This is a genomic window from Stenotrophomonas sp. Y6, from assembly GCF_022436665.1.
Classification (GTDB): domain Bacteria; phylum Pseudomonadota; class Gammaproteobacteria; order Xanthomonadales; family Xanthomonadaceae; genus Stenotrophomonas; species Stenotrophomonas acidaminiphila_A.
In genome coordinates, this window is the sequence record NZ_JAKUKB010000001.1 from 454,893 (window position 1) to 569,022 (window position 114,130).

94 protein-coding genes, 1 tRNA gene and 1 pseudogene (2 of these 96 only partly in view) are annotated in these 114,130 nt (G+C 71.1%); 42 read left to right on the top strand and 54 right to left on the bottom strand.

From position 1 onward, the window contains the following. Together MKP15_RS02110 and MKP15_RS02115 are read left to right on the top strand one after the other, a co-directional pair. A protein-coding gene (locus tag MKP15_RS02110; RefSeq protein WP_240211630.1) for a glycoside hydrolase family 97 protein crosses the window boundary here: on the top strand, nt 1-1,169 show its 3' portion. Its footprint begins 898 nt before the window's first position; only the last 1,169 of its 2,067 coding nucleotides appear in the window; its start codon lies off the left edge, out of view; the stop codon is at nt 1,167-1,169. 317 nt (nt 1,170-1,486) lie between these two features. Continuing rightward, entirely contained in the window at nt 1,487-4,258 is a 2,772-nt protein-coding gene (locus MKP15_RS02115; protein WP_240211631.1) for a TonB-dependent receptor, read from the top strand. 505 nt (nt 4,259-4,763) lie between these two features. Here MKP15_RS02115 and MKP15_RS02120 read toward each other — a convergent pair. Continuing rightward, the gene (locus tag MKP15_RS02120; protein ID WP_240211632.1) at nt 4,764-6,377 is read right to left on the bottom strand and encodes an alpha-glucosidase; all 1,614 of its coding nucleotides are present in this window, start codon (nt 6,375-6,377) and stop codon (nt 4,764-4,766) included. 177 nt (nt 6,378-6,554) lie between these two features. On the opposite strand from MKP15_RS02120, the gene MKP15_RS02125 reads away from it, so the two are divergent. Beyond that, nucleotides 6,555-7,553, top strand: a complete 999-nt coding sequence (locus MKP15_RS02125; protein ID WP_104938314.1) for a polyprenyl synthetase family protein — start codon at nt 6,555-6,557, stop codon at nt 7,551-7,553. Nucleotides 7,554-7,557: 4 nt separating this feature from the next. After that, nucleotides 7,558-7,815 carry a helix-hairpin-helix domain-containing protein gene (locus MKP15_RS02130; RefSeq protein ID WP_240211633.1) on the top strand — a complete coding sequence of 86 codons (258 nt, stop codon included), beginning with the start codon at nt 7,558-7,560 and terminating at the stop codon, nt 7,813-7,815. Between the two features lie 117 nt (nt 7,816-7,932). Here MKP15_RS02130 and MKP15_RS02135 read toward each other — a convergent pair whose 3' ends face one another. The 4 genes from MKP15_RS02135 to MKP15_RS02150 all read right to left on the bottom strand — a co-directional run bounded on the left by MKP15_RS02135 (nt 7,933) and on the right by MKP15_RS02150 (nt 14,364). Then, nucleotides 7,933-8,730 (bottom strand): dienelactone hydrolase family protein, encoded by a 798-nt coding sequence (locus tag MKP15_RS02135; protein WP_240211634.1) that lies wholly within the window; start codon nt 8,728-8,730, stop codon nt 7,933-7,935. A 200-nt stretch (nt 8,731-8,930) separates the two neighbouring features. Next, nucleotides 8,931-10,337: a UDP-N-acetylmuramoyl-L-alanine--D-glutamate ligase gene (gene murD, locus MKP15_RS02140; protein WP_161615048.1), complete on the bottom strand. Its 1,407-nt coding sequence runs from the start codon at nt 10,335-10,337 to the stop codon at nt 8,931-8,933. Next, entirely contained in the window at nt 10,318-11,673 is a 1,356-nt protein-coding gene (gene murL / locus MKP15_RS02145) for a UDP-N-acetyl-alpha-D-muramoyl-L-alanyl-L-glutamate epimerase (RefSeq protein ID WP_240211635.1), read from the bottom strand. Before murL ends, murD begins: the two co-directional genes overlap by 20 nt. An 81-nt stretch (nt 11,674-11,754) precedes the next feature. Beyond that, entirely contained in the window at nt 11,755-14,364 is a 2,610-nt protein-coding gene (locus tag MKP15_RS02150; protein WP_240211636.1) for a bifunctional aspartate kinase/diaminopimelate decarboxylase, read from the bottom strand. A 201-nt stretch (nt 14,365-14,565) separates the two neighbouring features. Here MKP15_RS02150 and MKP15_RS02155 point away from each other — a divergent pair, with 201 nt between their 5' ends. The 3 genes from MKP15_RS02155 to MKP15_RS02165 all read left to right on the top strand — a co-directional run bounded on the left by MKP15_RS02155 (nt 14,566) and on the right by MKP15_RS02165 (nt 17,249). After that, a complete protein-coding gene (locus MKP15_RS02155; RefSeq protein ID WP_240211637.1) occupies nt 14,566-15,426 on the top strand; it encodes a PhzF family phenazine biosynthesis protein in 861 nt (286 codons plus the stop codon). A 103-nt stretch (nt 15,427-15,529) separates the two neighbouring features. Beyond that, on the top strand, nt 15,530-16,405 hold the full coding sequence (locus MKP15_RS02160; protein WP_240211638.1) for a PhzF family phenazine biosynthesis protein: 876 nt from the start codon (nt 15,530-15,532) through the stop codon (nt 16,403-16,405). Between the two features lie 37 nt (nt 16,406-16,442). Continuing rightward, a complete protein-coding gene (locus MKP15_RS02165) occupies nt 16,443-17,249 on the top strand; it encodes a hypothetical protein (protein ID WP_240211639.1) in 807 nt (268 codons plus the stop codon). A gap of 52 nt (nt 17,250-17,301) precedes the next feature. On the opposite strand, the gene tsaB is transcribed toward MKP15_RS02165, so the two are convergent. The 4 genes from tsaB to mrcB form a co-directional block, all read right to left on the bottom strand. Then, on the bottom strand, nt 17,302-18,006 hold the full coding sequence (gene tsaB, locus MKP15_RS02170) for a tRNA (adenosine(37)-N6)-threonylcarbamoyltransferase complex dimerization subunit type 1 TsaB (RefSeq protein WP_240211640.1): 705 nt from the start codon (nt 18,004-18,006) through the stop codon (nt 17,302-17,304). Next, a complete protein-coding gene (locus MKP15_RS02175; RefSeq protein ID WP_240211641.1) occupies nt 18,003-20,033 on the bottom strand; it encodes an ATP-dependent DNA helicase in 2,031 nt (676 codons plus the stop codon). The genes tsaB and MKP15_RS02175 overlap by 4 nt, the downstream gene beginning before the upstream one ends. A gap of 77 nt (nt 20,034-20,110) precedes the next feature. Next, the gene (locus MKP15_RS02180) at nt 20,111-20,641 is read right to left on the bottom strand and encodes a hypothetical protein (RefSeq protein ID WP_240211642.1); all 531 of its coding nucleotides are present in this window, start codon (nt 20,639-20,641) and stop codon (nt 20,111-20,113) included. A gap of 7 nt (nt 20,642-20,648) precedes the next feature. Further along, nucleotides 20,649-23,054 (bottom strand): penicillin-binding protein 1B, encoded by a 2,406-nt coding sequence (gene mrcB, locus MKP15_RS02185; RefSeq protein ID WP_161615057.1) that lies wholly within the window; start codon nt 23,052-23,054, stop codon nt 20,649-20,651. Between the two features lie 96 nt (nt 23,055-23,150). On the opposite strand from mrcB, the gene MKP15_RS02190 reads away from it, so the two are divergent. Then, nucleotides 23,151-25,250 (top strand): glycosyltransferase, encoded by a 2,100-nt coding sequence (locus MKP15_RS02190; protein ID WP_240211643.1) that lies wholly within the window; start codon nt 23,151-23,153, stop codon nt 25,248-25,250. Here MKP15_RS02190 and MKP15_RS02195 read toward each other — a convergent pair. Next, a complete protein-coding gene (locus tag MKP15_RS02195; RefSeq protein ID WP_240211644.1) occupies nt 25,247-26,794 on the bottom strand; it encodes a hypothetical protein in 1,548 nt (515 codons plus the stop codon). The two genes, MKP15_RS02190 and MKP15_RS02195, sit on opposite strands and share 4 nt — an antisense overlap. A gap of 46 nt (nt 26,795-26,840) precedes the next feature. Further along, a complete protein-coding gene (locus tag MKP15_RS02200; protein WP_161615268.1) occupies nt 26,841-29,003 on the bottom strand; it encodes a bifunctional (p)ppGpp synthetase/guanosine-3',5'-bis(diphosphate) 3'-pyrophosphohydrolase in 2,163 nt (720 codons plus the stop codon). Nucleotides 29,004-29,066: 63 nt separating this feature from the next. Here MKP15_RS02200 and MKP15_RS02205 point away from each other — a divergent pair, with 63 nt between their 5' ends. Both MKP15_RS02205 and MKP15_RS02210 read left to right on the top strand, forming a co-directional pair. Further along, nucleotides 29,067-29,579 carry a hypothetical protein gene (locus tag MKP15_RS02205; protein ID WP_240211645.1) on the top strand — a complete coding sequence of 171 codons (513 nt, stop codon included), beginning with the start codon at nt 29,067-29,069 and terminating at the stop codon, nt 29,577-29,579. Between the two features lie 55 nt (nt 29,580-29,634). Beyond that, nucleotides 29,635-30,168, top strand: a complete 534-nt coding sequence (locus MKP15_RS02210) for a DUF4124 domain-containing protein (protein ID WP_104938298.1) — start codon at nt 29,635-29,637, stop codon at nt 30,166-30,168. A 69-nt stretch (nt 30,169-30,237) separates the two neighbouring features. Here the strand turns inward: MKP15_RS02210 and hrpA are convergent, their stop codons facing one another. Further along, on the bottom strand, nt 30,238-34,500 hold the full coding sequence (gene hrpA / locus MKP15_RS02215) for an ATP-dependent RNA helicase HrpA (RefSeq protein WP_240211646.1): 4,263 nt from the start codon (nt 34,498-34,500) through the stop codon (nt 30,238-30,240). An 88-nt stretch (nt 34,501-34,588) separates the two neighbouring features. Here hrpA and MKP15_RS02220 point away from each other — a divergent pair, with 88 nt between their 5' ends. After that, entirely contained in the window at nt 34,589-35,137 is a 549-nt protein-coding gene (locus tag MKP15_RS02220; RefSeq protein ID WP_104938296.1) for a Dps family protein, read from the top strand. Nucleotides 35,138-35,559: 422 nt separating this feature from the next. Further along, complete coding sequence (gene recQ / locus MKP15_RS02225) at nt 35,560-37,395, top strand: DNA helicase RecQ (protein ID WP_240211647.1); 1,836 nt, start codon at nt 35,560-35,562, stop codon at nt 37,393-37,395. On the opposite strand, the gene MKP15_RS02230 is transcribed toward recQ, so the two are convergent. From MKP15_RS02230 to MKP15_RS02320, 19 genes are all read right to left on the bottom strand, one after another. After that, nucleotides 37,392-40,160 (bottom strand): serine/threonine-protein kinase, encoded by a 2,769-nt coding sequence (locus tag MKP15_RS02230; protein ID WP_240211648.1) that lies wholly within the window; start codon nt 40,158-40,160, stop codon nt 37,392-37,394. The genes recQ and MKP15_RS02230 overlap by 4 nt on opposite strands. Next, nucleotides 40,160-40,711, bottom strand: a complete 552-nt coding sequence (locus MKP15_RS02235; RefSeq protein ID WP_161615273.1) for an ECF-type sigma factor — start codon at nt 40,709-40,711, stop codon at nt 40,160-40,162. The genes MKP15_RS02230 and MKP15_RS02235 overlap by 1 nt, the downstream gene beginning before the upstream one ends. 141 nt (nt 40,712-40,852) lie before the next feature. Beyond that, nucleotides 40,853-40,928, bottom strand: a tRNA-Lys gene (locus tag MKP15_RS02240). Nucleotides 40,929-41,056: 128 nt separating this feature from the next. Continuing rightward, entirely contained in the window at nt 41,057-41,722 is a 666-nt protein-coding gene (gene queC / locus MKP15_RS02245) for a 7-cyano-7-deazaguanine synthase QueC (protein WP_104938292.1), read from the bottom strand. A 78-nt stretch (nt 41,723-41,800) separates the two neighbouring features. Then, nucleotides 41,801-42,502 (bottom strand): 7-carboxy-7-deazaguanine synthase QueE, encoded by a 702-nt coding sequence (queE, locus tag MKP15_RS02250; protein ID WP_104938291.1) that lies wholly within the window; start codon nt 42,500-42,502, stop codon nt 41,801-41,803. Between the two features lie 95 nt (nt 42,503-42,597). After that, entirely contained in the window at nt 42,598-43,392 is a 795-nt protein-coding gene (gene ybgF, locus MKP15_RS02255; protein WP_161615274.1) for a tol-pal system protein YbgF, read from the bottom strand. A gap of 3 nt (nt 43,393-43,395) precedes the next feature. Next, the gene (pal, locus tag MKP15_RS02260; RefSeq protein ID WP_054663937.1) at nt 43,396-43,914 is read right to left on the bottom strand and encodes a peptidoglycan-associated lipoprotein Pal; all 519 of its coding nucleotides are present in this window, start codon (nt 43,912-43,914) and stop codon (nt 43,396-43,398) included. 64 nt (nt 43,915-43,978) lie between these two features. Continuing rightward, nucleotides 43,979-45,298, bottom strand: a complete 1,320-nt coding sequence (gene tolB, locus MKP15_RS02265; protein ID WP_104938289.1) for a Tol-Pal system beta propeller repeat protein TolB — start codon at nt 45,296-45,298, stop codon at nt 43,979-43,981. Nucleotides 45,299-45,451: 153 nt separating this feature from the next. Further along, the gene (tolA, locus tag MKP15_RS02270; protein WP_240211649.1) at nt 45,452-46,528 is read right to left on the bottom strand and encodes a cell envelope integrity protein TolA; all 1,077 of its coding nucleotides are present in this window, start codon (nt 46,526-46,528) and stop codon (nt 45,452-45,454) included. After that, nucleotides 46,518-46,946: a protein TolR gene (tolR, locus tag MKP15_RS02275; RefSeq protein ID WP_240211650.1), complete on the bottom strand. Its 429-nt coding sequence runs from the start codon at nt 46,944-46,946 to the stop codon at nt 46,518-46,520. Before tolR ends, tolA begins: the two co-directional genes overlap by 11 nt. Nucleotides 46,947-46,983: 37 nt before the next feature. Further along, complete coding sequence (tolQ, locus tag MKP15_RS02280; RefSeq protein ID WP_104938286.1) at nt 46,984-47,760, bottom strand: protein TolQ; 777 nt, start codon at nt 47,758-47,760, stop codon at nt 46,984-46,986. Between the two features lie 10 nt (nt 47,761-47,770). Next, entirely contained in the window at nt 47,771-48,199 is a 429-nt protein-coding gene (gene ybgC, locus MKP15_RS02285; protein WP_104938285.1) for a tol-pal system-associated acyl-CoA thioesterase, read from the bottom strand. Next, nucleotides 48,192-49,232 carry a Holliday junction branch migration DNA helicase RuvB gene (gene ruvB / locus MKP15_RS02290; protein WP_240211651.1) on the bottom strand — a complete coding sequence of 347 codons (1,041 nt, stop codon included), beginning with the start codon at nt 49,230-49,232 and terminating at the stop codon, nt 48,192-48,194. Before ruvB ends, ybgC begins: the two co-directional genes overlap by 8 nt. A 135-nt stretch (nt 49,233-49,367) precedes the next feature. After that, complete coding sequence (locus MKP15_RS02295) at nt 49,368-51,218, bottom strand: potassium transporter Kup (RefSeq protein WP_240211716.1); 1,851 nt, start codon at nt 51,216-51,218, stop codon at nt 49,368-49,370. 103 nt (nt 51,219-51,321) lie between these two features. Then, nucleotides 51,322-51,909 carry a Holliday junction branch migration protein RuvA gene (ruvA, locus tag MKP15_RS02300; RefSeq protein WP_104938283.1) on the bottom strand — a complete coding sequence of 196 codons (588 nt, stop codon included), beginning with the start codon at nt 51,907-51,909 and terminating at the stop codon, nt 51,322-51,324. A 73-nt stretch (nt 51,910-51,982) separates the two neighbouring features. Then, nucleotides 51,983-52,504 carry a crossover junction endodeoxyribonuclease RuvC gene (gene ruvC, locus MKP15_RS02305; protein WP_104938282.1) on the bottom strand — a complete coding sequence of 174 codons (522 nt, stop codon included), beginning with the start codon at nt 52,502-52,504 and terminating at the stop codon, nt 51,983-51,985. 78 nt (nt 52,505-52,582) lie between these two features. Then, a complete protein-coding gene (locus MKP15_RS02310) occupies nt 52,583-53,329 on the bottom strand; it encodes a YebC/PmpR family DNA-binding transcriptional regulator (protein ID WP_240211652.1) in 747 nt (248 codons plus the stop codon). A 66-nt stretch (nt 53,330-53,395) separates the two neighbouring features. Beyond that, nucleotides 53,396-54,046, bottom strand: coding sequence for a cobalamin adenosyltransferase (locus tag MKP15_RS02315; protein ID WP_104938280.1), 651 nt, complete (start codon nt 54,044-54,046; stop codon nt 53,396-53,398). 101 nt (nt 54,047-54,147) lie between these two features. After that, complete coding sequence (locus MKP15_RS02320; RefSeq protein WP_240211653.1) at nt 54,148-57,228, bottom strand: TonB-dependent receptor; 3,081 nt, start codon at nt 57,226-57,228, stop codon at nt 54,148-54,150. A gap of 160 nt (nt 57,229-57,388) precedes the next feature. On the opposite strand from MKP15_RS02320, the gene MKP15_RS02325 reads away from it, so the two are divergent. Together MKP15_RS02325 and MKP15_RS02330 are read left to right on the top strand one after the other, a co-directional pair. Next, nucleotides 57,389-57,916, top strand: a complete 528-nt coding sequence (locus MKP15_RS02325; RefSeq protein ID WP_158681819.1) for a sigma-70 family RNA polymerase sigma factor — start codon at nt 57,389-57,391, stop codon at nt 57,914-57,916. Continuing rightward, entirely contained in the window at nt 57,913-58,920 is a 1,008-nt protein-coding gene (locus tag MKP15_RS02330; RefSeq protein ID WP_240211654.1) for a FecR family protein, read from the top strand. The genes MKP15_RS02325 and MKP15_RS02330 overlap by 4 nt, the downstream gene beginning before the upstream one ends. A 20-nt stretch (nt 58,921-58,940) precedes the next feature. Here the strand turns inward: MKP15_RS02330 and MKP15_RS02335 are convergent, their stop codons facing one another. Continuing rightward, nucleotides 58,941-59,465: a GNAT family N-acetyltransferase gene (locus MKP15_RS02335; RefSeq protein ID WP_240211655.1), complete on the bottom strand. Its 525-nt coding sequence runs from the start codon at nt 59,463-59,465 to the stop codon at nt 58,941-58,943. Between the two features lie 7 nt (nt 59,466-59,472). Beyond that, entirely contained in the window at nt 59,473-61,230 is a 1,758-nt protein-coding gene (aspS, locus tag MKP15_RS02340) for an aspartate--tRNA ligase (RefSeq protein ID WP_240211656.1), read from the bottom strand. Between the two features lie 158 nt (nt 61,231-61,388). On the opposite strand from aspS, the gene MKP15_RS02350 reads away from it, so the two are divergent. Further along, nucleotides 61,389-62,594 (top strand): DUF3011 domain-containing protein, encoded by a 1,206-nt coding sequence (locus tag MKP15_RS02350; protein WP_345778717.1) that lies wholly within the window; start codon nt 61,389-61,391, stop codon nt 62,592-62,594. A 33-nt stretch (nt 62,595-62,627) separates the two neighbouring features. Here MKP15_RS02350 and MKP15_RS02355 read toward each other — a convergent pair whose 3' ends face one another. The 3 genes from MKP15_RS02355 to bla form a co-directional block, all read right to left on the bottom strand. Beyond that, complete coding sequence (locus MKP15_RS02355; RefSeq protein WP_240211718.1) at nt 62,628-63,212, bottom strand: hypothetical protein; 585 nt, start codon at nt 63,210-63,212, stop codon at nt 62,628-62,630. A 372-nt stretch (nt 63,213-63,584) separates the two neighbouring features. Then, nucleotides 63,585-64,832, bottom strand: a complete 1,248-nt coding sequence (locus tag MKP15_RS02360; protein WP_104938273.1) for a cation:proton antiporter — start codon at nt 64,830-64,832, stop codon at nt 63,585-63,587. 70 nt (nt 64,833-64,902) lie between these two features. Then, complete coding sequence (bla, locus tag MKP15_RS02365; protein ID WP_240211657.1) at nt 64,903-65,793, bottom strand: class A beta-lactamase; 891 nt, start codon at nt 65,791-65,793, stop codon at nt 64,903-64,905. Nucleotides 65,794-65,961: 168 nt separating this feature from the next. Between bla and MKP15_RS02370 the strand changes: the two genes are divergently transcribed. Then, a complete protein-coding gene (locus tag MKP15_RS02370; RefSeq protein ID WP_240211658.1) occupies nt 65,962-66,831 on the top strand; it encodes a LysR substrate-binding domain-containing protein in 870 nt (289 codons plus the stop codon). A 28-nt stretch (nt 66,832-66,859) separates the two neighbouring features. Here MKP15_RS02370 and MKP15_RS02375 read toward each other — a convergent pair whose 3' ends face one another. After that, nucleotides 66,860-68,737: an ABC-F family ATP-binding cassette domain-containing protein gene (locus MKP15_RS02375; protein ID WP_240211659.1), complete on the bottom strand. Its 1,878-nt coding sequence runs from the start codon at nt 68,735-68,737 to the stop codon at nt 66,860-66,862. Between the two features lie 309 nt (nt 68,738-69,046). Between MKP15_RS02375 and MKP15_RS02380 the strand changes: the two genes are divergently transcribed. Together MKP15_RS02380 and ybaL are read left to right on the top strand one after the other, a co-directional pair. After that, a complete protein-coding gene (locus tag MKP15_RS02380; RefSeq protein ID WP_240211660.1) occupies nt 69,047-71,443 on the top strand; it encodes a TonB-dependent receptor in 2,397 nt (798 codons plus the stop codon). Between the two features lie 149 nt (nt 71,444-71,592). Then, on the top strand, nt 71,593-73,290 hold the full coding sequence (ybaL, locus tag MKP15_RS02385) for a YbaL family putative K(+) efflux transporter (RefSeq protein ID WP_240211661.1): 1,698 nt from the start codon (nt 71,593-71,595) through the stop codon (nt 73,288-73,290). A 23-nt stretch (nt 73,291-73,313) separates the two neighbouring features. Here ybaL and MKP15_RS02390 read toward each other — a convergent pair whose 3' ends face one another. Then, the gene (locus MKP15_RS02390; protein ID WP_240211662.1) at nt 73,314-74,219 is read right to left on the bottom strand and encodes a LysR family transcriptional regulator; all 906 of its coding nucleotides are present in this window, start codon (nt 74,217-74,219) and stop codon (nt 73,314-73,316) included. A gap of 123 nt (nt 74,220-74,342) precedes the next feature. Here MKP15_RS02390 and MKP15_RS02395 point away from each other — a divergent pair, with 123 nt between their 5' ends. Continuing rightward, a complete protein-coding gene (locus MKP15_RS02395; RefSeq protein WP_240211663.1) occupies nt 74,343-74,993 on the top strand; it encodes an NAD(P)-dependent oxidoreductase in 651 nt (216 codons plus the stop codon). 90 nt (nt 74,994-75,083) lie between these two features. Here MKP15_RS02395 and MKP15_RS02400 read toward each other — a convergent pair whose 3' ends face one another. Continuing rightward, a complete protein-coding gene (locus MKP15_RS02400) occupies nt 75,084-76,370 on the bottom strand; it encodes an aminotransferase class I/II-fold pyridoxal phosphate-dependent enzyme (protein ID WP_240211664.1) in 1,287 nt (428 codons plus the stop codon). A 226-nt stretch (nt 76,371-76,596) separates the two neighbouring features. On the opposite strand from MKP15_RS02400, the gene MKP15_RS02405 reads away from it, so the two are divergent. Continuing rightward, nucleotides 76,597-78,237, top strand: coding sequence for an alpha/beta hydrolase-fold protein (locus tag MKP15_RS02405; RefSeq protein WP_240211665.1), 1,641 nt, complete (start codon nt 76,597-76,599; stop codon nt 78,235-78,237). 91 nt (nt 78,238-78,328) lie between these two features. Here MKP15_RS02405 and clpB read toward each other — a convergent pair whose 3' ends face one another. From clpB to MKP15_RS02425, 4 genes are all read right to left on the bottom strand, one after another. Next, nucleotides 78,329-80,911 (bottom strand): ATP-dependent chaperone ClpB, encoded by a 2,583-nt coding sequence (gene clpB / locus MKP15_RS02410; RefSeq protein WP_240211719.1) that lies wholly within the window; start codon nt 80,909-80,911, stop codon nt 78,329-78,331. Between the two features lie 161 nt (nt 80,912-81,072). Beyond that, on the bottom strand, nt 81,073-81,921 hold the full coding sequence (locus MKP15_RS02415) for a DUF3014 domain-containing protein (protein ID WP_240211666.1): 849 nt from the start codon (nt 81,919-81,921) through the stop codon (nt 81,073-81,075). Nucleotides 81,922-81,991: 70 nt separating this feature from the next. Next, the gene (locus MKP15_RS02420) at nt 81,992-83,581 is read right to left on the bottom strand and encodes a hypothetical protein (protein ID WP_240211667.1); all 1,590 of its coding nucleotides are present in this window, start codon (nt 83,579-83,581) and stop codon (nt 81,992-81,994) included. Nucleotides 83,582-83,655: 74 nt separating this feature from the next. Then, nucleotides 83,656-84,129: a DUF3574 domain-containing protein gene (locus tag MKP15_RS02425; protein ID WP_240211668.1), complete on the bottom strand. Its 474-nt coding sequence runs from the start codon at nt 84,127-84,129 to the stop codon at nt 83,656-83,658. A gap of 196 nt (nt 84,130-84,325) precedes the next feature. Between MKP15_RS02425 and MKP15_RS02430 the strand changes: the two genes are divergently transcribed. The 4 genes from MKP15_RS02430 to otsA all read left to right on the top strand — a co-directional run bounded on the left by MKP15_RS02430 (nt 84,326) and on the right by otsA (nt 90,843). Then, a complete protein-coding gene (locus tag MKP15_RS02430) occupies nt 84,326-86,761 on the top strand; it encodes a TonB-dependent receptor (protein ID WP_240211669.1) in 2,436 nt (811 codons plus the stop codon). A gap of 107 nt (nt 86,762-86,868) precedes the next feature. Next, the gene (gene otsB / locus MKP15_RS02435) at nt 86,869-87,612 is read left to right on the top strand and encodes a trehalose-phosphatase (protein ID WP_240211670.1); all 744 of its coding nucleotides are present in this window, start codon (nt 86,869-86,871) and stop codon (nt 87,610-87,612) included. 85 nt (nt 87,613-87,697) lie between these two features. Further along, nucleotides 87,698-89,479: a glycoside hydrolase family 15 protein gene (locus MKP15_RS02440; protein ID WP_240211671.1), complete on the top strand. Its 1,782-nt coding sequence runs from the start codon at nt 87,698-87,700 to the stop codon at nt 89,477-89,479. Then, on the top strand, nt 89,476-90,843 hold the full coding sequence (gene otsA / locus MKP15_RS02445; protein ID WP_240211672.1) for an alpha,alpha-trehalose-phosphate synthase (UDP-forming): 1,368 nt from the start codon (nt 89,476-89,478) through the stop codon (nt 90,841-90,843). Before MKP15_RS02440 ends, otsA begins: the two co-directional genes overlap by 4 nt. A 661-nt stretch (nt 90,844-91,504) precedes the next feature. On the opposite strand, the gene MKP15_RS02450 is transcribed toward otsA, so the two are convergent. The 4 genes and pseudogenes from MKP15_RS02450 to rluD all read right to left on the bottom strand — a co-directional run bounded on the left by MKP15_RS02450 (nt 91,505) and on the right by rluD (nt 94,288). Next, nucleotides 91,505-91,933 (bottom strand): thiol-disulfide oxidoreductase DCC family protein, encoded by a 429-nt coding sequence (locus tag MKP15_RS02450; RefSeq protein WP_240211673.1) that lies wholly within the window; start codon nt 91,931-91,933, stop codon nt 91,505-91,507. Nucleotides 91,934-91,997: 64 nt separating this feature from the next. Continuing rightward, nucleotides 91,998-92,525, bottom strand: a pseudogene (locus MKP15_RS02455) (DUF4166 domain-containing protein); the annotation flags it as partial. After that, on the bottom strand, nt 92,522-93,301 hold the full coding sequence (pgeF, locus tag MKP15_RS02460) for a peptidoglycan editing factor PgeF (protein ID WP_240211675.1): 780 nt from the start codon (nt 93,299-93,301) through the stop codon (nt 92,522-92,524). The pseudogene MKP15_RS02455 and the gene pgeF, both read right to left, overlap by 4 nt. A gap of 3 nt (nt 93,302-93,304) precedes the next feature. Beyond that, nucleotides 93,305-94,288, bottom strand: a complete 984-nt coding sequence (rluD, locus tag MKP15_RS02465) for a 23S rRNA pseudouridine(1911/1915/1917) synthase RluD (RefSeq protein ID WP_240211676.1) — start codon at nt 94,286-94,288, stop codon at nt 93,305-93,307. 111 nt (nt 94,289-94,399) lie between these two features. Between rluD and MKP15_RS02470 the strand changes: the two genes are divergently transcribed. Continuing rightward, complete coding sequence (locus tag MKP15_RS02470; protein ID WP_104938251.1) at nt 94,400-95,284, top strand: outer membrane protein assembly factor BamD; 885 nt, start codon at nt 94,400-94,402, stop codon at nt 95,282-95,284. A gap of 313 nt (nt 95,285-95,597) precedes the next feature. On the opposite strand, the gene MKP15_RS02475 is transcribed toward MKP15_RS02470, so the two are convergent. Genes MKP15_RS02475 through MKP15_RS02485 form a run of 3 tightly spaced genes read right to left on the bottom strand, consistent with a single transcriptional unit; the run spans nt 95,598 to nt 97,450 of the window. After that, a complete protein-coding gene (locus MKP15_RS02475) occupies nt 95,598-95,918 on the bottom strand; it encodes an EF-hand domain-containing protein (RefSeq protein ID WP_240211677.1) in 321 nt (106 codons plus the stop codon). Then, complete coding sequence (gene murA / locus MKP15_RS02480) at nt 95,915-97,186, bottom strand: UDP-N-acetylglucosamine 1-carboxyvinyltransferase (RefSeq protein ID WP_104938249.1); 1,272 nt, start codon at nt 97,184-97,186, stop codon at nt 95,915-95,917. Before murA ends, MKP15_RS02475 begins: the two co-directional genes overlap by 4 nt. Before the next feature lie 33 nt (nt 97,187-97,219). Continuing rightward, entirely contained in the window at nt 97,220-97,450 is a 231-nt protein-coding gene (locus tag MKP15_RS02485) for a BolA/IbaG family iron-sulfur metabolism protein (RefSeq protein ID WP_104938248.1), read from the bottom strand. Between the two features lie 52 nt (nt 97,451-97,502). On the opposite strand from MKP15_RS02485, the gene MKP15_RS02490 reads away from it, so the two are divergent. The 16 genes from MKP15_RS02490 to MKP15_RS02565 all read left to right on the top strand — a co-directional run bounded on the left by MKP15_RS02490 (nt 97,503) and on the right by MKP15_RS02565 (nt 110,244). Next, a complete protein-coding gene (locus tag MKP15_RS02490; protein WP_161614732.1) occupies nt 97,503-98,504 on the top strand; it encodes a KpsF/GutQ family sugar-phosphate isomerase in 1,002 nt (333 codons plus the stop codon). A 64-nt stretch (nt 98,505-98,568) separates the two neighbouring features. Continuing rightward, entirely contained in the window at nt 98,569-99,117 is a 549-nt protein-coding gene (locus MKP15_RS02495; RefSeq protein WP_240211678.1) for an HAD hydrolase family protein, read from the top strand. Then, on the top strand, nt 99,114-99,689 hold the full coding sequence (lptC, locus tag MKP15_RS02500) for an LPS export ABC transporter periplasmic protein LptC (RefSeq protein WP_240211679.1): 576 nt from the start codon (nt 99,114-99,116) through the stop codon (nt 99,687-99,689). Before MKP15_RS02495 ends, lptC begins: the two co-directional genes overlap by 4 nt. Next, nucleotides 99,658-100,197 carry a lipopolysaccharide transport periplasmic protein LptA gene (gene lptA / locus MKP15_RS02505; RefSeq protein ID WP_202626436.1) on the top strand — a complete coding sequence of 180 codons (540 nt, stop codon included), beginning with the start codon at nt 99,658-99,660 and terminating at the stop codon, nt 100,195-100,197. The genes lptC and lptA overlap by 32 nt, the downstream gene beginning before the upstream one ends. Next, a complete protein-coding gene (gene lptB / locus MKP15_RS02510; RefSeq protein WP_104938243.1) occupies nt 100,197-100,916 on the top strand; it encodes an LPS export ABC transporter ATP-binding protein in 720 nt (239 codons plus the stop codon). Before lptA ends, lptB begins: the two co-directional genes overlap by 1 nt. A 42-nt stretch (nt 100,917-100,958) precedes the next feature. Beyond that, nucleotides 100,959-102,401, top strand: a complete 1,443-nt coding sequence (locus MKP15_RS02515) for an RNA polymerase factor sigma-54 (protein WP_240211680.1) — start codon at nt 100,959-100,961, stop codon at nt 102,399-102,401. Between the two features lie 58 nt (nt 102,402-102,459). Next, complete coding sequence (gene raiA / locus MKP15_RS02520; RefSeq protein ID WP_054663771.1) at nt 102,460-102,774, top strand: ribosome-associated translation inhibitor RaiA; 315 nt, start codon at nt 102,460-102,462, stop codon at nt 102,772-102,774. A gap of 24 nt (nt 102,775-102,798) precedes the next feature. Beyond that, nucleotides 102,799-103,251 carry a PTS sugar transporter subunit IIA gene (locus MKP15_RS02525; protein WP_104938241.1) on the top strand — a complete coding sequence of 151 codons (453 nt, stop codon included), beginning with the start codon at nt 102,799-102,801 and terminating at the stop codon, nt 103,249-103,251. Beyond that, nucleotides 103,248-104,198 carry an HPr(Ser) kinase/phosphatase gene (hprK, locus tag MKP15_RS02530; protein WP_161614735.1) on the top strand — a complete coding sequence of 317 codons (951 nt, stop codon included), beginning with the start codon at nt 103,248-103,250 and terminating at the stop codon, nt 104,196-104,198. The genes MKP15_RS02525 and hprK overlap by 4 nt, the downstream gene beginning before the upstream one ends. Then, nucleotides 104,195-105,073, top strand: a complete 879-nt coding sequence (rapZ, locus tag MKP15_RS02535) for an RNase adapter RapZ (RefSeq protein WP_161614736.1) — start codon at nt 104,195-104,197, stop codon at nt 105,071-105,073. The genes hprK and rapZ overlap by 4 nt, the downstream gene beginning before the upstream one ends. Nucleotides 105,074-105,138: 65 nt before the next feature. Beyond that, on the top strand, nt 105,139-105,531 hold the full coding sequence (locus MKP15_RS02540) for a PTS fructose IIA subunit family protein (RefSeq protein ID WP_104938239.1): 393 nt from the start codon (nt 105,139-105,141) through the stop codon (nt 105,529-105,531). After that, nucleotides 105,524-105,793 carry an HPr family phosphocarrier protein gene (locus tag MKP15_RS02545; protein ID WP_054663755.1) on the top strand — a complete coding sequence of 90 codons (270 nt, stop codon included), beginning with the start codon at nt 105,524-105,526 and terminating at the stop codon, nt 105,791-105,793. The genes MKP15_RS02540 and MKP15_RS02545 overlap by 8 nt, the downstream gene beginning before the upstream one ends. Before the next feature lie 58 nt (nt 105,794-105,851). Next, nucleotides 105,852-107,576 (top strand): phosphoenolpyruvate--protein phosphotransferase, encoded by a 1,725-nt coding sequence (gene ptsP / locus MKP15_RS02550; RefSeq protein ID WP_240211681.1) that lies wholly within the window; start codon nt 105,852-105,854, stop codon nt 107,574-107,576. A 128-nt stretch (nt 107,577-107,704) separates the two neighbouring features. Further along, nucleotides 107,705-109,066 (top strand): magnesium transporter, encoded by a 1,362-nt coding sequence (gene mgtE, locus MKP15_RS02555; RefSeq protein ID WP_054663749.1) that lies wholly within the window; start codon nt 107,705-107,707, stop codon nt 109,064-109,066. 43 nt (nt 109,067-109,109) lie between these two features. Beyond that, complete coding sequence (locus MKP15_RS02560) at nt 109,110-109,376, top strand: hypothetical protein (protein ID WP_240211682.1); 267 nt, start codon at nt 109,110-109,112, stop codon at nt 109,374-109,376. 67 nt (nt 109,377-109,443) lie between these two features. Beyond that, nucleotides 109,444-110,244, top strand: coding sequence for an alpha/beta hydrolase-fold protein (locus tag MKP15_RS02565; RefSeq protein WP_240211683.1), 801 nt, complete (start codon nt 109,444-109,446; stop codon nt 110,242-110,244). 42 nt (nt 110,245-110,286) lie between these two features. Here MKP15_RS02565 and MKP15_RS02570 read toward each other — a convergent pair whose 3' ends face one another. Genes MKP15_RS02570 through MKP15_RS02580 form a run of 3 tightly spaced genes read right to left on the bottom strand, consistent with a single transcriptional unit; the run spans nt 110,287 to nt 112,279 of the window. Continuing rightward, on the bottom strand, nt 110,287-111,237 hold the full coding sequence (locus tag MKP15_RS02570) for an aspartate carbamoyltransferase catalytic subunit (RefSeq protein WP_104938233.1): 951 nt from the start codon (nt 111,235-111,237) through the stop codon (nt 110,287-110,289). A gap of 15 nt (nt 111,238-111,252) precedes the next feature. Then, entirely contained in the window at nt 111,253-111,720 is a 468-nt protein-coding gene (ruvX, locus tag MKP15_RS02575; RefSeq protein ID WP_161614741.1) for a Holliday junction resolvase RuvX, read from the bottom strand. Then, entirely contained in the window at nt 111,713-112,279 is a 567-nt protein-coding gene (locus tag MKP15_RS02580) for a YqgE/AlgH family protein (RefSeq protein WP_104938231.1), read from the bottom strand. Before MKP15_RS02580 ends, ruvX begins: the two co-directional genes overlap by 8 nt. A 168-nt stretch (nt 112,280-112,447) precedes the next feature. Between MKP15_RS02580 and MKP15_RS02585 the strand changes: the two genes are divergently transcribed. Continuing rightward, nucleotides 112,448-112,993: a DNA-3-methyladenine glycosylase I gene (locus MKP15_RS02585; protein ID WP_240211684.1), complete on the top strand. Its 546-nt coding sequence runs from the start codon at nt 112,448-112,450 to the stop codon at nt 112,991-112,993. Nucleotides 112,994-113,087: 94 nt separating this feature from the next. Here the strand turns inward: MKP15_RS02585 and MKP15_RS02590 are convergent, their stop codons facing one another. Further along, nucleotides 113,088-114,130, bottom strand: partial view of a hypothetical protein gene (locus MKP15_RS02590; protein WP_240211685.1) — the 3' portion only. It continues 2,683 nt past the right edge of the window; only the last 1,043 of its 3,726 coding nucleotides appear in the window; the start codon falls outside the window, past its right edge; the stop codon is at nt 113,088-113,090.

Sequence of the window (114,130 nt, forward strand, 5' to 3'; positions counted from 1 at the left end):
ACGTCGGCGTGTGGTGGTCGCTGCACCTGGAGACCGAGACCTGGGCCACCGGCCCCCGGCACGGCGCCACCACCGCCAACACCCGGCGCTACATCGACTTCGCCGCCGCCAACGGCTTCCGCGGGGTGCTGGTAGAAGGCTGGAACCCCGGCTGGGACGGCAACTGGTTCGCCAACGGCTGGGGCTTCGACTTCACCCGTGCCACCGCCGATTTCGACCTGCCGGGGCTGGCCAGCTACGCCGCCGGCAAGGGCGTGCACCTGGTCGGCCACCACGAGACCGCCTGCGCGGTCAGCCATTACGAGCGGCAGTTGCCGGCCGCGCTCGAGATGTACGCGCGCAACGGCGTGGACGTGGTCAAGACCGGTTACGTCTGCGACGCCGGCGACATCCAGCGCCAGGACCACGCCGGTGGCCCGGTGGTGCGCGAGTGGCACGAGGGCCAGTGGATGAGCAACCACCACCTGCGCGTGGTCCAGCAGGCGGCGCGGCGGCACATCGCGGTCAACGCGCACGAACCGATCAAGGACACCGGCCTGCGCCGCACCTGGCCCAACTGGGTCTCGCGCGAAGGCGCGCGCGGCATGGAGTACAACGCCTGGGGCGCGCCGCCGAACCCGCCGGAACACGAAGCCACGCTGGTGTTCACGCGCATGCTGGCCGGGCCGATGGACTTCACCCCGGGCATCGTCAGCCTGAAGGGCCGCAACGGCCTGCCGCTGCGCAGCACCCTGGCCAAGCAGCTGGCGCTGTACGTGGTGCTGTACAGCCCGATCCAGATGGTGGCCGACCTGCCCGAACACTACGCGCAGCATCCCGATGCCTTCCAGTTCATCCGCGACGTGGCGGTGGACTGGGAGCAAAGCCATGTGCTCGACGGCGAAGTCGGGCAGTTCGCGACCATCGCGCGCAGGGCGCGCGGCAGCGGCGAATGGTTCCTGGGCAGCGTCGGCGACGACCAGCCGCGCGAACTGGATACACCGTTGTCGTTCCTGGAGCCGGGCCGCCGCTACCGCGCCGAGATCTACCGCGACGGCGACGGCGCCAACTGGCGCGACCAGCCCTTCGCCTTCGCCCGCGAGACCCGGGAGGTCGGCAGCGGCGACCGCATCGTGCTGAAGCTCGCACCCGGCGGCGGCACCGCGATCCGCTTCGTGCCGCTGGATTGATTGCGCCGTGGGTGCGGGGCCTGCGCGGCATGGCTGTTCGGCCGCCTCATGCCGGGCACGCCCGGCATCTCCTACCGCGACTGCGCATGGCCGACGGCGCCTCGTGGCGCCGTTGCCATCGTTGTCATGCGCAATCCCGGCGGACGCGCCGCTTGTCGGCGCATTGAATACGTATGCAGGCCGATTCCACGACGTTGCCCGCTGATTACCATGCATGGCAGTCGCAACCCGAGCGCATCGCAACGGCGACGAACGCCCGCAAACCGCTCCGGTGCAGGCACCGAACAACCAAACGACATCACCTGGGAGAGGGGAGAATGTTGAACACCAAGCGCAACCTGTTGAGCGTGGCGCTCGCGTCCGCGCTGGCGCTGCAGGCCAGTGGCGCCTACGCGCAGAGCACCGCCGACGACGGCCAGAAGAAAGCCGACGCCGTGGACCTGGACACGGTCACCGTCACCGGCATCCGCCGCGGCATCGAGAGCGCGATCTCGGTCAAGCGCGATGCCACCTCGATCGTCGAAGCGGTCTCGGCCGAGGACATCGGCAAGCTGCCGGACGTGAGCATCGCCGAATCGATCGCCCGCCTGCCCGGCCTGGCCGCGCAGCGCGTGGCCGGCCGCGCCCAGGTGATCAGCGTGCGCGGATTGTCGCCCGACTTCGCCACCACCCTGCTCAACGGCCGCGAGATGGTCAGCACCGGTGATAACCGCAGCGTGGAATTCGACCAGTATCCGTCCGAGCTGATCAGCGGCGTGACCGTGTACAAGACCCCCGACGCCGGCCTGGTCGGCCAGGGCCTGTCCGGCACCCTGGACATGCAGACCGTGCGCCCGCTCAGCTATGGCGACCGGGTGATCGCCGTCAGCGGCCGCTACCAGAAGAACTCGCTGGGCGAAGCCGCCGGCGTCGACCCCTACGGCAACCGCTTCAACGTCAGCTTCGTGGACAAGTTCGCCGACGACACCATCGGCCTGGCCATCGGCTACTCGCACTCGGACATGCCCAAACAGGAGAACCAGGTCGGCCTGTACGAACCGTGGAAGGACCGCAACGACGACGGAACGCCGTTGAACCGCCCCGGCGTCCCCGCCTACACGTTCTACTCCGACGGCATCAAGGCGCTGCGCCGCACCGGCAACGCCAAGCGCGACGGCGTGATGGCCACCGTGCAGTTCCGCCCCAACAATGCCTGGACCAGCACGCTCGATGCGTTCTACACCAAGGCCAAGGAATACGACACCGCCAACCAGCTGGAAATCCACCTGGGTGGCTACAACGGTGGCTACGACCCGCTGTACCTGACCGACGCGGTGACCCGCGACGGCAGCTTCGTCAGCGGCGTGGCGCACAACGTCTACCCGCTGGTGCGCGGCATGTACAACTACCGCGAGGACAGCATCAAGGCTTTCGGCTGGAACAACGAATTCACCTTCGGCGAGGTGCGCCTGGTCGCGGACGTCAGCTGGTCCAAGGCGGTGCGCGACGAGACCAACCTGGAGAACAACCTGCAGCTGCTGCCGGCCCCACGGCTGGATTCGGTGCGCCTGGATTTCGCCGGCGGCAACTTCCCGCGGTTCACCCCGGGGCGGGATTATTCCGATGCCGGCAAGCTGTTCCTGACCAACACCATCTACGGCTCGGGCTACGGCAAGACCCCGCATGTGGACGACGAGCTGAAGGGCTTCAAGCTGGCGCTCAACTTCCCGGCGCCGGACGCCCTGGGCTGGTTCAGCGATATCGACGTGGGTGCCAACTACGCCGACCGCAGCAAGGACAAGACCCAGGCCGAAGGCAACATCAACCTGGGCGCGCAGGGCATCACCAGCATCGCCGCCGACCTGCAGTACGCGCCGGTCGACCTGGGCTTCGCCGGCGCCGGCCGCATCCCGGCCTGGAACGTCCCGGCCGCGGTCGCCAGGTACATGGTGTTCAAGCCCACCACCACCGAGAGCTACCTGATTCCCAAGCAGTGGACGGTGGACGAGGAGATCGCCACGCTGTTCCTGCGCGCCAACATCAGCACCCAGATCGGCTCGATCCCGGTGCGCGGCAACATCGGCCTGCAGGGCCAGCACGTGGACCAATCCTCGCACTCCAACTACTGGGACGGTTCGCAGCCGGTCGGCAACCAGGTGATCCCGATCCACGAGGGCAGCAAGTACTCCAAGCTCCTGCCGAGCATGAACCTGGCGTTCGAACTGCCGGCCGAGAACACCGTGCGCTTCGCCCTGGCCCGCCAGGTGGCGCGCCCGCGGGTGGACGAGATGCGCGCGTCGATGGAATTCGGCATGGACACCGGCCAGGGCAAACCCGGCGCCAGTGGCGGCAACCCGCAGCTGAAGCCGTGGCTGGCCAACGCGGTGGACCTGTCCTGGGAAAAGTACTTCGGCAACAAGGCCTATGTGGCCGCCGCGGTGTTCTACAAGGACCTGAAAACCTACATCTATACCGAAAAGCGCGATGGCTACGACTTCACCAGCCAGGTCGCCGAGTGGCTGAAGATCCCGGCCAACGAAGCCCAGCTCCAGGCACCGGCGCAGACGACCGGCACCTACACCGCGCCGTTCAACGGCAGCGGTGGCAGCCTGCGCGGCATGGAACTGACCGCCTCGCTGCCGCTGGACCTGTTCGCCGACGCGCTGCGCGGCTTCGGCGTGGTCGCCAGCGCCAGCTTCAACGACAGCAGCATCACCATCCCGCCGGATCCGGGCGCCGTCTCCAGCGTCGGCAGCGCCCCGATCATGCTGCCGGGCCTGTCCAAGCGCGTGTACAACTTCACCGCCTACTACGAGAACGACGGTTTCGAAGTACGCCTGAACCAGCGCAAGCGCTCGGACTTCATCGGCGAGATCGGCAACTTCAACGGCAACCGCACCCTGCGCTACGTCAAGGGCGAGAACGTGCTGGACGCGCAGCTCGGCTACAGCTTCGGCAGTGACACGATGCTCAGCGGGTTGAGCCTGTACCTGCAGGCCAGCAACCTGACCAACTCCAGGTACGAAACCTATGCCGGCAGCAAGGATCGTCCACTGGAGACCGTGGAATGGGGCCGCAGCTACCAGATCGGGGTGAACTACAAGTTCTGAGCCGTCGGCTTCAGCCGCACACCGGACCCGCTGCCCCGGCAGCGGGTTTTTTCATGCGCGCGGCCGGTGCCGCGGCCACCATCCCGGCGCTTGAGGCCGCCCCGCGGCCGCCCGCGGCTGCACCCGCGACGCCCCGCCCTGGCAACGGCCGGATGTGTCACGCCGCGCCCCTGTCCGGCGGCGCTGGCAACCGGTCGTCGCATCGCGATGTGGCCGACACCGTACTGTTTCCCACGGGCCGATGACGCCCGCGGCCGGGGACGTGCCGGCACGCCGCCCATGCGCGAGGGCATCGCGGTCCATCGGCACCGGGGCGCGCGTTGCGCGCCGCGCCGGGCCAGCGCCCCACCATGGTTCCTCGCCGCTCCGCGGCGCCGGAGCGCATGCGGCGCACGATGGCCGGTGCCGGGCGGCACGCACTGCGTTGCGCGCGCAGGCGAAGCACAACGCAGCAGGGGCGGAGATCGCTCTCCGCCCCTGCAGGCCGCGTCGCGGGTTGCAACGCTCAGCCGCGCCGTGCGCAGTACACCGCGTGCGCGGGCAACAGCAGTTCGCCGGCCTCGGCACGTCCTGCATCCGGGCCGGGCATGGCCAGCGCCTGCCACGAGCCAGCGGGCAGCGGATGCCGCACCGGTGCCGCCGACAGGTTGAAGGCCAGCAGCAGCGTCTGCCCATCCCGCGTGCGCTCGAACATCAGCACCGGCTCGGCGCTGTCGAGGAAGCGGATCGCACCGCCGGTCAGCGCCGGCTGGGCATGACGCCAGGCCAGGAACGCGCGGAACGCATTGAGCACCGAATCGGGCGCGGCCTCCTGCGCCTGCACCGACAACGCGCGGTGCTCGGCCGGGATCGGCAGCCATGGCCTGGCCGTGCTGAAGCCGGCCAGCTCGCCGCCGGTCCATGGCATCGGCGTACGGCAGCCGTCGCGGCCCTTGAAGTTCGGCCAGAAGGTGATGCCGTAGGGGTCGCGCAATGCCTCGAACGGCACGTCGGCTTCGCCCAGGCCCAGTTCCTCGCCCTGGTAGATGCACACCGAGCCGCGCAGCGAGCACACCAGCGCGACCAGCATCCTGGCCATCGCCGGGTCGGCCGGGTGCCCCCCCCAGCGGGTCACCGCGCGCTGCACGTCGTGGTTGGACACCGCCCAGCACGGCCAGCCGTCGCGCATGGTCGCCTCCAGCTTCTCCACCGTGGCGCGGATGTAGCCGGCACTGTAGTCGTCCACCAGCAGCTCGAAGCTGTAGCCCATGTGCAGGCGGCCCGGCGCGGTGTACTCGGCGGTGGTCGCCAGCGAATCCTCCGAGGAAATCTCGCCCAGCGCCACCGCGCCCGGGTACTGGTCCAGCAGCGCGCGTAGGCGCTCGAGGAAGCCGACGTTCTCCGGCCGGGTGTTGTTGTAGTAGTGGTACTGGAAGGCGTACGGGTTGTCCGGGCTGAAGCCGCGGCCCACACGCTCGCTCTCCGGCTTGGCCGGGTTGTCGCGCAACTGCGCGTCGTGGAAACAGAAATTGATCGAATCCAGGCGGAAGCCGTCGACGCCGCGGTCCAGCCAGAACTTCACGTAGTCCAGCGTGGCCTGCTGCACCGCCGGGTTGTGGAAATTCAGGTCCGGCTGCGACGACAGGAAGTTGTGCAGGTAGTACTGGCGCCGGCGCGGCTCCCACTTCCAGGCCACCCCGCCGAAGATCGACAGCCAGTTGTTGGGCGGGGTGCCGTCTTCGCGCGCATCGGCCCACACGTACCAGTCGGCCCTGGGGTTGTCGCGGCTCTGCCGGCTCTCGCGGAACCACGGGTGCTGGTCGGAGGTGTGGCTGAACACCTGGTCGATCATCACCTTCAGGCCCAGCGCATGCGCCCTGGCCAGCAGCCGGTCGAAGTCGTCCAGCGTGCCGAACAGCGGGTCGACGTCGCGCTGGTCGGCGATGTCGTAGCCGAAATCGGCCATCGGCGAGCGGAAGAACGGCGATACCCAGATCGCATCCACGCCCAGCGAGGCGATGTAGTCGAGCCGGTCGATGATGCCCGGCAGGTCACCGACGCCATCGCCGTTGGTGTCCAGGAAGCTGCGCGGATAGATCTGGTAGATGACGGCGCCCCGCCACCAGGGAGTGTTCGACATCGAGCGCCCCTCCGGGCTTGTGCGTGCCCGCGGCCGGGCATGGATGAACCACGCCAGCTTAGCGGCGGCACCGGAGCCATGGCGCGCAGTGCATACGTATTCACGCGCGTGCCGGCGGCGGCGCCCGGTCACCGGCGGCACCGCCTATAATCGCCCCACGCCCCCCGACGCCATCGCATGAGCATCGCCGAAGACCTCCGCCCCGCGCTGGGCCTGCCCGCCATCCAGACCCTCGCCGCCCCGGACATGGCCGCCGTCGATGCCCTGATCCGCCACCGCCTGGCGTCCGATGTGGTGCTGATCAACCAGATCGCCGACCACATCATTTCCGCCGGCGGCAAGCGCCTGCGGCCGATGCTGGTGATGCTGGCCGGGCATGCCGCCGGCGGCGCCGGGCCCGAGCACCACCAGCTGGCGGCGATCATCGAGTTCATCCACACCTCGACCCTGCTGCACGACGACGTGGTCGACGAGTCGGACCTGCGCCGTGGCCGCAGCACCGCCAACGCGCTGTGGGGCAACGCGCCCAGCGTGCTGGTCGGCGACTTCCTGTATTCGCGCAGCTTCCAGCTGATGGTCGAGCTGGACCGCATGCCGGTCATGCGCATCCTGGCCGATACCACCAACCGCATCGCCGAAGGCGAGGTGCTGCAGCTGCTGCATGTCCACAACCCGGATACCGACGAAGCGGCCTACCTGCGGGTGATCGAGCGCAAGACCGCGGTGCTGTTCGCCGCCGGTACCCGCCTGGGCGCGCTGGCCAGCGGTGCCGGCGAGGCGGTGCAGCGGCAGCTGTACGACTACGGCATGGCGCTGGGCTATGCGTTCCAGATCGCCGACGACGTGCTGGACTACTCGGCCAACGCCGAGGAGCTGGGCAAGAACCTGGGCGACGACCTGGCCGAGGGCAAGGCCACGCTGCCGCTGATCCATGCCATGGCGCATTCGGACGCGGCCGTGCGCGAGCGCCTGCGCGCGATCGTGCAGGAGGGCGATGCCGACGCCATGCCCGAGGTGCTGGCCGCCATCCGCGCCACCGGTGGCCTGGAATACAGCCGCCAGCGCGCGGTCGAGTACGCCGACGCCGCCGAGCGCGCGCTCGATGGCCTGCCCGAGAGCGATGCCGTCGCCGCCCTGCGCGGCCTGGCCCGCTACGCGGTCGAACGCAGCCACTGAGCCGATGACGTCCGCGCGGCATTTCAACGACGAGGAGCGCGCCGCGCTGCTGGCGGTGAAAGGCGTCGGCGCCACCGTGGTGGCACGGCTGGAACAACTGGGTTTCCACACCCTGCGGCAACTGGCGCAGGCCGAGCCCGGCGACATCGTCGGCCAGGCCGCGGCAATGCTGGGCAGCAGCTGCTGGCGCAACAGCCCGCAGGCGCGCGCGGCGATCGCCGGCGCCATCGCGGCCGCACGCAGCCACGTCCCCCGCGCCTAGGCGGCCGCGCGGCTGCAGGCCGGCGACCGCCAGCGGCAGGCGCGATGCGTTGCCGGTTCCGGGCGCGGCGTCCGCCCCCGCCTGCAACGGACGCCGCGCCCGCGCCGGCCCCGGCGCTCAATCGCCCAGGCGCTCTTCCAGGAAGCTGTCCATCATCTTCCACGCGCGCCTGGCCGCGCGCGGGTCGTACACGCAGCCCGGCGGGCTGTTGGCGTCGGCCTCGGCGAAGCAGTGCACCGCACCGCTGAAATTGACGAACTGCCAGTCGGCGCCGGCGGCATCCATTTCCGCGCCGAACGCGGCGATATCGCCGGCCGTCACCCCGCGGTCGGCGGCGCCGTTGAGCACCAGCATCGGCACCTTGCCGCTCCCGGCGGCGGCCGGGCTGGGCGTGGACAGGCCGCCGTGCAGGCTCACCACACCCGCCAGCGGCATGCCCGCACGCGCCATTTCCAGCACCGTGCTGCCGCCAAAGCAGAAGCCCACCGCAGCGATGCGCGAGGCGTCCAGCGGCGCCTTGCCGGCCTGGGCCTTGAGCGCGTCCAGCGCGGCGCGGGCGCGCGCACGCAACAGCTCGCGGTTTTCACGCAGCGGCCTGGAGGCCGCGGCGGCTTCGGCGTCGTCCTTCGGCCGCACCGCGCTGCCGTAGACGTCGGCCACCAGCACCACGTAGTCGTCGCCGGCGATGCGCCCGGCCTTCTCGATCGCCGACGCGTTCACCCCGCGCCAGTTCGGCACCATCACCACGCCCGGGCGACGCGCGTCGCCGTCGTCATCGAAGACCAGCACGCCGCTGTAGCGGGCGCCGTCCAGCTGCCACTCCACCGGCCGCTGCTGCATCTTCGCCAGCGCCGGCAGTGCCGCCGACGCACACGCCACCAGCAACGCCACCTGCCACTTGCGCACGGTTCGCATGGGAGTCACTCCGTCTGGGGAATGCGGCGAGTCTATGCCTCATGCGGCATGAACGGCGCGTGCCGCCCCCTTTGCCCTGTACTCCGGCCTCCCCGGGGTCGGGGGTCGCCGCGCACGGCGCCACTCAGCGAAAGCACGGGCCCGGCCCACGCCCATGGGCCGGCACCCGGCAACCCCCGACCCCGCCCGGATACGCGCCGTCAGCCGACCCCCAGCCCCGGGATCGCGCTGATGCTGTCCGGGTCGAAGCCGGCCAGTTCGGCGAAGTGGCGGCCGCGCGCCACGTAGTCGCGGTAGGCGCCGAAGCTCGGCGCGCCCGGCGACAGCAGCACCACCCCGCCCTGCTCCCCGAGCGCGGCCCGCGCCAGCGCGACCGCGTGCGGCAGGTCGGCGGCGGCATGCAGGCCGAAGCGGCCTTCGCCGGCCAGCGGCTGCAGCAGCGCATGGATGCGCGGCCCGTTGCCGCCCATGGTGATGATTTCCAGCGGCGCATGGTCGCGCATGTGCGCGGCGAAGTCGTGCCAGTCCAGGCCGCGGTCGTGGCCGCCGACCAGCAGTGCGATGCGCTGCCCGGCGAAGCAGTCCAGCGCCGCCAGCGAGGCATGCGGCGTGGTGCTGATCGAGTCGTTGACCCAGCGCAGGCCGTCGCGCTCGCCCAGCAGCTGCAGGCGGTTGGGCAGCGGGCGGAAGCCGCGCACCGCCGGCGCCAGCGCCACCGCGTCCAGCCCCAGCGCTTCCAGCGCCGCCAGCACCGCGCACAGGTTGCCGCGGTTGTGGCGGCCCGGCAGCGGCGTGTCGGAGGTATCGAAGACCGGCTGCGCGCCGCGGTGCACCACCTCGCCGACCATGTGCCAGCCCTCGGCCTGGTTGAACCACACCACCTGGCTGTGCGGCAGCTGCAGCGCGCGCAGGTGCGGATCGGCGGCGTTGAGTACCGCCACCCGCGGGTGGCCGCCGGTCACCAGCGACAGCTTGTCGTCGATGTAGCGCTGCTCGCTGCCGTGCCAGTCCAGGTGCTCGGGAAACAGGTTGAGGACGATGGCCACGTCCGGCCGCGTACCGCTGCGCGCGACCTCGCCGGTCTGGTAGCTGGACAGTTCCACCGCCCAGTACGCCGGCGCCGGTTGCGGGTCGAGCACTTCCAGCAGCGGCAGGCCGATGTTGCCGGCCAGCCCGGTGCGGTGCCCGGCCGCGCGCAGCAGGTGCGCCAGCAGCGAGGTGGTGGTGCTCTTGCCCTTGGTGCCGGTCACGCACACGGTGTCCGGCAGCGTGCCGTCGGCGCGCGCGTGCTCGCTGAACCACAGCGAGGTGCCGCCGATGAACTGCGTGCCACTTGCCGCGGCGGCCAACGCCTCGGGCCGGTACGGGCTGATGCCGGGCGATTTCACCACCACGTCGAAGCCTGCCAGCGCCTCGCCGCTGACCGCGCTTTGCACCTGCAGCGCACCGGCGGTTTCAGCGCGCGCGGCCGCGGCTTCGGCCTCGGGGCAGAACAGTGTCAACGCCAGGCCGGGCAGCCGTTCGCGCAGCGCGTGGAAGGCGGCGCGGCCCTCGCGGCCCCAGCCCCACAGCGCGACGCGCTGCCCCTCAAGCTGCGAAATCCGCACGCAGGCGCTCCCACAGGGCGGCGGGGATGCGGTGCTCGCCGTCGATCACCAGCAGCGGCTCGATCTTCAGTTCGTCGGCCGCCAGGGTCGGCTGGATCACCTGGGCGAACCGCTTGACCAGCACGTCTTCCTTCCATTCCGGGCGCGCGGCCAGGGCAGCCATCGCCGCGCGCGACTCCCTGCCTTCGCCCACGCACTCGAATGGCTTGTGGTCCTGGAATTCCAGCAGCGCGTCGAAGCCGCCGGCCTGGTCGCCGTCGTCGAGCAGGTTGCGGCCGAAGATGCGCACCAACCGGGTCTTGGGCATGAACGGCGCCAGCGCCAGGAACACGAAGTGGCACTTCGGGCAGACCCCGCACCAGCGGTTCACCGGGCGCTCGCCGAGGATGTGGAAATTGCGGTTGCAGCTGGAGAAATGCGCGTCGTAGTAGTCGGTCCTGGCGAACTGCCGCGCCACCGCCAGCTCGGACAGCGGCCGCAGCAGCGAGTAGTAATGCAGGTCGGCGGCGACGTGCCGCTGCACGTGTTCGCCGAACGCCTTCTCGAACGCCCAGCCCTTGGACCACTGGTGATTGACCTCGCCGGTGCCGGCGATCTGGCTGCCGTAGCTGGCCGAGCGCTCGTTGGAGAACACCACCTGGTCCACGCCCTGCACCAGCGCCGCCAGCAGCATGATCGCCGAGTTCACCGCGGTCACCGGAATGTGGCCGTTCCACGCGCCCTGGCGGTTGAGTTCGAACAGCTCCGGCGCCAGCGCGCGGCCGATGTTGAGCATCGGCAGGCCGGTGCGCTCGGCGCAGGCGCGGATCAGCTGCGAGCCGCCGATCCAGGTGACGGTCGCGGCCACGCCGGCGTGGCGCAGCGCCTCGATGCTGACCAGCGAATCCTTGCCGCCGCCGATGGCGACCAGGGCGTGTTCGCGCAGGCCCAGCGGCTGCGCCGCCGGTTCGGCCTGCGCCTCCACCGGCAACCGGAAGCGGCCGCGCAGGTTCAGCCCGTTGCGGTAGGCGAACTCGCCCAGGCCGTTGAGGTAGACCGTTTCCACCAGCGCCGCGGTCGCGGCGTCGATGGCGTAGCTGTCGATGGCCACCTGCGCCGGCACCGCCGCCTTGTAGTAACTCACCCCGGCGACCAGGTGCAGCAGCCGCAGCGCGCGCTGCACCGCCGCCGCACGCGCCGGGTCCAGGTGGAACGGCGCGCCCGGCACGGTGACGGTCTCGGTCATCTCCGGACCGTCGTCGAAGGCGTACACCAGCCGCGCCACGCCGGTGTCCGCGGCGAACGCGCAGCGGACGAAACGGAAGCGGGAAACCTGGTCTTTGTCGAAAGCTGTCATGGCGTATCCGGAATCAAGCGGGGTGCCGCGCGCGGTGCTGCGTGGGCGCGGCGGAACGAGGGGGCAAGGGCGGCGCGGAGGTCACGACGCATCGTCGATGATGTCCTCGCACGGCAGCGCGCGCTGGTTGTAGCGGCTGGCCATGCTGAAGCCGTAGGCGCCGGCGTCGGCGATCAGCATGACGTCGCCGGGGGCGGTGGTGAACGGCAGCTTCACCCGCTGCGCGAACACGTCGCTGGATTCGCAGATCGGCCCGACCACGCTGAAGTCGAGGTCGCGCGCGTCTTCCAGCCGCGACAGGTTGGCGATGTCGTGCCAGGCGTCGTACAGCGCCGGGCGCAGCAGCGCGTTCATGCCGGCGTCCAGGCCAACCCGGCGCACGCCATCCTTTTCCACCACCTGGGTGGCATGGGCCAGCAGCACGCCGGCCTCGGCGACCAGGAAGCGGCCCGGCTCGACCGCCAGCTGGAACGCCGGGTGCACCGCCTTGACCGCGGCCAGGCCGGCGGCCCAGGCGTCCAGATCGAACGGTTCGTCGTCGTCGCTGTACGGCACCGGCAGGCCACCGCCGATGTCGAGGATCTCCACGCTGCCGATGCGGCGCGCGAAGCCGGCCAGCTCGTCCACCACCTGCTGCCAGTGGCCGCTGCTCTCCACGCCGCTGCCCAGGTGGGCGTGGATGCCGGTGACGCGCACGCCGAGGCCGCGCGCCACGTCCATGAATTCGTCCACCCGCTGCGCCGACAGGCCGAACTTGGCCTCCTTGCCACCGGTATTGACCTTGCGGTGGTGGCCGTCGCCATGGCCCAGGTCGATGCGCAGCCACAGCGTGCGGTCGCCGAACACCTCCGGCCAGCGCCGCAGCAGTTCGACGTTGTCCACGGTGACGTTGACCCCGCGCGCCAGCGCCGCGGCGTACTCGCCGATCGGGGCGAAACTGGGGGTGAACAGCACCCGCGCCGGCGCCAGCTCCGGCAACACCTCGAACACGTGCTCGACCTCGCCCAGCGAAACGCACTCCAGGCCGAAGCCTTCGGCGGCCAGCGCGCGCAGGATGGCCGGGTGCGGGTTGGCCTTGATCGCGTAGTAGCGGCGGTCCAGCGCCGCCACCGCCTGCAGCTGGCGCGCGCGCGCGCGCACCGTGGGCAGGTGGTACACGTAGCGCGGCGTGCCCTGCGCGGCCAGTTCCAGCAGCTGCCCGCGCGAGCGCGGCGCGCGCCACCACGGCGTCGGCCGCGGGCGCACGCTGCCGGTGATCTCGCGCCAGCGCGGGCCGAACACCTGCTCCTCGTAGACCGGCATGGCGCCGCTGTCGATCAGTTCGTCGTGCAGGATCGGCAACAGCCCGTCGGCGTCGGCCTCGTCGATCACGAAGGTCAGGTTCAGGTCGTTGGACGACTGCGAGATCATGTGCACGCGCTCCTTGCCGAACGTGGCCCACACGTCCGAGAGCTTGTACAGCAGCGAGCGCATGCCGCGACCGACCAGGGTGATGGCCGCGCACGGCACGATCACCTTGACCTTGCAGATCCGCGACAGGTCGGCCGACAGCGCGGCCAGCACGTCGGTGCTGACCAGGTTCTCGGACGGATCCAGCGAGACGGTGACGTTGGTCTCGGCCGAGCCGATCAGGTCCACCGACAGGCCATGCCGGCGGAACAGGTCGAACACGTCGGCGAGGAAGCCGACCTGCTGCCACATGCCGATGCCTTCCATCGACACCAGCACGATGCCGTTGCGGCGGCTGATCGCCTTGACCCCCGGCACCGGCTCGGCGCTGCCGTCGATGCTGGTACCGGGCATGTGCGGGCGCTCGGTATCCAGGATCGCCATCGGCACCCCGGCGTCGCGGCACGGCTTGATCGAGCGCGGGTGAAGCACCTTGGCGCCGGTGGTGGCGATTTCCTGCGCCTCGTAATAATCCAGCCGGGTGAGCAGGCGCGCGTCGGGCACGTCCTTCGGGTTGGCGCTGAACATGCCCGGCACGTCGGTCCAGATCTCCACCCGGCTGGCGCCCAGCAGCGCGCCGAAGTACGCGGCCGAGGTATCCGAGCCACCGCGGCCGAGGATCGCGGTGCCGCCGTCGCCGTGGCGGGAAATGAAGCCCTGGGTGATCAGCATGCGCGTGGGCTGCGCCGCGAAGCGCTGGCGGAACCCGGCGTCGCCCTGCCACTGGCAGTTCACCGACAGCCGCTGCGACCAGGCGCTCTGGTTGGGCGCCGGCGGCTGCGCGTGCAGCCAGTCGCGCGCGTCCATCCAGCCGAAATCCAGGCCGTTGCCGCGCAGGTAGGCCGCGCCGATGGTGGAAGACAGCAGTTCGCCCTGGCCCAGCACCTCGGCCTGCCAGTCCAGCGGGCGGTGGGCCGCGCGCGGGTCGTCGAGCAGCGCCTGCAGTGCCGCCAGCCGCGCGGCCAGCACCTCCTGGCCCAGCTCCAGCTCGGCCAGGAATGCGTTGTGGCGCGCGACCAGCGCGGCGACCCGCTCGCGGCTGTCGGCGGCGCCGTCGGCGATCGCGGTCAGCTCATTGGTCACGCCCGACAGCGCGGACACCACCACCAGCACGCGGCCACCGGTCTCGTCCGCACGTTTTTTCGCCAGTTCCCCGATCGTGTTCCAACGATGACGACGCGACACCGAGGTGCCACCGAACTTGAGGACGATCCAGCGATCGACGAGGGGGGAAGAGGACATTGGCGTGGGGGTTCACGGTGGGGAAAGACCCGACAGGCGGGCGGAACCGTCGATTCTATAGCCATGCCCCGCCCCGCGCCGCCGCCGGTTGCGGGCGACCGCATTGCGCCGGTGGCCACGGCGGCGCGCGCGGAGGACGCCCGGGCTCGCGATGCCGGCGCGCGCGGCCTATGCTGGCCGGCCCCCGCCTGGACCCCTGCCATGACCGCACGCCGCTATCTGCAACTGGACGTCTTCGCCGCGCGCCCGGGCGCCGGCAACCCGCTGGGCGTCGTGCTCGATGCCGACGGCCTGGACGATGCCGCCATGCAGGCCATCGCCGCTTGGCTGAACCTGTCCGAGACGGTGTTCTTCCTGCCGCCCGACGCCGACGCCGGCTACCGCATCCGCATCTTCACCCCGAGGATGGAGCTGCCCTTCGCCGGACACCCCAGCGTGGGCGCGGCCTGGGCCGCGCTGGAGCACGGCCTGGCGACGGCCGACGACCACGGCCGGCTGCTGCAGCAGTGCGCCGCCGGCCTGCTGCCGGTGCGGGTGCAGGGCAGTAGCCGCTTCCGCCTGCTGCACGTGCGCAGCCCGCGCGCGGAACAGCGCGACGCGGCCACGCCCGCGCTGCCGCCGGGCCTGGCCGCACTGGCACGCCCGGGCGTGGCGCCGGCGCTGTGGAACAACGGCCCGGACTGGTGGCTGCTGGAGGCCGGCGACGAAGCCGCGCTGCGCCGCTACCGGCCGGAACTGGCGGCCATCGCCGCCCTGCCCGGCAACGGCAAGCTCGCCGTGTTCGCCGCCGCGGCGCGGCCCGACGTGGGCTACCAGTACGTGGTGCGCGCCTTCGCCCCCGGCGTCGGCATCGACGAAGACCCGGTGACCGGCAGCGCCAACGCACTGGTCGCCGCGCACCTGCTGGCCCAGGGCCGGCTCGCGCCCGGCCAGCACTACCGCGCCAGCCAGGGCCGCGAGCGCGGCCGCAACGGCGAGGTCCATGTGCAGGTGGACGACGAGGGCCATGTCTGGATCGGCGGCGAGGTGCAGCCGGTCATCGGCGGCCACCTCGACTGGTAACCGCCGCCCCCCTGCCCGCAGGTGCGCACTTGCGTGCGCGGGAACCTTCCCGGTGAGGCCGATCGCGCGCCTGCGGATATCTCCCCTACCCCACGGAATCCCCATGACTACCCGCCGCTTCCTGCAACTGGACGTCTTCGCCCCGCGCCCCGGCACCGGCAACCCGCTGGCCGTGGTGCTCGATGCCGACGGCCTGGACGATACCGCCATGCAGGCCATCGCCCGCTGGACCCGCCTGCCCGAGACCACCTTCGTGTTCGCGCCCACCGTGCCGGGCAGCAGCTACCGCATCCGCATGTTCGCGCCACAGAAGGAAGTGCCGTTCGCCGGCCACCCCAGCGTCGGCAGCGCGCATGCGGTGCTGGAGTGCGGCCTGGCCACGCCGGTCGACGGCCTGCTGGTGCAGGACGGCATCGCCGGGCAGCTGCCGCTGCGGGTGGACACGATCGACGGCGTCCGCCGCATCGCCATCCGCACCCCGCGCGCATCGGTGGCGGAGATCGTGGACGCCGCCGATGCGCGGCTGCGCCCGGCCATCGCTGGCTGGGCGCTGGGCGCGCTGCCGCCGGTGCTGATGGACGGCGGCCGCCGCTGGTGGCTGCTGGAACTGGCCGACGAGGCCACCCTGCGCGGCCTGGCCCCGGACTGGGACGCCATCGCCACCCTGGCCGAGGCCAGCGGCGCGATGGGCGTGTTCGCCTACGCCCGCAGCCATGGCCAGGCGCACGACCTGGCGGTGCGCGCCTTCGTCGGCAACGGCCGCCGCTTCGAGGACGCCGCCTCCGGCGCCGCCAATGCGGTGCTCGCCGCGTGGCTGGACGAACGCGGCGCGCTGCCCGGCCACGGCGGTCGCTACAGCGTCAGCCAGGGCCGCGAGGTCGGCCACGACGCATTGCTGGAACTGCGCATTGACGCGCACGGCGACGTGTGGTCCGGCGGCCAGGTGCAGACGGTGATCCGCGGAACCATCGACTGGTAGCGCGGTCGTACCGACAGTCCAGGGAGAGGTCGTCCGCATGCGTCGATGGATGCTGCTGTTGTCGCTGCTGTTGGCCGGCATGCAGGTGCCTGCCGGTGCCACGCAGCCGGCAGTGCCGCAGCGCGTGCTGTTCGTCGGCAACAGCCTGACCTATGTCGGCAACCTGCCGGCCACGTTCGCCGCACTGGCCAATGCCAACGGGCAGCATATGCACGCCGCGATGCTCGTGCAGGGCGGCGCCACGCTCGAACAGCGGGTGGCCGACGGCAGCGTGCCGCGGGCGCTGGCCCGCTACCGGCCGGCGGTGCTGGTGCTGCAGGAACGCGGCGGCGAGCTGCTCTGTGGCGCCGGCGAGGATCCCTGCCGGGCGTCGCGGCAGGCGGTGCAGGCACTGGCCGCGGCGGGCCGCCAGGCCGGCGCACGGGTGTTGCTGCTGGGCAGCTACCAGCCCCATCCCCGCGCGTCGGCGGCGATTGTCCAGGCCGAACGCGCCGCCGCCACGCAGGCCGGCATCGGCTACGTGGAGATTTCCGAAAGCCTGCGCCGGCTCTCCACCGGCGCCGGCACGCTCGCCTGGTACGACGCCGACGGCATGCATCCCGGGCCGGCGCTGACGCTGCTCGATGCGGTGCAGCTGTACCGGGCGCTGTTCGACACGCGCCCCGTGCGGGGTTTCACGGTCGCGGCGCCGATCTACGGCGCCAGCAGCGGATTGCGCGCCGAACTGCGCGATGCCGATGCGCCGGCGCCACGGCCGCAGACAGCGCAGGGCATCGGCTACGACGACGCGATGATCGGACAACTCAATGCGCTGCTGGATGCCGGCGGCAACCGGCCCCGGTAGGTGCGGGGCTCGCCGCGCCTGGCGCCTTCCCGGCAGTGCCCTGCCGGGCAGGTCAGCGCGAAGCGCGCAGCGCCTGCTGTTCGACCAGGGTGAGCGCGACGTTGTCGCGCAGGTAGGCCGGCTGCACCCGTTCGGGAGCGATGCCCTCGCCGCGGGCGAAGGCCGGCACGGCGAGCTTCAACACGTCCGATGCGCGCGGCAGCGCCTGCGCATCGACCGACGACAGCCGCGCCTGCAGGCGCGTGGCCAGCAGCCCCTCGGCGGCGCCGAAACCGGTGCCGACCCCGGCCCAGCGGCTGCCATCGTCGGGCAGCTGCAGCGCTTCCGGGGCAATCACCACTTCCGCGCCCTGTTCGTCCCACAGGCCATCGCCACGGCGCACGCAGCGCGCGGCGTAGACCTCGCCCATGCGCGCATCGATGCTGGCCAGCACGTGGCTGGCGTCGGCGGGCGCCTGCATCGCCAGCACCTGCAGCGTGGACACCGGCAGCAGCGGCCGGTCCAGCGCCAGGGCGATGCCCTGGGCGATGGCGATGGCCAGGCGCACGCCGGTGAACGCGCCGGGGCCGCGGCCCAGGGCGATGGCGTCCAGCTGCGCGCGGGCGATGCCGGCTTCGGCCAGCAGCTGTTCCGCCCACGGCAGGGTCAGTTCCGCATGCCGGCGCGGCGCGATCTCGAAGCGTTCCAGTACCTGCCCGTCCACATGCAGGGCGACGGAACAGGCTTCGGTGGCGGTTTCCAGGGCGAGCAGCTTCATGGGGTCACATCGGGATCGGGAAGGGGCGGCATGGCGGTTTCCATGCCCGGCGCGTCGGCATCGGGCTGCCATTGTCGCGCAAAGAACGCCTGCACATCGGCCAGTTCGCGGGTGCGGCGGAACGGCGGCAGCGAATCCAGGAACACGCGCCCGTAGCCGCGGCTGAGCAGGCGCGGGTCGCACAGCACCAGCACGCCGCGGTCGCTCTCGCTGCGGATCAGCCGGCCCACGCCCTGCTTGAGCGCGATCACCGCCTGCGGCAACTGTTCGTCGCGGAACGGGTTGCCACCGGCGCGGCGGATCGCGTCCAGCCGCGCCTCGTACACCGGGTCGTCCGGCGCGGCGAAGGGCAGCTTGTCGATCACCACCACGCTCAGCGCGTCGCCGGCCACGTCCACGCCTTCGCGGAAACTGGCCGAGCCCAGCAGCACGCCGTTGCCCGATTCGCGGAAACGCTGCAGCAGGCTGGCGCGGGGCGCCTCGCCCTGCACGAACAGCGGCCACGGCCCGCCGCGCAGCGCATCGGCGGCCTCGCGCAGCGCGCGGTGCGAGGCGAACAGCAGGAACGCACGCCCCTGCGAAGCCTCCAGCACCGGGCGCAGGGTGGCGATCAGCGCGGCGCCGAAGCCGCGTGCGGCCGGATCGGGCAACTGCCGCGGCAGGTAGCACAGCGCCTGCACCGGCCAGTCGAACGGGCTGGGCTGGACCAGGGTGTGTGGGTCGTCCAGCCCCAGCCGCGCGGCCAGGTGGCCGAAGTCGCCATCGACGGTCAGCGTGGCCGAGGTGAACACCCAGGCCGCGTGCGAGCGCAGGCGGTGTTCGCGCAGCGGCCCGGATACGTCCAGCGGGGTGCGCTGGCAGCGGAAGCCGCGCGGCGTCAGCTCGTACCAGAGCACATCGTTGCCGGCGGCGCCGATGTCGGCGTCATCGCTTTCGAAATCGGGCAGCGGCGCATCCTCGCCCAGCCAGCGCGCCAGCCGCGCCGCGCCTTCGAGCGCGCGTGCATGGCACGCGTCCAGCCCCGGCGACGCCTCGCGCACACCGGCCAGCGCATCGCGCAACCCGGCCAGCGCCGTGGCCAGCACGTCGAAGCCCTCGGCCACCGCCGGCACCGCCAGCGCGCGCCACTGGGTGCCGCGCGGCGGCAACGGCTCCATCGCCGCGCGCAGTTGCCGCAATGCCATTTCCAGCGCCGCCACCGGCGGCTGCAGCACCGGCTGCGCGCCGGCCACGCCGCGGCATTCGGCCAGGCAGTCGCGCGCCAGCTCCTGCCACGGGCGCATGCCGAAGCCTTCGCCGAAGAACCCGGCCGCCAGTTCCGGCAGCTGGTGCGCCTCGTCGATCACGAACGCCTGCGCGCCCGGCAGGATCTCGCCGAAACCTTCCTGCTTGAGCGCCAGGTCGGCCAGCAGCAGGTGGTGGTTGACCACCACCAGGTCGGCCTCCTGCGCGCGCTGCCGCGCCTGCACCACGAAGCACTCGCTCCAGAACGGGCAGTCGCTGCCCAGGCAGTTGTCGACGGTGGACGTGACCATCGGCAGCAGCGGCGAATCGTCGGCCAACCCGTCGAGCTCGGCCACGTCGCCGAACTGCGTGCGCCCGGACCAGGCAACGATGCGCTGGAACTGCGCGGCCTGTTCGGGCGAGGCCAGGCGCGGTTCCCCGCGCGCCTGGTCCAGCCGGTAGCGGCACAGGTAGTTGGCGCGGCCCTTGAGCAGCGCGCTGCGGTGGCCGACGCCGAGCGCGGCGCGCACCCGTGGCAGGTCGCGGTGGTAGAGCTGGTCCTGCAGCGCGCGGGTGCCGGTGCTGACGATGGTCTTCAGCCCGGACAGCAGCGCCGGGACCAGGTAGGCAAAGGTCTTGCCGGTGCCGGTGCCGGCCTCGGCCAGCAGTACGTCGCGCTGCTGGAAGGCATCGGCGATGACCTCGGCCAGGCGCAGTTGCGCCGCGCGCGGGGTGAAGGCGTCGAGCTGCCGCGCGAGCGCGCCGTCGGCGCTGAGGGCTTCACGGCTGGCGGTTCTAAGCATCGGAGGTCCGGGGCCGGAGGCTTGGAATCAGCAAGAAGCCGGTACCCACGGGCCGCTGGCCTGCGATCCCCGGCCCCTCAATAGCGGATGATCCCCGGCACGGTGCAGGCTTCGATCTGCGCATGCGCCGACGCGGCGTTTTCCTTCTCCACGCGCGCCAGGTGCGTCTGCTCGATGGTGGCCCAGTGGCGGCGGCACAGCGGCCCGGTGCGCGAGCCCAGCGCGAGCGCCTTGCGCGCCAGCGTCTCGGCGCGCGCCCAGTCGCCCTGCAGCAGCGCGATCTCGGCGCGTTCCTGCAGGATCGCCGGGTCGTCCTCGACCAGCAGCAGGGCCTGGTTCAGCGCATCGGCGGCACCGGCCAGGTCGCCGGCCCCGCGGCGTTCACCGGCGATCTGGCGCAGGTCGTCCACCTGCGGGTCGCGCAGCGGCTGCACGGTCACTTCCTTGTCGTCGGCGCCGGCGGCAGCCTGTACCGCGGCCATGCGCTGGGCAGGCGTGGTGGTATCGACCGGGGACGGCGGCGGGGGTGGCGTGCTGGTGCAGGCGGCCAGGGCCAGGGAGGCGGCCAGGACGGCCAGTGCGCGGTGGATCGGGAGCGTGTGGTTCATGCCGCCATTATCGCGCAGGCGCGTCTGAAGGCGTGCTTGACGCCGCGGCCGGTTCCTTGCGGTCCAGCCCGAACCAGCTGCGCCAGCCCCCGCCTTCCTGGGTCTCCTCTTCCGGCACCGCCGGCGGCGCGCACGGCGCGTAGGCCGGGGCGAAGCCGGCCACGAACGGCAGCCGGCGTGCGCCCGGGCAGCCTTCGTCGGTGCTGTTGGTGCCTTCGGCGGCCACGTACTGCCAGTCCAGGCCCTTGCTGTTCACCCGCAGCGGCCGGCTCGGCAGGTTGCGGAAGATGCCCGACCACACCCGCATCGCGCCGGTGGCGCCGAACAGGCCGGCCTGCTCGTTCTGGTCGTTGCCCATCCACACCACCGCCAGGTGGTCGCCGGTGTAGCCGGCGTACCAGCTGTCGCGGCCGTCGTTGGTGGTGCCGGTCTTGCCGGCCGGCTGCAGCCGGCCGAGGCCGTCGGCGTTGAGCCCGGAGGCGGTACCGCTGGACACCACCTGCTGCAGCGCCACGCTGATCAGGTTGGCGGCGATGGAATCGCCTTCCTGCGCCGGCGCCGGGCTCTTGTCGTAACGCTTGAGCAGCGTGCCCTGCGCGTCGACCACCCCGCGCACGGCGTGCAGCGGCTGGATCTCGCCGCCGGAGGCCAGGAACTGGTACAGCTGCGCCATGCCGTAGGGGCTCTGGTCGGTGGAGCCCAGGATCACCGCCGGGTTGGCTTCGGCCTTGAGCCCGGCCAAGACGTGGATCAGCTGGGTGATGCGCTCGGGCCCGACCTGCATGCCGACCCGCACCGTGGCCTGGTTGTAGGAACGGGCCAGCGCGTCGATCAGGCGCACCGTGCCGTGGCTGCGGTTGTCGGCGTTGCCCGGGGTCCAGTTGCGCCCGCGGCTGAGCTGCACGGTCACCGGGGTGTCCTCTACCCAGGTCGCCAGCGACCAGCGGTCCGGCTGCGCCAGCGCCAGCAGGTACACGAACGGCTTGAGCAGCGAACCGACCGGCCGCTGCGCGTCGATGGCGCGGTTGAAGCCCGGCTCGGCGACATCGCGGCTGCCGACCACCGCCAGCACGTCGCCGTTGTGCACGTCGGTCAGCACCAGCCCCGCCTGCAGCTCGGGGCGGCGCTTGTTCTCCAGCGACTTGACCGTATGCGCCACCGCGCCTTCGGCGTAGGCCTGGGCCGAGGGCGACATGCCGGTGAGGACGTTGAGGCCCGCGCCCTGCAGGGTGCTTTCCGGGTAGTCATGGCCAAGCTGGCGGCGCACCAGGTCGATATAGGCCGGGAAGCGGTTGGCCGCCGCCAGCCCCGGCACCTTCGGCACCCCCAGCGGCGCCTTCAGCGCGCGCTGGTACTCGGCCGCGTCGATCAGGTCGTTCTCGTGCAGCTTGCCCAGCACGAAGTTGCGGCGGTCCAGCGCGCGCTCGGGGTTGCGCCGCGGATCGTAGTAGGACGGCCCCTTCACCAGCCCGATCAACAGCGCCACCTGCTCGGTGGTCAGCGAATTCAGATCGCGCCCGAACCAGAACTCGGCGCCCGACGCCACGCCGTGGATCGCCTGGCTGCCGCGCTGCCCCAGGTAGACCTGGTTGAGGTAGGCCTCCAGGATCACCTGCTTGTCGTAGCGCGCTTCCATGATCAGCGCGTACAGCACCTCGTTGAACTTGCGGGTGAGGGTCTGTTCCTTGCCGATGCCGAGCAGGCCGCTGCGCGCCAGCTGCTGGGTCAGCGTGCTGGCGCCCTGGCGTACCTTGCCGCCGGAGCGCACAGTGACCCAGACCGCGCGCACGATGCCGCTCAGGTCGATGCCGTGGTGGCTGTTGAAATCCTTGTCCTCCACCGCCTGCAGGCCGGTGACCAGCAGCTCGGGCGCTTCGGCGATGCGCACCAGCCGCCGTTCCTCCTGCTTCTGCCCGTACAGGGTGGCGATGCGCGCCGGGTCCAGCCGCGCGGCCTTGAGCGGCTTGCGCTGCGCGGCATCGCGCAGCGAGGCGACCTGGCCACCGGAGACCACCACGTCGATCCGGCGCGGCGCCACGCGCCCGTCGACATCGACATAGCCACGGCTGGAAATGGTGAACCGGCCGTCCTGCAGCCGGTAAGTGCCCGGGCTCTGGCCGATGCCGTCATCGCGATAGGCCGACGCCGCCAGCTCGGTCTTGAGCGTGCCGGCGTTCATCGCCACGCCCGGCGCCAGCACCAGCGGCCTGGCATAGACCCGGGTCGGGATCTGCCAGCGCAGCTCGCCGAAGCGCTGGGTCACCTGCGAGTTCAGGTACAGCGTGTACGGGATCAGGAAACCGAGACCAAGGGCGGCGGCGGCCAGGCCCCAGGTGATCAACCGGTTGCGCCAGGGCGTGCCCGGCTCGTCGGTATCGTCGTCCAGTTCGTCGGTATCGTAGCGTCGCGGCACGGGGATGCGAGAATGTAGGTTCAGGCGAGTCTAACGCAGCCTCGCGCCACCGCACCGCTGCCGGCCCCCACCTGCTTAAGCTGGAGTTGCAACCGAATGTCGATGTCCCCGGCCGATGCGCGCTACCACCTCGCCCGCATCGTCGGCCTGATCCGCCGCGGCCTGGCCAGCCTGCGCACCCGCGGCTGGCGCACCACCCTGCAGCGCGTCGGCGTGCGCCTGCGGCGGCAGCCGCCACCGCGGCGCGCGCCGTTGTACGCACCGGCCGCGGCCGCCTTCGCGCCATTCGCCGTGCCCAGCAGCGCCGAGCCGCTGGCCAGCATCGTGATCCCGGTCTACAACCATGCCGCGCATACCCTGGCGTGCCTGCGCGCACTGGCCGCGCATCCGCCGGCGGCGGCCTGCGAGATCCTGGTGGTCGACGACGGCAGCAGCGACGAGACCGCTGGCTGGATGGCGCGGATCGACGGCCTGCGCTACCACCGCCGCGCGGAGAACGGCGGCTTCATCGCCGCCTGCAACGACGGCCTGCGGCTGGCCCGCGGCCAGTACGTGGTGCTGCTGAACAATGACACCGTGCCGCAACCGGGCTGGCTGGACGCCCTGCTCGACACCTTCGTGCAGATTCCGCAGGCCGGCCTGGTCGGTGCGCAGCTGCTGTATCCGGATGGTCGCCTGCAGGAATCGGGGGGCGTGGTGTTCGACGACGGCAGTTGCTGGAGCTACGGGCGTTTCGAATCGCCGGAGGACCCGTGCTACGCCAGCCTGCGCGACGCCGATTACTGTTCCGGCGCGGCGCTGGCCATTCCGCGTGCGCTGCTGGCGCGGTTCGGCGGGCTGGATGCGCGCTATGCGCCGGCCTACTACGAGGACACCGACCTGGCGTTCAAGGTGCGCGCCGCCGGCCACCGCGTGCTGGTGCAGCCGGCCAGCCGCGTGGTCCACGACGAAGGCACCAGCAACGGCACCGACACCGGCAGCGGGGTCAAGGCTTGGCAGGTGCGCAACCAGCAGGTGTTCGCCGACGCCTGGCGCATCGCGCTGGCGCGGCAGCTGCCGGCGGGCAGCGTGCCGGGCCCGGCGCTGTTGCACCGTGGCCAGCGCCAGGTGCTGATCATCGACGAGGCGGTGCCGCGCCCGGATCGCGATTCGGCCTCGCTGCGCCAGTTCAACCTGATCCGCATGCTGCTGGCCGGCGGCGCCCACGTGGTGTTCCTGCCGACCCGCGGCGAACACGGCGTCGCCGCCACCCACGCCCTGCAGGCGCTGGGCGTGGAGGTCTGGCACGCGCCGTGGCTGGACGGCGTCGGCGCGTGGCTGCGCACGCATGGCCAGCGCTTCCAGGTGGTGCTGCTGGTGCGCCACCACGTCGCCAGCCAATGCCTGCCGCTGCTGCGGCGCCATGCGCCGCAGGCGCGCACCGTGTTCGACACCGTCGACCTGCACTACCTGCGCGAACGCCGTGGCGCCGAGCTCAGCGGCGACCCGCGGCTGGCGCGCAGTGCCGAGCGCACCCGGGCCAGCGAGCTGGCGGTGATGGCCGCGACCGACGTCACCCTGCTGGTCAGCGCCGCCGAGAAGGCGCAGTTGGCGGTCGATGCCCCCGGCGTGCGGGTCGAGCTGCTGTCCAACCTGCACGAGGTCGCCGGCCAGGGGCTGGACTGGGCGCAGCGGCAGGGGCTGGTGTTCGTCGGCGGCTTCAACCACCCGCCGAACCTGGATGCGATGCAGTGGTTCATCGGCGAGGTGTTCCCGCTGATCCGGCAACGCCTGCCGGGCATCGGCTTCCACTGCATCGGTGCCGACGTGCCCGACAGCCTGCGCGTGCTGGCGGCCACGCAGCCCGGCGTGCAGGTGCATGGCTACGTGCCCGACGTGGTGCCGTGGATGGCCGGTGGCCGGGTCGCGGTGGCCCCGCTGCGCTTCGGCGCCGGGGTCAAGGGCAAGATCAACCTGAGCATGGCCCACGGCCAGCCGGTGGTGGCCACCGGCTGCGCCGCCGAGGGCATGCACCTGCGCGACGGCGAGGACGTGCTGGTCGCCGACGGCGCCGCGGCGTTCGCCGACGCGGTGGTGCGGCTGCACGACGACGAAGCCCTGTGGCGGCGGCTGTCCGGCAACGGCCTGGACAACATTGCCCGGCATTTCTCGATGGACGCCGCGCGCGACGTGGTGACCCGGGTGTTCCTGGACTAACGCCGGGCGTTGCCCAGCCGTTCGGCGAAGGCCGGCAGCTCCGGGGTCGCCGGGTCCAGCGCGCGCGCCTGGTCCAGCGCGCGGCCGGCGAAGGCCACGTCGCCGGCGCCCAGCCGTTCGCTGCCGACCGCCAGCCAGCGCTGCGCCAGCCGCCGCCGCGCCGCGGGCAACCGCGGATCGCCCGGCGCCAGCGCCTGCCAGGCATCCAGGCAGGTGCGCGCCGCCTGCAGGCGGTTGCCCTGCAGGTGGTGCTCCATGCAGTCGCGGGCGGCGGGCAGGATGCGGGCACCGGCCTGCTTCACCCGCGCGTCGCCGGGGGCCAGCGCCTGCGCGGCCTTGAAGCGGTCGTAGGCGCTGGCGCCGGGCGGCAGCAGCCACTGCCCCTGCGCCGCCGCGGCGTCCATCTGCGCCAGCAGTGCGCGTACCCGGCGCTCGCGCTCGGCGGCCGGCATCCGCGTCTCCAGCGCCCGGTGCGCGCCCTGCGCGCGCTGCAGCGCCTGCTCGGCGGCGGCCACGTCGGCACTGCCCGGCGCCCATGCACGCGCCTGCTCCAGCGCCTGCCGCGCCTGCTCGAAATGGAAGTCGCCGGCCAGCCGCACGGCCTCGCCGGCCCAGGCCCGCGCGACCTGCTGCAATCCGCGGCGCGCCACCGGGTCGTCACCGAGCGCGAGCACCCGGCTGTATCCGTCCGCAGCCTGGCGCAGGCGCCCCCGCGCCAGGTCGCGCGCGGCCTGGCCACGACGCCGCTCCAGCGCGGTGTTCAGCGCGGCGCGGGCCGCGGGCAGTTCGGCGTGCCCCGGGTCATAGCCTTCCACCCGCCGCAGCAGGCCGGCCGCCGCCTGGATATCGTCCCGCCGCGTCGCGTCGAGCGCCGCGGCCAGCAGGTCGGACAGCGCGTCGTCGCGCCCCTGCAGCGCCTGCAGGTGATCCGGGCGTACCGCCAGCACCCGCTGGTACAACGGCAGCGCGCTGTCGGCGCCCTGGTCCAGACGCCCCTGCGCCTGTGCCGCCTCGGCACGGCGCAGCAGGTCGTCGACGCGCTCGGGTTCCCGCGCCTGGCGCTGCAGGCGCGCAGCGATGGCGTCGAGCTCCCCCTGCGGCACCTGCAGCTGCCGCGCCAGCGCCAGCGCCGCGCGGGTGGCGGGCACATCGCCGGCGGCCAGCTGCCGCCGCGCCTGTTCCAGCGCCGCGCGCCCGGTATCGGCCAGCGCGTCGCGTACGTCGCCGCGGTCCGGATCCAGCGCCGCGGCGGCTTCGAACAGTTCGCGCGCGCCGCTGCCATCGGCCGCGGACAGATGGCCCTGGCGCAGCGCGCGGTGGCCGTCGTCGAGCAGGCGCTGGATCTTGGTCTCCGGCCACAACAGGTTCGCCAGCGGCTGCCGGAACACGCTCAGCAGCACCGCCAGCAGCAGCACCCCGATGGCGATCGAGCGCCACGCGCGCGGGCTGTCCCAGCCACGCGCCACCCACCAGCGCGCGTACAGGTGCACGCGCCCGACGAGCGGCGACAGCCATCCTGGCAGGCGGGAACGGGTCTTGTGCATGCGGCCAGCCTAGCAGCCCGCGATGACGCCGCCGGCAACGCCGGCCTCAGCCCATGCGCCGCGCTTCGTCCACGCCCGGCAGCGCGTCGAGCTTGCCCAGCAGGGTGGACAGCTGGCCGTAGTCGCTCACCTTCAGCCGCAGCCGCAGCTGCATGCGGCCGCTGTCGCGCAGCGGATCGCTGTTGATGTTGAGCACGTAGGCATCCTCCTGCGCGATCAGGTTGGTGATGTCCTTGAGCAGCCAGCGCCGGTCCATGGCACGGACCATCACGTCCACCTCGTAGCCCGCGCCGGCGCGGCCCCACTCCACCGGCAGCACGCGCTCGGGGTGCGCTGCCGACAACCGCGCCAGCGCCGGGCAATCGGCACGGTGCACGGTGACCCCGCGGGTCCGGGTGAGGTAGCCGGCGATCGGCTCGCCGGCCACCGGCTGGCAGCAGCGCGCCAGCTGCACCAGCAGGTTGCCCACGCCCTGCACGGTGAAGTCGGAGCGGCCGATGCCGTCGCGGCGCGCGGTCGGCCGCGGCAGCGCCGGGGTGGCCGGCGCGGGCTGGTTCTTCTCCTTCTCCGCCTCCAGCAGCGCGCGGCTGACCTGGCTGGGGCCGGTGTCGCCAAGCGCGACCTGGATGTACAGGTCGTCGACGCTGTCGGCGTGGAAACGCCGGGCGGCGAGCATCAGGTCGGCCTGCTGCAGGCCCAGACGCTTGAGCTCGCGGTCCAGCAGTTCGCGCCCGGCCTGCACGTTGCGCGCGCGGTCGAGCTTGTGGAACCAGGTGCGTACCTTCTCGCGCGAACGGTTGCTGGCCAGGAAGCCGTTGGCCGGCAGCAGCCAGTCGCGGCGCGGGTCGGCGTCGCGCGCGGTCATGATCTCGACCCGGTCGCCGCTGCGCAGGCGGTAGGTCAGCGGCACGATGCGGCCGTTGACCTTGGCGCCGCGGCAACGGTGCCCGACCATGGTGTGCACGTGGTAGGCGAAGTCCAGCGGCGTGGCGCCGGCCGGCAGGTCCATCACCTCGCCCTTGGGGCTGAGCGCGTAGACCCGGTCCTCGATCAGCTCGGCATCCAGCGCGCCGGCCAGGTCCTCCGGATTGGCCGCATCCTGCGCCTGCTCCAGCAATTGCCGCATCCAGGTGATCTTGCGGTCGAACGCCTTCTCCGCGCCCTTGCCGCCTTCCTTGTACTTCCAGTGCGCGGCCACACCCAGTTCGGCCTGCGCATGCATCTCGTGGGTGCGGATCTGCACTTCCACGGTGCGCCCCTCCGGGCCGATCACCGCGGTGTGCAGCGAGCGGTAGTCGTTGGCCTTGGGCCGGGCGATGTAGTCGTCGAACTCGCTGGGGATCGGCGTCCACAACGCGTGCACCACGCCCAGCGCGGCGTAGCAGGCGGCCACGTCGTCCACCATCACCCGCACCGCGCGCAGGTCGTAGAGCTGCTCGAAGGCCAGCTTCTTCTTCTGCATCTTCCGCCAGATGCTGTAGATGTGCTTGGGCCGGCCGCTGACCTCGGCGCGGATGCCGTGCTCGCCCAGCGCCGCGGACAGGCGGCGTTTGACCGCTTCGACGTAGCGCTCGCGCGCCAGCCGGGTTTCGTCCACCTCGCGCGCGATGTGGCGGTACGTATCCGGCTCCAGGAAACGGAACGCCAGGTCTTCCAGCTCCCATTTCAACTGCCAGATGCCCAGGCGGTTGGCCAGCGGCGCGTGGATGTCGCGGGTCAGCTGCGCCAGCGCGCGGCGCTGCTCCTCGGGGCTGCGGTCGGCCGCGCGCATGCACGCCAGTTGCCGCGCCAGCAGCACCGGCACCACGCGCAGGTCGTGGACGATGGACAGCAGCAGGCGGCGCAGGCCTTCGCTGTTGCGGCCGGCCTCGCGCCCGGCGTGCAGCGCCCACACCTGGTCGGCGGCATCCTGCCCATCGAGCAGCCCGCGCACCGCGGCCGCCGCGTTGCCCAGCGGCAGCTCCGCCAGGCGCGCGCGCAGGCCCGGCAGATCGAACAGCAGCGCGGCGGCGATCACCGCCTCGTCGGCGGACAGCAGGGCCAGCGCATCGAGCGTGTCGGCCAGCACCGGCCACGGCAACCGCGGTTGGGTGTCGGTCCCGGGCTGCCGCCAGGCACCCAGCAGCGCCTCCCGCAACGGATCGGAAAGGGCGCCGCAGGACGGGCGGTGCAGCAGGGCATCCAGGCCGGAGAGGGAAGAACGGTTCACAGCGGTTGATGGCGGGCGGATGCGCCTACACTAGCGCCCAACCATCCACGGGAACAATCGCCCATGCAGCCGTCGCGCCTTTGCCTCCTGCTCACCACCACCCTGCTGCTCGCACCGGCGTTCGCCGTACACGCGCAGCGCGTCGTCGAAGGCGACCTGCAGCAGCAGATGTCCTCCGCCGAGTTCAAGGCCGCGGGCCTGGAAAAGCTCTCGCCGGAGGAGCTGGCCGCGCTCAACGCCTGGCTGCAGGGCAAGGTGCGCAATGCCACCGCCACCGCGCTGGAGCAGGCGCGCGAGGAAGGCCGCCAGGAAGTGATCGTGAAGAACCGCGGCTTCTTCGACTTCGGCTCCAGCGAGCCGATCAAGGCCACGCTGGTGGGCGAGTTCAGCGGCTTCGGCAAGGGCCGCCAGTACACCCTGGACAATGGCCAGGTCTGGGAACAGACCGACGATGCGCGGGCCGCCGGTGTCCGCAAGCAGGCGCCGGCGGTGCAGATCACCCCGGGGCTGATGGGGGTGTGGTACCTGCAGATCGACGGGCTCAATACCCGCGCCAAGGTGCGCCGCACCAAGTAACCTGTGCCCGTTCCCGCGCCGCGCACCGCGGCGCCCGCCCCTGCCCTGGTCCGCCATGCCCTTCCTGCCCGCCACGCTGTTGCTCCTGCTGCTGTTCCTGCTGCCGGCCGGCGCGTCGGCCCAGGTCTACAAGTGCAAGGGGAAATCCGGGGAAACCGCGTATTCCGAGCATCCCTGCGACGCCAACGCGCAGCCGATGAAGCTGCGCAGCGAGCGCCTGCCGGCGCCGGTGGCGCTACCGCCACCGCCCCCGGCGGAGGCAGGCGAGCCGGAGCAATCGCCGCTGCGCGAGAGCGGCAGCCCGCCGCCAGCGCCGGCGGAACAGGACCGCAGCGCCGAACGCGCGTGCATCGCCACGGCGACCGCGTCGATCTACGGCCCCTCCAACGACCGCGTGGCGACCTACCAACAGCAGATGGCGATGCTCGGCGAGCAGCTGGACAACGCCGCCGACGCCAAGCGCAGCCAGGCCCTGCAGGCGCGCATGGACAACCTGCGCCGCGCGATCAGCCGCGAGCATGCCTACGCCCACGACCAGGTCAACGCCGCGCGCCGGCGCTGCGTGGAGCAGTACCGCCCCACGCCGTAGCGGCGGGCCTTGCCCGCACCGCCGTTGCGGTGACGCCGCCTGCCGGGCGAGCCCCGCCGGCGGCGCGGGTCAACCGCGCAGCGCGGTGACCCGCTGCGCCAGCTTCTTCGGCGAGATGCCGGAACGGAAGCCCAGTTCCTGGGCGAACAGCGATACCCGCAGTTCCTCGATGTCCCAGCGCAGCGCCGACCACTCCGGCCGCGCCGCCAGCCCCTGCGCCCGCGCCTCCTCCAATGCGTCGACGAAGGGCTTGAGCTCGAGCATGCGCGCCTGGTCGCGGGGTGGGTCGCGCTTGGCGCGTTCGCTGCGCAGGATCATCGCCTTCAGGTAACGCGGGAACTGCGCCAGCGCGTCGGCGGGGGTCTGCCGCAGGAAGCCGGCATGCACCAGCGACGCCAGCTGCCGTTCCATGTCGTCGAGGTTGCCGCGCGCCCAGCCCATCAACGGCGCCTCCAGCAGCGGCTTGAGCTCGCCCACCAGGCCGAGGATGGTCTCGGCCAGGCGCAGCCGCTCCATCGCTTCGCCGAACAGGCGCTTGCCGGCATCGGCACGGCGCAGCTTGAACGCCTCCGCCGAGCGGATTTCGCCCAGGCCATCGGCCAGCACCGCGTTCATGGCCGCATCGACCAGGTCGCCGCGCAGCCTTTCCTGCGATTCGATGGCCGCATACAGCAGACCGGTCTTGGGCGATACCGGCAGCTGCTTGCGGGCCTGCTTGACCTTGTCGGCCAGGGCGATCTCCAGCAGCCGCCGCACCCCGCCCGGATGCGCCAGCCGCGCGGCGTTGCGGTCGGCGAAGATGCGCAGCGCCGCCGTCTCGCCGGTATCGACCAGCGCCGGGTACGCCGGCACGCCGGCTTCGCCGGGCACCTGCTCGGGAATGACGCCGGCCGGGAACTCGCGCAGCCCCTCGGCCGCCAGCGCCTTGCCGGCGCGCGCCGCGAACGCCTGCCCGGCGCGCTCGCCGAAGCGTGCGCGCAGCGCATCGAGATCGCGCGACATCGCCAGCAGCCGGCCCTCGCCATCGGCCAGGCGCAGGTTCATGCGCAGGTGCGGCTCCAGCGCGGCCTCGTCGAAATCGGTGGCCGCCACCACCGCGCCGGTGGCTTTGGACAGGAACCGCGCCAGCTCGCCGCGGATGTCGTCGGCCGAGGGCTGCGGCCAGGCCTCGAAGAAGGCGCGGCCGAAGTCCGGCGCCGGCACGTAGTTGCGGCGCATCGCCTTGGGCAGGCTGCGGATCAGCGCCGCGGCCTTGTCGGCGACGAACCCCGGCGCCAGCCACGACAGCCGCGCCGGGTCCAGCGCGTTGAGCAGGTGCAGCGGCACGTCCAGGGTGACGCCGTCGTCCGCCGCGCCGGGCTCGAAGCGGTAATGCATCGCCAGCCGCGCGTCGCCCAGCGCGAAATATTTCGGATAGCGCTCCTGCTCGCTGCCTTCGCCCGGCAGCAGGTCGGCCAGCGACCAGCGCAGCGTGCGCTGCTGCGCGGGCGGCAGTGCCTTCCACCAGGCATCCAGCCCACTGGCCGAATGGATCTCGGCCGGGACCCGGTCCAGGTACCAGCGCGCCTGCCAGTCCTCGTCGGCGACGATGCCGGCGCGGCGCAGCTTGGCCTCTTCCTCGCGCGCCTGCTCCAGCACCTTGAGGTTGTCGGCGACGAAGCCGGCACGGGTATTGATCTCGCCGGTGACCAGCGCCTGGCGCACGAAGATGTCATGCGCTTCGCCGGGGTTGATGCGGCCGTAATGCACCGGCTTGCGCGGCGCCAGCACCAGCCCGAACAGGCTGATCTGCTCGGCCGCCAGCACCTGGCCCTGGGCACGCGACCAGTGCGGATCGAAATGCTTGCGCGCCAGCAGGTGCGGCAGTTCGGCGATGGCCCAGTCCGGCTCGATGGCGGCGTTGGTCAGGCCCCACACGCGCTGGGTATCGAGCAGGGTCGCGCTCAGCACCCACGGCGGCGGCCGCTTGGCCAGCGCCGAGCCCGGGAACAGGTGGAAGCGGCGCTGGCGCGGCGCCTGGAAGTCGCCCTTCTCGGTGCGGTGGCCGATCTGCGTCGGCAGCCCGGCGAGGATCGCCCGGTGCAGCGCCTGGTAGGCCGCGGCCCGCACCTTCTCCGGCACCGGGACGGAACCGGGCTCGGAGTCGATTTTTGCCTTGCCTGGCCGGGCGGCTGCGCCGGCCCCCGGAACATCCGGCGCAGCCACAGATTTCGCCGGCTTCGCGCCTTCGCGTGCCAGCCGCGCCGCCTTGTGCAGTTCGCCGCGCGTGGCCTTGCGCCTGGCGTCGCCATCGCCGCCTGCCGGCAGTGCGGCCGGCGCGGCAAGCAGCGCCCGCAGCAGCGATCCGTTTTCCTGCTGCCCTCCCTGGCGCGGCTGCGCTGCACCCGGATCGTCCGGCCCGGCCATCCCAGGCCGGGCGCTCCCCAGCGCACGCGCCAGTGGCGCGTCAGCGCGCTGGCTCGCCCAGCCCAGCTCCTCGCACAGCAGGCGCAGCTGACGGTGCAGTTCGCGCCATTCGCGCATGCGCAGGAAGCCGAGGAAATGCCGGCCGCACCAGTCGCGCAGTTTGGATTGGGTCAGGTCTTCGTGCGCTGCGCGGTAGCCTTCCCACAGGCGCAGGATGCCGAGGAATTCCGAACGCGGGTCGGCGAAGGCCGCATGCGCGTTGTCGGCGGCCTCGCGCGCTTCCGGCGGCCGTTCGCGCGGGTCCTGGATGCCCAGGAACGAGGCGATCACCAGCATCTCGTGCAGGCAGCCGGCCTGCTGCGCGGCCACCAGCATGCGCGCCAGCTTCACGTCCACCGGCAACCGCGCCATCTGCCGGCCGATGGCGGTGAGCCTGCGCTCGCCGTCGATCGCGCCCAGCTCGGCCAGCTGCTGCCAGCCGTCGGCGACCGCGCGTTCGTCCGGCGGCTCGAGGAACGGGAAATCCTCGATCCGCCCCAGGCCCAGCTGCAGCATGCGCAGGATCACCCCGGCCAGCGAGGAACGGCGGATCTCCGGATCGGTGAATTCCGGGCGCGCCTGGAAATCGGCCTCGGCATACAGGCGGTAACACACGCCCTCGGCGATGCGCCCGCAGCGGCCCTTGCGCTGGTTGGCGCTGGCCTGCGACACCGGTTCGATGTGCAGCCGGTCCAGCTTCTGCCGCGGACTGTAGCGCTTGACCCGGGCGTAGCCGGGGTCGACCACGTAGCGGATGCGCGGCACCGTCAGCGAGGTCTCGGCGACGTTGGTGGTGAGCACCAGGCGCCGCTTCGGCCCCGGGTTGAACACCCGGTCCTGGTCCTTGGCCGAGAGCCGCGCATACAGCGGCAGCACCTCGGTCTCGCGGTACTTGCGCCGTTCCAGCGCCTGGTGCGCGTCGCGGATCTCGCGCTCGCCGGGCAGGAACACCAGCACATCGCCGCGCGGATCCAAGCGGGTGATCTCGTCCACCGCCGCGACGATCGCCTCGTTGACCGATACCGGGTCCGCGTCAGCATCATCGCCGCGGCCGCGCCCGCCCCTGCCCTCGGCGACCGGCGCCGGCCGTGCCTCGTCCAGCGGCCGGTAGCGCACCTCCACCGGGTAGGTGCGGCCCTCGACGCTGACCACCGGCGCATCGTCGAAATGACGCGAGAAGCGCTCGGTATCGATGGTGGCCGAAGTCACCACCAGCTTCAGGTCCGGGCGCCGGCGCAGCAGCTGCTTGAGGTAACCGAGCAGGAAATCGATGTTGAGGCTGCGCTCGTGCGCCTCGTCGATGATCAGCGTGTCGTAGCGCGACAGCCAGCGGTCCGAGGCGATCTCGGCCAGCAGGATGCCGTCGGTCATGAACTTGATGCGGCTGTCCTCGCCGACCTTGTCGGTGAAGCGCACCTGGTAGCCGACCACCGTGCCCAGTTCGCTGCCCAGCTCCTCGGCCACGCGAGTGGCCACCGCGCGCGCGGCGATGCGCCGCGGCTGGGTGCAGCCGATCATCCCGGCCTCGCCGCGCCCGGCGGCCAGGCACAGCTTGGGCAGCTGGGTGGTCTTGCCCGAACCGGTCTCGCCGGCGATCACCACCACCTGGTGGTCGCGGATCAGGGCGGTGATCCGCTCGGCTTCACGCGCGATCGGCAGCGCGTCGTCCATGCTGATCGCAAGCGGCCGCGCCGCGCGCTGCCGACGCTGCTCCCGGGACTGCTCCAGCAGCCCGCGGAACGCCGCCTCGGCGGCGGCATCGGCCGGCCGCCCCTGCCAGCGTGACCACAGCCCGAGCAGGCGCCCGCGGTCGCGGCTCATCGCCCCGTCGATGGCCGTGCGGGCTTGGCGCAGGCGCGCGGCAGTGTCCTTTTCGATAGCGCTCATCAATCGTTCAACGAGAAAACGTGAAATACCGGTATGGTCCCGATGGCGCTATTGTGAAGCCATTCAACCCGACAAGGAGCAACGCGTCATGGCCAAGGCCAAGAACAGCAGCAAACCCGACGCCGGCAAGAAGCAGCTGGCCGCCTCCGCGCCCTCGGCGCCGGGCATCGATATCGGGATCAAGGATGCCGATCGCAAGAAGGTCGCCGATGGGCTGTCGCACTTCCTCGCCGACGCCTACACGCTGTACCTGAAGACCCACAACTTCCACTGGAACGTCACCGGGTCGATGTTCAATTCGCTGCACACCATGTTCGAGGCGCAGTACACCGAGCAGTGGACGGCACTGGACGAGATCGCCGAACGCATCCGCGCACTGGGCTTCAACGCCCCCGGCTCGTACCGCGAATTCGTCGCCCTGACCTCCATCGCCGAGGAACCGGGGCTGACCGACAGCGCCGACTGGCGCGAAATGGTGCGCCAGCTGGTGCAGGGCAACGAGGCGGTGTGCCGCACCGCGCGCAAGGTGCTGGAACAGGCGGAGAAGGCCGGCGACGCGCCCAGCGAAGACCTGCTGACCCAGCGCCTGCAGACCCACGAGAAGTACGCCTGGATGCTGCGCTCGCTGCTGCAGTAAACCCGTTGGGGCTTTGCCCCTGCGGGTTTTCCAGGGTTCCGCGCCGCGGAACCCTGGACCCTGCTTCACCTGCCTGCCAGATCCCCCCGCCTTCGGCGCGCCCCCTTTACCAAAGGGGGCTGTTCTCCATAGGGATCGTGTGTGGTTGCAGTAAACCTTTGAGCATTTGCCCTGCGGTCCTTGCAGGGTTGCGCGCCGCGGAACCCGGGAGCCGGCCTCAGTTGCCCGCCACGCCCCTGCCGAGCGGCCTGCGCAGGATCGGTGGGCACGCGGGAGGGGCGGGATCCAGCGGCCGCGCGCACTGCGGGCCGGTCCGCGGCGTGCGGCCCTGTGCGGAACAGAAACCTGCCCTCGGCTTTCCCGACGCGTGGACGGGACGGCGGCGGACGGGCGGGCTTGACCGGGCAGTTATCCTAGGCGGCATGTCTTCCCCCGCCCATGAACTGCTGAAGCGCGTCTTCGGCTACGACGCCTTCCGCGGCAACCAGCAGGCCATCGTCGAACACGTCACCGCCGGCAACGACGCCTTGGTGCTGATGCCCACCGGTGGCGGCAAGTCGCTGTGCTACCAGGTGCCGGCGCTGTTGCGCGAGGGCTGCGGCATCGTGGTGTCGCCGCTGATCGCGCTGATGCAGGACCAGGTGGAGGCGCTGCGCCAGCTCGGCGTGCGCGCCGAGTTCCTCAACTCCACGCTGGACGCGGAAACCGCCGGCCGGATCGAGCGCGAACTGCTGGCCGGCACCCTGGACCTGCTCTACGTGGCGCCGGAGCGGCTGCTGACCGGGCGCTTCCTGTCGCTGCTCGAGCGCAGCCGCATCGCCCTGTTCGCGATCGACGAGGCGCACTGCGTGTCGCAGTGGGGCCACGATTTCCGTCCCGAGTACCGGCAGCTGACGGTGCTGCACGAGCGCTGGCCGCAGGTGCCGCGCATCGCCCTGACCGCCACCGCCGACCCGCCGACCCAGCGCGAGATCGCCGAGCGCCTGGACCTGGCCCAGGCCGAGCACTTCATCAGCTCCTTCGACCGCCCCAACATCCGCTACACGGTAGTGCAGAAGGACAACGCCCGGCGCCAGCTGCTGGCGTTCCTGCGCGGCCACCGCGGCGAGGCCGGCATCGTCTACTGCATGTCGCGGCGCAAGGTCGAGGAAACCGCCGACATGCTCCGCGGCGAGGGCCTGGACGCGCTGCCCTACCACGCCGGCCTGCCGGCCGAGGTACGCGCGGCCAACCAGCGCCGCTTCCTGCGCGAGGACGGGATCGTGATGTGCGCCACCATCGCCTTCGGCATGGGCATCGACAAGCCGGACGTGCGCTTCGTGGCGCATACCGACCTGCCCAAGTCGATGGAAGGCTACTACCAGGAAACCGGCCGCGCCGGTCGTGATGGCGAGCCGGCCGAGGCCTGGCTGTGCTACGGGCTGGGCGACGTGGTGCTGCTCAAGCAGATGATCGAACAGGGCGAGGCCAGCGAGGAACGCAAGCAGCTCGAGCGCGCCAAGCTCGACCACCTGCTCGGCTACTGCGAATCCATGCAGTGCCGCCGCCAGGTGCTGCTGGCCGGCTTCGGCGAGACCTACGTGCCTGTCGGCACGCCCAAGGGCGTGCCGGGCCAGCCCTGCGGCAACTGCGACAACTGCCTGTCGCCGCCGGCCGCCTGGGACGCCACCATCCCCGCGCAGAAGGCGCTGAGCTGCGTGTATCGCAGCGGCCAGCGCTTCGGCGTCGGCCACCTGATCGACATCCTGCGCGGCAGCGACAGCGAACGCATCCGCCAGCTCGGCCACGACCAGCTCAGCACCTTCGGCATCGGCAGCGACCTGGACGCGCGCACCTGGCGGGGGGTGTTCCGGCAACTGGTCGCCGCCAGCCTGCTGGAGGTGGACCCGGAGGCGCATGGCGGGCTGCGCCTGACCGACGCCAGCCGCGACGTGCTCAAGGGCCGCCGCCAGGTGATGATGCGCCGCGAACCGCCTGTCGCCCGCGGCGAACGCGACCGCAGCAGCACCCCGCGCACCGGCGTGGCGGTGCAGCCGGAGGACCTGGCGCTGTTCAACGCACTGCGCGGCCTGCGCGCCGAACTGGCGCGCGAACAGAACGTGCCGGCCTTCGTCATCTTCCACGACAGCACCCTGCGCAACATCGCCGAACAGCGCCCGACCAGCCTCGATGCGCTGGGCCGGGTCGGTGGCATCGGCGGCAGCAAGCTGGCGCGCTACGGGCAGCGGCTGGTGGAGATCGTGCGCGAGCAGGGTTAGGCCGCGCGCCCCCGCCCGCCGCGGGCCAGCAGCAGCAGGCCGTCGAGCCGGCGCCGCGCAGGGGCGTCATCGACCTGCAGCCGCTCGATGGTCGGCAGCGCCTGCAGCAGCGCTTCCAGTGCCGGCTGCCGGTGACCAAGGCGCAGCAGGGTTTCGGCCAGGTCGATGCGGCAGGTCGCAGTCTCCAGCTTGCCGTCGCCATGCAGCGACCGCGCATGCTCCAGCGCGGTGCGGCGCAGTGCCAGCGCCGCCGCGCCCTCGCCGCTGCGCTCGGCCAGGTCCGCGCGGATGCGCAGCAGGCGCAGCTGCTGGGTCGCCGGTATCCGCGCCCCCAGTTGCCGCAGCAACGCCTGCGCCTGGGCGGTGTCGTCCTGGCGGATGTGCCAGTCGATGCGGTTGAGCCGGGCCTCGATCCGCCCCGGCGCGTCCGCCGGCAGCGCCGCGTCCAGGCCGGCGTCGGCATGCAGCAGCAGCGTGCCCGCTTCCTGCATGCGCGCCTGGCGCATCAGCAGCGCGCCCAACCCCGACTCGGCGCGCAGGCTGGTGGGCGATTGCGCGCCCAGCCGCTCGCGGCGGATCGCCAGGGCCTGCCGGTACAACTGTTCGGCCTGGGCCAGGTCGCCGCGCAGTTCCTGCAGGTCGCCGTAGTTGAACAGCCCCATCGAGTATTCCACCGAGCCGGTGCCGTCGATGAGCCCGCTCAGATGCTGCCGCAGCTGGTACTGCCGCTCCGCGGCGGCGTAATCGCCCCAGTCGCGGTACAGATCGGCAAGCCCGTCGTGCTGCATCAGCACGAAGCTGCTTTCCGGCCCGTACAGCTCCTGCGCGTGGCGCAGGCCCGCCTGCAGCAGCGGCAACGCCTGGGCGAAACGCCCCTGCTCGCGCAGGATCTGCGCCAGCCGCATTTCCGCGGCCAGCGCCATGCTGGTGCGGCGCGGCGGGCTGCCGCCAAGCACCTGGCGCAGCTCGCGCTCGGCCGAGGCCAGCCGCCCCCAGCGCAGGTACATCAGGCCCTTGTTGTAGGACAGCGCCAGCTTCTCGCTGGCGACGCCGGAGTGCGGCAGCTTCGCGTACAGCTCCATTGCGGTGTCGAAGGCGGCCTCGGCACGGTCGAACTGCTGCTGGTTCACCAGCGCCATGCCGCGCGCGCCATGCAGCCGGGCCCGGGTGGCCATGGCCGCGCTCGACGGCAACAGCGCCAGGCCGCGCTCGGCCAGCGCCTGGCCCAACGCACCGTTGCCGCCCTGGGTCTTCTGCAGCGACAACTCCACCAGTACCGCCGCCGCATCCGCCGGGCGGTTCACCCGCGGGTCGATGAAGCCGTCGTAGGCCTGCTGCAGCAGCACGTCGGCCTGCCGCGGCACCCCGGAGTTGCGGTACGCCGTCCCCAGCACCGCGCGCATCCGGGCCAGTTGCGCCGGCGCGTCGGCCAGGTCCTGGGAGACGCGCAGCGCCGCCTTGTCCAGCAGTTGCCGCGCGGACAGTTCCTGCTGTCCGCGCTCGGTGCGCAGGTACGGATCGGCGGTCTCGAACACGCCCACCATGAAGTCGCCCACCTGGTGGGCGATGGCGGCCTCCTCTTCGGCGTGCCGGCGCGCCTGCACCAGCCCGGCCACGAAGATCAGCGCCAACGACAGCGCGCCCGCGGCGGCCGCCAGCCCCCGTCCATTGCGCTGCACGCCGCGCACCAGCCGGTACAGGCGCCCGGACTGCCGCGCGGCCACCGGCCGCCGCTCCAGATAGCGCGTCACGTCGGCCATCAGTGTTTCCACCGAGCGGTAACGCGCGGCGACATCGCGGGCGCACGCCCGCGCGGCGATGGCGTCGAGGTCGCCGCGCAGCGCACGGCGCCAGCGCAGGCCCGGTGGCGCATTGGCCGAGGGCAGGATCACCGGCGCCTCGCCGAGCTGCAGCGCCTGCGCGCAGCGGCGCGTGGACAGCAGTTCCACCAGCAGCACGCCGAGGCTGTAGACATCGCTGGCCACGCCCACCGGCTCGCCGTTCACCAGCTCCGGGCTGGCATAGCCCGGGGTGCAGTAACCGGCCTCGCCACGCTCGCGCGCGTCGTTGAGTACCCGGGCCAGGCCGAAATCGAGCAGTACCGGCCTGCCGTCGGGCCGCACCAGCACGTTGCCCGGCTTGAGGTCGCAGTGCAGTACCAGGCGCTCATGCGCCGAGCGCACGACCGCGCAGACATCCAGGAACAGCCGCAGCCGCGCCGCAAGCCCGAGCGCATGGGTGGCGCAGTGGCGGTCCAGCGGCAGGCCCTCAATGTATTCCATCACCAGGTAGGGATAGCCATCGGGCGTGGTGCCACCGTCGTAGAGCCGGGCCACGTCGGGCAGGTTCAACCCGGCCAGCACCTGGCGCTCGGCCTGCAGCCGCTCCACCTCGCCCGCGCCCGGCATGCCGTGCAGCAGCTTGATCGCAACCGTGCGCCGATACACGCCGTCGTCGCGTTCGGCCTTGAACACGGTACCCATGCCGCCGCCGGCGATGCGCGCGGTCAGCCGCCACGGTCCCAGCCGCTGGCCTACCGCCAGCTCCGGGGTCAGTGCGCGCGCCAGCGCGGCATCCAGCCGGCTGCTGATCCGGCTCAGGCCCTGGGTCTGCGCATGCAGCAGCTGCAGCACGTCCTCGGCCAGAGCGGGATCACGGCAGTGCTGCTGTACCTGCTGCCGCCACTGCGTGCGTGGCAGGTCGCAGACGGCATCGAACAGCTCGCGGGTCTGGCGCCAGCGCGCCGCCTCCTCCGCGGTGGACATCAGGCCAGCTGTCGGTTGAGCCAGGCCCTGGCGAAACGCAGGTCGCGGTCCACGGTGGGTGCCGAAACCCCCATCACCATGGCGATCTCATCGCGGCTCATGCCGCCGAAATAGGTCAACTCGACCATGCTCGCCGCGCGCGGCTCGAGTTCGGCCAGCTGGCTCAGGGCCTGGTGCAGCGCCATCACGTCGTAGGCATCGCCGTCGTCGTCGGGGACGTCGCTGGCGTGGGACAGGGTCAGCTGGACAAGATTGCCGCCACGCTTGTCGGCGGCACGCGCGCGCAGGTGGTCCACCAGTACCGAGCGCATCTTCAGCGCCGCCACGGCGATGAAATGGGCGCGGTCCTTGAAATCCACTTCCGAACCCAGCAGCCGCAGCAGCGACTCGTTGACCAGCGCTGCCGGTTGCAGGGTGCCGCCGGTATCGTTGAACAGCCGGTTGCGGGCGACCACCATCAGGTCCGAATACAGGGCTTCGAACAACTGCTCGCGCGCCTGCGTGTCGCCTCCTTGCCAGCGATGCAGGAGTTGCGTGATCTGGGTACTCAAGCGTCCCCCACTGCTACCGTGAAACCGACCAAGCCCATGGTAGGACCGGCGCCCGCCACTGCGACCTGGCACAGTTCACAGAAACCGCGTACCGCCCACTGCAAGAACGCAGTCCCGCACGGCGGGACCGTTGTCTGATCATGGTGGGCCGTGAAGGATTCGAACCTTCGACCAAAAGATTAAAAGTCTTCTGCTCTACCGACTGAGCTAACGGCCCAAACAAAGACCCGGCATGGCGCCGGGGTGGGCATTCTAGCGCAAAATGCCTGAAAACAGAATGCGCGAGCGGACGTTGCGCAGCGCCGGCGGCCGGCATGACGCCGCCCGATCGCGCCGCGGGGACGCTCAGGCGTAGTGGGTCGGATCGGGCAGACCGGCGGCGGCAAAACCGTCAGCGCGCAGCCGGCAGGCGTCGCAATGACCACAGGCGCGCCCCTGCGCGTCGGCGCGGTAGCAGGACACCGTCAACCCGAAATCCACGCCCAGGCGTGCGCCTTCGCTGGCGATCTGCGCCTTGCTCAGGTACTGCAGCGGCGCGTGGACGCGGATGCCCGCGCCTTCCACCCCGGCCTTGGTCGCCAGGTTGGCCAGCGCCTGGAAGGCGGCGACGAACGCGGGGCGGCAATCCGGGTAGCCGGAGTAATCGACCGCGTTGACGCCGCAGAAGATGTCGTTGGCGCCCAGCACCTCGGCCCAGCCCAGCGCAAGCGAAAGCATGATGGTGTTGCGCGCAGGCACGTAGGTGACCGGGATGCCCTCGCCACCGGCGTCGGGCACGTCGATGTCGTCGGTCAGGGCCGAGCCGCCGATGCTGCGCAGGTCGACATCCACCACCTTGTGCGCGGCCACGCCCAGCGCCTGCGCCACGCGCGCGGCGGCATCCAGCTCGGAGGTATGGCGCTGGCCGTAACGCACACTGAGCGCATGCACGGTGAAGCCCTGTTCCTGGGCCATGGCGACGACGGCGGCCGAATCCATGCCGCCGGAAAGAAGCACGACTGCCTTCTTCATGGAGTGATAGTCCGGTTGGGGGAAGGAACGCCAGCACGCTGTCCCGCGCCGGTACGCAAGTGGGAACGAAGCGCGCGGCTACCTGCCCGGCTCGTCGTTCCAGAGGATCTTGTGCAGCTGCATCTGGAAGCGCACCGGCAGGCGGTCGGCGACGATCCAGTCGGCCAGCTCGCGCGCGCCGAGCCGGTCCTTGCAGGGCGAGAACAGCACCATGCAGCGCTCGTGCAGGCGCTGCGCGGCAACCATGTCCCGGGCCCAGTCGTAGTCGGCGCGGTCGCACAGCACGAACTTGAGCTGGTCGCGCGCGGTCAGCAGCGGCAGGTTCTCCAGCCGGTTGCGCGGCATCTCGCCCGACCCGGGCGTCTTCAGATCGACCACGCGCGACACCCGCGGATCGACGCCGCCGATGTCCAGCGCGCCCGAGGTCTCCAGCGAAACCTCCAGGCCGGCGTCGCACAGCGCGCGCAGCAGCACCAGGCAGCGCTTCTGCGCCAGCGGCTCGCCGCCGGTCACGCAGACATGGCGCACGCCGTGGCCGCGCACCTCGGCGACGATGTCGTCGATATCGCGCCACTGCCCGCCGTGGAAGGCGTATTCGGTATCGCAGTAGCCGCAGCGCAGCGGGCAGCCGGTCAGGCGCACGAACACGGTCGGCCAGCCGGCAGTGTCGGCCTCGCCCTGCAGGGACAGGAAGATCTCGGTGATCTTCAGCCGCGGCAGCGGCGACTGCACGATCTCGCTGGGCGTGGCGGCGGCGCTGGAAAGGGAAACGGCGGTCATGGCGGGAACTTCTGGAGGGGCGGATGGCGTCGGCCATGCCGTAAACGACGGCAGCCGGGCATGGCCCGGCTCCCTGGAAACACTGCCGCCCGGACTCAGCGGATCTGCTGGCCGAGCCGGATCGACTGCAGGCGGTCCTGCGCGGTGCGCGCGGCGTCGCTGCCCGGGAACCGGGTCACGACCTGCGCCAGCGTCTGCTCGGCCTTGGCCGCATCGCCCTGGCCGAACTGCGACAGGCCCAGCTTCAACAGGCCGCCGGCGGCCTTGTCATGGGTCGGATAGCGCGCGACCAGGTCACGGAACTGCGCCTCGGCCAGCTGGAAATTGCGGGTGGCGTAGTAACTCTCGCCCAGCCAATACAGCGCATTGGGGGCGTAGACACCACTGGGATACTGCTCCAGGAACCCCTGGAAAAGACGCGCCGATTCGTCGTATCGGCCGGCCTTGAGCGCGTCGAAAGCCACGTTGTAGGCGCTGCGCTCGTCACCGGCAGCGGCCACCGCGCCGGCATCACCCCGCACGGTGGGCGGCTTTTCCGCCGCCGTCGGGTTGCCCGCCGAAGGCGTCGGCGCAACCGGCGCCGTCGCCGGCGCGGCACCACCTTCCAGGCGGTTCAGGCGCCCGTCCAGGTCCAGGTACTGGTCCCGGCTGCGCTGCTTGAGCTGTTCATTCTCGTGCTGGAGCTGCTCGACCGTTGCCTGCAGCGCCTGCATCCCGCTGCGCAACTGCTGCAGCTGGTTGAGCATGTCGGTGTTGGCCTGGTTGTTCTGGACCTGCTGCTCGAGTGCGCCGACGCGGTCGGCCAGGCTCTGCCGCTGCGCATGAGCGGGTGCGGCAGCCACGAGGGCTGCCGCAACCACGAGCATCATCGCCTTGATGCCGGTACGCATCGATTACTGCGCGGTGTAGACGATTTCGACGCGACGGTTCTGCGACCAGCAGGACTCGGCCGACTCGGTGCAGACCGGACGCTCTTCGCCGTAGGACACGACGGTCAGCTGCGAAGCCGAACCACCGTTGGCCTGCAGCGCCGAGTTCACGGCATTGCCACGACGCTCGCCCAGGGCCTGGTTGTAGGCGCGGCTGCCGCGCTCGTCGGTGTGGCCCTGCAGGGTGATGCGCGAGGACGGACGGTCACGCAGGTACTTGGCATGGCAGGCCATGATGGCCTGGAACTCGGACTTCACTTCTTCCTTGTCGAAGTCGAAGTAGACCACGCGCTGGCGCAGGCAGGCGTCGGTGTCCAGATCGCCCGGGCCGTACAGGCCGGAGGTCGACGGACCGGTCGACGGGGTGGTCGGGGTGGTGTCGACCGGCGGCTGGGCCGGCTGTTCCTTCACCTTCTTCGAGCAGCCGGCCAGCGCGGCAACCGACAGAAGCGAAACAAGCAGAACGCGAGTGGACTTGTTCATGGCGATACCTAAAGGCTCCTGAGCCAATGATGGGGTTTAATGCGGATGGGATATTAACATTTTATCAACGCGCGGTGCGGTACGGACCCCATGCGGGCTCGCGCACATCACCGTCCGCCAGGACCAGGCGCTGGCGGACCCGCGCGTCGGCCGAAACGGCATACAGCACTCCACGGCCACCCTCGCGGGCGGCATACAACACCATGCTCGCGTTCGGCGCGAAGCTGGGCGATTCGTCCAGCGAGCCCGGCGACAGCGTGCTCCAGCGCGGCGAACCCAGGCTGCTGTCCATCAGCGCGATCCGGTAGCTGTTGCCGCTGCCCTGTGCCATGGCCAGCTTCTTGCCGTCATAGGACACGGACACCTTGGCGTTGTAATTGCCCTGAAAGGTCACGCGGCTGGCGCTGCCGCCGGACGCCGGCACCTGGTAGATCTGCGGGCGGCCACCGCGGTCGGAGGTGAAATAGATGGTGTTGCCGTCGGCGCTCCAGGTCGGCTCGGTGTCGATGGCGAAGTGGTTGGTCAGCTGGGTCAGCTGCTTGCTGCCCAGGTCCATCACGTAGATCTCCGGGTTGCCGCTGCGCGACAGGGTCAGCGCCAGGCGGCGGCCGTCCGGCGAGAACGCCGGTGCGCTGTTGATGCCGCGGAAGCTGGCGACCAGGTCGCGCGCGCCGGTGGAGATGTTCTGGACGTAGATGGCCGAGTTGCCGCGCTCGAAGCTGACATAGGCCAGGCGGTTGCCGTCCGGGCTCCACGACGGCGACAGCAGCGGTTCGGCCGAGCGCACGATGGTCTGCGGGTTGTAGCCGTCGGCATCGGCCACCATCAGCGCATAGCGCATGGCGTCGCCGCGGCCGCTGGCGGTGACGTAGGCGATGCGGGTCCAGAAGGCGCCGCGCACGCCGGTGATCTTCTCGTAGATGGCGTCGGCCATCTGGTGGGCGACGTCGCGCATCGCGTTGGAGCGGGCGGTCATCGCCAGGCCGAGCATGCGCTCGCCCTTGGCCACGTCGAACAGCTCGTACTCGACGCGGTAGGCGCCCGCACCGGCGTCGAGCACGCGGCCGACGACCAGGTAGTCCTGCTTGAGCGCGCGCCAGGTCGGGTACTGCACCTCGCTGCCGCGGGTCGGGCGCTGCACGATCTGCGCCTCGGGCAGGGTGCGGAACTGGCCGGAACGGTCCAGGTCCGAGCGCACCACCGCGGCGACATCGGTGGCCGGCGCCGCGGCGCTGCCCTGGTACGGCATCGGCACCACGGTGATCGGCAGGGCCGACGCGTTGCCGCCGATGATGTCGATCTCCAGCCCCCGTTGCTGTGCCATCGCCACCAGGGGCAACAACAGTACGGTCAGGGCGGCCAGCCAGCGAAGCGGTTTCTTCATGGGGTGCTCAACGATGGATGAACAGGGGGAAAGGGATAGCAGCAGGCGGATGAACATTTTCGCAATCGTGAACGAAAATCCCGTGAAATCCATCCCCGTCGATGGGCAAGCGCGCCGCCAAGGGTGCCGGGGGCCGCGTGAAGCCCCCGCGATTCAGCGGTCCTGCGCCTCGAACGTGAAGTTCAGCGTGCGCTGGAACACCGACTCGAAACCGCGGTACGGCAGCGGCTGGGCGCGCAGCACCGCGGCCTCCACCGAACGCCGGCCGGCGTCGTCATAGGGGCAACCGGCGGCGAACTGCACGTCGACCACCTCGCCGCCGGGCAGCTGGCGGATGGTCAGCCGGCAGCGCTGGCCGCGCGGGATCGTGTCCGGGCGCACCCACTGGTTGAGCACCGCCTGTTGGATCGCCGCGGCGTACCTGGCGGTCAGGTCGGTGCTGGTGCCGCCCTGCCCCGGCGAGGCCTGCGGCGTGCCGCTGGCCGGCGAGGCGCTGGACGCGGCCGCCTGCGCGCGGGCGCGGGCATCAGCCACCTGGCGCTGGCGCTGCTCGGCGAGCTTGAGCTCGCGCTCGGCCTGCTCGCGCTTGCGGCGGATCTCGGCGATCTTCTGCTGGCGCTCCTGCTCGGCCTTGGCCTCGTTGGCCTTGCGCTGTTCCTCGGCCAGTTTCTTCTGGCGGTCGGTTTCTTCCTGCTGTTTGGCCAGCCGCAGCTTCTGCTCGGCCTCCTCCACGCGCTTGCGCTCGGTCAGGTCGATCTGCTCCTGGCGGCGCTTGGCTTCCTGCTCCTGGCGGGCCTTCTCCTGGGAGATGGCCAGCGCGCTGACCCGCTCCTGGTCGACGGTGTCCGGCTGCGCGATGCGCTCCTGGGCATTGTGCTGCTGCGGGGTGGGCGCGTCCTGCGGCCGCGGCTCGGGGATCGGCTGCGGCGGCGGGACGGTGTCTTCCGGGACCGGCTGGGGCTGCGCGTCCGGCGCCGGCTCGGGCGGCGGCGGCAGTTTCTCCGACGCGCGCAGGGCGCTGCGCGCGGCCGCGGCTTCGGCCGCCGACAGCTGCAGGCTGGCCTCCACCACCGGGTCGCCGGCGGCGGCCTCGGTGCTGCGCGACGGCGACCACACCCAGGCGATGATGAACACCAGCGCGACCAGCACGTGCACCAGCAACGCCAGTACGACGGGCATGCCCCATTCGTTGCCGGGGTCGCGCGGCGGCGGCAGAGCGTCAGCGTGCATCGGTCGCCAGGCCCACCTTCTCGATCTTCGCCGCCTTGATCACGTCCATCGCCGCGACGACCTTTTCATAGGCCACCGCGCGGTCGGCGGCGACGATCACGCGCAGGCCCTTGTCCTGCGCGGCCATCGCGCCGAGCTGCGCCTGCAGCGTGGCCGCGTCGATGCGCTCGGGGCTCTTGGCATCGGGCAGCTTCAGGCTGAGCTGGCCATCGCCCAGCACCGAGACGATGACCGGGTCCTGCTTGCCTTCCAGCGCCTTGGCGTTGGAGGTGGGCAGGTCGACCTCGAAACTGAGCGTCAACAGCGGCGCGGTCACCATGAAGATGATCAGCAGCACCAGCATCACGTCGATGTACGGCACGACGTTGATCTCGGATTTGAGCTTGCGGCGCTTGCGCCGGGAAATGCCGGAAATCATGGACGGTTCCTGTGCGGGCTGGTGCGCGTGGCGCGCATCATTCGTCGGCGCCGGACTGGCGCTGCAGGATCGAGCTGAACTCCTCGGCGAAGGTCTCGTAGCGCACCGACAGCCGTTCCACGCGGGTGGTGAAGCGGTTGTAGGCCCAGGTCGCCGGAATCGCCACGAACAGGCCGATGGCGGTGGCGAACAGCGCCTCGGAAATGCCCGGCGCGACCGAGGCGATGCCGGCCTGCTCGCCGCTGCTGATCATGTCGTGCATGGTCACCATGATGCCGAACACGGTACCGACCAGGCCCACGTAGGGGGCATTGGAGCCGATATTGGCCAGCAGCTCGAGATTGCGCTCCAGGCCGTCGACCTCGCGGGCGAAGGTGGTGCGCATGGCGCGCTGGGTGCCTTCCAGCTGGGTACGGCTGTCCAGCCCGCGGCGGCCGTTCAGGCGGCTGTACTCGCGGAAGCCGGACTCGAAGATCGCCTCCAGCCCGTCCACCGAGCGGTTGCGGTCGGCGGCCGCGGCATACAGCTTGGCCAGGTCGGCGCCGGACCAGAACCGGTTCTCGAAGTCGTCGGCGGCGCGGTCGGCGGCCTTGAACACGCGCGCCTTGCGGAAAATGATCACCCAGCTGATGAACGAGCCGGCCAGCAGCAGCAGCACGATCAGCTTGACCGGGATGCTGGCCTTGAGCATCAGGTCCAGGTAGTTGATGCCGCCATGGCTGGCGCCGGCCACGGTCTGCGCCGCGGCGGCGCTGACATCCGCCGGCAGCGCCTCGGTCACGGTGGCCTGCAGGGCCAGAAGCAAAGCGATCATCCGATGTTCCTCAGTCTTGCGCGTGTTGGGTTTCGAATTGTTTGAGCGTGGCGTACAGCGTGTCGTCCATGGCCTGCGGGCGGAAATCGCGGGCGCCGACCGCCGCCAGCCGCACCTGCGCGGTCACCAGCGGCTGGCCGTCGCGCAGCACCGCCTGGCGCATCACCAGGCTGGCGCGGCGGCACTGCAGCAGTTCCACCGTGGTTTCCAGCGCGTCGTCCAGCCGCGCCGGCCTGAGGAAATCCAGGGCCATCGCGCGGACCACGAACACCTGCCCGTCGCCGCTGCGCATGGCTTCCTGGCCATAGCCCATCGCCCGCATCCACTCGGTGCGCGCACGTTCCATGAAGGCCACGTAGCGCGCGTGGTAGACCACGCCGCCGGCGTCGGTATCTTCCCAGTAGATGCGTGTCGGCCAACTGAACCGGGACTCACTCATCGTCCGGCTGCTCCATGAACAGGTCGGCCGGCGCCGTGCGCGGTTTCAGGCCCATGTGCCGGTAGGCCTTGTGGGTGGCCATGCGGCCGCGCGCGGTACGCACTAGGAAGCCCTGCTGGATCAGGTAGGGCTCGACCACGTCCTCGAGCGTGCCGCGTTCCTCGGACAGCGCCGCGGCCAGCGATTCGATGCCGACCGGGCCACCGTCGAAGTACTCCACGAGGGTGCGCAGCAGGCGCCGGTCCAGCTCGTCGAAACCTTCCGGGTCGACCTTGAGCATCTGCATTGCCGCCTGCGCCACGGCCTGGTCGATATGGCCGCCGGCCTTGACCTGGGCATAGTCGCGCACGCGCCGCAGCAGCCGGTTGGCGATGCGCGGGGTGCCGCGCGAGCGGCGCGCGATCTCGCCGGCGCCCTCGGCGCTGCAGTCGATGCCGAGGATCGTCGCCGAGCGGCGCACGATGCGGGTCAGCTCATCGGCCGAGTAGAACTCCAGCCGCTGCACGATGCCGAAGCGGTCGCGCAGCGGCGCGGTCAGCAGGCCGGCACGGGTGGTGGCGCCGATCAGGGTGAACGGCGGCAGGTCGAGCTTGATCGAGCGCGCGGCCGGGCCCTCGCCGATCATGATGTCGATCTGGAAGTCCTCCATCGCCGGGTACAGCACTTCCTCGACCACCGGCGACAGGCGGTGGATCTCGTCCACGAACAGCACGTCGTACGGCTGCAGGTTGGTCAGCAGCGCGGCCAGGTCGCCGCCCTTCTCGATCACCGGGCCGGACGTCACCCGCAGCCCCACCCCCAGCTCGTTGGCGATCACGTGGCTCAGGGTGGTCTTGCCCAGCCCCGGAGGGCCGAAGATCAGCACGTGGTCCAGCGCCTCGCGGCGCGACTTGGCCGCCTGGATGTAGATGTCCAGCTGTTCGCGCACCGGCGCCTGGCCGAGGTAGTCGGCCAGGCGGCGCGGGCGGATGCTGGCGTCGGCGGCGTCGTCCTCGCGGGTGGCGCCGGCGGCGATGATGCGGTTGTCGGTCATGGGGACCAGGGGCCGGAGGCCGGAGGCCGGGAAAAGGCGGACAAGCGTTCGGGCATGTTCATCAACGGCGATTGTAGGCACAAGCGGCCAGGACTGCCCGTATTTTCCGGGCCCTGGCCGCAGGCCGCGCGCCCATCAGATCTCCACCTGCGCGCCCAGTTCCACCAGCCGGTTGCCGGGGATGCGGAAGAAGTTGCTGGCCGGGGCGGCGTTGCGGTGCATGAAGGCGAACAGCTTGTCGCGCCACACCGGCATGCCGCGGTTGGCGGTGGCGACGATGGTCTCGCGGCTGGCGAAGAACGTGGTGTCCATCGGGTCGAAGTAGACCCCGCCGTGGTCGCACGAGCGCATCAGCGCCAACGGCACGTCCGGTGTCTCCATGAAGCCGAAACGGACCTGGATGCGGTAGAACTCGTCGCCGACCGGCTCGATCTTCAGCCGCTGGCCGGCCGCCGCGTACGGCACCGGCAGGGTCTCCACGTGCAGGAACACGTTGCGCTCGTGCAGCACCTTGTTGTGCTTGAGGTTGTGCATCAGCGCGTGCGGCACCACGGTCGGGTCGGCGGTCAGGAACACCGCCGTGCCCGGCACCCGCACCGGCGGCGCCAGCATCAGCCCGGGCAGGAAGCTGTCGATGCGGATGCCGTCCTTGCGTACCTCGTCGCGCAGCAGTTCGCGGCCGCGGCGCCAGGTGCGCATCATGGTGAACAGCGCGATGCCCAGCACCACCGGGAACCAGGCGCCCTGCATCAGCTTGGCGCCATTGGCGACGACGAAGCCCAGGTCGATGACGAAGAACACCGCGCACAGCGCGACGATGCCATGGCGCGCGCGCGGCCACAGGGTGCGCGCCACCAGCGCCAGCAGCAGGGTGTCGATCAGCATCGTCCCGGAGACCGAGATGCCGTAGGCCACGGCCAGGTTGCTGGAGCTGCGGAACGCCAGCACCAGCCCGAACACCATCAGCGCCAGCCCCCAGTTGATGCCGGGGATGTAGATCTGGCCGATGGTGTCGTGCGAGGTATGCAGGATGCGCATGCGCGGGATGTAACCCAGCTGCATGGCCTGGCGCGCGACCGAGAACGCGCCGGTGATCACCGACTGGCTGGCGATCACCGCGGCCATGGTCGCCAGGATGATCATCGGGTACAGCGCCCACTCCGGCACCGCCTCGAAGAACGGGTTGGCCACCGCGTCCGGCCGCTGCAGCACCAGCGCGCCCTGCCCCAGGTAGTTCAGCATCAGGCACGGCAGCACGAAGAAATACCAGGCGTGGCGGATCGGCGGCGCGCCGAAGTGGCCCATGTCCGCGTACAGCGCCTCGCCACCGGTCACCGCCAGCACCACCGCGCCGAGGATGAACACGCCGTGCCAGCCGTGCTCCAGGAAGAAGCGCACCGCCCACCACGGATTGAACGCCTTGAGCACTTCGGGCGCGGCGATCACGTTCCAGATGCCGACCGCGGCCAGCGCCAGGAACCAGGTCAGCATCACCGGGCCGAACACCTTGCCCACCTTCTCGGTGCCGAAGCGCTGCGCGGCGAACAGGATGGCCAGCACCACAAGGGCGATCGGCACCACGAACCGGCCGAGCCCCGGCGCGGCCACCTCCAGGCCCTCGACCGCGCCCAGCACCGAGATCGCCGGGGTGATCACGCCGTCGCCGAAGAACAGCGACGCACCGAAGATGCCGAGGATGCCGACCACGTAGGCCGAGCGCGAGCCGTTGCGCAGGGTGCGCTGGGCCAGCGCCATCAGCGCCATGATGCCGCCCTCGCCATCGTTGTCGGCGCGCATGATGATGGTCACGTACTTGAGCGTGACCACCATGATCAGCGCCCAGAACGCCAGCGACAGCACGCCCAGCACGGTGTCGTGGTCGCTGGTGAGCCCGTAGTGCGGCGAGAACGCCTCCTTGAGCGTGTACAGCGGGCTGGTGCCGATGTCGCCGAACACGACGCCGATGGCGCCGACGATCAGCGCCAGGCCGGCGGCGGTGCCGGGCTTGCCGGGGTGGTCCGGGGTGGCGGGCTGGGAAGCAGCGTGGGACATGGTGGTTTCGGTCGCCCGGTAATGAAGGGGAGTGGGGTCAGCGCAGCGCCGATTGCAGCGCCTTGCGGATCACCATGGCGACATCGTCGCCGTCGGTTGCCGCGTCACGCGCCATCTTCGCCGCCTCGGCCGGCTTGTAGCCCAGCTGCTGCAGGGCCACGGTCGCCTCGGACACCGGGTCGGTGGCCAGCGGCCCGGCCACCGGCGCGCCGCCGCCGGCAAAGTCGGCGGCCTTGTCGCGCAGTTCCACGATCATGCGCTCGGCGGTCTTCTTGCCGATGCCGGGAATGCGGGTCAGCGCGGTGATGTCACCGGCCTGGATCAGCCGGCCGAACTCATCCACGCTGGCGCCGGACAGCACCGCCAGCGCGATCTTCGCGCCGATGCCGGTGACCTTCTGCACGTCGCGGAACAGGCGCCGCTCGCCCTCGCGCAGGAAGCCGTACAGCGACACGCTGTCCTCCTTCTGCGCGTAGTGGGTGAACAGCACCACCTCGCGGCCGATGTCGGGCAGATCGTAGAAGGTGCTCATCGGCGCCTCCAGCTCATAGCCGACGCCGCCCACGTCGATCACCAGCCACGGCGGGGCCTTGTGCGCCAGGATGCCACGCAGGCGACCGATCACGGCAACGCCCTCCGCGAACCGGGGGCCAGGGGCCGGAGCCCGCGGCATGCACCAGCATGGCCAACAAAAACCGTCATTTGCGACTCCAGGCAGAGCGCACGTCCACGCCCAGCCGTCCGGCCGTGGCGCGCACGTGCGCATGGGTGATGGCCACGGCCAGCGCGTCGGCGGCGTCGGCCTGCAACCTGCCCTGCAGGCCCAGCATCAACCCGACCATGTGCTGCACCTGCTGTTTCTCGGCACCGCCGCGGCCCACCACCGCCAGCTTGATCTCGGTGGCAGCGTACTCGCTGACCGGCAGGTCGCGCAGCACCACCGCGCACAGCGCCGCGCCGCGCGCCTGGCCGAGCTTGAGCGCCGAATCGGCGTTCTTGGCCATGAACACCCTTTCGATGGCCACTTCCTGCGGCCGGTACTCGTCGATCAGCGCATGCACCCCGTGCACCAGCCGCTTCAGGCGCTGGGCGAAATCGGCCGCGCCCAGCAGTACCAGCGGCTGGTGGTGGACATGGCGCGCGCGGCCGCCGGCATCGATTTCGATGATGCCGATGCCGGTGCGCTGCGAGCCGGGGTCGATGCCGAGGATGCGGGTCATTGCCATGGCGGCCGGAAGGAGGAAACGGCGGCCATCTTCGCCGGCCGCCGTCTCACGTGACGGGACGCGGGCGCGCCGTCAGACCCGCTCCAGCCCGGCCTGGTCGACGTTGGAGTACACGTCCTGCACGTCGTCCAGGTCCTCGAGCATGTCCAGCAGCTTCTTCACCTGCAGCGCGGTATCGCCGGCCACGGCAATGTCGTTGTCGGCGCGGAAGGTGATCTCGGCGTGGTCAGGCGCCAGCCCGGCCGCCTCCATCGCCGCCTTCACCTGCTGGAAATTCTCCGGCGCGGTGACCACGTCGATCGAGCCGTCGTCCGGGTACACGACGATATCGTCGGCGCCGGCGTCGATGGCCGCCTCGGTGATGCGGCTTTCAAACGCGGCTGCATCGCCGGCGTCCGGCGCGTAGGTCAGCACGCCCAGGCGCTTGAACATGAACGCCACCGAGCCTTCGGTGCCCATGTTGCCGCCGCACTTGGAAAACGCATGGCGCACGTCGGCCACGGTGCGCACGCGGTTGTCGGTGAGGCAGTCGACGATGACCGCCACGCCGCCCGGGGCGTAGCCCTCGTAGCGCACTTCCTCGTACTCGACGCCTTCCAGTTCGCCGGTGGCCTTCTTGATGGCGCGCTCGATCACGTCCTTGGACATGTTCGCGGCCAGGCCCTTGTCCATGGCCACGCGCAGCCGCGGGTTGTTGTTGGGGTCGCCTCCACCGCCGCGCGCGGCCACGCCGATCTCGCGGATGATCTTGGTGAAAATCTTGCCGCGCTTCGCGTCCGACGCGTTCTTGCGGGCTTCGATGGAGGGACCTCTACCCATGGGGATCTACCGTACATCTGTAGGGAACAAGAGGCGGATTCTACCCGATCCCCGCAGGCAGCCCCGTCAGGCCGCCCGCTGCCCGGCGGCCGCGCCGAAGCGCCCATGGCGCAGGAACGTGGCGACCAGCGCCGCCACCCGCGGCGACAACACCAGCCCGCTGTGGCTCGCCGCCACCACGCAGTGGTCGGCCAGGCCCGGCAGGCGGGTTTCGGCCAGCGCCACGGTGCCGTCGGAATCGCCGTGCAGCGCGCCCATCAGCGCGCCCAGCCCATGCGGCACGCTGCCGGCCACCAGCCCGACCTGTGCCCGCCCGTGCCAGGCCGGCAGGCCGTGCTGCAACAGGCCGCCGCTGCGTCCCAGCGCCACCGCCCAGCCATGCCCGGCCAGCGCACGCGCGGTTTCGCTGCCACACAGCGGCGAGCCCACGCAGACCACCCGCGGCACGTCCAGTTCGGGTGCCTGGCGCAGCGCTTCGAGCGCGACCAGCCCGCCGAGGCTGTGGCCGACCAGCGACACCGGGCCCTGCCCGCGCAACCGCTCGATCAGCGACGGCACCGCCACGTCGGGCCCGCCGAACACGCTGGGATAGCCGAACACGCCGACCTGGAACCCGCGCGCGCGCAGCCGCCAGGCCAGCGGCCCCACCCACGCCCGCGCGTTCCAGATGCCGTGCAGCACGATCACGCGGGACTTGTCTGCGGACACGGTACTCATGCCGCCAGTGTCCCGCATCGCTGCGGCGGACGTCATCACCCGGCATCGACGCATGGTGCGCGGAACACCCCGGCACGGGGCGCTCCGCGCACGGCGGCGCCTCAGTGCAGCCGGTACTCGAACTGCACCGCCACCTCCCGGCCCACCGGGCTGTAGACCTCGTAGAAGTACGGGAAGCTGCTGTTGGTCTCGTCGTGCGGGTGCAGGCTGTTGAACACGTTGTTGACGTACAGCTTCAGCGCCGCCTTGTCGGTGATCTGCCGGCCGACGTTGGCATTCCACAGGAAGTGCACGCCGGTGCGCCCGACCCCGCCGTACTTGGGCAGGCTGCCGTAGCGGGTACCGAACACGCCGGCCGACCAGTCGCCCAGCCGCCAGTCCACGCCGGTGGTGATGCGGCTGCGGAAATCCAGGTTGTCCGGGTCGTCGCGCCAGTCCTCCTGGACCGGGTCGGTGGCCTGCACCTGACGTTCGGATGCCAGCGTGTGCGACCAGTTCAGGCGCAGGTTGTAGCGCCCCAGCCGCGCCGTCTGCAGGCGCCAGTTGACCCCGGCGTCGATGCCGGCCACGCGCCGGTACGACTGGTTGATCGGCAGCGAGCGGATCTCGGTGACGCGGCCGATCGCCTGGCCCTCCTCCGGGGTGCGCGTGACCAGGCTGGTGATCAGCTGGCAGTAGCCCGAGTCGGCGGCGAGGTCGAAGGGCTGGCCGTTGAGCTTGCGCCCGGTGCGGCAACCGGCCTCGCCCTCGAGGATGGCGGCGTTGGAAAGACGCTCGAGCGCGCCGTTCAACTCGATGTTCCAGTAGTCGGCGTTGACCGACAGGCCGTCGGCGATGTCCCACACGAAGCCGGCGCTCCACGACTTGCCGGTTTCCTCCTCCAGGGCCGGATCACCGCGGGTGACCGAGAACATGGAATAGCTGTAGCCCGAGCACCCCGGGTTGGCGCCGCCGGCGATGCAGCGCCACGGATCGACGCTGTTGCCGTAACTGCCGCTGCCCTCGCTGAACACCCAGTGCATGTCCGGCGCCTTGAAGCTGGTGGCGTGGCTGGCGCGCACCAGCAACGCGTCGAACGGGCGCCACTCCAGCCCGGCGTTCCAGGTCTTGGCGTCGTTGACGTCGGTGATGTCGTCGTACTTGTCGAAGCGGCCCGCCAGGCTCGCCTTCAGCGTGTCCACGATGGGGATGCTGAACTCGATGCCGGCGGCGTAGCGGTCGCGCTCGCCGCCGCCGTTGGTCCCGGTCAGGTTGTACAGCTGCACCACGCCGGGCTGCACCCGCGGGTCGCTGTCCAGGTCGTAGCCCTGGCGGCTGGCCTCCAGCACGACCGCCATCCCCAGCGGCCCCGCCGGCAGCGGGAACAGGTCGCCGGTGAGCACGAAGCTGCCGGTGCTCACCCACGACCGGGCCTCGTAGCGGGCCAGGGTGGAAATCGAGGCATATTCGTCCGGCGTCAGCGGCCGCAGCCAGCGCTCCAGGTTCAGCTGGTGGATCGGCACGCCCTTGGACGTGGTGCCCAGTTGCGGGCCGAAGAAGAAATCGTTGACCAGGTTGCCGACCATGCGCCGGCGGGTGCGCTCGAAGTCGTACTCGGCGCGGCTCAGGGTGGCGTCCCAGTCGAAGCGTTCGGCCAGGCGCCCACGCAGGCCGATGGCCAGGTCCACCGAACGCTCCTTGTAGTGCTGGTTCATCGCCGCCACGCCGCCCAGGTCCACCGGCGACAGATAGCGGGCCGGCGCGATCACGCTGCCGAACTGCGGATCGTAGAAGTCACCGCGGCGCCCCACGCCGTCGGTATGCGGCCCGGTGATGCTCTCGAAGCCGCCGAGCGATTCGGCCCTGGAATCCCACACCTGCAGCGACGCCCAGCCCTGCAGCGCGCTGTTGAAATCGTAGGTGCCGAACACATAGGCGGCGGCCTCTTCCTTGCCCTTGCTCAGGTGCACGTAACGTTCGTCGTTCCAGCTGCCGCACGCATTGCCCAGCGTCTGTACGTTGCCACTGCTGATGCGGCGGTAGGTCCAGTCGAGGAACTCGCCGCCCCACTTCTGGCAGGTGCCGTCCGGCAGCGCGATCAGCGGATTGCTGCTGCTGGTGCCACCGCGGCGGATGCGCAGCATGGACGTCGGCTCGGGGCCGATGCGCGGATCCGCCGCCGGGTTCCGGCGCAGGTCCCAATCGTCGCGCTGGAAGCCATAGAGCAGCTCCTGTTCGTAGTACTGCAATGCGTAGGTCACGCTCCAGTCGTCGCCGCTGCGACCACCGGTCCACTGCAGGTCGGCGCGATCGCGGCCGCCCATGGTGCTGGTACCGCCGCGCAGCTTGAAGACGTCGCCCTCGTAGCCCCGCTTGAGCACCACGTTGACCACGCCGGACACGGCATCGGCGCCGTAGATGGCGGATGCGCCGCCGGCCAGCACCTCGATGCGCTCGACCGCACCGGAGGGGATGTTGCCGAAGTTCTGGAAGTTGCTGCGGCCGCCATAGGGAAACGGATAGTCGGCGGCACGACGGCCATCGATCAGCAACAGCGAACGCCCCGGCCCGAGGCCGCGCAGGTTGAGCGGGTGCGCGTTGGCGGAAAAGCCCCCGGACAGCTCCGTCTCCACCGCGCCGCCGGCCATGACCAGGGTCTCCAGCGCCTCGAACACGGTGGCGTGGCCTTCGTTCTCGATCTGCTGGGCCGAGATCACCATCACCGGCGAAGGGCCTTCCACCTCGGCGCGCTTGATCCGCGAGCCGGTGACCTGCACCGCCGCCAGTTCCTGGGTGTCGGCGGGTTTGGCCGCCGCGGCCGGCGGCGACGGCCGCGGCGCCGCGGCGGGTGCCGGCGCGCGCGCGAGCGTGATCACGCCCCCGCGGGTGCTGCGGTGGACCAGCCCGGTCCCGGCCAGCAGCCGGTCCAGTGCCTGCTGCACGGTGTACTGGCCGCTCAGCGCCGGCGTGGTGTGGCCGCGGACCAGGTCCGGCGGCACCATGATCTGCACGCCGGCGGTTTCGGCCAGGCGGTTGAGCGCGTCGCCCAGCGGCTGGCTGGCGACGGCGAACTGGTGCGTGGCCGCCGGCTGCGCGAAGGAGGCCGGCGCCATGCCCAGCAGCGAGAGGCCCAGTGCCGTGGCCAGCGCGCTGGCGACGATGGTGCGGCCGGGGCGGTTCGACGCCCGTGCGGTATTTCTCATCTATGGTTTCCCCCAAGCGATGTCGGATGGCGGCCTGTGCCAGGCTCCCCTCTTCGCAGACGCAGCGCGATGCGCATACCTCACCCGGCCACCGCACGGTTGCGCGGGTGCCGCGCCAGCGCTTACCGTCGGCGGGTCATCCGCCCGGGGTTCCTTCGCGATGCCGCCGTTCACCGCAGACCAGGTACTGGCCATGCGCTGGGAGCCGGACCACGTCCGCCACTTCCGTCCCATGCTGCTGCGCTACTTCCGCCGCCATCTGCAGCACGATGCCGATGCCGAGGACCTGGCGCAGGAGGCGCTGATCCGCCTGGCGCGCTCGCCGACGCGGGTGGACAACGCCGAGGCCTACGTGCTGCGCATCGCCTCCAACCTGCTGCGCGACCGCTTCCGCCGCGACCGCAGCCACCACGCCGGGCAGCACGAGCCACTCGATGCCAGCGTGCACGAGCTGCCCAGTGAGGAGCCGGCCGGGTATCACGTCTACGCAGGCAGGGAGCGGCTGCAGCAGTTCCTGTCGGCGCTGGACGAACTGCCACCGCGCTGCCGCGAGGTATTCCTGCTGCAGCGCTACGAAGGCATGACCTATGCCGCCATCGCGCTGCAACTGCAGGTGAGCGTGAGCGCGGTGGAAAAACACATGATGCGCGCACTGCTGCACCTGCAGTCGCGACTGGCGGACACATGAGCAGACCGGACACTTCCGCCCACGACGGCAGCAACCTCGTGGAGCAACAGGCGACCGCCTGGTTCGTCCGCATGCGTGCCGACGACGCCAGCGAGCGCGACCGCCAGGCCTGGCAGCAATGGCTGCACGCCGACCCGGTGCACCGCACCGCGTATGGCCGCATCGAGGCGTTGTGGTCGTCGCTGGGCGAGTTCGCCACCGCACCCGAGCTCGCGGTGCGCATGCCGCGCCCGCGCATGGCCGCGCGCCGCGCGCCGCGCCGGCGGCGCTGGCCGGTCGCCACGGCAGCGGCGCTGGTGCTGGCCTGCGCCGCCGGCCTGGCGGCCCTGCTGCTGCCGCCGCGCGCTGTCGAAAGCAGCTACCGCACCGCCATCGGCGAGCGCCGTTCGCTGCAGCTCGAGGACGGCACCCGCGTGGACCTGGACGCGGACACGCGGGTGCAGGTGCGCTATGACCCGCGCGGTCGTTCGGTGCGGCTGGACGGTGGCCGCGCGTTTTTCCGCGTGGCACGCGACAGCGAACGCCCGTTCGTGGTGCAGACGGCCGCCGGCAGCGTGCGCGCACTGGGCACCCAGTTCGAGGTCTCGCGGCTCGGCGCGGCCGCCGACGTGACCCTGTACGAGGGCAGCGTCGAGTTGCGTGGAGGCGACGGCGCCGCGCACCCGGCCACGCGGCTGGGCGTGCTGGTCCCGGGACAGCGCGCGCGCATGGCCGCGCAGCGCCTGCAGGTGACGGACGCGGCGGTGGCGGCGGGCTCGGCGCCGGGCTGGCTGTCCGGGCGGCTGGTGTTCAACGACACGCCGCTGCCGGAAGCGGTGGCCGAGTTCGGCCGCTACAGCTTCAAACCGGTGCTGCTGGCCGATCCGGGACTGGCGTCCTACCGCGTCAGCGGCGTGTTCCGCGGCGAGGACGTGGAGGGTTTCATCCAGGCGCTGGGCGAGGTCTACGGCATCCCCGAGCACCACACCGCCGACGGCGCGCATGTGCTCGGCAAGGCCCGCTGAGCGGGCACCAGGCTACGGAATCACACGCCGGGCGCGGGACGACGCAGGATGAACTCGCGGTCGCGGGTGCGGCCGACCGGGAAGTCGTACTCGCCGACCTTGTCGAAGCCGTGGCGGGCGTAGAAGCGCTGCGCACCGAAGTTCTCCGACCACACCCCGATCCACAGCGTGCGCGGGCCGGCGCCCAGCAGCCATTGCTCGGCCGCCGCGAACAGCTTGCCGCCCCAGCCGCCGCCCTGGTGGCCGCGGAGCACGTACAGGCGCTTGAGCTCGCCGTCGCCGGGACGGGCGTCGGCATGTGGCAGGCCGCAGGGGCCGGCGAAGGCGAAGCCGACCGGTTCGCCGCCCACCTCCAGCAGCCAGGCGGCGTAATCGCCCGACTGCAGCTGGCGGCGCTGCAGCTCCGGCGGATAGGCGCTGGCCAGGTAATCGGCCAGGTCCTGCGGCGGGTACAGGTGGCCGAACGTCTCCACGAAGGTACGCTCGGCCAGCGCGCACAGCACGCCGGCGTCGTCGGGCGATGCGCGACGGATGACGCCGGCCATCGGCCGCTCAGCCCTTGGCCGGCTGCGGACGCACCTGCACGTGCACTTCGGCCAGCTGCGCGTCGGCGATCGGCGACGGCGCGTCGGTCATCAGGCACTGCGCGCCGGTGGTCTTCGGGAACGGGATCACGTCGCGGATCGACTCGGTGCCGGCCATCAGTGCGGCGATGCGGTCGATGCCGAAAGCGATGCCACCGTGCGGCGGCGCGCCGTAATTCAGCGCGTCCAGCAGGAAGCCGAACTTGGCGCGCGCTTCCTCGGCGCCGATGCCGAGCAGTTCGAACACCGCGCTCTGCATCTCCGGGCGGTGGATGCGGATCGAACCGCCGCCGATCTCGTTGCCGTTGAGCACCATGTCGTAGCCGCGCGACACCGCGGTGCGGGCATTGGCGCGCAGGTCGGCGACGTCGTCCACCGCCGGCGCGGTGAAGGGGTGATGCAGGGCGACGTAGCGCTGCTCCTCGTCGTCCCACTCGAACATCGGGAAATCGGTGACCCACAGCGGGCGCCAGCCGTCGGCGACCCTGCCGAAGTCCTTGCCGGCCTTCAGCCGCAGCGCGCCCATGAAGTCGGACACCTTGTTGTAGCCACCGGCGCCGAAGAACACGATGTCGCCGTTGCCGGCGCCGACGTGCTTGAGCAGCGCGGCGAAGGCGTCATCGCTGAAGAACTTCTGGATCGGCGAGCTGACCTCGCCGTTGTCGGCGAGCTTGATGTAGGCCAGGCCCTTGGCGCCGTACTTGGCGGCGTGCGCGGCGTACTCGTCGATCTGCTTGCGGCTCAGCGCTGCGCCGCCGGGGATGCGCAGCGCGGCCACGCGGCCGTCGGCGTCGTTGGCCGCGGCGGTGAACACCGCGAACCCGCTGTCCTTGACCAGTGCGGCCACGTCGACCAGTTCCAGGTCGATGCGCAGGTCCGGCTTGTCCGAGCCGTAGCGACGCATCGCCTCGGCCCAGGTCATGCGCGGGAACTGCGCGTCGAGCTCGACGTCGACCACTTCCTTGAAGATCGAACGGATCATGTCCTCGACGAAGTCCTGCACGTCGCGCTCGCGCACGAAGGCGAACTCCATGTCCAGCTGGGTGAATTCCAGCTGGCGGTCGGCGCGCAGCGCCTCGTCGCGGAAGCAGCGCGCGATCTGGTAGTAGCGGTCGAAGCCGGCCACCATCAGGATCTGCTTGAACAGCTGCGGGCTCTGCGGCAGCGCGTAGAACTCGCCCGGGTGCATGCGTGCCGGCACCAGGAAGTCGCGCGCGCCTTCCGGGGTGGCCTTGGTCAGGATCGGGGTCTCGATGTCCTGGAAGCCGCGCGCGTCCAGGTGCCGGCGCAGCGCCTGCACCAGCTTGATGCGGGTGCGCTGCATGCGCTGCATCTCCGGACGGCGCAGATCCAGGTAGCGGTACTTCAGGCGGGTGTCCTCGCCCGGGTTCTCGTGGGCGTGGAACGGCAGCGGCGCGGCCTTGTTGAGCACGGTGATGCGGCTGGCGATCACTTCCACCCTGCCGGTGCGCATCTTGTCGTTGACCGCGTGGCGGGCACGCACGACGCCTTCGACCTGCAGCACGTCTTCGTAGCCCAGCGACGCGGCCACCGCGAACACCTCGGCGTTGTCGATCTCCACCGTCACCTGCACGATGCCCTCGTGGTCGCGCAGATCGATGAAGCACACGCCGCCCTGGTTGCGGGCAACGTCGGTCCAGCCGGCGAGGGTCACGGTTTGGCCGATCAGGGTCTCGTCGACCAGGCCGCAGAAGTGGGTACGCATGGAAAGCTCCGCAGGGGAATACCGGCGCGGGAGGGTGCCGGCTAGCCGGCTATTTTGCGGCCGGCCGGCGAGCGGAGCAAATCCGCGCCGAAGTCACGCCCGCTTAAGCCAGACTCTTCCTATAGTTCGCCCATCCAAACCTGAACAGGGACGCCGCCATGAACCGCCCGCTGCTGCTCGCCGGACTCACCGCCCTCCTGCCCGGCGCCCTGCTCGTCCCCGGCGCCGCGGCGCAGTCGCCCTATGGCAACGGCCCGGGCACCGTGGCGGCGGTGCGCTGCGAGAGCATCAACAACCGCCAGCAGGTCTGCAATACGGGCTGGCGCGACGCCATCATCGTGCGCCAGCTGTCCAGCACCCGCTGCATCGAGGGGCAGAACTGGGGCAGCCGCGACGGCACGGTATGGGTCGGCAATGGCTGCCGCGCCGACTTCGGCCCGGGCCGCGGTGGCTGGAGCAACGGCGGCGGCAACGGCAACTGGGGCGGCAACGGCGACACCATACGCTGCGAGAGCAACGACAACCGCCAACGGGTGTGCAACACCGGCTGGCGCGGCGCGGTGCTGGTGCGCCAGCTGTCCAATACCCAGTGCGTGGAAGGCCGCAACTGGGGCAGTGGCAACGGCAGCGTGTGGGTCGACAATGGCTGCCGCGCCGAGTTCGCCGAAGGCCGTGGCGGCAACTGGGGTGGCGGCTGGGGCGGTGGCAATGCCGGCAACGGCCAGACCATCCGCTGCGAGAGCAACGACAACCGCCAGCGGGTGTGCAACACCGGCTGGCGCGGCGCGGTGCTGGTGCGCCAGCTGTCCAATACCCAGTGCGTGGAAGGTCGCAACTGGGGCAGCGGCAACGGCAGCGTGTGGGTCGACAATGGCTGCCGCGCCGAGTTCGCCGAAGGCCGTGGCGGCAACTGGGGTGGCGGCTGGGGCGGTGGCAACGCCGGCGACGGCCAGACCATCCGCTGCGAGAGCAACGACAACCGCCAGCGCGTGTGCCGCACCGACTGGCGCCGCGCCACGCTGGTACGGCAGTTGTCAAAGTCGCAGTGCATCGAAGGCCACAGCTGGGGCAGCAGCAATGGCGCGGTGTGGGTCAGCGACGGCTGCCGCGCCGAGTTCGCCGAGGGCCGCGGTGGCGGCTGGGGCGGTGGCAACGGTGGCAACTGGGGCGGTTCCAACTACAGCATCGAATGCAGCAGCGAGGACAACCGCATGCGTTCCTGTGCCTGGGAGCGTCGCCAGGGCCGCCCGGTACTGATCCAGCAGCTGTCCCGGACCCAGTGCGTGGAAGGCCGCAACTGGGGCTACAACGGCAACAGCGTATGGGTGAACGGCGGCTGCCGCGCGCGCTTCGGCGCACGCTGAGGGCCGCCATCGGATCGGAACGAAGGGCGCCGGTCAGGCGCCCTTTTCCGTGGCGGCGGCATCGGCGCCCCACGGCGGCGGCGGCGCCGGCAGCGGCCGGGTGAGATCGAACTCGACCTGGAACAGGCGCCCGTCCGGCCGCGAAAGTTCATACAGGAAGCGCCGCCCCGGCTCGATTTCCATCGCCCAGGTGTTGCGCAGCGACCCGGCCAGGCCCTCACGCCCGAACATCGCCACGGACGCGGCGTCTACCGGGAACACCTGCCGCAGCGCGGTACCCGGCTCACGGGTATCGCCGCCGTAGAGGGTGACCTTGTCCGGGCTGCCATCGGCATGGCGGTGGTCGTGCTTGAGCCGCAGGCGATCGCCGACGCGGGTCAGCACCCAGGTCCGCGACCGGTCCTCGCCGACGTGGAACGGCACCCGCAGCTCCTGCGCCGGTGCGTCGCACCCGCGCACGTGCATCACCAGGGCCTGGCCTTCGAAGGGATCGGGCGTGGCGCTGGCCGGCCGGTTGGCCACCACGCGGCCGGCGAACGCCTGCCCGCAATGCTGCGCCAGCGCAGCCAGGAACCCGGCGGCGCCGGTGTCGGCGGCGGGCGCGGCCGGCGCCGCCATCGACGCGACCAGGACGAGCAACAGCGGCAGCAGGGCTGCAGGAAAAGAGCGCTTCATGCCCCGACCCTAGCCGTTGCCTCCGGCGGCGGCAAGCCGTGGCGGCCGCCCGGCGCGGCGGCGGGGCGCGCGGCAACGTTCGGGCGGCCGCGATCCGGCGGGCCTTCACCGGCCTGATGGCGCCCCGCTTGCGCACCATCGTCGCGGGAATCCGCGGCACCCGGGCAACCGCGTCGGCGCGTTGCCCGGACCCGACCTCTCCCCCCTTCGGGTCGGGCGTACCTTCCTGTGCATGGTGTTGCCTTCGCGGGAATGGAAACCGCGGCGGGCGGGATCAGCGTCCTTCCCCGGCCAGCGGGGAACGACCATGAAACCTCACGCCTGGCCGGAGGGCGGCCGCGCGCCGTCGATCAGCACCGGCCGGTCGGCGCCTGCCGGCGGCGGCGCGGGCGGCTGCACCGCCACGTCCGCATCGTGCGCGATGTCCTTGCCCAGCGGATCCACGCTCAGCGGCGCGCGCAGCACCAGCGACGGCAGCAGCGTGTTCAACGCCGCATACAGCAGCAGCGCGCCGTACAGCACCGCCGGGGCGTCGAAGCGTTCGCGCATGATGCCGGCCAGTACCAGGGTGAAGATCAGGGTCGGCGACAACGCCAGCGACACCCGCAGGCTGGACATGAAGCTCTCGCCGAACAGCACCCGCCGCTGCAGCCAGACCACCGCGATGCGCAGCGGCAGCACCACCAGGGTGATCACCACGCCCAGCCCCAGCGCCTCGAAGCTGAGCGCGTCGCCGGGCACCTTGGTGCCGGCATTGAAGAAGTAGAACGGGACGAAGAACGAGGCGAACAGGCGCAGCGCGTGCAGGTTCTCGTGCGAGGCCAGCAGCGGCATGCGCTGCTGCAGCAGGCGCGCGACCAGCCCGGCGATGAAGGCGCCCACCAGGTAGTACACGCCCAGCGAATAGGTGATGTAGGCCGCGAGCAGGCCGACCATCACCAGCAGCGAGAACTCCGAGCCCGGCGCATGCGGCGCCACCCAGCGGCCGAGGCCGACGAACAGCAGCGGCAGGCCGACCATCATCGCCAGCAGCACCAGGCTGGACAGCGCCATGTGCGCGGGATCGCCGGCCTGCAGCACCACGAACAGCGCCGCCAGCGCCAGCAGTTCGCCGGCGATGGCCTTGCTGCTCACCCAGAACCGTTCCGCCTCGTCCAGCCCCAGGCGCGCGAGCGAATCCATGATGAAGCCGGTCGATGGCGTCAGCAGCGCCAGCGCCAGCAACCCCGCCGCCTGCCACTGCAGGCCGCCGTAGCGCCAGCCCAGCCAGGCCACCCCGGCCAGGGTCAGGCTGCGGATCAGCAGGTGTACCAGCAAAGGCCACATGCCGCGCCGCAGGTCCTTCAGGTCCACCTCGAGGCCGGCGAACAGGAACAGCGAGGAGATGCCCAGCGTGGCCAGCAGCCCCACCACCGGGTCGTGCGCGCCATCGCCCAGCCACAGCATCACGCCGATGCCGAACACCAGGCAGGTCAGCGGCGCCGGTACGCAGAAGCGCTGCAGTGCGCGCGGAATCACCAGCAGCGCGAAGATCAACAACAGGTAGACCAGCTCGCGGCTCATGCGCCCGGTTTCCTTTCCCCAACTGGCGCACAGGGTACACGCGGCGCTGCCGCCGGCACACCGCCACGGCTCATCCCAGGTACGTGGCCGCCTGTTCGCCGACCCGGCGCAGGAGGGCGTCGCGCCCCGCGTCGTCCAGCACCGAACCCTGCAGGAAAACGGCCAGCACCCAGGGGCTACCGCCACGCCGCGGCCACAGCACGGCGATGTCGTTGCTGGTGTCGCGGCCGTTGCTGCCGGTCTTGTCGCCCACCCGCCAGCCCGCCGGCAGCCCCGCGCGCAGGCGCGCGTCGCCGGTCTGGTTGTCGATCAGCCAATCGGCCAGTTGCCGGCGCGACGCCGCGTCCAGCGCGTGCCCGAATACGAAACGCTGCAGGTTGCCGGCCATGGCCGCCGGGCTGGTGGTGTCGCGCGGGTCGTCGGCGGCGAAGCGGTTGGCGTCGGGCTCGTAACGCGCGGCGATGGTCACCGCGTCGCCCTGCGCGCGCAGGAACGCGGTCAACCCGGCCGGTCCGTCGACCAGCGGCAACAGCAGGTTGGCCGCGGCGTTGTCGCTGGTGGTCAGCGTCGCCCGGCACAGGTCGCGCACGCCCAGGTCCTTGTCGACATGGCGCGCGCTCACCGGCGAATGGGCGAGCAGGTCCGAGGCCCGCACCGGTACCCGCCGGTCCAGCGAAAGACGGCCCTGCGCGGCCCGGTGCAGGACCGCGGCGACCAGCAGGAACTTGAAGGTGCTGCACATCGGGAAACGCTCGTCCATGCGCTGGCCGAAGCGGGCCCCGCTGGCCGGATGCCACAGGCACACGCCCAGGCGCCCGCCGCTTTCGGCCTCCAGTGCGTCGAAGCCGTGCGTCGCGGGGCTGCGCGCCACCGCGCCGGCGGTGCGGGCCAGTGCGGGGCCGGCGACGATCCCGGCAAGGGCGGCGCCGGCGAGGGCGATGAACGGGCGGCGGGCGATCATGCGGCGCTCCCTGGGCGGGGTGGCCGCGATTATGGAAAGCCGCGCGTGTCGACCACCAGCACGAAAAACCATCGGCAGCCATCAGGTTTATTTGTGGCGACGCCGGAAATTCCGGCCTTGCGTGCGGGAATAATGGCGACACCCATCATTCACCTTCATGGCTCAGGCATGATCCGCCCCCAGCTGCCGCTCAACGCCCTGCGCGCCTTCGAGGCGGCCGCGCGCCACCTCAACTTCACCCGCGCGGCGCTGGAGCTGTGCGTCAGCCAGGCCGCGCTGAGCCACCAGATCCGCACCCTGGAAGACCGCCTGCAGGTCACGCTGTTCCACCGGTTGCCACGCGGGGTGGCGCTCACCGACGAGGGCGCGGCGCTGCAGCCGGTGCTCACCGAGGCGTTCGACCGCATCGCCATCGCCCTGGACCGCTTCGCCGGCGGCCGTTTCCGCGAAGTGCTCACGGTGGGCGTGGTCGGCACCTTCGCCACCGGCTGGCTGCTGCCGCGGCTGGGCGATTTCGAGGCCGCACACCCGGATATCGAACTGCGCCTGCAGACCCACAACAACCGCATCGACCTGGCCGGCGAAGGGCTGGACCTGGCGATCCGCTTCGGCAACGGCGACTGGCAGGGCCAGGCCTGCACGCCGATCCTCGATGCGCCGTTCGCACCGGTCTGCGCGCCCACGCTGGCGCGGCGCCTGCGACAGCCGCGCGACCTGGCGGGGGTGCCGTTGCTGCGCTCCTACCGCAACGATGAATGGCCGTGCTGGCTGCAGGCCGCGGGGGTGGCCGGGGTGGAAGCGCGCGGACCGGTGTTCGATTCCTCGCTGGCCCTGGCCAGCGCCGCCGCGACGGGTGCCGGGGTGGCGCTGCTGCCGCTGCGCATGTTCGAGCAGGACCTGGCCGACGGGCGCCTGCTGCAGCCCTTCGCGCAGACCCTGTCGCTGGGCCGCTACTGGCTCACGCGGCTGCGCTCGCGCGAAGAACGCGAGCCACTGCGGCGCTTCCGCCAGTGGCTGCAGGCGCAGGGCCAGGCATAGCGGCCGACCCGGTGGCCGACCGCGGCGCCTAGTCGAGCAGTTCCATCCACGCCGCTTCGGCCTGCTCCAGCTGCTGCGCGAGCACCTCGCGCTCGCTGCCGAGCCGGCCCATCTTCGCCGCATCGGCGTAGTTGCCCGGGTCGGTCAGCTGGCGGTCGATATCGGCCAGCGCCGCGCCCAGCTGCTCGACCTTCTTCTCGGCCGCCTCCAGCTTGTGCGGGTTGACCGGCTTCTTCGCCGGCACCGGCGGCGCGGCCGCCGGCGCAGGCGCCGGTTCGGCCGGCTTTGCGCCCTTGTCGGCGCGGTCGGCCTTGCTGCGCGCGCCCTGCGCGCTGGCGCGGGTGCGCAGCCACGCGGCGTACTCGTCGAGGTCGCCGGCGAACGGCTCGACCACGCCGTCGGCCACGCGCCAGAAGGTGTCGCAGACCAGGCCGATCAGGTGGCGGTCGTGCGAGACCATGACGATGGCGCCCTCGAACACGCTCAAGGCCTCGGCCAGCGCCTCGCGCATTTCAAGATCGAGGTGGTTGGTCGGCTCGTCGAGCAGCAGCACGTTGGGCTGCTGCCAGGCGATCAGCGCCAGCGCCAGGCGCGCGCGCTCGCCGCCGGAGAAACCGTCCACCGGCTCGAACGCGCGGTCGCCGGGGAAGTTCCACTTGCCGAGGAAGTCGCGGAAGTTCTGGTTGACGCCGTCCGGGTCGATCTCGCGGAAGTGGTCCATCGGCGTGGCGCCCTCGCGCAGCGACTCCACCGTGTGCTGGGCGAAGTAGCCGATCTTCATGTCCGGGTGCGCGCTGCGCTCGCCGGCCAGCGGCGGCAGGTCGCCCACCAAGGTCTTGACCAGGGTGGTCTTGCCGGCGCCGTTCGGGCCGAGCAGGCCCACGCGCTGGCCCGCCTCCAGGCCGAAGCCGACATCCTTCAGGATCACCGCGTCCTGGCCGTAGCCGGCCGCGACGTGGTTCAGGCGGATCAGCGAGAACGGCAGCTTGGCCGGCTCGGAGAACTCGATGCGGAATTCGCGCTCGGCGCGCACCGCCTCGGTACCGGTCATCTTGGCCAGGCGCTTCATGCGGCTCTGCGCCTGGGTGGCCTTGCTGGCCTGCGCCTTGAAGCGGTCGATGAAGCTCTGCAGGTGGGCGCGCTCGGCCTGTTCCTTTTCGTGCGCGATCTGCTGCTGGCGCAGGTGTTCGGCGCGCTGGCGCTCGAAATCGGTGTAACCGCCGGTGTACAGCCGCGCGCTGCCGCCGTGCAAGTGCAGAGTGTGGGTGGCGACGTTGTCGAGGAATTCGCGGTCGTGCGAGATCAGCAGCAGCGTGCCCGGGTACTTGAGCAGCCACTGTTCCAGCCAGTACACCGCGTCCAGGTCGAGGTGGTTGGTGGGTTCGTCGAGCAGCAGCAGGTCGCTGGGCATCATCAGCGCGCGCGCCAGGTTCAGGCGCGCGCGCCAGCCGCCGGAGAACGCCGCCACCGGGCGGGCGTGGGTCTCGGCCGGGAAGCCCAGGCCGTGCAGCAGCCTGCCGGCGCGCGCCTCGGCGTCGTACGCGCCCAGCTCGGCCATCTTCTGGTGCGCGTCGGCGACCGCTTCCCAGTCCTCGCGCGCGGTCGCCGCGGCTTCCTCGGCCAGCACCGCGGCCACCACGTCGTCGCCGCCGAGCACGAAGTCGATGGCGCGGTCGGGCAGCGCCGGGGTTTCCTGGGCCACGTCGGCGATGCGGATCTTGCCCGGCAGTGACACGTCCCCCTTGTCGGCTTCCAGCTCGCCGCGCACCGCGGCGAACAGGCTGGACTTGCCGGCGCCGTTGCGCCCCACCACGCCCACGCGGTAGCCGGCATGCAGGGTGAGGTCGACGTTGGACAACAGCAGGCGCTCGCCCCGGCGCAGGGCGAAATTACGAAGGGAAATCATGAGGAGGTCCGTTATAACGAAACGGAATGTGCACCTAAGCAACATTCCTGCGACGCGATTCTAGCGTTAACGAATACTTGACTGACGCTTCCCGCGCACGGATCACCCCGCGGGTCGCCCTCCCCCGCCACCGCCCGCGCCGCGCATTCCGGTCGAAATGCTTTCAAAAGCAACGATATAGGCAGGCGCCGCGGCATTTGACACAACGTAAAAATTCCATTAACCCATGATGGCGCACCGCACCACCCCCACCGTGACGGACCTACCGTCGCCGCAGGTGCCGCCCCTTCATACCGGAGCTGCAAACAGATGAACCGCAAGTCCAGTACGCTCGCCGTTGCCGTTGCCGTCGCCATCGCCCTCGGCCTCCCGGTTGCCCCCGCCTTCGCCCAGTCCGGCGCGCAGACGCTCGACACCGTGATCGTCACCGGTACCCGCGTGGCCGACCGCACCGTGGCCGAATCGCAGTCGCCGATCGACATCATCACCCCCGAGGTCCTGCAGGCCACCGGCTCGACCGAGCTGGCCACCGCGCTGTCGCGCGCCCTGCCCTCGCTCAACTTCCCGCGCCCGGCGCTGACCGACGGCACCAGCGGGGTGCGTCCGGCGCAGCTGCGCGGGCTGTCGCCGGACCAGGTACTGATCCTGGTCAACGGCAAGCGCCGGCACCTGTCCGGCCAGCTCAACGTCAACGGCAGCATGGGCCGCGGCTCCTCGGCCGTGGACCTGAACACCATCCCGGTGGCGGCGATCGAGCGCGTGGAAGTGCTGCGCGACGGCGCCTCGGCCCAGTACGGCTCGGACGCCATCGCCGGGGTGGTCAACATCGTGCTCAAGGGCGCCGGCAAGGGCGGCAGCCTGGCGCTGGACCTGGGCCAGTACTCGGCCGGCGACGGTACCCAGTACCAGCTCTCCGGCGATACCGGCGTCAGCTTCGCCGACGGCCGCGGCACGGTGCATTTCGCCGGCCAGCTCTCGCACCAGGACCGCACCAACCGCGCCGGCCCGTTCAACGCCTACGGCCTGCCGGGCAACCCGACGCCGAACACCGGCAACTACCCGGGCGTGGGCGTGAAGGCGTTCGTGGTCGGCGACCCGGAAGTGGACACCCGCGCCGTGTCGGCCAATGCCGGCTTCGACTTCAGCGACAGCCTGCATGGCTACGCCACGGCCATCGCCAGCAACCGCGACATCACCTCGTTCGCGTTCTACCGCTCGCGCAACCACAACGCCGCGACCAAGCTGCTCTACCCGGACGGCTTCGTCCCGGAGATCAACCAGTACCTCAAGGACCGTTCGCTGGTCGCCGGCCTGAAGGGCAGCAGCGAAGGCGGGCTCAACTGGGACGTGAGCTACAACTACGGCTACAGCCGCATCGATTTCGCCACCGACAACACGATGAACTACGCGCTGGGCGCCACCAGCCCCACCCGCTTCCGTGACGGCGCGCTGGAATACACCCACAACATCGTCAATGCCGATTTCTCGCAGGCGCTGGACTGGGGCCTGGCCTACCCGGTGACGCTGTCCTTCGGCGCCGAGTACCGCCAGGAGAAGTGGAACCAGTCGCCGGGCGAACCGAATTCCTATTTCGGCAGCGGCGCGCAGGGTTTCGGCGGCTTCACCCCGATCAACGCGGTGCACGCCGACCGCCACAACTACGCGCTGTACGCCGGCCTCGAAGCCGACCTGACCGACAGGCTGTCGGCCGGCGCCACCGTGCGCTACGAGGACTACTCGGATTTCGGCAGCAAGACCTCGGGCAAGCTGTCGGCCCGCTATGCGTTCACCGACACCGTGGCGCTGCGCGCCACCGTTTCCAACGGCTTCCGCGCACCTTCGCTGGCGCAGCAGAGCTACCAGGTCATCACCAGCAACTACTCCAACGGCGTGTTCGTCGAGTCGGGCACCTTCCCGGCCACCAGCGTCGTGGCGCAGGCGCTGGGTTCCAGGCCGCTGCAGGCGGAAACCTCCACCTCCTACAGCCTGGGCCTGGTGCTGCAGCCGGCCGAGCGCCTGTACCTGACCGTCGATGCGTTCCAGATCGACATCGACGACCGCATCCTGCTGTCGTCCACCATCAACACCAACCCGGCGACCAACGCCCTGCTGACCTCGCTGGGGATCAACAACGTCACCGCCTTCCGCTACTTCAACAACGCCGCCAATACCCGCACCCGCGGCGTGGACGTGGTCGGCAGCTACAACATCCCGCTGGCCGCCAGCGCCCTGGACCTGACCGCCAGCTACAGCTACAACACCACCGAGGTGAAGCGGCTGGCGCCGTCGCCGGCCGTGCTGACCGGGCTGGGCCTGACCACGCCGCTGGTGGGCCGCGACGAGATCGGCCGGCTGGAGGACGCCTTCCCGCGTGACAAGGCCATCGTCGGCGGCACCTGGAGCGCGGACCGCTGGAGCGTGGGCCTCAACGCCACCCGCTATGGCCGCTTCACCGTGCGCCAGACCAACCCGGCGTTCGACCAGAGCTACGACCCGCAGTGGGTGCTGGACGTGTCGGCCAGCTTCAAGCCGAGCGCGCAGTGGACGCTGACCGTGGGTGCGGACAACGTGCTCGATTCGCACCCGGACAAGGTCAACCCCGCGTTCACCAGCGTCAACGCCTGGGGCCAGATGCCGTACAGCAACTACGCGCCGGCCGGCTTCAACGGCGCCTATGTCTACGGCCGCATCGGCTACAAGTGGTAAGCGGCGCGCGCGCCTGAGGCGTCGGCAAATGCCCCGGGAAACCGGGGCATTTGCTTTTCCGCGCGCGACACCGTGTATTCCGCGCGGTTTCCTTGTCTGCGCCGGAGGCACCCGTAGAATCGTCCCATCCCCCACCCCTGCGAGTTCCGATGCACCATGACACCGCCCTGATCAACATGATCGCCATCGGCCTGGGCCTGGCCTTCGTGCTTGGCGCCCTGGCCAACCGGCTGCGGCTGTCGCCGCTGGTGGGCTATCTGGTCGCGGGGGTGGTGGTCGGGCCGTTCACGCCGGGCTTCGTCGCCGACCAGGCGCTGGCCAACCAGCTGGCCGAGATCGGGGTGATGCTGCTGATGTTCGGCGTCGGCCTGCATTTCTCGCTCAAGGACCTGATGGCGGTGAAGGCCATCGCCATTCCCGGCGCCATCGGCCAGATCGCGGTGGCCACGGTACTGGGCTGGGGCGTGGCCACGCTGATGGGCTGGCCGCCGCTGCACGGGGTGATCTTCGGCTTCTCGCTGGCCACCGCCTCGACCGTGGTGCTGCTGCGGGCCATGGAGGAACGCCGCCTGCTGGAGACCACCCGCGGCAAGATCGCGGTGGGCTGGCTGATCGTCGAGGACCTGGCCTGCGTGCTGGCGCTGGTGATGATGCCGGTGATCGCCGGGGTGTTCGGCCCCGAGGCGCAGGGCCGCAGCCACAGCCTCGGCAGCGTGCTGGCGTCGATCGGCTGGACCTTCGTGCAGCTGGGCCTTTTCGTGGCGGTGATGCTGCTGGTCGGGCGCCGGGTGATCCCGTGGATCCTGGAGCGCATCGCCGGTACCGGTTCGCGCGAACTGTTCACCCTGGCGGTACTGGCCATCGCGCTGGGCGTGGCATTCGGCGCGGCCGCGCTGTTCGGGGTGTCGTTCGCGCTGGGCGCGTTCTTCGCCGGCATGATGCTCAACGAGTCCGAGCTGAGCCACAAGGCGGCGCACGATTCGCTGCCGCTGCGCGATGCGTTCGCGGTGCTGTTCTTCGTCTCGGTGGGCATGCTGTTCGACCCGATGATCGTGGTCGAGCACCCGTGGCAGGTGCTGGCCACGGTGGCGATCATCATGTTCGGCAAGTCGGCCGCGGCGTTCTTCATCGTGCGCGCGTTCGGCCATTCCAAGGCCACCGCGCTGACCATTTCCGCGTCGCTGGCACAGATCGGCGAGTTCGCCTTCATCATCGCCGGGCTTGGCGTGGCGCTGAAGATCCTGCCCGGCACCGGGCAGTCGCTGGTGCTGGCCGGCGCGCTGGTGTCGATCATGCTCAACCCGCTCGTGTTCGGCCTGCTCGACCGCTGGCAGGCGCGGCACAAGGAAGCCCTGCCGGTGCCGGAAGCACCGGACATCCCGCCCGGGCCGTCGCTGGACCTGCACGACCACGCCATCGTCATCGGCTACGGCCGGGTCGGCAGCACCCTGGCGCAGGTCCTGCGCGACCGCGGCGTGCCGGTGCTGGTGATCGACGACAACCGCGACCATGTCGAGCGCGCGCACGCCGCCGGCATTCCCGGCATCCGCGGCAGCGCCGCCGCCGACCTGGTGCTGGCCGAAGCCCATCCGGAACGCGCCAGCATCGCCATCCTCGCCATCCCGCAGCCGCTGGAGGCCGGCGAAGCGCTGGCCAAGCTGCGCGCGATCAACCCCAACCTGACCCTGCTGGCGCGCGCGCACAGCGATGCCGAGGTCAAGCACCTGCTCGAGCACGGCGCCGACGGCACGGTGCTGGCCGAGCGCGAGCTGGCGCACTCGCTGGCGGAAATGGTCATGGCCACGCCGCCGTACCGGGCGCTGCGCGCGGGCGCCACCGCCCACTGACGGCGCCGCGCCGCCGGGAGCGCTCAGGCCACGCCAGCGACGGCGCCGGGAAGGCGCGCCAGGTAATCGCCCAGCCGTTCGATCGCCTGGCGCACCTTGGCCGGCTGGGTCTGCCGGTGCGGGGTCACCGCCCACACCGGCAGCGCCGGGATGTCCCAGTCAGGCAGCAGCCGCAGCAGCCGGCCGTCGGCCAGCAGCGGCATGACGTCCAGGCTGGTCAGCACCGCCACGCCCAGTCCGGACACGCACAGTTGGCGCACCGCCGGCTGGTTGTGGCTGACCAGGCGCGGATGCGCCGGCACCTGCCGCTCCTGGCCGGAGGCACGGTGCCGCCACGCCAGTCCGGGCACCTGGGCCAGGCCCAGCCATTCGCTGGCCGGCACCTGCAGCGGGTCGGCCGGCGGGCCATGCCGCCGCAGCCAGTCCGGCGCGGCGCAGGCCCAGCGCTGCAGGGTCCCCAGCGGCTGCGCCATCCAGTCGCTGTCCGGCAACCGGCCGAAGCGCAGCGCCAGGTCGATGCGGGCCTGCACCAGGTCGGTCCAGCCATCCTCGAAATGCAGGTGCAGCCGCAGCTGCGGGTGGTCGCGCAGCCACGCCCCCAGTGCCGGCCCGACATGGTCGGCCATGCCCAGCGGCGCGGACAGGCGCAATTCGCCGCTGGGCGCATGGCGCGCCGCCGACAGCTCGGCCGCGGCCTCGCCGGCGGCATCCAGCAGGCGCGCGCAGGCCGCGTAGTAGCGGCCGCCGACGTCGGTCAGCGACAGCTGCCGGGTCGAACGGTGCAGCAGCGCCACGCCGGCCTCCTGTTCGAGCGCGCGCACCTGCTGGCTGATCGCCGACGTACTCATGCCCAGCGCCCGCGCCGCGGCGCTCATCGAGCCGTGCTGGACCACCTGCGCGAACAGCGCCATGCGCCTGAGATTCTCCACGGCCCCCTCCTGCCGCCGCGCCATCGTGAAGCGTGGCTTCAAGGTGATTGTGGGCCCCGGGGACTGCCGCCGCCACCACGCCGGGAGGACACTGTGGGCCTGCCATCCACACGAGGAATCGCCATGAACGTCGCCCTGATCGGTGCCACCGGCTTCGTTGGCCGCGCCCTGCTCGAGGAACTGCTGGCGCGTAGCCACGCGGTCACCGCGCTGGCCCGCCACCCGGAAAAACTCGCCGCGCGCGACCGCCTGCGCGTGGTCCGTGCCGACGTGCAGGACCCCGCGCAGGTGCAGGCCGCGGTGGCCGGCAGCGACGCGGTGCTCAGCGCCTACAACGCCGGCTGGGACAACCCGGACATCTACCACGACTTCATGCAGGGCTCGCGCGCGATCGTCGCCGGCACCAAGGCCGCCGGGGTCAAGCGCTACCTGGTGGTGGGCGGCGCCGGCAGCCTGTACACCGCCGACGGCGTGCAGCTGGTGGACACGCCGGATTTCCCGCCGGCGTTCCATGACGGCGCCCGCGCCGCGCGCGACGCGCTGGAGGACCTGAAGGGCGAATCCGCACTGGACTGGACCTTCCTCAGCCCGCCGGTGGGCTTCCACGCCGGTGGCCCGACCGCGCGCACCGGCCGCTACCGCACCGGCAGCGACACCCCGCTGATGGCCGCCGACGGCCCCGCCACCATCAGCCCGGCCGACCTGGCCGTGGCCGTGGTCGACGAACTGGAACAGCCGCGGCACCTGCGCCAGCGCTTCACCATCGCCTGGTGACGCCGCCTGCGCGATGCACGGCGGCGAGGCAACGCCGCCGGTGGACCCGGCGCGCTTCGGCACCGCCGGAGCCCGCGCGGATCACCGCGCTCAGGCCTGCGCCAGCGCCTGTTCCAGGTCGGCCAGCAGGTCGTCGATGTGCTCGATGCCGACCGACAGCCGCACCGTGTCCAGCGTCACCCCGGCCTTTTCCAGCTCGGCCGCGTCGAGCTGGCGGTGGGTGGTGGAGGCCGGGTGCGTGGCCAGCGACTTGGCGTCGCCCAGGTTGACCAGCCGGGTGAACAGCTGCAGCGCGTCGAGGAACCGCGCGCCTGCCTCGCGGCCGCCCGGCAGGCCGAAGGTCAGCACCCCCGAGCCGTGCCCGCGCAGGTATTTGCGCACCAGCGCGTGCTCGGGGTGGTCGGGCAGCGCCGCGTAGTTCACCCACGCCACCTTCGGGTGCCGCTGCAGGAAGGCCGCGACCGCCAGCGTGTTGCTGTTGATCCGGTCCATGCGCAGCGCCAGGGTCTCGATGCCCTGCAGGATCTGGAAGGCGTTGAACGGCGAGATCGCCGCGCCGGTGTTGCGCAGCGGCACCACGCGCGCGCGGCCGATGTAGGCGGCCGGCCCCAGCGCCTCGGTGTAGACCACGCCGTGATAGCTCACGTCCGGCGTGTTCAGGCGCGGGAACCGCTGCCGGTGCTCGGCCCAGGGAAAATGCCCCGAATCGACGATCGCCCCGCCCAGGCTGGTGCCATGCCCGCCCAGGTACTTGGTCAGCGAATGCACCACGATGTCGGCGCCGAAATCGAACGGGCGCAGCAGGTACGGCGTGGCCACGGTGTTGTCGACGATCAGCGGCACGCCGTGCGCGTGCGCGATCGCGGCGATGGCCTCGATGTCGGTGATGTTGCCGCGCGGGTTGCCGATGGACTCGACGAACACCGCCTTGGTGCGCTCATCGATCAGCGCCGCGAACGCCTGCGGATCGCGGTAGTCGGCGAAACGGGTCTGGATGCCGAACTGCGGCAGCGTGTGCGCGAACAGGTTGTAGGTACCGCCATACAGCGCGCTGGAGGCCAGGATGTTGTCGCCGGCCTCGGCGATGGTCTGGATCGCGTAGGTGATGGCCGCCTGCCCGGACGCCAGTGCCAGCGCGCCGACGCCACCTTCGAGCGCGGCGATGCGCTGCTCCAGCACGTCGGTGGTGGGGTTCATGATCCGGGTGTAGATGTTGCCCTGCACCTTGAGGTCGAACAGGTCGGCACCGTGCTGGGTGTCGTCGAAGGCATAGGCCACGGTCTGGTAGATCGGCACCGCCACCGCGCGGGTGGTCGGGTCGGGACGGTAGCCGCCGTGCACGGCGATGGTTTCGGGCTTCCAGTTCGGCGCGGACATCACAGGCTCGATGCAGGGGTGGCCCATGACCATAGCCGAGCCGCTGCCGGCCATGGCCGCTGGTTGCAACGGTTACTGCTGATCCGTGGTGATCAGCCGATAACCCGGATGCATGAGCAGGTATCCCGTGGCGCGCGCCGGCGCCCGGCCAACGCCGGTTTTACCCCGTCGCCCCCCATGTCGCACACTGCGGCCTCACGCTACGCGGGAGTCTGCCATGCGCCCCATGTCCGTTCCGATGCCGCTGCGCGCGGTCCATGCCATTGGCCTGCTGTCGTTGTGCGCGCTGGCGCACGCCGGCCAGATCCGCGTGCAGCTGCCCGCGGACGCCACGGCCGGCGTGGCCGGCCGGCTGCTGCTGTACGCCGAGCCGGCCGCAACCGCCGAAGCACGCGCCAGGGACGGCAAGGTGCCTGCGGTCGAGACCAGCCTGTTCGCCGGCACCCACGCCACCGTCGCGGGCATGGACATCGCCCGCATCGCGCCCGGCCAGACGCTGCCGGTGGACACCGAAACCCTGGCCTGGCCGGCGCCGTTCCCGCAGCTGGCCGACGGCACGTACTACGTGCAGGCGGTGCTCGATACCCAACGCGACAACAACTACGCCGGCCGCGGCCACGACGACCTGCTGAGCGCCCCGACCCGGGTGGTGCTGGGCAGGGACGCGCCCACCGTCACGTTGCTGCTGGACCAGCGGGAAGCCGCCGCCGGCGACCCCTGGGAACTTTCCGGACGCCTTCCCGAGGCCGTCCGCCAGGCGGCGCCCGCGGCTAGGGCCGCCACCCGGGAGATCGATTTCACCAGCCCGGCGCTGAGCGCATTCTGGGGCCGGCCTATCCACATGCGTGGCTGGGTGGTGCTGCCGCCCGGCTACGATGCCGCCGCGCAGGCGCGCTATCCGGCGGTCTATTACACCCATGGCTTCACCGGCAACCAGCGCAAGCTGGTGGGCACCGCGGCCAGCGTCTACCAGGGCATGCTCGCCGGCGAACTGCCGCCGATGATCCTGGTGCTGCTGGATCAATCCAGCGCGACCGGCACCCACGAATTCGCCGATTCGGTCAACAACGGCCCCTGGGGCCAGGCCTTGACCGGGGAGCTGATCCCGCAGCTGGAGCGCGACTACCGGATGGACGGCAACGCCTCCGGGCGCTTTCTCAACGGTCATTCCTCCGGCGGCTGGGCCGCGCTGTGGCTGCAGGTGCGTTATCCGGCGCTGTTCGGCGGCGCCTGGGCCACCGCGCCCGATTCCAGCGATTTCCACGACTTCAGCGGCATCGACCTGTACACGGCCGGTGCCAACGTCTACCGCCGTGCCGACGGCCAGCCCTGGCCCCTGGTGCGCAACCAGGGCAAGGTGGTGGCCAGCTTCCAGCAGTTCGCGCAACTGGAGGAAGTGACCGGCCCGGTAGGTGGCCAGCTGGCCTCGTTCGAGTGGGTGTTCTCGCCACGTGGCGCCGACGGCCGGCCGATGCCGATGTTCGACCGCGGCACCGGCCAGGTCGACCCGCAGGTGGTGGCGTACTGGCGCGAGCACTACGACATCGCGGCGCGGATCCGCCGCGACTGGCCGCAGCTGGAACCCGACCTGGACGGCAAGCTGCACGTCTATGTGGGTACCGCCGACAACTTCTACCTGGACGGTGCCGCGCGGCGGCTGAAGGCGGCGCTGGACGGGGTGGGCGCCCGCTCGGATTTCCGCTTCGTGCCGGACCGCACCCACTTCGACCTGTATGCCGACGGCGAGGACCGCCAGGCGCTGCTCAAGGACATCGCCTGGCAGATGTACGCACTGGCGAGGCCGGGCGCGAAGCGTCCCACGGCACCCGCACCGGCGCCAGCCGGAGCTGGAGCGGTCACGCCGTAACGCCCTCGCAGCGCGCCGGCACCGGAACGAAGAAGGCGGCCCATGGCCGCCTTCTTCGCCTGCCCGATGGCGGGCCGCAGCCCGCCCGCGCTCACTTCACGAACGCCAACCGGCCGCCCTCGGCATCCACCTTCACCGTATCGCCGTTGACGAACCTGCCGGACAGGATCTCCTGCGCCAGCGGGTTCTCGATCTGCTGCTGGATCGCGCGCTTGAGCGGCCGCGCGCCATACACCGGGTCGAAACCGACATTGCCCAGCAACTCGTAGGCCTTGTCCGACAACTCGATGCGGATGCCACGCTCGCCCAGCCGCTTCTCCAGGCCGCGCATCTGGATCCGCGCGATCTGCTTGATCTGCTGCTTGTCCAGCGGGTGGAACACGACGATGTCGTCCAGCCGGTTGATGAACTCCGGGCGGAAGTGCGCCTGCACCACGCCCATCACCGCCGCCTTCATCTGCAGGTACGCCTCCGGCGAATCGTCGGCGCTCAACTCCTGGATCTGGTGCGAGCCCAGGTTGGAGGTCATCACGATGACGGTGTTGCGGAAGTCCACGGTGCGGCCCTGGCCGTCGGTCAGGCGGCCGTCGTCGAGCACCTGCAGCAGGATGTTGAACACGTCCGGGTGCGCCTTCTCCACCTCGTCCAGCAGGATCACGCTGTACGGGCGGCGGCGCACCGCTTCAGTGAGATAGCCGCCTTCCTCGTAGCCGACGTAGCCCGGGGGCGCACCGATCAGGCGCGCCACGGAGTGCTTCTCCATGAACTCGCTCATGTCGATGCGCACCATCGCGTCGGACGAATCGAACAGGAAATCGGCCAGCGCCTTGGTCAGCTCGGTCTTACCCACCCCGGTAGGGCCCAGGAACAGGAACGAGCCGCTGGGGCGGTTCGGGTCGGACAGCCCAGCGCGCGAACGCCGCACCGCATCGGAGACCACGCGGATCGCCTCTTCCTGGCCGACCACGCGGTTGTGCAGCATCTCCTCCATGCGCAGCAGCTTGTCGCGCTCGCCCTCGAGCATCTTGCTGACCGGGATGCCGGTCCAGCGCGAGACCACCTCGGCGATCTCCTCGTCGGTCACCCGGTCCTGCACCAGCTTGAAATCCTTGCGTTCGACTTCCTGCGCCGCCGCCAGCTGCTTTTCCAGGTTGGGCAGCAGCCCGTACTGGATCTCGCTCATGCGCGCGAAATCCTGGCGGCGCTGCGCCGCTTCCAGCTCCAGCCGCGCCTGCTCGATCTGCTCCTTGATCTTGGTGGTGCCCTGCAGCGCGGCCTTCTCCGACTTCCAGATCTCGTTGAGATCGGAGAACTCGCGCTCCAGCCCGTCGATGTCCGCCTCCAGGTCGGCCAGGCGCTTCTGCGACGCCTCGTCCTTCTCCTTCTTCAGCATCTCGCGCTGGATCTTGAGCTGGATCAGGCGGCGCTCGAGGCGGTCCAGCTCCTCCGGCTTGGAATCGATCTCCATGCGGATGCGCGAGGCGGCCTCGTCCATCAGGTCGATGGCCTTGTCCGGCAGCTGGCGGTCGGTGATGTAGCGGTTGGACAGCGTGGCCGCGGCGACGATCGCCGGGTCGGTGATCTCCACCCCATGGTGCACGGCGTAGCGCTCCTTCAGCCCGCGCAGGATGGCGATGGTGTCCTCCACCGTCGGCTCGCCGACGAACACCTTCTGGAAACGGCGCTCCAGCGCGGCGTCCTTCTCGATGTACTGGCGGTATTCGTCCAGCGTGGTCGCGCCGATGCAGTGCAGCTCGCCGCGCGCCAGTGCCGGCTTGAGCATGTTGCCCGCGTCCATGGCGCCGTCGGCCTTGCCGGCGCCGACCATGGTGTGCAGTTCGTCGATGAACAGGATGATCTGGCCCTCGTTCTTGGCCAGGTCGTTGAGCACGCCCTTCAGGCGCTCCTCGAACTCACCGCGGAACTTGGCGCCGGCGATCAGCGCGCCCATGTCCAGCGACAGCACGCGCTTGCCGCGCAGGCCCTCGGGCACCTCGTCGTTGACGATGCGCTGGGCCAGGCCCTCGACGATGGCGGTCTTGCCCACGCCGGGTTCGCCGATCAGCACCGGGTTGTTCTTGGTCCGGCGCTGCAGCACCTGGATGGTGCGGCGGATCTCCTCGTCGCGGCCGATCACCGGGTCGAGCTTGCCGCTCTCGGCGCGCGCGGTCAGGTCGATGGTGTACTTCTCCAGTGCCTGGCGCTGCTCCTCGGCGTTCTCGCTCTGCACGGTCTCGCCGCCGCGCAGCTTGTCGATCGCCGCTTCCAGCTTCTTGCGGTCGGCACCGGCCGCGCGCAGCGCCATGCCGGCCGCACCGCCGTCGTCGGTGGCGGCCAGCAGGAACCATTCACTGGCGATGAACTGGTCGTTGTGCTGCTGGGCCAGCTTGTCGGTGGCGTTGAGCAGGCGGCTCAGGTCGTTGCCCATCGACAGGTTGCCGGCCTGGCCGGACACCTTGGGCAGCGCGTCCAGCGCCTCGCCCAGGCGCTCGCGCAGCAGCGGCACGTTGACCCCGGCCTGGGCCAGCAGCGGCCGGCTGCTGCCCCCGGCCTGGTCGAGCAGCGCGGCCAGCACGTGCACCGGTTCGATGATGTTGTGGTCGCGGCCCACGGCCAGCGACTGCGCATCGGCCAGGGCTTTCTGGAAGTTGGAGGTGAGCTTGTCCATCCGCATGGTGGTCATCCCGAATCAGGGGCCGGCGTCGCCGGCGATACTCGTTCAGATGCGGTTGCGGCGGTGTGATTCAAGCCCGCCCCCTGGAGCCCGTTCAGCCGCGGCCGCCCCGCCCCGGCAGTATCCCCGGGGCGCCGCGGCCACGCCTTGATCGGGCGCAATCAGCCCGGCCCACCGCGTGTCAGCGCACGCCGGATCGCGCCCAGCTGGTGCTTCACCGCGCGTGCCTGGTCCGCCTCCAGGCGCAACAGCGCCTTCTGTCCGATCGAGCGCCCCTGCAGCTGCGGATCGACGAACCGGTAGCGGCCGCGCGCGTCGCGCTCCAGCAGCGGCGGCCGCGCCGGCTCGGGCGTCAGCAGCAGGTGGTCGATCACCGCCACCACGCGGTCGTTGAACTGGCCGCCGGGATGGCCCAGCTCGCGATACGCCTGCTGCACCAGCGGATACAGGCGCATGTAGGCCGCCGCCAGCGCATCGGCGTCGACCGCGGTGAAGGCCGCTACGTACGGCGCATAGCGGGCGGCGTTGGCGCCGGCCACGGTGATGCCCGACGCCGCGTCGCCTTCGACCTGCAGGTCGCCCGGCAGCGGACGCAGCGCCAGCGCGCTGGCCGGCACCCGGGCCTGGTCGAGATTGTCGATGTGCGTGACCAGCCGCTGCAGCCGGTGGTCGGGCAGCAGCAGCGCCAGCACCGGCGCCGGGAACAGCGCGGCGAGGTCTTCGCGCACCCGCGCATCACTGTCCGCCAGCGACGGCAGTGCCGCATCGATGGCCGCATCGCGCGGCAGCGGGTATCGCGCCGGTGCCGCGCTCACGCCCGCTGCCGCCGCTGGCGTCTGCGGCGTCTCCGGCGGCACGCTGCGATCGCCGCCGGCGGGCGTCGCCACCGCGCGCGGCGGGGCAGCCGGCATGGCCGTGCGCAGCTCATCGCGGAACAGCCACCACCCCGCGCCGCCCAGCACCAGCACGCCGGCCACGGCCCAGGGCCATACCGCTTTCCTGTCCTGCATCGGGAACCACCTCCGTCGTTGCGATCACCCAGGGTGTGACCAGGGCGATCGCGCGGGGTTCCCCGCCAGCTCAGCCGGGCCGCGGTGGCCGCTGCAGCGACAGCAGCGCCAGCACCGCCGCCAGCGCCACGTAAGCGCCGGCGAACTGCCAGCTGATGCTGCGCTGCAGCCCCTGCAGTGCCCACGGCAGGTACACCCCGCCGCGCGGGTCCACCGAGTGGATCAGGCCGAACAGGGTCAGCAGCGCGGCGACCAGGAGCAGGACCGACGCGCGCCGCGGACGCTGTTCGATCATCGCCACCACCGTGGCGATCCACAGCATCGCGGTGATGATGAAGCCGTTGCCGAGAGTGAAGATCACCGCCAGCTCCGGCAGCCCGTGGCCGTCGAGCGTGGTGGTCAGCTCGGCCAACCGCTCCGGCGCGATCCAGCCCGGTGCCTTGATCGCCAGCAGGTACGCCACCGAGGGCAGGAAGCCGAGCACCATCGCCGCGGCATGCCGCTTCGGCGTGGTCTCGAACGCCTGGGTGGTGATGTCGATGGCCACGTACACGATGATCGGCGCCAGCACCGCCAGCGGCAGCCACTGCACCAGGCCGGAAATCACCCCGAGCATGCCGCCGATGCCGACGAACAGTCCAGTCAGCAGGGTGTAGCCGCTGCGCGCGCCCATGTGCTTGTAGGCCGGCTGGCCGATGTAGGGCGTGGTCTGGGCGACGCCGCCGCAGCACCCGGCCACCAGCGTGGCCACCGCTTCCACCAGCAGGATGTCGCGGGTGCGGTAGTCGTCGCCGGCCGCGCGCGCGCTTTCGGACACGTTGATGCCACCAACCACCATCAGCAGCCCGAACGGCAGCAGCAGCGGCAGGTAGTCCAGCGCCGCCGGCAGGCCGTCGATGAAGCCCAGCGTCGGCAGCGGCAGCACCACCTGCGGTGGCGTCCACTGCGGCAGGGCGAAGCCCGGCGCGCCCAGCCCCGCCAGTCCCAGCCCGTAGTACAGCGCGGTACCGACCACGAATGCCACCAGCACCCCGGGCGCGCGTACCGGCAGCCGCCCCTTGGCGACCAGCACGTACAACAGCAGCCCCAGGGTGACGAAGCCGGCCACCGGCGAGCGCAGCGCTTCCAGCAGCGGCAGCAGGCCCATCAGCACCAGCGCGATGCCGGCGATGGAGCCCAGCAGCGCGGCCCGCGGCAGCGCGCGGGTCACCGCCTCGCCGAAAAACGACAGCACCAGCTTGAGCAGGCCCATGATCACCAGCGCCGCCATGCCCAGCTGCCAGGTGGCGATCGCCGCGGCCTGCGGGTCCATGCCCTGCTGGCGGAAGCCGGCGAACGCCGGCCCCAGCACCAGCAGCGCCATGCCGATGCTGGTCGGGGCATCCAGCCCCAGCGGCATTGCAGTGACGTCGTCGCGGCCCGTGCGCGCGGCCAGGCGCCGCGCCATCAGCGTGTACAGCAGGTTGCCCACCAGCACGCCGAAGGCGGTGCCCGGGAACATGCGCCCGAACACCACCTCGGCAGGGAACTGGAAGATGCCCACCAGCGCCATGGCGATGAAACCGAGGATGGACAGGTTGTCGACCACCAGGCCGAAGAAGCCGTTGAGGTCGCCGGCGACGAACCAGCGTGGGCGCGGGGCAGCGGGAAGGGAAGCCATGCGGGAACCGGGAGGAAGGAAGGGAAAACCATCGCCGGGGCGCGGGCGCCACGCCCTGCCCCGGCGCGCGTTGCTCAGAACGAGACGTCCACCGCCTGGCGCGCCCACAACACCGACTGGTGATGGGTGGCCTGCTTCCAGGCCAGGCGGATCGCCTCGATGTCGTTGCGGCGCTGCGGCGTGTCCTCGTGCAGCACCACCAGCACCTTGGTGCGCAGGCGCTCGGGCCCGGCGGCGCCACGGAACAGCCACTGGCCGTAGGCGTCGAACACGGTCAGGCCGTCGGGGAAGCGCGGGGTCACCTCGCGGTCGAGGAACGCCCGCCACTGCGCGTCGCTGATGGCATCGGTCTGTTCGCGGCGGGAGTCGCCGTCCTCGCGGCCGACGCCGAAATACAGCTCGCTGCGCACCCAGTGCGCGCCCTCGGCCGGGCGCGCGGCGTCGCCGTGCAGCGCGGCGGTGGCCGCCGGCGGGTCGGCGGGAGCGGCGGCGGTGGCAACCCCGCCCAGGCACAGCAACAACGGGAACAGCAAAGCGGACGACTTCATGGATGACCTCTGGAAGGAGCCTGCAAGGATGGCGTGGCCGTCGCTGCAGCGGCATATCACGTTTACGGATGAGCTGATGCCACGCGGGGCTTGCACCGGGCACCGGCATCACGCGAAGATAACATATCGCTCCATCCGGATGAATGTAACAAAGCATCCGGAAACCCCTTCCCCACGTCATCCCGGAGTTTCCCCCATGGCCCGTATTTCCCCGGCACCGCTCGGCCTGGCCGTCGTGCTGGCGCTGTCCTCGCCCGCCTACGCCCAGGACGCATCCGCCCCGGCGACCACGCTCGACACGGTGATCGTCACCGGTACCCGCGCCAGCGACCGCACCGTCCTGGAATCCACCTCGCCGGTGGACGTGCTCACCGCCGAGGACATCCGCAAGGCCGGCGTGGTCAACGGCGAACTCGGCAGCGCGCTGCAGGCGCTGCTGCCGTCGTTCAATTTCCCGCGGCAGTCCAACTCCGGCGGTGCCGACCACGTCCGCGCGGCGCAGCTGCGCGGGCTGTCGCCGGACCAGGTGCTGGTGCTGGTCAACGGCAAGCGCCGCCACAACTCGGCGCTGGTCAACACCGACAGCAAGATCGGCAAGGGCACCACGCCGGTGGACTTCAATGCCATCCCGGTCAGCGCGATCAAGCGCATCGAAGTCCTGCGCGACGGCGCCGGCGCGCTGTATGGCTCCGATGCGGTGGCCGGGGTGATCAACGTGATCCTCGACGATGCCCCGCAGGGCGGCGCCATCGAGGCCAGCTTCGGTGCGCACCACACCGACCTCAAGCCGATCGGCCGCACCCTCACCGATGGCCAGACGAGCTATTTCAGCGCCAAGGTCGGCACCGTGCTGAGCGACCAGGGCGGCTTCCTGCGCGTGGGCCTGGAGCTGAAAAACCGCGAGGCCACCAACCGCGCCGGCTTCGACCAGATCCCGCCGTGGGAGGCGCAGACCCCGGACAACCTGGCCCTGGCCGGCAAGCGCAACTACGCCCTGGGCGACGGTGCCAGCAAGGATCTCAACGCCTGGTTCAACACCGAGATCCCGTTCGGCGCCACCTCCAAGGCCTATGCGTTCGGTACCTACAACCAGCGCGATACCGAAGGCGCCAATTACTTCCGCTATCCGGACGGCGAAGCCAACTGGAAGCAGCTGTATCCCAACGGCTACCGCCCGGTTTCCGAAGGCGAGAACCTGGACCTGCAGCTGGTCGGCGGCGCGCGCGGCCAGTGGGGCGACTGGAACTACGACGCCAGCCTCGACCACGGCCGCAACGAATTCACCTACCGCCTGCGCGATTCGCTCAACGCCTCGCTCGGCCCGGCCAGCCCCACCCGCTTCAAGACGGGCGACTACGCGTTCGAGCAGACCGTGGCCAACCTCGATGTCGGTCGCATCTTCGTGCGCGCCGACGACAGCCACAGCCTCGGCTTCGGCGTGGAAGCGCGCCACGAACGCTACGAGACCGGCGCCGGCGACCCGGCCAGCTATGCGGCCGGCGCGTACACCGATCGCCCCACCGGCTCGCAGGCCGGCGGCGGCCTGACCCCGCAGGACGAGGCCCACCTCACCCGCGACGTGTTCAGCGCTTATGGCAGCCTGTCCTCGACCTTCGGCGAGAAGTTCTCCACCGACCTCGCCGCGCGCTACGAGCATTACCAGGACTTCGGCGGCGAGCTCACCGGCAAGCTCGGCGCACGTTACGCGTTCGCACCGGCGTTCGCGCTGCGCGGCGCCATCTCCAACAACTTCCACGCGCCGTCGCTGAGCCAGACCGGCTTCGAATCCACCTCCACCGGCTACACCGCCGGCGGCCAGCTGGTGCAGGGCCGGCTGCTGTCGGTGAACAACCCGATCGCGCGCGCACTGGGCGCCCGCGACCTGAAGCCGGAGAAGTCGATCAACTACAGCCTCGGTTTCACCAGCCAGATCGGCAGCCACCTGGACCTGTCGCTGGACCTGTTCCAGATCGACATCGACGACCGCATCGCGCTGTCGGAGAGCATCACCGGCGACGCGCTCACCGATTTCGTGCAGCAGCGCTTCGGCGTGAGCGGGCTGCAGAGCGCGCACTACTTCGTCAATGCCGCCGATACACGCACCCGCGGCGCCGAGTTCGTCGCCAACTGGCGGCAGACGCTGGGCGGCGGCGACCTGCTGCTCACCGGCACCTGGAGTTACGCCAGGACCGAGCTGAAGAACGTGCTGGCCACGCCGCCGCAGCTGCTGGCGCTGGATCCGGACTACGTGCTGTTCGGCGTGGAGGAAAGCAATACGCTCACCGACGCGGCGCCGCGCACCCGCGCGCAGCTGGCGGCGAGCTGGGCCGACGCGCGCTGGTCGCTGGGCAGCCGCCTGAGCCGCCATGGCAGCGCGCGACGCGTGTTCGATTTCGGTGGCGGCTATGTGCCGACCCAGACCTATGGCGCGGAATGGCAGCTCGATGCGGAAGTGGAGTACCGCGTCACCGCGAAGTGGAGCGTGGCCGTCGGTGGACAGAACCTGACCGACAACTACCCGGACCGCTCCAACGACGACATCCACTACTTCGGCAACCTGCCCTACGACGTGTTGTCGCCGATCGGCAGCAACGGCGCGTACTGGTACGGGCGCGTGCGCTACGCGTTCTGACCCGGCGGCTGGAAGCCGGGCCAGTGCCCGGCTTCCAGCATCCGCCTTCATGCGCCCGCGGCGGAACGATAACTTTCCTCTCACGTGCCGCGTGGCATGGTAGGGAAATGGTCAAAGCGTCCATCAGCCCGCCCCCCGCGCTGGATCCCGCTTGTGCCCTGTTCCTTGACGTGGACGGCACGCTGGTCGGGTTCGCGGCACAACCCGAAGATGTCCGCCTGCCACCACAGGTGCGCGACTGGATAGCCCGCATCGGCGAACGCCTCGGTGGCGCCCTGGCGCTGGTCAGCGGACGCCCGCTGGCACAGCTTGACCAGTTGTTCGCGCCACTGCGCTTGCCCGCCGCGGGCCTGCATGGCGCGCAATTGCGCCGCACCGACGACGACGCGCCGGCAGACGCCGACCCCGCCCACTGGCTGCATGACCTGCATGTGCAGGCGATGCGCCTGGCGCACGCGCACCCCGGCGTGCGCGTGGAAGCCAAGGGCCAGGCCCTGGCGCTGCATTGGCGCAATGCACCGGAGGCCGCAGCCGCGGTCGAAGCCTTCGCGCGCGCGCAGTTGCCGCGGCTGCCCGGCGTCCGCCTGCAACCGGGCAACCACGTGGTCGAACTGGTGTCCGCCGGCCACGACAAGGGCACGGCGGTGAGCACGCTGATGCGCGCGCCGCCCTTCGCCGGGCGCCGCCCGGTGTTCGTCGGCGACGACCTCACCGACGAGTACGGCTTCGCCGCGGCGACACGGCTCGGCGGCTACGGAATCCTGGTCGGCGACCGCTCGCCCAGCCAGGCGCGCCATGCCCTGCCGGATGTGGCCGCGATGCACGCGTGGCTGCGCGCGGGCGCGGCCTGATGCCACACCGCGGCGCCGGGCCATCGATCCGGACGCGGTCGCACCCCGGGGACGGCACGGCCGCCCCACCAGCAAGGAGGAATCGATGCTTCAAGCCAATCTCGAGATGGGCGTCATCGGCAATGGCAGTTTCGGTGCCCTGATCGACCGCCATGCGCGCGTGGTGTGGAGTTGCCTGCCCGCGTTCGATGGCGACCCGGCGTTCTGCGCGCTGCTGTCGCCGCGCGAACATGACGGCGGCGACTTCGCCATCGAGCTGGAGGATTATGCCGGCAGCGAGCAGCACTACATCACCAACACCGCGATCCTGCGCACGGTGCTGCGCGACAGCCACGGTGGCCAGGTGGAGGTGATCGACTTCGCGCCGCGCTGGCGCCGCCACGACCGCTTCTACCGGCCGCCGAGCCTGGTACGCCGCATCCGCCCGCTGTCGGGCAACCCGCGCATCCGGGTAGTGGCGCGGCCGCTGGCCGACTGGGGCGCGCGCGTGCCCGACTGCACCTGGGGCAGCAACCACCTGCGCTGGCTGCTGCCCGGCTTCACCCTGCGCCTGACCACCGACGTACCGGTGCGTTTCATCCGCGACGCGCTGCCGTTCGTGCTCGCCCACCCCATGGAGCTGGTGCTGGGCGTGGACGAACCGCTGGACCGCGCGCTTGCCAGCTACGCGCAGGACGCGCAGCAGCGCACCGAGGACTATTGGCGCGAATGGACCCGCTACCTGTCCATTCCGCTGGAATGGCAGGACGCGGTGATCCGCAGTGCCATCACCCTGAAGCTGTGCCAGTACGAGGACAGCGGCGCGATCATCGCGGCGATGACCACCTCCATCCCGGAGGCCCCGGGCAGCGCCCGCAACTGGGATTACCGCTACTGCTGGCTGCGCGACGCCGCGTTCGTGGTGCGCGCGCTCAACCGGCTGGGCGCCACCCGGTCGATGGAGGATTTCCTGCGCTACATCTTCAACCTGGCCACCACCGACGGCAGCCTGCAGCCGCTGTACGGCATCGGCCTGGAGGAACGGCTCGACGAGCATGAAGTGCCGTCACTGGCGGGGTACCGTGGCATGGGCCCAGTGCGGCGCGGCAACCTGGCCTGGCTGCAGCGGCAGCACGATGTCTATGGCTCCGTGGTGCTGGCTTCGACCCAGCTGTTCTTCGACCAGCGTCTGAAGGACCCGGGCGACGCGCACACGTTCGCCCGGCTCGAACCGCTGGGCGAACGCGCCTATGCCCTGCACGACGTGCCCGACGCCGGGCTGTGGGAGTTCCGCGGGCGCACCGCGGTGCATACCTATACCGCCGCGATGTGCTGGGCGGCCTGCGACCGCCTGGCCAAGATCGCCACGCGCCTGGCGCTCGGCGAGCGTGCCGCGCTGTGGCGCGAGCGCGCCGACCACATCCACCAGCGGGTGCTGGAGCGCGGCTGGAACCCACGGCTGGGCCACTTCACCGACACCTTTGATGGCAACCACCTGGACGCGTCGTTGCTGCTGCTGGCCGACATCGGCTTCATGGAGGCGGGCGACCCGCGCTACGTCGCCACGGTGGAAGCCATCGGCCACGGCCTGCGTCGCGGCGACGCGCTGTTCCGCTACATCGCCCCGGATGACTTCGGCGCGCCCGAGACCAGCTTCACCATCTGCACGTTCTGGTACATCGATGCGCTGGCCGCGATCGGCCGCATGGACGAGGCCCGCGCCCTGTTCGAAAGCGTGCTGGCACGGCGCAACCACCTCGGGCTGCTGTCCGAGGACCTGGCGTTCAGCGATGGCGAGCAGTGGGGCAACTTCCCGCAGACCTATTCGCACGTGGGCCTGATCACCGCGGCGATGCGGCTGTCGCGCAGCTGGCAGGAGGCCTCGTGAGCCGCCTGGTGGTGGTCTCCAACCGGGTCGCGGTGCCCGGCGAAAGCCGCGCCGGCGGGCTCGCCGTGGGGCTGCTGGCGGCCTTGAAGGAACGCGGCGGGCTTTGGTTCGGCTGGAGCGGGCGCAGCGTGTCCGGCCCCAGCGGGGAACTGCACGAACACAGCGACGGCGCCATCCGCTATGCCACCCTGGACCTGTCCAGGGCCGACCTGGACAGCTACTACAACGGCTTCTCCAACCGCGCGCTGTGGCCACTGCTGCACTTCCGCCTGGATCTGGTGGACTACGACCGCAGCAAGCGTGAAGGCTACTGGCGGGTCAACACGCTGTTCGCCGACCGGCTCGCGCCACTGCTGCGCGACGACGACACGGTGTGGATCCACGACTACCACCTGATCCCGCTGGCGGCGCTGCTGCGCGAACGCGGCATCGGTTGCCGCATCGGCTTCTTCCTGCACGTGCCGGTGCCGTCGGCCGACCTGGTGCAGGCGCTGCCCGAGCATCGTTCGCTGTTCTCGGCGCTGTACGCCTGCGACCTGCTCGGCTTCCAGACCCGGCGCGACGTGGACCGCTTCCGCTCCTGGGCGCGCCTGTTCGGCGGTGGCAGCGCCATCGACAGCGGGCACATCCAGTCGCCCGACGGGCGCCGCGTGCGCATCGCCGCGTTCCCGATCGGCATCGATACCGAGCACATCGCCCGGCAGGCACGGGTGGCTACCGGCAACAGCGCGGTGCGCGCGCTGCGGCACAGCCTGCAGGAACGCAAGCTGGCCATCGGCGTGGACCGGCTGGACTACTCCAAGGGGCTGCCCGAACGCTTCCATGGCTTCGAGCGCTACCTGACCCGCTACCCGCAGCAGAAGGGCAGCATGACCTTCCTGCAGATCGCGCCGGTCTCGCGCGGCAGCGTGGCCGAGTACCGTTCGCTGCGCAGCGAACTGGAGCGGCTGGCCGGGCACATCAACGGTGGCCACGCCGAGGCCGACTGGACCCCGTTGCGCTACGTCAACCAGAACTACGCCCACAGCACCCTGACCGGGTTCTACCGCGAGGCCGCGGTGGGATTGGTGACGCCGCTGCGCGACGGCATGAACCTGGTGGCCAAGGAGTACGTGGCGTCACAGGACCCGGACGATCCCGGCGTGCTGGTGCTGTCGCTGCTGGCCGGCGCCGCCGACGAACTGAAGCAGGCGCTGCTGGTCAATCCGCACGACCTGGACGGCGTCGCCGACGCCATCGCCACCGCAGCCAACATGCCGCGCGGCGAACGCATCGAGCGCTGGCAGGCAATGATGCAGCACCTGCGCGAGCACGACATCAACCGCTGGCGGCGCGACTACCTGCAGGCGCTGGAAGGCGACTGAGCGGCACGGTGCCAGCCAAACCCGGGAGCGCGCCACCCCGACCTGCCCGCAAATGCACGATCCCGTAGGTGCGGGGCTCGCCCCGCACCGACCCTCACCGGGAAAGCCCCATGCGGGGCAAGCCCCGCATCTACGTCCGTGCTGCGTCGTCCCGGATGAACCACGCGCCTGCGGCGGTGTCCCGGCCGAACCCGGGAGCACACCATCCGGACCTGCCTGCAAACGCACGATTCCCGTAGGTGCGGGGCTCGCCCCGCACAGGCTTCACCGGAACAGCCCCATGCGGGGCAAGCCCCGCATCTATGCCTGCGCTGCGTTGTCCCGGATGAACCACGCGCCTGCGGCGTTGTCCCGGTTGAACCCGGGAACGCGCCATCCGGACCTGCCCGCCAATGCACGATCCCCGTAGGTGCGGGGCTCGCCCCGCACAGAGCCTCACCGGGAAAACCCCATGCGGGGCAAGCCCCGCATCTACGTCCGCGCTGCGTTGTCCCTGATGAACCACGCGCCTGCGGCGTTGTCCCGACCGAACCCGGAAACACGCCATCCGGACCTGCCTGTAAATGCACGATTCCCGTAGGTGCGGGGCTCGCCCCGCACAGAGCTTCACCGGAACAACCCCATGCGGGGCAAGCCCCGCATCTACGCCCGCACAGGCTCCTCAATCCAGGAAACGCGCCGCCTGCGCCGGGGTCGGCAGGTAGCAGGCGTCGTGGCGGCCGAACCAGCGGTAGCGGTTGCGCGCCAGCCAGCGGTAACCGCGGTCGCGCAGCGGACGGGGCAGCAGGCGCGCCAGCCGGGCCAGCTGCCAGATGCCGCCCAGGCCAGCCAGCACGCGCACGATGGCGTCGGTATCGGTATACGCGCGGCCCTGCTCGACCAGCAGGAACGACAGCGGGTCATCCGGATCCAGGCCATGGGCGCGCATCAACCGGCGCCCGTGCGCGCCCTGCATCGCCGCGAACCGATAGCGGGCGTGGCGGTCGAAACGCAGCAGGAAGCGCACCCAGCGACTGCAAAGCGCGCAGACGCCATCGAACACGATCACCGGCGCAGGGCCGGAGGCGGAGTCGAACGTCCCTTTACCCATCGCCGCGGCCTCCGCCGATGCGGCCGCTGACGGGGACGTCCGGTTCTGCCTCCCGGTTCCCGATCGGCAACAGCCAGCCCTCGTAGCGGATCAGCGGCCCGAGCAGCGGCATCGCCACGTCCACCAGGAACGTGTAGCGGTCGCCATCGACGCGTTCGCGGCAACGCACCTGGGCGAACCAGGCGGCCGGCAACGGTACGCTGCCAAACGCCCAGGCCCGCTCGACCCGCCAGTGGATTTCGCCATCCACGGCCGCCAGCGCGAAACGGAAGCGTACCGCGCCCAGGCGCTCGAACAGGCGGCCCTGGCGCGACCACAGCCGCGAGGCCATGCGCGCGTCGCCGAAACGGCGGTCCCAGCGCTCGCCGGCGCCCTCGGCCACGAACTCGACCGTCACCGGCACCGCGTCCGCCGCCGCGGGCAGCCGTGCCAGCCACGCGCAGGGCGCGACCAGCCAATGGTCGCCGCGGCGCACGCAGGCCTGGCCGCGCCAGCGCTGCCGGCCCTGCACCGAATGCAATGCCTGCAGGGTCGGCGGCAGCCGGGCGAACGCGGCGGCGCCGAGCACCCGCGCGAACAGCGGCGCGGTCACCGCGCCATCCACACCAGCGTGGCCATGCGTCCGCTGCGACGATCGCGGCGGTGCGAGAACCAGCGCGCGGGATCGGCGATGGTGCACTGGTCGCCACCATGGATCGCCGCCGGGTCCATGCCAGCGGCCTGCAGCCGTTGCCGTGCCAGCGCGTACAGATCCACCCGCCAGTGCCCGGGCCGGGTGCCGCTGAAGGCCGCTTCGGCAGCGGCCGCATGTGCCAGGAAGGCGTCGCGCACGTCGGCGCCGATCTCGTAGTGCGCCGGCCCGGCAGCGGGGCCGAGCCAGGCGATGACCTCCGACGCCGGCGCCCGCATGGCCGCGAGCGTTGCCTCCAGCATGCCGTCGGCGAGTCCGCGCCACCCGGCGTGCGCGGCGGCTACCTCGCCGCCGTCGCGGGCGGCGAACAGCACCGGCAGGCAGTCGGCGGTGAGGATCGCCAGCACCACCCCCGGCACCGCGGTCACCGCGGCATCGGCGACGGGTTCGGCGTCCACGCCCTGCGCCACCGGCGGTGCGTCGAAGCGCAGCACGCCGGTGCCGTGCACCTGGCGCAGCCAGTGCGGCGCCGAAGGCAGGCCCGCCAGCCGCTGCAGTTCATCGCGGTTGCGCTGCACCTGCTGTGGGTCGTCGCCTTCGGCCGAGCTACGGTTGCCCAGGTTGAAACGGTCGAATGGCGGCAGCGAGCCGCCCGCGCCATGACGCAGCGTGGTGAACGCCCGCACCCCGGGGGGCGCGGGCCAGTCCGCCGCCAGCAGTGGCAACGCGGCGGCCATGGTTCAGCGCCGCTCGCGTTCGGCGAACAGGACGCTGTCCTCGCGCAGCGCCTTCATCAGCGCCAGCATGTCGGCCGGCACCGGCGCGCTGTTGCGGATCGCCTCGCCGGTGATCGGATGCATGAACTCCAGCGTCTCGGCGTGCAGCGCCTGGCGCCTGAAGCCGCGCAGCTGCGCGACCAGTTCGTCGGTGGCGCCCTTGGGCAGCTTCAGCGCGCCGCCGTACAGCGGGTCGCCGATGATCGGGTGCTTCAGGTGCGCCATGTGCACGCGGATCTGGTGGGTGCGGCCGGTTTCCAGGCGGCATTCCAGCGCGGTGTGGGCGCGGAAGCGTTCGCGCAGGCGGTAATGGGTGACGGCGTCGCGGCCATCCTCGCGCACGGCCATGCGCAGGCGGTCGCGCGGGTGGCGGTCGATCGGCGCGTCGGCGGTGCCGCCGGACACCAGCGCGCCGCTCACCACGGCCAGGTACTGGCGGTGCACTTCGCGCGCGGACAACTGCTCCACCAGCGCGGTCTGCGCCTGCAGGGTGCGGGCCACGACCATCACCCCGCTGGTGTCCTTGTCCAGCCGGTGGACCACGCCGGCGCGCGGCACCGACGCCAGCGCCGGGTCGCGGAACAGCAGCGCGTTGACCAGGGTGCCGGTGGGGTTGCCGGCTCCCGGGTGGACCACCAGCCCGGCCGGCTTGTCGATCACGAAGACGTGCTCGTCCTCGTACAGCACCGACAGCGGGATGTCCTCGGGCAGGGCGTTGGTCTCGGTGTCCAGCGTCGCATTCAGGGTGGCCAGCTCGCCGCCCCGCACCGGATCGCGCGGGCGCGCCGGGACGCCGTCCAGCAGCACTGCCCCGGACTTGATCCATTCGCTCAGGCGGGAACGGGAGAATTCGGGGAACAGCTCGGCCAGCACGGCGTCGAAACGGCGGCCGGCGGCGGCGTCGGGCACCCGCGCCTGGCGGGAAGGAAGGGAAGCGTTGTCGGACATGGCAGGGGTATCGGCGGAATTCGGGGGGTCCCGGCGACAGGAGTCAGTCGCAGGACAGGCCACTAGGCTATCATCGCCCCTTCGTATTCCTGCCGCGTCCCGCCCCGACCCATGATCCGACGCTCCCCGCTGCTGTCCGCTCCCGTCCGCATCACCGCCCTGCTGCTGGTCCTGGTCTTCGCCGCCACCGGCTGCCACCGCGGCGCCAAGGGCAAGAACGCCGACGAGGGCATGCCGGTCGAGAGGCTCTACGAGAAGAGCCACAAGCTGATGGAAGGCGGCAACTGGTCCGGTGCCGAGGCCAGCTTCCGGCGGCTGATCGCCCAGTACCCGTATGGCCCGTACACCGAGCAGGCGATGATCGAAAGCGCCTACGCCCAGTACAAGGCCGGCAAGAACGATGACGCGGTGTCCAGCATCGACCGCTTCATCCGCACCTACCCGACCCACCGCAACATCGCCTACCTGTACTACCTGCGCGGGCTGGCCAACGGCAACAGCGACACCGTGTTCCTGCGCCGGGTGTGGTCTCTGGACTCCAGCCGCCGCGACCTGTCCACGCCGCGCCAGGCCTACGCCGACTTCAACATCGTCACCGAGCGCTACCCCAACAGCCGCTACGCCGCCGACGCGCGCCAGCGCATGATCGAGCTGCGCGACGTGTTCGCCCAGCACGAGATGGACAACGCCCTGTACTACGCCCGCCGCGGCGCCTGGGTCTCGGCCGCCGGCCGCGCCACCTACCTGCTGGAAACCTACCCGCAGAGCGCCTTCCAGAACGACGCGGTGGCGCTGCTCGGCGAGTCCTACGTCCACCTGGGCAACAAGACCCTGGCCGACGACGCCCGGCGCGTGCTCGAGCTCAACGAGCCCAGCCACCCGTGGCTGCAGGGCGAATGGCCGAAGTACCCGTGGATCGCGCGCAAGCTCAACCCGTTCGCCGGCGAGAAATCCGCCGCCACCGGCCAGCGCAACGCGCGGATGAACCGCAAGTAATCCGCGCCGGCCACGGCCGGGTCGCACGTACGACGCCCCGCAAGGGGCGTTTTGCGTTCATGGGAAGGGCAAAGCCCCGCCCCGGCGGCCACGACAGTCCCGGGCGCACAGGCAGTCAGGGGCACGCCGGACACCGGCGCGGTGCCCGGTTGCAGGGTCGGGGAAGCGGCCGGGACAGCCCCGGCATCTGCGCCACGGGTGCCCGGGCGCGGCCGGCACGGGCTGCGGCGGGTGCCCCGCGCAGCGTTCGCGGGGCGGCGCCAGGCCTGGGCGGGCACGCCGCGTCGCGGCGCAGTGCGCCGCGACCGGGCGGTTACGGCTTGGCGGCGGCCGCGTCGTCGGCCTTGAACACGGTCCGGCAGTCGCGGCGGAATTCCTCGCCGGTGCGGCGCCAGGCGAAGCTGCGGCAGTGGCGGTTACCCTCCTGGGTATCGGCCACCTTCACCGCGTAGAACGCCTGGAAGAACTCGTCGCGGCTGACCTGGCCGTCGCCGTTCCAGTCCATCTGCTCCTTCTCCACGCCACGGGTGATGGCGATGCCGGCGTACCAGGCCCAGCCCAGCCAGCCCAGCGCCAGCAGCACCAGTACCAGCAGCGCGCGGCGGCGCGGAGTGAATCGGCCGCGCAGGATCATGACACGCGCCGGATGCGGGCACCGAGCGCACCGAGCTTTTCCTCGATGTTCTCGTAGCCGCGGTCCAGGTGGTAGATGCGGTCGATGGTGGTATCGCCATCGGCCACCAGCCCGGCCAGGATCAGGCTGGCCGACGCGCGCAGGTCGGTGGCCATCACCGGCGCCCCGCTGAGCCGTTCGACACCGCGGCAGATGGCGGTATGGCCCTCGACCTGGATGTCCGCGCCCAGGCGCAGCAGCTCGTTGACGTGCATGAAACGGTTTTCGAAGATCGTCTCGTTGACCACGCCCACGCCGTCGGCGATGCAGTTGAGCGCCATGAACTGCGCCTGCATGTCGGTCGGGAACGCCGGGTACGGCGCGGTGGTCAGGTTGACCGCCTTCGGCCGTCGGCCGTGCATGTCCAGGGTGATGGTGTCCTGCGTGGTCTCGATCGTCGCGCCGGCCTCGGCCAGCTTGGCCAGCACCGCGTCGAGCGTGTCCGGGCGGGCGTTGCGCATCACCACGCGGCCGCCGGTCATTGCCGCGGCGACCAGGAAGGTGCCGGTCTCGATGCGGTCCGGCAGCACCGCGTGGCGGCCGCCGGCCAGGCGCTCGACGCCCTCGATCACCAGCCGCGCGGTGCCCAGCCCCTCGATCTTCGCGCCCAGCGCGATCAGGCAGTGCGCCAGGTCGGTGACTTCCGGCTCCATCGCCGCGTTTTCCAGCACGGTGGTGCCTTCGGCCAGCACCGCGGCCATCAGCACGTTCTCGGTGCCGGTGACGCTGACCATGTCGAAGGTGAAGCGACCGCCCTTCAGGCGCTCCGCGCGCGCCTTGATGAAGCCGTTCTCCACGGTGATTTCCGCGCCCAGCGCCTGCAGGCCCTTGATGTGCTGGTCCACCGGGCGCGAGCCGATCGCGCAGCCGCCGGGCAACGACACTTCCGCCGCGCCGTACTTGGCCAGCAGCGGGCCGAGCACCAGGATCGAGGCGCGCATGGTCTTGACCAGCTCGTACGGCGCCACGTGCTGGTTGACGCTGCGCGGGTCGACCACGATCGCGCTGCCGCGCGACAGGGTGCCCTGGTCGATGGTGACCTTGGCGCCCAGTTCGCCGAGCAGCTTCACCGTGGTGATCACGTCGTGCAGGTGCGGCACGTTGGTGATCTCCACCGGCGCATCGGCCAGCAGGGTCGCGCAGAGGATCGGCAGGACGGCGTTCTTGGCGCCGGAGACATTGACTTCACCGTTCAGCGCATTGCCGCCGGTGACCACGATTTTCGCCATGTGTGTGAGGCCAGTAGGTTGGAGGGGGCCGGCTCAGCCGGCTTCGCCGGGGGTGACGGTTTTCAGGGCCAGCGCGTGGATCGCGCCGCCCATCAGCTCGCCCAGCGTCGCATAGACCATGCGGTGGCGGGCCAGCGGCAGCTTGCCGGCGAAGGCCTCGCAGACCACGGTGGCCTCGAAGTGCACGCCGTCCTCGCCACTCACCTGGGCGCGGGCGCCCGGCAGGCCGGCTTCGATCAGGTTCTGGATGGTCTCGGCGTCCAAGTCGCTTTCCTAATAAAATGAACGCCCATTCTACTCCCCGAGTGGCGCCCGCATGGCTGCTTCCCCCCTTTCGCCGGACTCGCTGCACGACGCCGACCTGATCGCCAGCGGCCGCCGCGTGTTCGAGATCGAACGCGCCGAACTGGAACGGGTCGGCGGCCGCATCGGCGACGCGTTCGCCGCCGCCTGCCGGCTGATCCTGGGCTCGCGCGGCCGCGTGGTGGCCACCGGCATGGGCAAATCCGGGCACATCGCGCGCAAGATCGCCGCCACCCTGGCCTCCACCGGCACCCCCGCGTTCTACGTGCACCCGGGCGAGGCCGGACATGGCGACCTGGGCATGATCACCGCCGACGACGTGGTGCTGGCGCTGTCCTACTCCGGCGAATCGGACGAGGTGCTGATGCTGCTGCCGGTGCTCAAGCGCCAGGGCAACCCGCTGATCGCCATGACCGGCCGCCCGCAGTCCAGCCTGGCCAGCGCCGCCGACATCCACCTGGACGTGAACGTGGACCACGAGGCCTGCCCGCTGGCGCTGGCGCCGACCTCCAGCACCACCACCTCGCTGGCCATGGGCGACGCCCTGGCCGTGGCCCTGCTGGACGCGCGCGGCTTCACCGCCGACGACTTCGCCCGCTCGCACCCGGCCGGCAGCCTCGGCCGGCGCCTGCTGCTGCACATCACCGACGTGATGCACGGCGGTGCCGACCTGCCCAGCGTGCGCGAGGACGCCAGCCTCAGCGAAGCGCTGGTGGAGATGAGCCGCAAGCGCCTGGGCATGACCGCCGTGGTCGACGCGCATGGCCGCCTGGTCGGGCTGTTCACCGACGGCGACCTGCGCCGCGCGCTGGACACCGACCTGGACGTGCGCACCGCCGGCATCGCCCAGGTGATGACCCGCGCGCCGCGCACCATCGGCGCCGACCAGCTGGCGGTGGAGGCAGCGCGCATGCTGGAGCAGTACCAGATCAACGGCCTGATCGTCGTCGACGGCGAAGGCCGCGCCGTCGGCGCCCTGAACATTCATGACCTGTTGCGGGCAAAAGTGGTTTAAAAGCCCGCACAATCACGCTTCCGGGCCCGATGGCCCGCCCCCGCCGCAACGGATCGCCCGCACCATGTCCTGGTCTCCCCTGGCCCACTTTCCCGCCGAGCTGCATGCCGTCGCCGCCACCATCCGGCTGGCGTGCTTCGACGTGGACGGGACCCTGACCGACGGGCGCCTGTACTACGACCACGCCGGCAACGAGAGCAAGGCGTTCTTCGTGCAGGACGGGCTGGGCCTGAAACTGCTGCAGAAGCACGGCATCCACCCGGTGCTGATCACCGCGCGCAACAGCCTGTCGGCGCAGCGCCGCGGCGCCGACCTGGGCATCGACACCCAGATCGCGGTCGGCGACAAGCTGGCCAGCGTGCGCGCGCTGTGCGAGCGCTTCGGCATCGGCCTGGCGCAAGTGGCGTTCATGGGCGACGACCTGCCGGACCTGGCCCCGCTGTGCGCGGTCGGGCTGGCGGTGGCGCCGGCCAACGCGCACCCGCTGATCGCCGGGCGCGTGCACTGGCAGACCCGCGCCGAGGGCGGCCGCGGCGCCGCGCGCGAGCTGTGCGACGTGCTGCTGGCGCTGCAGGGCCGGCTGGACGCGGTCGTGGCGGAGTACGCGCGATGAACTGGCGCATGCTCATCGGCACCGGCCTGCTGCTGGCGGCACTGGCCAGCGGCTGGTCGGCCTGGCGGCACCGCGCGACCCTGGCGCCGGCCGGCGCCTCGCAGGTCCGTGCCGATTACGTGCTGGGCGATTTCGAGATCGTCACCCTGGACAAGGACGGCAAGGAGGCAGCCACGCTGCGCGCGCCGTCCATGGAGCGCAATGCGTCCGACCAGACCTCGGTCATCGCGCGGCCGCTGTTCCTGCTGCCCGACGCCGAGGGCCGGCACTGGCAGCTGCGCGCCGACACCGGCTGGGTCAGCGCCAAGGGCGACGAACTGCGCCTGCGCGGCAACGTCGCCGGCGACAGCCCCGAGCAGGGCGGCACCCCGCCGACGACCTTCCGCACCACCGCGCTGGACGTGTTCCCCGAACGCAGCCTGGCCCGTACCGCCGAGCCCGTCACCATGGCCCGCCCGGGCCTGCGGCAGAGCGGCGTCGGCTTCGAGGCCGACCTGAAATCCCGGCAGTATTCCCTTCTTTCCCAGGTCAAGACCCGTTATGAACCCAATGCTGCCCGCCAGGCTCGCTAAGCTCGCGCCGGCCGTCCTGCTCGCCGCCACGCTCGTTCCCGGCGTGGCCACGGCCAGGGAATCGGACCGCAACCAGCCCATGGACATCGTCGCCGACAACAGCGGCGGCAACCTGGCCGGCGGCAACGGCAAGTACCGTTTCAGCGGCAACGTGGTCATCGTCCAGGGCACGCTGGAGATCCATGCCGACACCGCCGACGTGATCCAGAAGAACGGCGAGACCGAACGCGTCGTGCTTACCGGCAAGCAGGCCACGCTCAAGCAGCAGATGGACGACGGCACCTGGATGAACGCCCGCGCCGACAACATGGACTACAACGTCAACAGCGAGGTGATCGTGCTGACCGGCAATTACAAGGTCGACTCCGAGCGGGGCTCCAACGCCGGCCAGCGCATGGTCTACAACACCCGCAGCGGCGACATGCAGAGCGGCGGCGACGGCACCCGCGTGCGCACCGTGATCCAGCCCAGGAACAAGGCGCCGGCCGCGGCGGGAGAGAAGAAGTAATGCTCGTCGCCGAAGGCCTGCGCAAGCGCTACAAAAACCGCGAGGTCGTGCGCGAGTTCGGCCTGTCGCTGGATGCCGGCGAGGTGGTCGGCCTGCTCGGTCCCAACGGCGCCGGCAAGACCACCTGCTTCTACATGATCGTTGGCCTGGTCGAGAGCGACGCCGGCCGCATCGTGCTGGACGGCCGCGACATCACCGGCGAGCCGATGTACGCGCGCGCCAGGCTGGGGGTCGGCTACCTGCCGCAGGAGCCGTCGGTGTTCCGCAAGCTCAGCGTGGCCGACAACATCCGCCTGGTGCTGGAACTGCGCGAGGACCTGGACGCCGACGGCCGCGAACGCGAACTGTCGGCGCTGCTGGACGAACTGCAGATCAGCCACGTCGCCGACCAGGCCGGCGCCAGCCTGTCCGGCGGCGAACGCCGCCGCTGCGAGATCGCCCGCGCGCTGGCCGCCAAGCCGCGCCTGATCCTGCTCGACGAACCGTTCGCCGGCGTCGACCCGATCTCGGTCGGCGAGATCCAGCGCATCGTCACCCACCTCAAGCAGCGCGGCATCGGCGTGCTGATCACCGACCACAACGTCCGCGAGACCTTGGGAATCTGCGACCGCGCGTATATCCTCAACGAGGGCAGCGTGCTGGCGCAGGGCGCACCGGAAGCGCTGCTGTCCAACCCCGACGTCCGCCGTGTCTACCTTGGAGACAGCTTCACGCTCTGATCCAGCCGCGGCAGGCCGTTCCCCCTTCTGCCTGGAACCGGGATGAAAGCACGGCTGCAGACATCGCTGGGACAGCAGCTGGTCATGACGCCGCAGCTGCGCCAGGCCATCCGCCTGCTGCAGATGTCCAGCACCGAGCTGGAGCTGGAACTGGCCGGGGCGGTGGAGAGCAACCCGCTGCTGGAATGGGCCGACGAAGCCGCGCCCGGCGAGCCGGGCCCCGAACCGGGCCCCGAACCGGGCCCCGACCCGGGGGACGCCAGCGCCGCGGCCGATGCCGGCGACGGCCACGCCGACGCGGGCATGGACTGGCCCGGCGAGGGCGAGCAGTGGAGCGGCGGCCAGGGCGGCTCGTTCGATGACGACGACAGCGATGCCCGCGACTGTGTCGCCGGGGCCGACACCCTCGCCGACCACCTGCTGTGGCAGCTGCACCTGTCCCACCTGAGCGCACGCGACCGCGCCATCGGCGTCGCCCTGGTCGATGCGCTGGACGAGGACGGTTACCTGCGCGAACCGCTTCTGTCCATCGCCCAGACGCTGCGCCCGGACATCGCCGCCGGCGAGGACGAGATCCTCACCATGCTGCACCGGATCCAGCGCTTCGACCCGCCCGGCGTCGGCGCCCGTACCCTGGGCGAATGCCTGGGGCTGCAGCTCGACGCCCTGCCCGCCGCCACCCCGGGCCTGGACCTGGCCCGGCAGATCGCCGCGGGGCCGCTGGAACGCCTGCCGCGGGCCGGCATTCCCGGTATCGCCGCCGAACTGCGGCAACCGGCCGAGGCCGTCGAGCAGGCCGTGCAGCTGCTGCGCACGCTGGACCCGCGCCCGGGCCGGCAGCTGGGCGACGTGTCCGCGGACGCCTATGTGGTGCCCGACTGCGTGGTCTGGCGCCAGCGCGGCGTGTGGAAGGCCGCCCTCGCCGGCCATGCCGGCCCGCGGGTGGTGATCCACCGTGGCTACGAGCAGCTGATCCGCCGCTGCGGCGACGCCGACGCCAGTTACCTGCGCGGCCAGCTGCAGGAAGCGCGCTGGCTGCTCAAGGGCCTGGAGGCGCGCGGCGAGACCCTGCTGCGCGTGGTCAACAGCCTGCTGCGCCACCAGGCCGGGTTCCTGGAGTTCGGCGCGCAGGCGCTGCGGCCACTGACCCTGCGCGAGATCGCCGCGGAGCTGGAGCTGCACGAATCCACCATCTCCCGCGCCATCGCCGGCAAGCACGTGCGCACGCCGCGCGGCACCCTGCCGCTGCGCGCGTTCTTCGCCTCGGGCATCGACACCGACGGCGGCGGCGAGGCCTCCAGCACCGCCATCCAGTCGATGATCCGGCGCCTGATCGAGGCCGAAAACCCGCGCAAGCCGCTTTCTGACGCCAAGCTGGCCGACATGCTCAAGGGCAGCGGAATACCGGTGGCGCGCCGCACCGTGGCGAAGTATCGTGAAGCCATGAACATCTCCGCCTCCCACGAACGCGTACGCCTTGTCTGAAACGTTCGCGGCCGGCGGCAGGGTTCATTGGCAACCGAAGAACCACAGGAGGCATCCGATGCGTATCGAAACGTTTGGCAAAGACGTGGAAGTCACCCCCGCCCTGAAGGAGTACGTGGAGACCAAGCTGCAACGGCTGGGCAAGCACTTCGACCAGCACTGTGAAGTCAGGGTGACCCTGTCGCTGCAGAAGAACGAGCACCATGTCGATGCCAGCGCCAATCTCCCCGGCCAGACCCTGCACGCCGAGGCCGGCGGACAGACCATGTACGCGGCGATCGACGTGCTGGCCGACAAGCTCGACCGGCTGGTGATCAAGCACAAGGAAAAGCATCTGCCCCACGCCTCCCATGCACTGCGCGACAATGGCTGACATCCGTCACCGTCCGTTGCAGTCATGCCCCTGAATGACCTGATGGCGGCCGTGAGTACCCGGGTACTCGCGGCCGCCGACCGAGACAGCGCCCTGCGCGCCGCCGCCGGCCTGCTCGCCTGCCGCGAAGCCGGCGCCGAGAGCATCTTCCGCAGCCTGTGCGACCGCGAGAACGTCGGCAGTACCGCCATCGGCCACGGCATCGCCATCCCGCATGGCCGCTCCCCCACCCTGCAACACCCGCGCGGCGCCTTCCTGCGGCTGCTGCAACCCATCGATTTCGGCGGCGCCGAACCGGTCGACCTGGTGTTCGCCATGGCGGTGCCCGAGCACTACACCCACCAGCACCTGATGCTGCTGTCCGAGCTGGCGGAGATCTTCTCCGACGCCCACGTCCGCGACGCCCTGCGCGCGGCCAACGACGGCAGCGCGCTGAAGCAGATCCTCGACCATCCGCAGCGGATCCGTCCCTCATGAACACCCGCATCACCGCCCGCGAACTGTTCGACCAGCAGCGCGAGAAACTGGACCTGCGCTGGGCCGCGGGCCAGGCCGGCGGCAACCGCGAGCTGGATGCCGGCGACACCGTCGCGCGGCGCCCGTCGCTGGCCGGCTACCTCAACACCATCTACCCGAACAAGGTGCAGATCCTCGGCACCGAGGAGCTGGCCTGGCTGGACTCGCTGGATTCGCGCCAGCGCTGGGAAGTGATCGAGCGCATCATCCAGGCGCGGCCGCTGGCGCTGGTCATCACCAAGAGCCACGGCTGCCCGGAGGACCTGCGCGCGGCCGCCGACGAATCGCAGACCCCGCTGTGGGTGTCGCCGCGGCGCGGCCACGAACTGCTCAACCACCTGTCCTACCACCTGGCGCGCACGCTGGCGCCGCGGATCATCCTGCATGGCGTATTCATGGAGATCTACTCCATCGGCGTGCTGATCACCGGCGAGGCCGGCTCGGGCAAGAGCGAGCTGGCGCTGGAACTGCTCAGCCGCGGCCACCGGCTGGTGGCCGACGATGCCCCCGAGTTCACCCAGATCGCCCCGGACGTGCTCGACGGCACCTGCCCCGAGCTGCTGCAGGACCTGCTGGAGGTGCGCGGCCTGGGCGTGCTCAACGTGCGCCAGATGTTCGGTGACACATCTGTAAAGAAGAACAAGTACCTTCGGCTGATCGTGCACCTGACCAAACCGATGACCGAACCCGGCAGCTACGGCTACGAACGCCTGACCGGCGACTCCGGCAAGCGCCACGTGCTCGACCTGGACGTGCCGCTGATCACCCTGCCGGTGATGCCCGGGCGCAACCTGGCGGTGCTGACCGAGGCGGCCACGCGCCTGCACATCCTGCGCACCAAGGGCATCGACCCGGCGGCGATGTTCATCGCCCGCCACAGCAACCTGCTGGAGCAACGCATCCCATGAACGCCACGCCGGCCCCGGTGCTGGTCATCGTCAGCGGCCTGTCCGGTTCGGGCAAGTCGGTGGCGCTGAAGACCTTCGAGGACCTGGACTACTACTGTTCGGACAACATCCCGGTCAACCTGCTGCCGGAGTTCGTGCGTGGCGTGCTCGGCGAACGCACCGACGACCGGCCGCGGCGCCTGGCGCTGGGCATCGACGTGCGCGGCCGCAGCGACCTGAGCCAGCTCGCCAGCTGGCGGCAGCGGGCGCGCGACCACGACATCGATGCCACCCTGCTGTTCTTCGAGGCCGACGACGACACCCTGCTGGCGCGCTTCGCCGATACCCGGCGGCGGCATCCGCTGAGCCAGCTCGGCCTGTCCCTGCCCGAGGCGATCGTGCGCGAGCGCGAACTGACCGCGCCGCTGCGCCGCGAGGCCAACGCGGTGATCGACACCAGCCGGCTCAACGTGCACCAGCTGCGGCGCAAGCTGATCACCGAATACGCGCTCGGCCACGGCAGCGGCCTGTCGCTGCTGTTCGAGTCCTTCGCCTACAAGCGCGGGGTGCCGGCCGAGGCCGATTTCGTGTTCGACGCGCGGGTGCTGCCCAACCCGCACTGGGACCCGGAACTGCGCTCGCTGAGCGGCCGCGACCGTGAGGTCCGCGAGTACCTGGACGCGCAGCCGGAAGTCGTGCGCTACGCGGCCCAGCTCGAGGACCTGCTCGACACCTGGCTGCCCAGGCTGGGCAACGACACCCGCAGTTACGTGACCGTGGCCTTCGGTTGTACCGGCGGCAAGCACCGCTCGGTGTACCTGGCCGAGCGCCTGGCCCGGCATGCGCGCGCGCAGGGCTGGCCGGACGTGGCCACCTTCCACCGCGAACAGGACTGAATGGTGCGCGCAAAGCGCGATCCAGGCGCTATCGCGGACTGCATCCGACCTGTTAACGTTCAGTAATGACCTGCGGCATCCTTCTCGTGACCCATCCCGGCGTCGGCTCTTCCCTGCTGGAAGTGGCCACCCGCCTGCTGCGCCAGCTGCCACTCAATGCCGAGGCCTTCGAGGTTCCGTTCGACGCGGACCTGGACGCGCAGCTGCCACTGGCCTCGGCGGCCATGCGCCGGGTGGAAGGCGAGGACGGCGTGCTGGTGCTGACCGACCTGTACGGGGCCAGCCCCAGCAACCTGGCGGCGCGGCTGGCGCGGCTGGGCACGCCGGTGCGGCGGGTATCGGCACTGAGCCTGCCGATGCTGCTGCGGGTGATGAACTATCCGGAACAGGGACTGGACCAACTGCCCGCCACCGCCGCGGCGGGCGCCCGAAATGGAGCCATCATCGACGATGCTTGAACGCGAACTCACCGTATCCAACCGCCTGGGCCTGCATGCCCGCGCGACCGCCAAGCTGGTGCAGCTGCTGTCCGGCTTCCGCGCCAATGCCACGCTGGTGGCCAAGGGCCGCGAGGTCAACGCCAAGAGCATCATGGGCGTGATGCTGCTGGCCGCCGGCCAGGGCACGCCGGTCACGGTGCGGGTACAGGGCGAGGACGAGGCCGACGCCATGGCGGCGGTCGTGGATCTGTTCGAGCGCCGTTTCGACGAGGACAGCTGATGGCGGCGGCGGACGCGGCGGCGGTTCCTGCCCGCACCACGCCGGGAGGCGTGGCGGCATGACCGCGCTGCGCCTGCATGGCCATGGCGCATCGCGCGGCAGCGCGCTTGGCCGCGCCCGCGTGCGCCTGCCGCATGCGCAGGACGTCACCGAAAAGCGCATCCCCGCCAGCGCGGTCGACGCCGAACTGCAGCGCCTGCACCAGGCCATCGAGTCGGCCCGCGCCGAGATGCGCGAACTGCGCCAGCGCCTGCAGGGCGCGCTGCCGGCCGAGGTCGGCGAGTTCCTCGATCTGCACGCCATGCTGCTGGACGACCCGGAGCTGCTGCTGGCGCTGGACGAACGCATCCGCAGCCAGCGCTACAGCGCGGCCTATGCGCTGCGCCTGCAGCGCGACACCCTGGCGCAGGTGTTCGAGGGCATGGAGGACGACTACCTGCGCGCCCGCCTGGATGACCTGGACCACGTCATCGGCCGCATCAACGCCTTCCTGCACAAGCGCCCGGCCGGCATGAAGGGCCTGGCGGGCGAAATCCTGGTGTGCGAGAACGTCGCCCCCTCGGAGCTGGCGCAACTGCAGTCGCAGGGCGTGGTCGGCATCGTCACCAGTGCCGGCAGTCCGCTGTCGCACAGCGCCATCCTCGCCCGCAGCCTGCACCTGCCGCTGGTGGTCGGCGCCAGCGGCGTGCTGAACCGGATCAACGACGGCGACGTGCTGATCCTGGACGGCGGCAGCGGCGAGGTGGTGCTGGAGCCGGCCGCCGACGACCTGCGCCAGTACCGCCAGCGCCTGCGCGAACTGGCGCGCGAACAGCGCGAGCTCGGCCACCTGCGCTCCAAGCCCAGCCGCACCGTGGACGGGGTGGACATCACCCTGCTGGCCAACGCCGAATCGCGCGAGGACGTGGCCCACGCGCACGCCCTGGGCGCGCATGGGCTGGGCCTGTACCGCACCGAATTCCTGTTCCTGCAGCGCAACGGCCTGCCCGACGAGGAAGAACAGTTCCATCACTACCGCGACGCCGTACTCGGCATGAGCGGGCGGCCGGTGACCATCCGCATCCTCGACCTGGGCGCGGACAAGGCCGATCGCAGCGGGCTGGTGCTGGGCCGCGAGGACAACCCGGCGCTGGGCCTGCGCGGCATCCGCCTGCTGCTGGCGAATCCCAGGGTCGCCGACACCCAGCTGCGCGCGCTGCTGCGCGCCTCCGGCTACGGGCCGGTGCGCGTGCTGGTACCGATGGTCAGCACCCGCGAGGAAATCCTCGCGCTCAAGCGGCGCATGACCCGGCAGGCGGCGGCGCTGCGCGAGGAAGGCCACGTGCTGGCCGAGCACGTGCCGGTCGGCGCGATGATCGAGGTGCCGGCCGCGGCCATCGCCCTGCCGACCTTCATCGACCAGATCGATTTCCTGTCCGTCGGCACCAACGACCTGGTGCAGTACCTGTTGGCGGCCGACCGCAACAACGAAGCGGTGGGCGAGCTGTATTCGCCGCTGCATCCGGCGGTGCTGCAGCTGCTGGCACAGGTGATCGGCACCGCGCGCGCGCACGGCACGCCGCTGGCGGTGTGCGGCGAGATCGCCGGCGACCCGCGCATGACGCCGCTGCTGCTGGCCCTGGGCCTGACCGAGTTCAGCCTGCACCCGGCGACGCTGCTGGAAGTACGCCGGGCGATCCGCGACTGCAACCATGGCGAACTGCGCGCACGCGCCGGCAAGCTGCTGCAGGCGCGCGACCGCCGCGGCATCGAGCGCTGGCTCGCCGGCAGCTGCCCGCCCTGAGCGCCGGCGCCCGGGCACCACGCACCGGCGCGGAGGGTGTGCACCGAAACACCGGCGCGTGATAATGACGCGCCCGACACCTTCCCTGCCGCATCCTGCATCGCGGCCCTCCCGTTCCCGGAGTCCCGATGGCCGAAGCCGTACGCCACGACAAGACCGCGCGCCAGCTGCGCATGCTTTCCGACGCGCTGGACAGTGGCCGGCTGGGGCCGGTGCGGCGGCTGGTCAACACGCTGGCGCCGGCGGAGATCGGCAACCTGCTCGAATCGCTGCCGCCGGGCAAGCGCGAGGTGGTGTGGGGCCTGGTCGACCAGGAGGACGACGGCGAGGTACTGGTCCACGTCGGCGAGGAAGTGCGCGAAAGCCTGCTGGCCGACATGGACCCGGACGAGATCATCGCCGCGGTCGAAGACCTGGACATCGACGACCTGGCCGACCTGGTCGAGGACCTGCCCGACACGGTCATCGACGAAGTGCTCAAGTCGATGGACCGGGAGAACCGCGAGCGGCTGGAGCAGGTGCTGTCCTATCCGGAGGACACCGCCGGGCGCCTGATGAACCCGGACGTGGTCACCGTGCGCGCCGACGTCAACATCGACGTGGTGCTGCGCTACCTGCGCCTGCGCGGCGAACTGCCCGACCACACCGACTACCTGTACGTGGTCAGCCGCCGCCACCAGTACCTGGGCCGGGTGTCGCTGGCCTCGCTGGTCACCCACGAGGACAGCACCCCGATCAACCGCCTGGTCGACGACGAGCAGCCGGCGATCGACGTGGGCGAGAGCGCCGACGAGGTCGCGCGGCAATTCTCCGACCACGACTGGGTGTCGGCGCCGGTGGTGGACGACAACAACATCCTGATCGGGCGCATCACCATCGACGACGTGGTGGACATCATCCGCGCCCAGGCCGAGCACCAGGCGCTGGGCGCCGCCGGCCTGGACGAGGACGAGGACCTGTTCAGCCCGGTCTGGCGCGCCATGCGGCGGCGCCTGGTGTGGCTGTTCGTCAACCTGTGCACCGCATTCGTCGCCGCCAACGTGGTCGGCCAGTTCGAAGGCACCATCGACAAGCTGGTGGCGCTGGCCGTGCTGATGCCGATGGTCGCCGGCCTCGGCGGCAACGCCGGCACCCAGGTGCTGGCGCTGATGGTGCGCGGCCTGGCGCTGGGCCAGGTGGGCGCCTCCAACGTGAAGGCGCTGCTGTGGAAGGAACTGCGCGTGGCCCTGCTCAACGGCCTGCTGATGGGCGCGGTGCTGGGGTTGATCGTGCTGGTCTGGTTCCACAACCCCGGGCTGTCGCTGGTGATCTTCATCGCCCTGACCTGCAATCTGCTGCTGGCGGCGTCGGCCGGCGTGCTGATCCCGATGACGCTCAAGCGGCTGGGGTTCGACCCGGCGCTGGCCAGCGGCATCTTCCTGACCGCCATCACCGACTCGATGGGTTTCTTCACCTTCCTCGGACTGGCGACCCTGGTACTGCTGCGCTGAGCGGCGCGGCCACGCCCTCGCGCCCCTCACGCCCGACCGCCCCATGACCACCACCATTACCGACTACTACCAGCCCGGCTGGCGCGACCAGCCGCATACCTGCCCGGCCTGCGGATGGCAGGGCGGTTCCCGGCAGATGGAGCTGGAACTGCACGACGAGCAGAGCGAGTACGCCTGTCCGCAATGCGAGTTCCCGCTGCTGGTGGTGCTGCACCCGGACCTGGCGCAGGTCCAGGCCGCCGCCGCGGCCGGCAATGCCGAGGCCGGCGAACAGCTGGCCATCCTCGCCAGCGTGCCACGCCACCGATGATGCGCCGCACCGGGCAGCAGGCCGCCAGCGCCGCTACGATGGCCACACCCCCGGCGCGGAGCGTCCCATGGCCTGGCCCCGTCTGCATCACCTGCCCCTGCTCGTGCTGATGGCCGTGCTCGGCGGCTGTGCCTCGCTCCCCGCGAGCGACGAAGGGCGGTTCGTCGCCCGCAGCATCGAGTTCGATGGCGTGCGCATGCCCTACCTGGTGTTCGTGCCCGCGACGTCCGCGCGCGCCGCCGGCGCGCTGCCGGTGGTGCTGTTCCTGCACGGCTCGGGCGAGCGCGGCGACGACGGCAGGCGCCAGACCGAGGCCGGGCTGGGACCCTACCTGCGCGCCCATGCGGCGGACTTCCCGGCGCTGGTGGTGCTGCCGCAGGTGGCCAGGGGCGGGGAATGGAGCGGGCGCAACGCGCGCCTGGCGGTCGCCGCGCTGGATGCGGCGATGCGCGAGTTCGACGCCGATCCGCGGCGCCAGTACCTGACCGGCATGTCGATGGGCGGCTACGGCAGCTGGAACATCGCCCTGGCCGACCCGGGGCGCTTCGCCGCGCTGGTGCCGGTGTGCGGCGCGGTACGCCCTCCGCGCGCCGAACGGCCGGGCCTGCGGGTGGAGGCCGTCGCCGCGGAATCCGACCCCTACCAGGCCATGGCCCTGCGCCTGAAGGACACGCCGGTCTGGATCTTCCACGGCGCGCGCGACGACGTGGTGCGCCCGGACGACGACCGCCGGCTGCATGCCGCCTTCCAGGCGGTGGCTGCCCGCGACGCGCGTTACACCGAATACCCGCAGGGCAACCACAACGCCTGGGACGCCACCTACGCCGACCCGGCGATGTGGCGCTGGCTGTTCGCGCAGGAACGCTGACGCCGCCAGTGCACCGGCACGGCGCCGGCGCCACGGTCGGGCTCAGCCCAGCAGCGTTTCCAGCACCGCCATGCGCACGGCCACGCCGTTGGCGACCTGGCGCAATACCCACGACTGCGGGCCGTCGGCCACCTCGTCGGTGACTTCCACGCCGCGGTTGATCGGGCCCGGATGCAGCACCGCCGCGTCGCTGGCGGCACGCCGCAGGCGCGCGGCGGTGAGACCGTATTCGGCGTGGTACTGCTCCAGCGACGGCACCAGGCCTTCTTCCATGCGCTCGCGCTGCAGGCGCAGCATCATCAGCGCGTCGGCGCCTTCGAGCATGGCGTCGAAATCCTGCCCGACCACGCAGCCGCGCAGCGTGTCTGCGTCCGGCAACAGCGACTGCGGGCCGCAGACGCGGATTTCACCAACGCCCAGCGTGCGCAGCGCATGCAGGTCGGTGCGCGCCACGCGCGAGTGCTTCACGTCGCCGACGATCAGCACCTTCAGTTTCGAGAAGTCCGGGCCCTTGGCCTGGCGCAGGGTCAGCATGTCCAGCAGGCCCTGGGTCGGGTGCGCGCTGCGGCCGTCACCGGCGTTGATCAGCGCGGTGCCCTCGCCCGCGGCGGCAGCCAGCTCGGCCACCGCGCCGTCGTCGGGGTGGCGTACCACGAAGCCGCGCACGCCCATCGCTTCCAGGTTGCGCAGCGTGTCGCAGGCGGTCTCGCCCTTGCGCGTGGACGAGGTGGACGCGTCGAAATTCAGCACGTCCGCGCCCAGCCGCTGCGCGGCCAGCTGGAACGAACTGCGGGTGCGGGTGGACGGTTCGAAGAACAGCGTGCACACCGCGGTGCCGGCCAGCACCCCGCGCTTGTTGCCGACACGGCCCACCGCCGCGTCGCGGATCTGCCCGGCGCGGTCCAGCAGCTGCAGCAGGTGTTCGCGCGGCAGGCCCTCCAGGGTCAGCAGGTGGCGCAGGCGTCCGTCGGCATCGAGTTGGGAGGCGGTCATGGCAGGTCTTGGGGGTCAGGAAACGGGGGTGGCGTCGCCGGGGGCGGACAGCCAGCGTTCGATGATGACCGCGGCGGCGACCGCGTCCAGGTTGGCGGCGTCGCGACGGCGCTTGCGGCCCTCGGCGCGGTCGACGGCGAAACGCCGCGCCGCTTCCACCGAGCTGGAACGTTCGTCCACCAGCAGCACGGGGACCTGGTAGCGCTGCAGCAGTTGCCGGGCGAAGGCCTGCGCGCGCTTGCGGTTGGGCTGGTCGTCGCCGTCCAGGGTCAGCGGGTCGCCGACGATCAGGCCGTGCGGGCGCCACTCGCGCTGCAGCCGGTCGAGCGCGGCCCAGTCGGGGCCGTCGCCGCGCACCTCGACCACCGCCAGCGCGCGCGCGCCGACGCTGAAGGCACTGCCGATGGCCACGCCGATGCGGCGCGAGCCGACGTCGAACCCCAACACCGTGCTGTCGGGCGAAAGCGCCGCCGGATCAGGCATGGCCGCTGTACCCGGCCAGGCGGAACAGGTCCACGCCGATGCGCGAGGCGGCCAGCTGCCAGCGCTCGTCCAGCGGCGCCTCGAACAGCACCACCGGGTCGGCCGGCACGGTCAGCCAGCTGTCCTCGGCCAGTTCCTGCTCCAGCTGGCCGGCGCCCCAGCCGGCGCAGCCCAGGGTGACCAGCGCGTTGCGCGGGCCGTCGCCCCGGGCCATGGCTTCGAGGATGTCGCGAGAGGTGGTCAGGTACAGGCCCTGGCCCACGGCCAGGCTGGAATCCCAGTCGCGTGCATCGTCGTGGATGACGAAGCCGCGCCCGGTATGCACCGGGCCGCCATTGAGCACCGGCAGCGCGCGCAGGCGCTCGTCGCCGGTGTCGATCTCCATCTGCGAGAGCACTTCGCCCAGGGTGTATTCCGAAGGCTGGTTGACCACCACGCCCATGGCGCCGTTGTCGTCGTGCTGGCAGATCAGCGCGACGCTGCGCGCGAATCCCGAATCGGTCAGCGAGGGCAAGGCGACCAGCAGGTGATTGGCCAGATTGTCGAAATGCGTGGACATGGCCGCATTCTACCGCCAGCCACGCAGCCGCGCCCGGCGCGCACGCACCGCCCATGCCCGGTACCGGCCCACCGCGTCGAAGCCGCGGCGCGGCGCGCGCCTCCATGCGCGGCCGCGGCCGCACCGGCAGCGCGCCTATACTGGCCAGCCCTGGGTCCATCACCGTCCATGAGCGCCTATTGCGATATCGCGCCCGGTCATCCGGTCCACGCCCATTACCACGCCCGCGAATACGGATTCCCGCAGCGTGCGGAGCAGGACCTGTTCGAGCGCCTGCTGCTGGAGATCAACCAGGCCGGGCTGAGCTGGGAAACCATCCTGCGCAAGCGCGAGGGCTTCCGCCGCGCCTACCACGGCTTCGACGTGGATGCCGTGGCCGCCTACGGCGAGGCCGACATCGCCCGCCTGCTGGGTGACGCCGGCATCATCCGCAACCGGCTCAAGGTCCTGGCCGCCATCCACAACGCCGGGGTGATCCGCGGCCTGCGCGATTCGCACGGCGGCTTCGCGCAGTGGCTCGACGCGCACCACCCGCGGCCCAAAGCCGACTGGGTGAAGCTGTTCAAGAAGACGTTCCGCTTCACCGGCGGCGAGATCACCGGCGAGTTCCTGATGAGCCTGGGCTACCTGCCCGGCGCGCACCGCGATGATTGCCCGGTGATGGCCGACATCCGCGCGGCGGCGCCACCGTGGCTGGGCGGCGTCGGCGGCTGATCGCGCGCGGCACCGGCCGGCGCCGCTGCAGCGGCGCGCCAGGCCCCGCTGCGGGTGCCTGGCGCCAACCTGCGGCGCTGGCGCCGCGACGGGGTCAGTAGCGACCGCTCAGGTTCACGAACCAGCCCTTGTGGTCGTAGTCGAAGTCGGTCAGGTCGTCGCTGAACTCGGTGAAGTTGTAACCGGCGCCGATGCGGAAGTTCCCGCTCAGGTCGCGGTCCACGCCCACCAGGAAGCCCTGCCGGGTGCCCCCGTCCTTGACCTGCAGCTGGCGGTATTCGCCCAGCGCATGCCATTGCGCGCGCAGTTCGTAGCGCGCCTGGAGGGCACCGAAGGTGGTGGCCGAATCCAGCCACGTACCGCCGCCGCGGCCCATGCGCACTTCGCCTTCGCGGCGGGCCAGCTTGCCGGCGAATTCCCAGTGCTGGTCGTGGCGGTAGACGCCCTCGAACGAAACGATCTGCGAACGCTGGTCGTACTGCGCGCCGCCCAGCTGGCCCATCGACGCCAGGTCGTAGAGGTAGGTGTAGCGGCCGAACAGGCCCCAGCGGGTGCTGTTCCACGGGCGGTAGGCGAAGCCGAAGTTGCCTTCGACGAAACGGGCGCCCTCGGCAGGATCCAGCCGGTCGTCGGTATCGGCGTAGTTGAAGCGCGCGGCGATGCGCCAACTGTCGTTGATGCGGTGGGTCATGCGGGTGGTGCTGACCCACTGCTCGCGGCGCTCGGCACCGCTGTCGCGGCGCCATTCCAGCTTGCTCTGCCAATCGGTATCGGGCGAGGTGCGGCCGCCGGAAATGCTGGCCGCGCGCCGCTCGACCACGCCGCCACCGGTGCTTTCCAGTTCGCCGTTGGACAGGGTGAAACCGGTGTTCCAGCCCTGCGCCGGGTAAAAGTCCATGCCGAAGGTATGCGCCAGCCCGGCCTCGCCACGCTCCTTGAGGAACTGGCTTTCGTTGAGCACGTTGACCTGGCTGGACACCCGCCAGCGCTGCCCCAGGGTCCAGCCGTTCTGCCCGCCCGGATTGAACAGCGGGTCGCGTTCGGTGGTGTCGGCCGAATAGGTGTAGCCACCGTAGAAGGCGTGTTCCGGGCTGATGCGGTACTCGGCATTGACGGTGGCGGCGTTGCCACGGTCGC

Excerpts from the sequence above, each read along its gene's own strand:
- MKP15_RS02115 (WP_240211631.1), top strand. The coding sequence starts at position 1,487 with ATGTTGAACACCAAGCGCAACCTGTTGAGCGTGGCGCTCGCGTCCGCG.
- MKP15_RS02120 (WP_240211632.1), bottom strand. The coding sequence starts at position 6,377 with ATGTCGAACACTCCCTGGTGGCGGGGCGCCGTCATCTACCAGATCTAT.
- MKP15_RS02125 (WP_104938314.1), top strand. The coding sequence starts at position 6,555 with ATGAGCATCGCCGAAGACCTCCGCCCCGCGCTGGGCCTGCCCGCCATC.
- MKP15_RS02130 (WP_240211633.1), top strand. The coding sequence starts at position 7,558 with ATGACGTCCGCGCGGCATTTCAACGACGAGGAGCGCGCCGCGCTGCTG.
- MKP15_RS02135 (WP_240211634.1), bottom strand. The coding sequence starts at position 8,730 with ATGCGAACCGTGCGCAAGTGGCAGGTGGCGTTGCTGGTGGCGTGTGCG.
- murL (WP_240211635.1), bottom strand. The coding sequence starts at position 11,673 with ATGACAGCTTTCGACAAAGACCAGGTTTCCCGCTTCCGTTTCGTCCGC.
- MKP15_RS02150 (WP_240211636.1), bottom strand. The coding sequence starts at position 14,364 with ATGTCCTCTTCCCCCCTCGTCGATCGCTGGATCGTCCTCAAGTTCGGT.
- MKP15_RS02155 (WP_240211637.1), top strand. The coding sequence starts at position 14,566 with ATGACCGCACGCCGCTATCTGCAACTGGACGTCTTCGCCGCGCGCCCG.
- MKP15_RS02160 (WP_240211638.1), top strand. The coding sequence starts at position 15,530 with ATGACTACCCGCCGCTTCCTGCAACTGGACGTCTTCGCCCCGCGCCCC.
- MKP15_RS02165 (WP_240211639.1), top strand. The coding sequence starts at position 16,443 with ATGCGTCGATGGATGCTGCTGTTGTCGCTGCTGTTGGCCGGCATGCAG.
- tsaB (WP_240211640.1), bottom strand. The coding sequence starts at position 18,006 with ATGAAGCTGCTCGCCCTGGAAACCGCCACCGAAGCCTGTTCCGTCGCC.
- MKP15_RS02175 (WP_240211641.1), bottom strand. The coding sequence starts at position 20,033 with ATGCTTAGAACCGCCAGCCGTGAAGCCCTCAGCGCCGACGGCGCGCTC.
- MKP15_RS02180 (WP_240211642.1), bottom strand. The coding sequence starts at position 20,641 with ATGAACCACACGCTCCCGATCCACCGCGCACTGGCCGTCCTGGCCGCC.
- MKP15_RS02190 (WP_240211643.1), top strand. The coding sequence starts at position 23,151 with ATGTCGATGTCCCCGGCCGATGCGCGCTACCACCTCGCCCGCATCGTC.
- MKP15_RS02195 (WP_240211644.1), bottom strand. The coding sequence starts at position 26,794 with ATGCACAAGACCCGTTCCCGCCTGCCAGGATGGCTGTCGCCGCTCGTC.
- MKP15_RS02205 (WP_240211645.1), top strand. The coding sequence starts at position 29,067 with ATGCAGCCGTCGCGCCTTTGCCTCCTGCTCACCACCACCCTGCTGCTC.
- MKP15_RS02210 (WP_104938298.1), top strand. The coding sequence starts at position 29,635 with ATGCCCTTCCTGCCCGCCACGCTGTTGCTCCTGCTGCTGTTCCTGCTG.
- hrpA (WP_240211646.1), bottom strand. The coding sequence starts at position 34,500 with ATGAGCGCTATCGAAAAGGACACTGCCGCGCGCCTGCGCCAAGCCCGC.
- MKP15_RS02220 (WP_104938296.1), top strand. The coding sequence starts at position 34,589 with ATGGCCAAGGCCAAGAACAGCAGCAAACCCGACGCCGGCAAGAAGCAG.
- recQ (WP_240211647.1), top strand. The coding sequence starts at position 35,560 with ATGTCTTCCCCCGCCCATGAACTGCTGAAGCGCGTCTTCGGCTACGAC.
- MKP15_RS02230 (WP_240211648.1), bottom strand. The coding sequence starts at position 40,160 with ATGTCCACCGCGGAGGAGGCGGCGCGCTGGCGCCAGACCCGCGAGCTG.
- queC (WP_104938292.1), bottom strand. The coding sequence starts at position 41,722 with ATGAAGAAGGCAGTCGTGCTTCTTTCCGGCGGCATGGATTCGGCCGCC.
- queE (WP_104938291.1), bottom strand. The coding sequence starts at position 42,502 with ATGACCGCCGTTTCCCTTTCCAGCGCCGCCGCCACGCCCAGCGAGATC.
- ybgF (WP_161615274.1), bottom strand. The coding sequence starts at position 43,392 with ATGCGTACCGGCATCAAGGCGATGATGCTCGTGGTTGCGGCAGCCCTC.
- pal (WP_054663937.1), bottom strand. The coding sequence starts at position 43,914 with ATGAACAAGTCCACTCGCGTTCTGCTTGTTTCGCTTCTGTCGGTTGCC.
- tolB (WP_104938289.1), bottom strand. The coding sequence starts at position 45,298 with ATGAAGAAACCGCTTCGCTGGCTGGCCGCCCTGACCGTACTGTTGTTG.
- tolA (WP_240211649.1), bottom strand. The coding sequence starts at position 46,528 with ATGCACGCTGACGCTCTGCCGCCGCCGCGCGACCCCGGCAACGAATGG.
- tolR (WP_240211650.1), bottom strand. The coding sequence starts at position 46,946 with ATGATTTCCGGCATTTCCCGGCGCAAGCGCCGCAAGCTCAAATCCGAG.
- tolQ (WP_104938286.1), bottom strand. The coding sequence starts at position 47,760 with ATGATCGCTTTGCTTCTGGCCCTGCAGGCCACCGTGACCGAGGCGCTG.
- ybgC (WP_104938285.1), bottom strand. The coding sequence starts at position 48,199 with ATGAGTGAGTCCCGGTTCAGTTGGCCGACACGCATCTACTGGGAAGAT.
- ruvB (WP_240211651.1), bottom strand. The coding sequence starts at position 49,232 with ATGACCGACAACCGCATCATCGCCGCCGGCGCCACCCGCGAGGACGAC.
- ruvC (WP_104938282.1), bottom strand. The coding sequence starts at position 52,504 with ATGACCCGCATCCTCGGCATCGACCCCGGCTCGCAGCGCACCGGCATC.
- MKP15_RS02310 (WP_240211652.1), bottom strand. The coding sequence starts at position 53,329 with ATGGGTAGAGGTCCCTCCATCGAAGCCCGCAAGAACGCGTCGGACGCG.
- MKP15_RS02315 (WP_104938280.1), bottom strand. The coding sequence starts at position 54,046 with ATGAGTACCGTGTCCGCAGACAAGTCCCGCGTGATCGTGCTGCACGGC.
- MKP15_RS02320 (WP_240211653.1), bottom strand. The coding sequence starts at position 57,228 with ATGAGAAATACCGCACGGGCGTCGAACCGCCCCGGCCGCACCATCGTC.
- MKP15_RS02325 (WP_158681819.1), top strand. The coding sequence starts at position 57,389 with ATGCCGCCGTTCACCGCAGACCAGGTACTGGCCATGCGCTGGGAGCCG.
- MKP15_RS02330 (WP_240211654.1), top strand. The coding sequence starts at position 57,913 with ATGAGCAGACCGGACACTTCCGCCCACGACGGCAGCAACCTCGTGGAG.
- MKP15_RS02335 (WP_240211655.1), bottom strand. The coding sequence starts at position 59,465 with ATGGCCGGCGTCATCCGTCGCGCATCGCCCGACGACGCCGGCGTGCTG.
- aspS (WP_240211656.1), bottom strand. The coding sequence starts at position 61,230 with ATGCGTACCCACTTCTGCGGCCTGGTCGACGAGACCCTGATCGGCCAA.
- MKP15_RS02350 (WP_345778717.1), top strand. The coding sequence starts at position 61,389 with ATGAACCGCCCGCTGCTGCTCGCCGGACTCACCGCCCTCCTGCCCGGC.
- MKP15_RS02355 (WP_240211718.1), bottom strand. The coding sequence starts at position 63,212 with ATGGCGGCGCCGGCCGCGCCCGCCGCCGACACCGGCGCCGCCGGGTTC.
- MKP15_RS02360 (WP_104938273.1), bottom strand. The coding sequence starts at position 64,832 with ATGAGCCGCGAGCTGGTCTACCTGTTGTTGATCTTCGCGCTGCTGGTG.
- bla (WP_240211657.1), bottom strand. The coding sequence starts at position 65,793 with ATGATCGCCCGCCGCCCGTTCATCGCCCTCGCCGGCGCCGCCCTTGCC.
- MKP15_RS02370 (WP_240211658.1), top strand. The coding sequence starts at position 65,962 with ATGATCCGCCCCCAGCTGCCGCTCAACGCCCTGCGCGCCTTCGAGGCG.
- MKP15_RS02375 (WP_240211659.1), bottom strand. The coding sequence starts at position 68,737 with ATGATTTCCCTTCGTAATTTCGCCCTGCGCCGGGGCGAGCGCCTGCTG.
- MKP15_RS02380 (WP_240211660.1), top strand. The coding sequence starts at position 69,047 with ATGAACCGCAAGTCCAGTACGCTCGCCGTTGCCGTTGCCGTCGCCATC.
- ybaL (WP_240211661.1), top strand. The coding sequence starts at position 71,593 with ATGCACCATGACACCGCCCTGATCAACATGATCGCCATCGGCCTGGGC.
- MKP15_RS02395 (WP_240211663.1), top strand. The coding sequence starts at position 74,343 with ATGAACGTCGCCCTGATCGGTGCCACCGGCTTCGTTGGCCGCGCCCTG.
- MKP15_RS02400 (WP_240211664.1), bottom strand. The coding sequence starts at position 76,370 with ATGTCCGCGCCGAACTGGAAGCCCGAAACCATCGCCGTGCACGGCGGC.
- MKP15_RS02405 (WP_240211665.1), top strand. The coding sequence starts at position 76,597 with ATGTCCGTTCCGATGCCGCTGCGCGCGGTCCATGCCATTGGCCTGCTG.
- clpB (WP_240211719.1), bottom strand. The coding sequence starts at position 80,911 with ATGCGGATGGACAAGCTCACCTCCAACTTCCAGAAAGCCCTGGCCGAT.
- MKP15_RS02415 (WP_240211666.1), bottom strand. The coding sequence starts at position 81,921 with ATGCAGGACAGGAAAGCGGTATGGCCCTGGGCCGTGGCCGGCGTGCTG.
- MKP15_RS02420 (WP_240211667.1), bottom strand. The coding sequence starts at position 83,581 with ATGGCTTCCCTTCCCGCTGCCCCGCGCCCACGCTGGTTCGTCGCCGGC.
- MKP15_RS02425 (WP_240211668.1), bottom strand. The coding sequence starts at position 84,129 with ATGAAGTCGTCCGCTTTGCTGTTCCCGTTGTTGCTGTGCCTGGGCGGG.
- MKP15_RS02430 (WP_240211669.1), top strand. The coding sequence starts at position 84,326 with ATGGCCCGTATTTCCCCGGCACCGCTCGGCCTGGCCGTCGTGCTGGCG.
- otsB (WP_240211670.1), top strand. The coding sequence starts at position 86,869 with ATGGTCAAAGCGTCCATCAGCCCGCCCCCCGCGCTGGATCCCGCTTGT.
- MKP15_RS02440 (WP_240211671.1), top strand. The coding sequence starts at position 87,698 with ATGCTTCAAGCCAATCTCGAGATGGGCGTCATCGGCAATGGCAGTTTC.
- MKP15_RS02450 (WP_240211673.1), bottom strand. The coding sequence starts at position 91,933 with ATGGGTAAAGGGACGTTCGACTCCGCCTCCGGCCCTGCGCCGGTGATC.
- pgeF (WP_240211675.1), bottom strand. The coding sequence starts at position 93,301 with ATGGCCGCCGCGTTGCCACTGCTGGCGGCGGACTGGCCCGCGCCCCCC.
- rluD (WP_240211676.1), bottom strand. The coding sequence starts at position 94,288 with ATGTCCGACAACGCTTCCCTTCCTTCCCGCCAGGCGCGGGTGCCCGAC.
- MKP15_RS02470 (WP_104938251.1), top strand. The coding sequence starts at position 94,400 with ATGATCCGACGCTCCCCGCTGCTGTCCGCTCCCGTCCGCATCACCGCC.
- MKP15_RS02475 (WP_240211677.1), bottom strand. The coding sequence starts at position 95,918 with ATGATCCTGCGCGGCCGATTCACTCCGCGCCGCCGCGCGCTGCTGGTA.
- murA (WP_104938249.1), bottom strand. The coding sequence starts at position 97,186 with ATGGCGAAAATCGTGGTCACCGGCGGCAATGCGCTGAACGGTGAAGTC.
- MKP15_RS02490 (WP_161614732.1), top strand. The coding sequence starts at position 97,503 with ATGGCTGCTTCCCCCCTTTCGCCGGACTCGCTGCACGACGCCGACCTG.
- MKP15_RS02495 (WP_240211678.1), top strand. The coding sequence starts at position 98,569 with ATGTCCTGGTCTCCCCTGGCCCACTTTCCCGCCGAGCTGCATGCCGTC.
- lptC (WP_240211679.1), top strand. The coding sequence starts at position 99,114 with ATGAACTGGCGCATGCTCATCGGCACCGGCCTGCTGCTGGCGGCACTG.
- lptA (WP_202626436.1), top strand. The coding sequence starts at position 99,658 with ATGAACCCAATGCTGCCCGCCAGGCTCGCTAAGCTCGCGCCGGCCGTC.
- lptB (WP_104938243.1), top strand. The coding sequence starts at position 100,197 with ATGCTCGTCGCCGAAGGCCTGCGCAAGCGCTACAAAAACCGCGAGGTC.
- MKP15_RS02515 (WP_240211680.1), top strand. The coding sequence starts at position 100,959 with ATGAAAGCACGGCTGCAGACATCGCTGGGACAGCAGCTGGTCATGACG.
- raiA (WP_054663771.1), top strand. The coding sequence starts at position 102,460 with ATGCGTATCGAAACGTTTGGCAAAGACGTGGAAGTCACCCCCGCCCTG.
- MKP15_RS02525 (WP_104938241.1), top strand. The coding sequence starts at position 102,799 with ATGCCCCTGAATGACCTGATGGCGGCCGTGAGTACCCGGGTACTCGCG.
- hprK (WP_161614735.1), top strand. The coding sequence starts at position 103,248 with ATGAACACCCGCATCACCGCCCGCGAACTGTTCGACCAGCAGCGCGAG.
- rapZ (WP_161614736.1), top strand. The coding sequence starts at position 104,195 with ATGAACGCCACGCCGGCCCCGGTGCTGGTCATCGTCAGCGGCCTGTCC.
- MKP15_RS02540 (WP_104938239.1), top strand. The coding sequence starts at position 105,139 with ATGACCTGCGGCATCCTTCTCGTGACCCATCCCGGCGTCGGCTCTTCC.
- MKP15_RS02545 (WP_054663755.1), top strand. The coding sequence starts at position 105,524 with ATGCTTGAACGCGAACTCACCGTATCCAACCGCCTGGGCCTGCATGCC.
- ptsP (WP_240211681.1), top strand. The coding sequence starts at position 105,852 with ATGACCGCGCTGCGCCTGCATGGCCATGGCGCATCGCGCGGCAGCGCG.
- mgtE (WP_054663749.1), top strand. The coding sequence starts at position 107,705 with ATGGCCGAAGCCGTACGCCACGACAAGACCGCGCGCCAGCTGCGCATG.
- MKP15_RS02560 (WP_240211682.1), top strand. The coding sequence starts at position 109,110 with ATGACCACCACCATTACCGACTACTACCAGCCCGGCTGGCGCGACCAG.
- MKP15_RS02565 (WP_240211683.1), top strand. The coding sequence starts at position 109,444 with ATGGCCTGGCCCCGTCTGCATCACCTGCCCCTGCTCGTGCTGATGGCC.
- MKP15_RS02570 (WP_104938233.1), bottom strand. The coding sequence starts at position 111,237 with ATGACCGCCTCCCAACTCGATGCCGACGGACGCCTGCGCCACCTGCTG.
- ruvX (WP_161614741.1), bottom strand. The coding sequence starts at position 111,720 with ATGCCTGATCCGGCGGCGCTTTCGCCCGACAGCACGGTGTTGGGGTTC.
- MKP15_RS02580 (WP_104938231.1), bottom strand. The coding sequence starts at position 112,279 with ATGTCCACGCATTTCGACAATCTGGCCAATCACCTGCTGGTCGCCTTG.
- MKP15_RS02585 (WP_240211684.1), top strand. The coding sequence starts at position 112,448 with ATGAGCGCCTATTGCGATATCGCGCCCGGTCATCCGGTCCACGCCCAT.